Origin of the sequence: Desulfosporosinus metallidurans (genome assembly GCF_001936615.1) — a bacterium.
In the GTDB taxonomy this organism is placed as follows: Bacteria; Bacillota; Desulfitobacteriia; order Desulfitobacteriales; family Desulfitobacteriaceae; genus Desulfosporosinus; species Desulfosporosinus metallidurans.
In genome coordinates, this window is sequence record NZ_MLBF01000002.1 from 1 (window position 1) to 115,343 (window position 115,343).

The following is a 115,343-nucleotide window of genomic DNA, read 5'->3' on the forward strand; positions in this document are numbered from 1 at the left end:
AGTTATAGGTTAAATTTAACAACAACTTTACATTCAGTTCATTAGATCTTTACAAAGAACAATTATTATATTGTAAGGATGTACTTACTGATAAATATGCTCGAAATTATATACCACGTTTTGGTTAGGAGAAGGAGCATTCGAATGTTTATGACGATTGATATGAGCCAACAAAAGCTATACCGTCTACTTAGGGATGAAAAAACAATCTGGGTATTGTATCTTGACATCGTTAAATTTCATGAAGTGGAATTTCGTTACGGCTACATAATCTGCCGCCAAATTCTGGAAGAAATTGAAAATGAACTTAATCTTACTCTTAGAAAAGAACGCAATCTCTTCCTCTACTCTCAATCGGAGAGCAGGGGGGGGGATGACTTCGTTGTTTATTTTGTCCCTGGAAAAAATATGCACTGGGAAATGAAGGAAATCATTGAGCAATGGGTTCTTCCTTTCGAAGAACGGTTTAATCGTAGAATTAGAAAACTAGTTAACGAGAAAATAAGCTTGCGTTCTGGACTTGCCCGGTGTATCAACGAAGTCGGCCGTAGTCCCGATTATTTAATCTACGCGGCTGTGAAAGAGGCTTTCCTCCTCAACAAGTCCGAACCAGATCCCCATTTTTTTGCTCGTCGCGATGAGATTTCCCACCTAATCGAAGAACCCGACACCTACTTGAAAGCCGCTTTTCAACCAATCATTGAAACCCGAAGCGGAGAGGTGTTTGGTTTTGAAGCGTTGGCCCGTATACCTGGCTCCACATGTTTTAACAATATTGCTGACCTCTTCCCATTTGCCGAAAAGATAGGGCAGCTCTATCCAATTGAAACACTTTGCCGGCGTCAAGCTATTACTTCCTACCCTGCTATTGCCCAAAACAGAGAAATGCTCTTCCTAAACATTAACCCCCAGGTCCTAATTGACCCCGAGTTTGCCTCGGGCCATACTAGAAAACTGCTTAGTGAAAAGGGGTTAGCCCCAAAGGATGTCGTTCTAGAAATTACCGAGCGGAGTGCCATAGAGGATTTCTCCACGTTCCGGGATGCTTTAGATCATTATCGCAATCAGGGTTACCTAATTGCTTTAGACGACGTTGGGGCCGGCTACTCCTCTTTACAATCCGTCGCGGAGCTACATCCAGACTTTCTTAAAGTAGACCGGTCTTTGATTCAGGGAGTGAATGCTGATCCGATCAAATGGGCCTTGCTGGAGACCTTCGTCACCTTTTCTAAGCGTATAGGGTGCCGTATCATTGCAGAAGGGGTGGAGACGGCTGAGGAAATGCGCACAGTGGTCCAATTGGGGGTGGATTACGTACAGGGATTCTTAGTTGCAAGACCCACCTTTGAACGAAAGAGCATTAATCCCGCCGTTATGCAAATCCTAGATCGGGTACATCGGCTTAAATCGATAGATCAAAACCCTATTCTTTCCATGGTGGAGCCCTTACCCTTGTTTGATAGCAACGCCCTTGTCAATTCCGTTGAAACTTACTTCCGTGAGCACCCACACCAATGGCTGGTGGGGATAACCGAAGACTCCCGTTTAGTCGGTGTATTGCAGCGCGACAGACTTTTTGCCGCCCTGGGTACCCGCTATGGTGTATCCCTTTTTTCAGAACGAACTGTTCCCATTTTAATGGACACAAATCCCCTAATTGTGGAAGACACCACTCCGTTAGAAGTGGTGTCTAGTTTAGCTATGCAACGCTCGGATACCCAGCTGTATGACGGCATTATTGTGGCTAACCTACGAAAGCCGATCGGCATGGTTTCAGTGGAAAATCTAATAAAAGCCATATCCGAGAGGCAGATCCAGCTTGCCCAAGGAGCTAACCCGCTGACCGGGTTGCCAGGCAACCTACGCATTGATCAGGAGATCAGACAACACTTAGAACGAGGTTTAACCTTTGGCCTTATATATGTTGACCTTAACAAATTTAAATATTATAACGACTTATACGGTTTTCAACAAGGAGACTTAGCCATCAAGATGTTAGGCGAGGTTTTACTGAATGCATCCTATATAACCGCTGAGAAAACCTTTATTGGACACATCGGTGGCGACGATTTTATCGCAATCTCTTCACCCTCGGACCTAGAAAAATTAGCCGTTAACATCCTCGCCCAATTCGAACAATCTTGCGAGCAGTTAGCCGGTACAGAAAACCTTAGCGTAGCCCTAGCCGGCCTCATTATAAACACTACTGACCAAAGTTGGACACCCTTACTTGTCTCTGAACGAGCTGCCCAAATCAAGAAAGAAGTTAAGGCAATGGGAGGCAACTCTTTTTTATTACGATAAGAGGAGTGATATAAATGAAATGGAAATGGAAAGATTGGAAATGGAATTGGTTTTACAACTGGAATACGTTCTACAAAATTAACGCTTTGGTCCTTGTCCTGGTAGTCTTCATGCTCGGTTTAAGTTTCATGGGTTATTACTATTATCGACAAGCCAAAGTAGCCATGAACGATGTCTATTCAAGTTCTTTGATTTCTGTAAAACTAATCAATGAGGCCAATGCCAATGTTCGAATGATCCGTAGTGTCAATATAGAGCTTCTCTCGGCACCTCTAGACACTTCCAAGAAACAAAACCTACTCATTCAGACCACAGTACTAAACGGCTTTATCAAGGAATCCTTGGATAACTATACCCCTCTTGCCAAAGAACCCTTTGAAGTAGCAAAACTAGCGCAAGTGAGAGACGCACTGCAAAAATACAGCGACGAATGGCAGAAAGTTGTTTCTCTAATGGATAGTGGGGACAAAGAAGAGGCCTATCTCTACTTCTTCAATAACGCTACCAAAGATTTAGATGAAATAAACACCCTACTTCCTGAACTCGTAGACTTTAGCACTCAGAAAGCGAAAAGTACCATTGTACGCGAAAATCTTAATTTCGTCCGGGCAGAGAAATTTCTATTCGGCTTCCCGCTTGTTGCCGCAATTCTAGCAGTTATCATTGGGGCACTGGTGGCCCGAGCCATCGCCAAACCTCTACAAATAATGCTAGCAAATGTACAAGGGCTTGCCTCCGGAAATCTTAGGGTGACCAAGATAAAAACTACCTCCAAGGACGAAGCTGGACAACTAGCACAGGCTTTTAATCTGATGACGGATAGCCTGTCGGACCTAGTCAAAGAAGTCTCAGTGTCTTCGGCGGACGTAGCTGCTTCTGCTCACCAGCTCTTAAATATTACGGAACAAAGTTCGAGTGCCTCCGGCCAAATTGGAGGGGCTATCGCCGAAGTGGCAAGTGGAACGGAAAAACAAGCTAGTGCAGTCAACGAGACCGTAGCAGCTATAGAACAAATAAACGCTAACATTCAAATGATAGCCGAGGCGGGCCAGCGCGTCACCGCCTTCACCACAAAAACGACTATAACTACTGAAAATGGGCAAAAGGCTCTCACCCAGGCAGTTGAACAAATGGCCAACATCAGCCAGGGTACTCAAGTTGTTAAAGGGGCAATCAATTCGCTGGCTGATGGCTCTGAACAAATAGCAGATATTGCGCACTTAATATCTGGTATCAACGAACAAACAAATCTTCTAGCCTTAAACGCCGCTATTGAAGCTGCCCGAGCTGGCGAGCAGGGACGTGGCTTCTCAGTAGTGGCTGAAGAGGTTCGTAAGTTGGCCGAAAAGGCCAAAGTTGCGACTGGACAAATCACTTCTTTGGTGGTAGTAAACAGGGATAACATCAATCATGCTATCGCTGCAATGGATGCAGAAGAAGTTCACGTTAACAATGGAATTAAAGTAGTGAACACCGCAGGTCTTGGCCTAAATGAAATATTGAATATGGTTAATGAAGTTTCCGAACAAGTAGGTGGGATCGCCTCTTCCATACAGCAAATGGCGGGCGGAAGCCAACAAATTGTCTCAGGGATTCAGCACATCGGTGCTGTCAGCCAGGTTACAGCTGACCAGGCAAATACCGTTTCCGCGGCCATTGACAAATTCACAGCTTCTATCGATCAGATTAACGTGTCTTGTCAGAGTCTGACAGACTTGGCCAAGGACTTACAAACTGGGGTTAGCACTTTTAGGATCTAACGATAAACTAAAGAGTTAATCTACAATTTTAACCTTAACTTTAATTCGCGATAATTTCTCGTTAACACTTACACTATATAATGAATTAAACAAGTAACTATTCATGAGAACAAAAAAAGTAATGAGGTGTTAAAATGGAACTGTTGGTTGATTTGCATACCCATACCATTGCAAGTGGACATGCTTACAGTACTATTACAGAAAATACTCTAGCAGCTTCACGCAGAGGACTTTAAATTATTGGGAATGACGGACCACGGCCCAAGTATGCCAGGTGCTCCTCACCTTTTTCATTTTGACAACTTGTCAATTCTTCCGGATGAGCTATCTGGGGTTAAAATTTTACCTGGAGTTGAAGCCAATATCACGAACCATGAAGGCGAATTAGATATGCCTTTGAAATATTTAGCGTATTTGAAGCTTATCCTCGTCGGGCTACATCCGATCTGCTATCCGGGTGGGACATGCGAACAGAACACTCAAGCTTATATTAAGGCGATGGAAAATCCCTACACAGATATGATGGTTCATCCTGGACGACCGGATTTTGAGATGGATCTTGAAAAAATTGCACACGCTTCTGCCCTTTTGAATATCCCTGTCGAGGTTAATAATAGTTCACTTTCGACGATTAGAGAAAAGGGTGGAGCTCGGGAAAATTGCCGTTCTATTGCCCGTTACATGGCAAAGTATAAAGGTCCCGTAATTTTAGGAAGTGATGCTCACTTTTGGGACCGGGTCGGTGAGTTTAGCGAAGCTGTAGAGTTGGTTCGGGAGGTCGGGATTTCTCAACAGCAGATCCTTAACACTTCGCCTGAGCGAGTCTTGGATTATTTAACTTCACGCCGTAAACACCGCACTGAATTTGAGGAAACACAGGGACAGGTACACCGTTTCGCCTGAGGAAACACAGGGACAGGTACACCGTTTCGCCTAAAAAGGCAAAACAACGTACCTGTCCCCTTGTTCTCTATTCTAGTATTCGAAAACATCAACTGGAACATCAATAGCTGAGGTATCACCATCTATTACTATCTCCGCAACTGCCCATACATTGGGAACTACATTGCGCACGTAGTATTTGGCGGCGGCTACTTTACCAGTGTAGAACTTATAATCAAAGTGGTTTGGTCCCACTTCTTTGGCTTTCTTATCAGCCAATATAGCCTGATCAAGAATCTGGCGGCCACAGAATAGCTGGGCAGTAGCAGTTAAGACACGGTGGGAATAGAGTGGAATCATGCTCATATTGGTCTTGGAATATCCAGCCAGAGCCTTGAGCATATCTTTGTAAGCATCAAGAGCCTTGCCCAAGTTAGCAAATTCCTTGCCTAAGATTTCATTGCTCTTGTTAGCTTCATAAAAATCTACCATTTCCTGCACCCAAGCGCCGAATACTGAACCGCCCTTCATGTTCATCTTGCGGCCAACCAGATCCATGGACTGGATAAAGTTTGTTCCTTCCCAGATGGAGTAGATCTTCATGTCGCGCGCGATTTGGGATACGGGATACTCTTCGCAGTAGCCGTAGCCGCCATAAGCTTGAATAGCTTCACCAATGAGCCACCAGCCTTCATCAGAAGGATAGGCCTTGCAAAGCGGGGTGGCTATTTCAATCAGGTCGTTGGCAGCTTTTCTTACTGCCGGATCGGGATCGCGATGCCTCTGGTCAAAAGCCAGATAAACCCTGTACATCATGGCTCGAATGGCTTCAATGTGAGCTTTGCCCATCATCAGTGTACGCTTAGTATTTTCATGGTTAATTATGGCTACCCGACCGGCCTTGGGATTGGTCATCAGGCGTCCCTGAACTCTTTCTTTGGCATTATCGCGGGCATTAGCAAAGGCGTTGATAATACAGGACAGAGCCATATGGCCGGTTTCCATGCGGGCCATGTTCATCATTTGGAACATCTGAGCCATTCCCTCGCCCTTGCCTTCGTTTTTAAGAGGGTCAATACCCAGCAACCAACCGCGACAATTACCGTTTTCCCCGGCAGCCAAAGAGGCAGTGACCGAACCATGTTGGCCCAGCTTATGTTCTATCCCAGTGTTCTCGAAATCGTTGTCTTCAAAGCTACCATCTTCGTTGACCCATAACTTGGGAACTACGAACAGAGAGATACCGCCAGTGCCCGGCTTGGCACCTTCAACACGAGCCAGGTAGAGGTTGATGATATTTTCGGTAAAATCATTATTCCCGCCCGTTATAAATATCTTATTGCCCTTGATCTTAAAAATCCTCGGATCGTCGGTCGGATAAGCCTTAGAAAGAATATCACCTACATCAGACCCTGCGCCGGGTTCGGTAAGACACATAGTTCCAGACCATGTTCCATTCATCATCTTAGGAAGGAACATGGCTTTTAATTTATCATCGCCAAAGCTTTGAATTAAACCGGCAGCTCCACTGGTCAGCAGAATATATGGCATAAAGGTAGGATTAGCGGCACAAATTAGTTCCCAAACGGCGGCATGCAACATATCCGGTAATACCATGGCATCCGGCGAATCATCGATATTGCTGGTACCCCAGCCCTCTTCCTGCAACTTGTGGAAAAGCGGTCCAAAGCTTGGCGGAGTAGTTACCTTGCCGTCAGCAAACGTTGCTGGGTGGGTCTCGTTTTCGTCGTTGGTCGGCTCAATTACTTCCTTGCACATTTTTAGAATGGGCTCCAGGATTGCTTTAACATCATCTTTGGAATAATAGTCAGCAAACTGTGGGTAGTTAAAAACTCCCTCAGTTGGAAGCCATTCTTGAATAATAAATTCAAAATCCCTAATATTATTAACTGCAAAATTAGAAGCCATATTTACATTCCTCCTGTTTTAATAGTTCTTTTAACCTATTTTTTGCTTCATTTTCATAAAGCGGTGATGATGGCCTAAATGAACCATCACCCACAATATAGCTAATAGAATGGAAGCTCTATATATCTCTAGTCCACAGGGAAGCCATAGCTGCTCCGCCACCTACGCAAAGGGAAGCTCCGCCTGTTGTTTTTCCGAGTCTTTCCAACTCATAATAGAGGCTGACAATTATGCGCAGTCCAGTAGCACCAACCGGATGTCCTAAACCAATTCCAGAACCATTGGTGTTAATGTTACCATCCTGCTCAAAGGTACCTATGTTCAAATCGATACCTGCTTCTTCTTTAATCTTTTTGCCAACGCCAATTACTTGGGCTGCAAAGGCTTCGTTGATTTCCCAGTAATCAACGTCTTCATACTTCATTCCTGCCTCTTTCAAACATTTGGGTATAGCAGCTGCGGGGCCTAAGCCCATAACGCGAGCTTCTACCCCTTCATCACAGACATTTATAAGTTTCATCAGAGGTTTAATTCCTAGTTCTTCAGCTTTTTTCTTAGTCATCAAAACTACAGCAGCGGCAGCGTCATTAAGACCAGAAGCGTTGGCAGCAGTTACCACTCCGTCCTTTTTAAATGCGGGTTTCAGTTTGGCCATAGATTCTAGGCTTGCTCCACGAATAGGATGTTCGTCATTTTTGAACACGTATTCTTTCTTTCCCTTTTTGACTGGAACAGGAACAATCTCTCTCTCGAAACGACCTTCATCACTAGCCCTAACTGCCCTCTGATGGCTGAGAAGTGCTAGCGCATCACATTCTTCTCTGGTAATTCCATACTGTTCAGCAATATTTTCAGCAGTTCCGCCCATGTGGGAACCAGCTAGTTGGCATACCAGTCCATCCGCAAGCATGGCGTCCTGAAGTTTGACATCGCCCATTCTTGCGCCCCATCTGGAAGTCGTAGAGATGTATGGGATATTACTCATACTTTCTGTACCGGTTACTAATGCAATATCGTATTTACCCAGTTGCAGTTTCATGGCAGCAATTTCCAAAGCCCTCATTGCTGATGCGCAGTTCTGGTTGACCATGCAGGCACTTGATTTGGGATCCATACCTATTTCCATAGCCACAATACGGGGTGGACAAGAGCCATTACCATGACCTAGGCACATTCCTGCCACGATTTCATCGACCTGTTTCGGGTCAATTCCCGCGCGCTTAATAGCCTCAGCAGCAACAATCTTGGTCAATTCATTGGCCGCTACTGGTTGGAGCGAACCTCCATAAGCACCAATAGGTGTTCTGCATGCGCTAACCATTACAACTTCATTAAGTTCCATTGACATATTTTGAAATTCCCCTTTTTATTTAAATATTACACCCATAAGGGGTGATCAACTGCCTCAAGATATCTTGTTGCTTCGTATCCAAATTTTATTGGCATCTGCTTCTTTGATTAGTTCATCACGTAAATCAGGATGAGCAATATTTATCAAGGCTTCGGCTCTTTGCCACGTACTCTTTGACTTAAGCATAGCTATACCGTATTCAGTGACCACACAATAATTTATACTCCTAGGAACGGTAACTATCGCCCCAGGAGTCAGCATAGGCTTGATTCGTGATTGCATCTTGCCCTCACTATCAATGAAGGTAGATGTAAGACAGATCAGACCCTTACCTCCCTTGGATTTATAGGACCCATAAATAAAGTCTAACTGGCCGCCTGTTCCTGAAATCTGCCTTATTCCTGATGACTCTGACGCGACCTGACCATAGAGATCCACTTCTATAGCGTTGTTAATGCACATCATTTTATCGTTTTGACAAATTATGTCGGGATCGTTGGTATAATCGACCGGGTAACTTGCACAACTTGGATTATTATCCAAGAAATCATAGAGCTTCTTGGTTCCCATGGCAAAGGTATACACCATCTTACCTTTGTCAAGCTGTTTGCGCAGACCTGTAATTCTTCCAGCTTCGTACATATCCACAAATGAATCTACCAGCATTTCGGTATGAACACCCAAGTCTTTTAAGTCTGATTGGGCTATCATTGCGCCAACTGCATTAGGCATAGCGCCGATCCCTAACTGCAGGCAGGCACCATCCTCGATTTGTCCTAGTATAGTTGCAGCGATTGTTTTATCCACATCGGATATAGGTGTTTCGGGAAGCTGAATTAGGGGTCTATTGTCGCCCTGGACAAAATAGTCGATTTCGGATACATGTAAGGTCTCCCTTGAGCCACCCAGACACCTCGGTACGGACTCATTTACTTCGGCAATAACTATTTTAGCAGCATCACAGAAGGCATGAGTAATGGAATTAGATGTTCCCAAGTTTACAAAGCCATTTTGATCGAGAGGAGTAACCTTGATCAAGGCTACGTCAACAGGTACCCAACCCCGGTCATAAAAACTGGGACCTTCGTGATAGGTCAGCGGAATATAGTTGCACATATTCTTATCATGTAGCTTTCTGCTAGCCCCACTAAAGTGCCAGTCATTATAAATAAAATGTTTTCTTTCTGGATCATTTACAACTGTTTGCGGTGGAAAAGGACAGGTCACCGTTCTAATGTTTACCCCTTCTAATTCATCTTTTCTCTTGGCCAAAGCCGCATCCAAAACATGAGAAGTCATCATGAATTCACCATAATGAACAACATCGCCGGATTTAACAACCTTTACCGCTTCATCAGCAGAGACGAATTTGCGCTCGTACTCGCTCTTATAATCCAAGTCAATCCCTCCTTGTTATTTATTTTCTGAAGGTTTTGGCTATATGCTAACGATAACCATTCTTTGCATCTGAGCTACTCCCTCAAATATCTGCATAATCTTGGCATCGCGGAAATATTTTTCGACCGGATAAATGATCCGTCTCGCCGGTTCTGCCTACTTGCTGTAGTCATAGAAACCTTTGCCAGTCTTCTTGCCTAGGTGTCCAGCACGTACTTTTTGTCTGAATGCCAACGAAGGACGGTATTTGGAATCGGCAAATTCTTTTACGAAAAATTCACATACTGCCAAAACAATATCTATTCCAACCAGGTCAGCCAACTCCAAGGGGCCCATAGGCATTCCTGCGCCCAGTTTCATGGCCTTATCGATTTCTGCAGCTGAAGCGATACCTTCATGGAAAACGTTAGCAGCTTCATTCATATAGGGAACCAAGATGCGGTTAACGATGAAGCCAGACAATTCTATGACTGTCTGCACAACATCATCGGTTGTTACAACGCCCGGAATGGTGCCAGCACCCAACACTCCAATTTTCTTGACCTCTAAATTAAATACCTCCTCAAACTCGTCATAGTTCTCCCAACTACTCCTCTCAGCTTCCCTCCTTTTGATCAACTCAATATGCAAGAACAGATCCAACTTTCTGACTTTTATGACTAATTATTCAGAGAAATAAAAAAGACCTGGAAAATCCCAGGGCTAAGCAATCATCTTATATGCGTATATTCACTCGACTTGTGTTGATTTCAGCCGATATTCTGACAGTGCGTATCTTTCTTAGTGGGGATTGAAGCGCATGTTAAGGAATACCACAACCATACCAAAATCATGCCAATGGCAGCACTTTCATGTCTCTTATTTGAGACAATATTCTCCCGAAAAGGACACCTTGTCTCGATCAGGCAACACGACTATCATTCAAATTACAACTCCCGAGACAAAGTCTCACCACCAAGCCCATATTTAGTTAGTTTCCTATACAGAACCGATCTGTGAATTCCCAAGATTTTAGCAGCTTGCACCTTGTTGCCCTTAGCACGCCGCAAAGCGTCGACCAGCAACTCTTTCTCAGCAGAATTTAAACCTTCCTCCAAGCTACTTTGTTCCCCGCTCTGATTCTCATCCACACCCATTTTGGACTGCAATATTCGAGCTGGTAAATGTTCGGGAAAAATAAACGGCTCGTCAACCATGTTCATCGTTCGTTCCAAAACACTCTCCAATTCCCGGACATTGCCTGGCCAAGCATAGCTTTGTAAAATTTTCATAGCTTCGCGAGAAATGCCTTCCACATCCGTCTCCAGTTTCCGGTTTAATTTGGTCACCATGTAATTTGCAAGTAATTCAATGTCACCAGGCCTTTCCCGTAAGCAAGGTAACTCAAGGACCATAACATTTAACCGATAATAAAGGTCGTCCCGAAACGTCCGTTCCTGCACCATGGCGTCTAATTTACGGTTAGTAGCCGTAATAATACGCACATCGATTTTGCAAGGTTGAGTTCCGCCTACCCTTTCAATTTCGCGTTCCTGAATGACACGTAAAAGCTTGGCCTGCATTGTCAGACTCATATCCCCGATCTCGTCCAAAAAGATTGTGCCAAGGTTGGCCAGTTCGAATTTACCTGGTTTCCCGCCTTTGCGCGCCCCGGTGAAGGCCCCTTCAGCATAGCCAAACAACTCAGATTCCAAGAGCTGTTCAGGAATCGCGGCACAATTAACCTTAATGAATGGTCCATGGCGCCGCACGCTATCATTATGAATAGCATGGGCGAACAACTCTTTTCCCGTTCCACTCTCCCCCGTCAACAGAACGGTTGAGGCTGTACGAGCCGCCCGTTGAGCTAAGCTAACGGTTGCTGTAATTTTGAGGCCTTCCCCGATAATATCATCAAAGGTATAGCTGGCACTGTGGATTTTACGTAACTCTTCTTTATAGAACTTCAGGTCATCTTCCAATTGGGTCAGTTTACGCGCGAAGACACGAGCCAAACTCATATCTTTAAAAAGGGTCTTGCCAAGTGCGCCGATTATCTTGCCATCTTTTTTAATCGGTGCCCGGATAATCATGAATTCCCGGTCTCGCACTTTCCAGTGCTCGCCGAATTGAGCCTTGCCCGTACGCACAATGTCTGGAAGCTCAGAATGTGGGGTTAGTTCGAAAATATGTCGTCCCATTGCTTGTTCCCTTGTGAACCCAATGCTCTCTAGATAGAAATTATTAATCATAATGACATGGCCTTTTTCGTCAACGACCACAATGCCTTCATACGGACTTTCTACAACCGTCTCCAAAGTAGCTGTCAGCTTCTTGGTTTCGTTAAGCTCTTGTTCCAACCTCCCCAACTTGCCTGCCAGGTGATCAAGCAGCGACCAAAGCTTTAGTACTCCAATCATCCGCCCCGCCTTGTCGGTAACCGGAACTTCGTTCACTTTCTGTCTGAAGAAGAGGGAGACCGCATCATTAGCCGAACTGCCAGAGACCAGGCACATCGGCACTTGACACTCAAGCTCTCCAACAAGTTTTCGCATAATCTTATGAGATCCGACCTGTAACATAGTTGCCTGATCTAAAACACCTACCAATAACCCTTCTTTGTTTACAACATAAACATATTCTAACGCGTGACCGAATACTTCATAGACCTCATAAATCTGCCAATCCATAGAAACTTTTGGAAAATCAAGTGTGCTCATGCTATCCACCGTATCTAGCCCAGACCTAATGATCTTATCCAAGAAAATATCCACCCCGCATTCCCATTTTCCATTTCATGTATAGTAAGCAGACGTACTTATCCTCTAGTTTTTAGTTGACACTTGACATCTTACATTTGTTACAATATCTATCATTTTCGAGAGATCTGCGACATCATGTTTGAACATATTTCCTCCACTTTGACTCTATATTTCTATTTTTATGATTATAATCCTCTTTTATCTCGCAAAAGATAAGCCAACTAACAACTAGCTCCTTTTATGCAAACGCTGTATAAAAACAAAAAACCCGCAATCACTTGCGGGAGTAATGTTTATTTGGTGCGCCACCCAGGGATCGAACCAGGGACCTGCCGATTAAGAGTCGGATGCTCTACCAGCTGAGCTAGTGGCGCAATAACAACAAGGTTTATTATACTTATAAATCATATAATAGTCAAGAACTTTTTCAGCATGGTTAGCAAGGTACTATCTGTTCTCAGGATCGGCTGCGATATTTAAAATAGCTTGGGCATATACTTTGGTCGTTAAGAGGAGGTTGTCAATCGAGATATATTCATCGGCACAATGAATTACTTCTGGTTCACCAGGAAAAACGGGTCCGAAGGCAACTCCTTGAGGAAGTGCTTTAGCATAAGTTCCCCCACCAATGGCAAAAGCAAAGGGTTCAAGCCCAGTAACATCAGAATACGCTTTAAGCAAAGATACAACTAAGGAACTGTCCTTGGGAACATGATGTGCTTCTTGGTGGGTCAGAATTTTAAGGCTAAATTGCTCGCTCTGGGCTATTTTTTCAATGGGTAAAAAAACATCGTTCAGTTGGTACGTAACAGGATAACGGATATCAATGACGAAACGAACCTCGTTTGAAGTCAACTCTAAAATACCAAGGTTAAGCGAAAGTTTTCCAGAGGGTTCATCTCTTAAAGTGACTCCAAAACCTTCTCCATTAAAGCCTGTACCTGGGTGTTTCAAAATATAGTCGATCATCTGCTGTTCTTCGGAGGTCAGAGGAAGCGTGCGAAGAAATTGTAAAGCATAAAGGATAGCGTTCTTACCATTTTGCGGGAGACTGCCGTGGGCCCCGACTCCTCTAAAGGTCAGCGTAAGTTCATCGTTACCTTTTAGACTGGTGAGTTTGCCGCTAACGCTCTCTGTAAAAGGGAAGTCTTTCAATTGCTTGGCAATGACCTCGCTAGCAATTCCCTTTAAGGTAACTTCACAAACATCTGGAACAACGTTGGCCCGTTCTCCACCCTGAACGCTGACAAGATGCGTAAAAGATCTTGCATGGGATTTGCTTAATTCGAGATGAAGAATTCCTTTTTCCGCATGAATCACTGGAAACTCAGCATCTGGTGCAAATCCAATCTGCGGAATTTCTTCCTTTTTAAGATAATAATCCATATCGGCCCATCCAGATTCTTCATCAGTACCTAAGATCAAGCGCACTCTCATGTTTAAGGGGATATTGGCATCTTTAATGGCCTTCATGGCAAAAAGAGCGGTCAAAGTTGGCCCCTTATCATCTAATGCGCCCCGACCCATAATCTTACCGTCTTTTATAGTCCCACTATAGGGAGGAACAGACCACCCATCCCCTTCTGGAACGACATCAATATGACCTAGAATTCCCAAAAGATCTCCTGTCCCCATTTCAATATGACCAGCATACCCTTCGACATTTTTTACAACAAAGCCAAATTTCTCGCCCAAGGCCAACGTCCACTCCAAAGCCTCTTTAATTCCAGGGCCGAATGGGGCACCAGGGGTAGCATGTTCAACATCTTTGACACTCTTAATCCGAATACATCCTTGGATGGCCGCAATTATATCTTCTTTCATCAAATCAATCTGTCGGTCGAGACGCATTTGTCATTCCTCCGTTATTTTGTGGTTTACAACTTCTAGCTTACCCAGATTGACCACGAAGTTGTATCGTTACTATTCTAAGTTCATGGAGTTAAAGAAGAAAACTTTATTTCGATGGTTGTGCCCTTAGTGACAACTTTTCCCGCTTGGGGTGATTGTTGATTGACTAACCCGCTACCCGTAAAGTTGAAATGAAGCTCTGATTTCGCGAGAGTTTCACCAACCTGGCGCATTGTCATACCCGTTAAATCTGGAATAATGACTTCCCCGCCTACGGGTGAACGCTCAGGGATTACCGGTTTGGGTGAGGGTCTGACTGCAGAATCGCTGGGAGAAATAGTAACAGTGCTTTGTGTATTGTTGGCCACGGGAAGTCCATAATATTGTAAAGCTCCTTCAATAATGGCTTTAGCCGGAGGTCCTCCTAATGTTCCGCCTTGATGACCTTCAGCCGATTTTGGCGTATCTATAGTCACTAAAACTGCAATTTTTGGGTTTTCCGCGGGGGCGTAAGCCGTGAATGAGGCAATGAAATCAGTCGTTGAATATTCTCCGGTCTTCGGGTCTACTTTCTGAGCCGTTCCCGTCTTACCCGCGACGCGAATGCCTGGAATTTGAGCAAGATGTCCTGTTCCGCCTGAAACGACTTGTTCCAGAATGTTGGTCATTTGTGAAGCAGTCTCTTTTGAAATGACCTGGCGAACGGGGGTCGGTTTTTGTTGTTGAACGAGTTGTCCATCAGGAGTCGTAATTTTGTCTACAATATATGGGCGATAAAGTGTACCTCCATTGGCCACAGCTGAGATAGCCGACAATAATTGGATTGGTGTAACTGAATTGGCTTGTCCAAAGGACATCGTTGCAAGATCAATGTCGCGAGCTTTGTCTTGTGGAACGAGCAATCCACTCTCTTCGCCGGAAATATCGATCCCTGTTTTAGAGCCAAAACCAAACGCTTTTAAATAAGTATAGAAGGATTCTTTACCTAACTTCATGCCCACTTGTGCTAGTACGACATTTGAGGATAACTGCATCCCTTGCGTAAACGTCGGGTAACCATGCGGCTTTTGATCAGAGTCCCAGTTTGTAATTAAACGTGGTGGTATCCTAAGATAGCCGGGATCGGGAAACGTATCATTTGGGTGGACAGCCCCTTCTTCCAGCGCTGCTGATCCTGTGACAATCTTAAAGGTTGACCCTGGTTCGTAGGACATGCCAATAGACAGGTTGCGACGGGCTTCAGGTGTTGCTTTAGAATAATCCGTGGGATCAAATGTAGGACGGGATCCCATACCCAAAATACGACCTGTCATCGGATCCATGGCTAGTATCGTTACACTATTTGCTTTAGTTGCATTCTCAATAGTATCAAGTTGTTGTTCAATAAAATATTGAATAGTAGAATCTAAGGTTAAAGTGACGGAGTTTCCGGGGCTTGATGGATCACTATGATGGAGGGCATCCAAAATGGAACGAGCGCTGGTATCCTGTTCTTGGGATTGAAAACCAGGCTTACCAAACAAGACTTTATCATAATAGGACTCGATTCCTTCCACTCCATGACCGTCTTGATTCACAATTCCTAGCGCTGATGCTGCAAATTTCCCCATAGGATAGACACGCTTTTTTTCATCATTAAAACCAACTCCGGGGATTTTCAGGGCCATAATTTCGTCAGCTTTACTGATCTCTACTTGATGGGCTAAGCTAATCCAAGATAAATTTTTATTAAGTTTATTGAGTAAGTCTTGCGTGCTAATCCCTAGGATGTTTCCCAGCTCCTTAGCAACCTCTTCTTTTGTGCTCGCGAATTTTTTGTTGCTAATCAAATCACTCAACGTCTTTGGATCCGCATAAATTTCTCTGACAGGGATGCTTTGGGCTAAGACATTACCTTGGGCATCAAAGATGGTACCTCTTTCCGGGCGAAGGCTTTGATCACTCGTCCTACGCTCAATTCCTTTAGCTTTTAGCTCGGAAGCTTGGACGATTTGAAGTATGACGAGCCTCCCTAACACAAGAAGAACCACTGCAAGCAATAGGAAGTGGACCAACCTATCACGCGAAAAATATCTAACAGTCCGTTTGCTTTTATTTCTCAAAAGCGTCCCCTCTTTTCTCTTTTATATTATAGCATTTAACAGCTTTCTTCCTAGTCCTTATTTAACAAATCTCTGAATCGAATAGGGCGACACTTAGCACCCTTTACCGAAAGGCACCATACACTAACAATAAAAATGAAAGAAGGGAGATCACGATATGAATAGCCCTCAAGAGATTGCCACTCGAATTACCATGGCTTGGCTAAACGCCTTTGCAACAGTAACTAAAGAGTTGGGTCACGTTGATCAACATATTCCAACCCCCCAAGAAGTGAGCGAGTTTTTTACCGAAATACATCGTACAGCGCAACAAACGAATACATAACGTATTCTCTATTTCTCACATTTCACAAATCATAGTCAATAAATTGATCTAAAAGAGCTCACGCTTTCTTAACTAACGATGGCATTTTTATAGCCACCTTGCTAAGAAACCGCAAGCTCTTGATTGTATTTTGTCCCTTCAGTGGGGGAAACTATGCTGCTAAACAAGAGGTATATTATGTAACTTTCGAATTATTTTTTGCTAAAACCATACTGGTTATCGTTCCTGTAAGCAGTCCTCCAAGATGGGCAAAGTTATCAATTCCCGGTTGAAGGAGGCCGAACCCGAAATTTACAAAAATCACAACAATGAGGTTCATTCCTAGGCCAGATTTCCAAAGATAGGGCCGTTTGTAACTAAAATATAACAGCGCACCCAGTAAACCAAAGATTGCACCCGATGCCCCAGCCGAAAGCGCCGTGGTGAATAGAAAGCTGGCAATTGATCCACCGAGAGCGCTCAAAATATAAATAATCAAAAACCGTCGATGTCCAAAACTCTCTTCGGTTAAGGGACCTAAAGCCCATAAAGCATAAAGGTTAAAAACGAGGTGCATGATGCCAATATGAATAAAAGCACTTGTTAAAAAACGCCAAATCTGACCCGCTTGAATTAAGGTGTTGACTTTAGCTCCAAAGGCTATCAGGACACTTTGGTTGGTCGATCCCCCGGCAAGGGTCATTAATAGAAAGACAATAAGGTTAATTCCTAAGAGGGTGTACGTGAGGAATGGGACAAAATGTTTCCCCACTTGGGAATTCGTCTCCAGAAAAACTGCCTCCCCGCTGGAGAGTTGCCTTAACCATTGGGGAATCCTCTGATCGTTGGTTGGCGGAAACGGAAATAGGTTACCTTTTTGTGTATCCCAGTACCAAAGCTGGACATTAGGAAAACGATGTTGCTTCAAGTCCGAGGAATCAATTCCCTTGGGGCAAAAAACCACAGCGTCCCATTGGGAGATATTAGCATAATTACGAATCCACGGCTTAAATTCTTGAGGAAGTTCACTGAAATTGCCGAATAATAGCCCCCGTTGCTGCGAAACGTGCGTTGCGCAAACCCAATTACTTTCTAATGTCACAATCGACCACCCAGATTGAATGAGGTTATTGATAATTTGTTCGAACATAATATCACCTCTGGCGTTAAATCTCCCCTAAAACCCCTCGCAACAGACTTGGTAGGCCATAATCATTTTTTCCCGATCCGTACCCAACATTGAGCAATGTCATCTCCGGAAACGCGGATTGTTGAGCCAAGGCACGAATGAGAGATGCCCCAGTTGGGGTAATAAGTTCGCCCGTGATCCCTGATTCCTGGAATTTAAACCCCCGTAAAAGCAGTAGTGTAGCTGGGGCTGGCAGAGGCAATGTTCCATGGGCACATTGCACAAAGCCGTGTGACCAGGGAAGCGTAGAGACCTTAATCGTGTCAATCTCCAGCTGGTCCAAGGCGATACACGTTCCAACAATATCAACAAGAGAATCAACGGCCCCCACTTCATGAAAATGAACTTGGTCAATCGTCGTACCGTGAACTTGGGCCTCTGCCTCCGCCAAAACATTAAAGACTTGAAGAGCATTTTTCTTAGATCGTTCTGATAAGCTCCCACTCAGTATCATTTTCTGAATATCAGGGAGACGGCGATTATGATGTCCGTGAACGTTGTGATCTTCGTGCTTGTGATGGTTATTTCCATGTTCCACCTTATCCTGTTTCGAAGAAATGACGACATCTATGTCTGTTGCTTGAATTCCCTGGACTTGGCGTGAACGAACATCAAGCACAAACTCCGTCAATCCGATCGAGTGAAGTTGCTCTACAATTAGTTTCGGATCAGCCCCAAGCGCAATCAGGGATCCGAGAGCCATATCACCGCTAATCCCAGCAAACGTATCCCAATATAAAAGTTTCAAGTCAATGTCCTCCCTATTTATCTCTCGTAATACGACGTATGATTGCCGAGGCTAATGAAGCGGCCCCAAAGCCGTTATCAATATTAACAACTCCAATTCCGGAGGCGCAACTATTTAACATACTAAGTAAAGCGGCTAGGCCTTGAAAATGGGCACCATAACCCACACTAGTAGGGACTGCAATAACCGGTTGTTCGACTAATCCTCCGACAACACTGGCTAAGGCACCTTCCATTCCTGCAACAACAATAAGCACCTCAGCACGATCCATAAGCTCTCGCTGACCAAGCAAACGATGTATACCCGCTACCCCGACGTCGAAGAGTGTATCCACTTCGTGTCCCATATAACGTGCCGTCACCCAAGCTTCTTGAGCCACAGGTAAATCAGCCGTTCCAGCCGTCATAATGAGGATCTTTCCGGCAATGCTAGGCTCAGCTAAAGGGCGAAGTAAGAGACAACGCGCCAAGGAATCATACTCGGCATTCGGAAAATAGGGCAAGATCTTGTTGGCATTTTCAAGGTCAAGACGAGTCGCTAATACATTTTCAGCCTTGGCGCCCAAGTGATTCAAAATGGAAATGATATGGTCTGGTTGCTTCCCCTGACAAAAAATTACTTCTGATTGTCCAGTACGAAGTGCCCGGTGATGATCTAAACGAGCAAACCCTAAATCTTCAAAGGGAAGATCTTTTAATTTAGTTAACGCGTCTTCAGGGGAACATGAACCCTTATGAACGGATTCGAGTAGGAACTTTATTGACTCTTCATTCATACTTAAGCCTCCTGCTGGTCAGGGTTTAGGCTTCCTGAACGCAAGCCCATTAAGTCTAGTGTAACAAACCTAAAACCCACTTTAAGCAAATGTGCTGTGATTTCTGGACATTCCTGGATAAATCTTGAGAAGTCATCCCTAGGTATCTCGATACGAGCAATATCACCATGAGCCCTGACACGACATTCTACGTAGCCTTTCTGATGAAGTATGGCTTCGGCATGCGCAATACGTTGAAGGAGTTCTGCTGTGATCGAATCTCCGAAGGGAACCCGTGATGCCAAACAAGCCATGGAAGGTTTGTTCCATGTTGGGAGATTTCGGCGTTGGGATAATAGACGAATCTCTGCTTTTGTGAGACCCACTTCTAATAGGGGACTCAAAATCCCCAATTCTTGAAGAGCTAGCCTCCCAGGGCGATAGTCCTGTGCGTCCGAGGCATTTGTACCATCAATCACTGTGGAATAACCCAATTTTTGGCTAAAACTCAAAAATGTCTCGAATAGTTTCTTTTTGCAAAAGTAACAGCGTTCGGGAGGGTTTTCTCGAAATTCCTTTAGTGCCAAAATATCTAAGTCAATCACATCGACTGGGAATCTATAGTGTTCAACCAGAGCCAGGGCTTCTTCTTCTTCTTGAGAAGAAATCATGGCTCCGCGTGCAAAGACGGCTCTACAATCTTGACCTAAGGTTTCTTGAGCAATGGTCATAAGATAAGTAGAATCGACACCGCCTGAAAAAGCTACTAAGGCTTTTCCGAACGATTGTAAGCGTTTGATGAGTTGGGCCTCTTTTTCATAGACGTTCTCTTTTATTGCTATAACCATTTTTGATAATACCTTTCCTTATCCCTTTTATCTATTCTACCTATAAGATAAATAGCTGTCAAAGAACTTTGCATACTGTGCCGCATTGCTTTCCTGCAAAACCAAAAATCAAAGAGCAGAGGGGGCCTTAAGCCTTCCCCTGCTCTTAGTCTTCACTGAAAAATTTCTTAGGGCTTTAAGTACGTGAAATAGTTTTAACCGTTTTTCCACGAGACCCCAAATCCACCTCTGGGGTAGTTCCAGTTAATGTTGCCAAATGGGCAGCCTATCAGACATGTCCCACACTCAAGACATCCCTCGTACCCAACTGATATGCGTTTTTCTTCTTCATCCCAATCATAAACATGAGCCGGGCATATACGAGTACAAGGCTTGTCTTGACACTGTTTTAAACATACCTCAGGGTCATTGATCTTAATGTGACTTAATTTATCCGTGTTAAATCGTACCAAAAATAGTTTATCATCTAATTTCATAACAGCGCCCTCCATGCTCCATAGACATCTTTAATTAAACCGCCTTTAGAACGGTTTTCGAAGACCATCTTGATGATTTCCTTTTGACGCTGTTTCTTGGGTGTCCCATCGGCAGATAAATACATCTTGGCCGCTTTAGAGAATATTTTAGGATACAATTTTAAAAGGTGCGGATTATTTTCAAAGAACTTACCCATATGGCGATAATGGTGAAGGTCTTTAAGTACAAAGGAATCCCGCAAACGGGTTTCGTATACTGTCATGGCCTGGTCACTCAAATCACCGGTTTTAATAGCTTGAGCTGCGACTTCGCCCGCTATTTTACCTGATATCATGGCAAGGTTCGAACCTTCCCTGTTCAAGGAATTCATAAGCATTGCAGTATCCCCGACGACAAGCACTCCTTGACGGTGAAGTCTCGGTACCTGAGTATATCCCCCTTCAGGTATTAAGTGTGCCAAATATTCCTTAGTTTCTCCACCTTGAAGCAGACGTTTGACATAAGGCTTTGATTTTAAATTTTCAAGGAGATCATTGGGTGTCCAATTATTACGAATCATGGGTTCTAGAATCGCTCCAACTCCGATTGAAATTGAGTCCTTATTGGTATAAATGAAACCTACACCCATTAACCCTGCCGTAGAATCTCCATATAATTCGATCGTGGCCCCTTGACCCTCATCAAGACAGAAACGATCTTCAATTTTTTCTTTGGGTAAAGCAATTATTTCTTTTACGGTCACAGCAACTGAGTCTGGCTTTAATGGTTTAGCAAGTCCAGCTTTAACTGCTAAGAAGTTATTAACACCTTCGGCTAAGATAACAACCTTTGCTCCTAACTCCCCTTCAGCCCGGCCCGTCTGAACCCCTACGACATTTCCATTTTTGTAGAGTAGATCTTCTACTAGAGTTTCCGTAATGATCATAACGCCAGCTTTTTCAGCTTGTTGGGCAAGCCAACGGTCAAACTTAACACGTAAAATTGAATGTGCATTATAGGGGTCGACTGCCCAATCCGGATCCCGATAACCAGCCATAATAGACTCATTACCACTTAACATGGCAATACGTTGTTCAATGATGGGTCGTTCTAAAGGCGCGTCTTTCCAAAACTCCGGTACAACCATGTTCGTAGCTTTTGTATAGAGTATTCCACCCATGACATTCTTGGTTCCTGGATAATCCCCGCGTTCAATTACTACAGTTTTCATGCCTGCTTGGGCAGCACTGATCGCGGCAGACAGGCCAGCAGGACCGCCGCCAACGACGATCACATCAAAGTTTTCCATGTTTGCCCCTCCTTAATTTGCCACGCCGTGCTGAAGGCGTTTTTTAAATTCTGCGGTCATCGCAGGTACTATTTGAAATAGGTCTCCGACAATACCATAATTGGCGACACGTAAGATTGAAGCTTCAGGGTCATTATTAATAGCGATAATGAAGTCTGACGTTTCCATCCCAACTAAATGCTGAATAGCGCCGGAAATTCCGATGGCGATATAGACTTTAGGACGAACCGTTACCCCAGATTGCCCTACTTGTTGATCATGATTTAGCCAACCTGCCTCTACAGCTCCTCGCGACCCTGCGAGAGTGGCCCCTAGTACATCCGCCAATTCTTCTGCAAGCGCAATATTCCTTTTCGCTCCAATACCCAGGCCAACGGCCACGATAATTTCAGCTTTGTCCAAAAAAGCGCTCTTCGCATCGGAAGGGATAAACTCGAGAATTTTCGTACGGAAATCGCTTTCGTTAAAACCGAATTCCTCGTGAATGAGTTCTCCTTGGCGACCTTCGACACGTTCTGGCATTGCCATGACTCTTGGACGGACAGTCGACATTTGAGGACGTCTGGTACGGCAAAGAATCGTTGCCATTATGTTTCCGCCAAAGGCAGGTCGGGTTTGTTGTAAAAGTTTAGTCTCGGGATCGATACCAAGTACCGTGCAGTCAGCAGTCAAACCAGTTTGGACTTTAGTGGCCACAGCCGGAAAAACATCTCTCCCCATCGACGTCGCACCCATCAGAATAATCTCTGGTTGATATTTTTTGACGAGGCCGGTTATTGCTTCAGCATAAGGCTCTGTACGGTAGTCTTTAAGTACGGGGTGATCAATGACATAGATCTTCTCAGCACCATATGCAAAGGCTTCCGGGATCACTGCATCCACCTGATGACCGGTGACTACCCCACAGAGTTCACACCCAATTGCATCAGCAAGTTTACGGCCTTCACCAAGTAATTCCCAGGATACTGGTGCGACCTTTCCATTACTATATTCGATAATAACCCAAACACCGCTCCAAACATCTCCACCTGCGACGGGTGTTACTTGGGAACGTATCGTCTTTTTCTCATTCCCTTGAGCATAGTCCTTTACGGATTCTGGCAGAGGTTCCTTTAAATCAAATTTGGAACCTGCACCTGGATCACGATTTTCGCTACGACTCGCTGGCTTGTCCGGTAAAGAGAGGGTATCGGTCGGACATACTTTGACGCATTTACCACAGTCAATACACTTAGCAGGATCAACAACAACCAGCCCATCAACGAGGTCAAGCGCTTCTACTGGGCATTCCACGACGCACGCGCCACACCCTATACATTTTGATTTATCGATTGCGACCGTCATTAGTGTTTACCTCCCTTCGCTAGGGGATTAACCATAATAATATTTTGTTGGAAGATTTTTTGGACGACTGAGGCTGCAGTTCCTGCAGGGTCTTTCATTCCGTCCATAATTTCTCCTCCAGTACGACTGGGTGGGGCGAAAATCCTTGAGACACTCGTCGGAGACCCCTTAAGACCCATTTGAGTTGCATCAAACGGGAGGGTCTTGGCATCCCACATCTCTGGTTCATACGCGGCAGCTTTCATCATATTCGGTAAGGTTGCGTAACGCAAATCGTTAAGTTCCTTTTCCACAGTAAGTAATGCTGGTAATTGCGACTGAACAACTTGACGTCCACTCTCAGTTTTGCGTTCCACCGTCACGGTCGTATCCGTGAGTTCTTTAACTCTAATCGCATACGTCAATTGCGGGAATCCGAGACGTTGTGCAATGCCGGGACCAGTTTGGGCGGTATCTCCATCAATCGCTTCTTTTCCTGTAAAGACGAGGTCTATCGGTTCAGTTTCATGTATCTTTAGTAGAGCAGATGAGAGAATGTAAGCAGTCGCCAAAGAGTCAGAACCGCCAAAAGCACGGTCACTCAAGAGAATTGCGCGATCCGCTCCAAAAGACATGGCTTTTTTCAGTGCTTCTTTGGCTTGTGGAGGTCCCATGCTTACAATGGTTACCTTCCCCCCAACCTTTTCTTTAAGACGAATTGCTTCCTCCAAGCCATGGGCATCGTAAGGATTAATGATGGAGGGTACACCCTCCCGCATGAGAGTGTTGGTAACCGGATCGATCCGAACTTCGGATGTGTCAGGAACTTGCTTTAGGCAGACCACGAAGTGCACAAAAATTCCCTCCCCTTTATCGAGATTTTTCGATGTTATTTGCAAAATTACGACTCAATAAATAAATATACTTGTATCAGCATAGTATAAAGTTGATAAAATATCAAGTCTTAAACTAGTTTAAAATCTTAATCTGAGTTCAACTTTATACAAAAATGAATCAAATCCCTTATTTTATAATTCAGAAAGATACTTTTCCACTTCAACCGCAGCTAAAGCACCGTCTCCAACTGCCGTTGCTACTTGACGTAGTGGAGTGTTACGGATATCTCCGGCAGCATATACACCTTTAAGATTGGTTTGCAAGTACTGATCGGCAATAATATACCCTCTGTCATCCGTCTCAATTTCCCCCTGGATAAATTGAGCGTTAGGATCTGTGCCAACATAGATAAAAACGCCATCAGCCGCAATTTCTCGTGTTGCACCACTCTGCACCTCTTTAATGCGTACGCCTAAGACATGATCAGAACCGAGAATTTCCTCGACAACTGCATTAAGTTCAAATTTTAGTTTAGGGTTATCCTTAGCTCTGCTGATAGCAATTTGGGAAGCACGGAAACCTTCACGGCGATGGACAATGATAACCTCTTGCGCAAATTTAGTAAGGTATATTCCTTCTTCGATGGCCGCATCTCCCCCACCAACGACGACAACTTTTTTATCTCTAAAGAAGGCACCATCGCATGTTGCACAATAGGACACACCACGACCTTTGAAAACTTCTTCTCCAGGAACGCCCAATAACCGAGGTTTAGAACCAGCGGCAATAATGATGGAACGTGCTTCAAGGACTTGGTTTTGTGTTTGTATCTTCTTAACGTTCTCCATTAGGTCGAGTTTTAGTACTTCTTCAAAAATAAATTCCACCCCAAACGCCAAGGCTTGCTTATGAAAGGAATTCATAAGTTCATATCCGTTAATTCCATCTGGGAATCCGGGATAGTTCTCGATATTTTCCGTTGAAGCCGCTTGCCCTCCTGGCATCGCTAATTCCAATATGACAGTTTTAAGTCCCCCGCGCGCAGCATATATTCCAGCTGTCAGGCCTGCAGGACCTGCACCGATAATAATGACGTCATACATGACTTTCAACTCCTTCAATAATGCAAATTCTATCATACCCCTTTAGGGTATTTCTAGATCAGTATACCATATCTTACCCAGATTTTAAAAGTAATAGGTGCAAATTCTCTGAACTTAATGAAGGGATTTTCATTTACAGGGAAGAATATAGTTAAACTAGTTTAGATTATATAACTTAGTGTTGAAAACAAGTTTTGTAAAAAGTTTCAAGGGAGGAATCACTATTGCAGCGTTTGATCAAATTTATAGTTAGCCTCATCGTAGTAGTCTCATTATTAACCGCCTCAAGCGGTTTATTTGAAGATTGGTTATGGTTTAAAGATCTCGGTTATTCTCAATTGTTTTGGACGCCACTCCTGAGCAAATTGCTTTTTCAAGCAGTAAATGGAACAATTCTTTTTATTTTTATTGCCGGAACCTTATTTTCTGTTCGCCATGCCATCGTTACCTTCGTAAATGAACGCTTGCGCCTGCGCTTACGCTTAGTTCAAGATATGAACCGTAAGGTTCTAAGTCTAAGTCAACGAAGGGTAACGATTTGGTTACTTGTTATTTCTGCCATTGTAAGCTTTGGAGTGAGCTTTGTTGCAGGGTTCACAGGCTGGTTGGATGTATTATCATTTATCCATGCCACACCCTTTGGTAAAGTCGATCCGATTTTCGGTAAGGATTTAGCTTTTTACTTTTTCCAATTACCTTTCTTAAAGACCTTGTTCAATGCTTTTTTCGGTCCCTTGTTTTTACTTGCCTTGTTTACCACAATTTTTTACATTGTCACTGGTGTCTTACGATTTCATTCGAGCAAACTATGGCGAAACGGTGCAGTTGAAATAACCGCCAGCGCTCGGCGTCACCTTGCATTATTGATCGGAATTCTCTTTGCATTAAAAGCTTTCGGTTATTTCCTTGATATTTATCAATTACTTTACTCTGTACATGGGCACGTTGTTGGTGCAGGCTATACAGATTTAACTGCAACCCTTCCCGCGCTAAAAATTCTAATTGTCCTGAGTGCTTTGGGATTTATTTTAACTGGTATCTCCTTGACGTTTAAAGATTCGCGTTTTTTGACGGTTCCGGTAGTGGGTATCTTTACCATAGGAATCTTAATCTATGGTATTGTTCCCGCACTCATTCAATCGTTTATTGTTATTCCAAACGAGCTGAACAAAGAGCAGCCTTACATCCAACGTGAAATTGAATTGACGAGATTCGGCTATGGCTTAGACCACATTAAAGAAGTAGATTATCCAGGAAATACACCCATCACAATGAGTGCTTTAAAAACTGATCAAGCGACACTCAACAACATCCGGCTAAACGATACTCGACCCATGTTGCAGACCTATAACCAGAAACAAGGCATTCGACTCTATTATAAATTCAATGACATTGATATTGACCGTTATACCGTCAATGGCGAATTCCGCCAGGTAATGATGGGTCCACGAGAAATTTCAACGCCTGATTTAGATCCTAAGGCAAAAACATTTGTAAATTTACGGTTTAAATATACACACGGATACGGTGTAAGCGCTTCGTTTGCCAATGCAGTCACCTCAGAGGGGCTTCCCTCATTTGCCATTAAAGACGTTCCCCCTGCCAGCGAGTTCGCGGAATTTAAATTGTCTGAACCCCGGATTTATTACGGCGAACTGACCAATGACTGGGTTGTCGCGGATACTACAGTTAAAGAATTTGACTACCCTCTTGGGGACACGAATGCTGAAACATCTTACAAGGGTAAAACCGGGATCCCTTTAACCCCACTTAATAAGCTGATGCTTTCCCTTCGCCACGGGACGCCTCGCTTCTACCTTGCCAATGAAGTGACAGCAGCCAGTAGAATGCTAGTCTATCGCAATATAAAAGAGCGAGTCCAAAAGCTTGCACCATTTTTAACCTATGATTCAGATCCCTACATGGTCATTGATAGTGGGCATCTCAAGTGGATTATTGATGCCTACACCACGTCAGATGCCCTTCCCTATTCTAATAAATACCTAGATAAGGAGTTTAACTACATCCGGAACTCGGTTAAAGTCATTATCGATGCCAATGACGGAACCGTCGATTTCTATGCAGTCGATCCTCAAGACCCAATTTTAAAGACATATATGAAAATTTTCCCTGGTGTATTCAAAGACTTGACGAGTATGTCGCCGAGTTTAAAGAGCCACCTCCGGTATCCTGAAACTCTTTTTAATGTCCAAAGTAATATGCTTAAAACCTTTCATATGACAAATTCCTCCGTTTTCTATAATAAGGAAGACGCTTGGGATATTGCCAAAGAACTCTTCGAGGCAAAACCTCAAAATGTATCACCCTATTACACTATCATGAAGATTCCCGGAGAAGACAAACCAGAGTTCGTGCTCATGCTTCCATTTACACCCGCTTCCAGTGCAACGAACACACGAAACAACATGGTTTCCTGGATGGCAGCGCGAATGGACGGAGAGCATTATGGTGAGCTATTACTTTATAAAATGCCCAAAAATATTGAAATAGATGGCCCGTTGCAAATTGAATCACGTATAGACCAAGACCCGGAAATATCAAAACAGCTTTCTTTATGGGATCAGAAAGGGTCAAGCGTGATTCGAGGAAACCTCTTGGCCCTTCCGATTGGCGGAAACTTCCTCTATGTCGAACCGATCTATCTACAATCAGATAAAGGCGGAAGCATTCCGGAAATGAAACGCATCGTTCTCTCCTACCAGGACCGTTTGGTAATGTCCGAAAATTTAGGTTCAGGATTAACTCAACTCTTCGGTGAGGGAACGCCACAACCTACAACACCCGGTCAAAGCACCTCTAACCTTGTCCCGTCGACTCAAGCCAAACCCCCAAATAGTCTTAACGCATCAAATATTAATTCAATAATTGATCAAATGAACCAAATGCGCACCTTACTCGATAATCTAGAAACCCAATTAAAGGGGTTAGAAAGTTCTTCGAACCAAACTCCTGAAAAGAAGTAATTGTTCAGCCCACAAAACGACCATACTGAGCGAAATTAGTTTAGAAAAGGAACGACCAAGGTCGTTCCTTTTCTCTTATTATATTTTAAGGAGACTTCTTCAACCTCGAAAATTTACTTTACGGGTTGAGGGGTTGTAATTCTGCGAGAGTCGATGTTCCTTGCTTTGTCAATTGCATCAGCTCAGCGCCATCGACTGAGACGTAATTCTCATCCCCATGCAATTTGACCTCCGATAATTGACCAGCCTTTACTATATAGGCCGTCTGATGATCATAGACAACCATTTGTCCCTTTGCACCGATAAGTGTGCGTACGTTTTTGTTAAATGGAATGGAGCCTTCCCACACGGTTTTTAAAGAAGGGTTACTGTTCAATTCGGAAAGGTCTGCAGTGGTCTTTATCTTGACAAGTACATTGTTTTCGACTTCACCGATATATATGTTTCCATCTCGAATTCCCAAAATTCTATCGCTGGTATTCTTAGAGATGATTTGGCGCTTTGTCCCTTCTAAGGCTATGACTTGATGAGTTGCACCGACTTTACTGTCAATAAAAAGAGTACCGTAACGATCTGATGCAGCCATAGTATCGATGGACTCTCCTGATTTGCTCAATGTGCGTACGTTTTTCATGACGTCAATTTGCATGAGTAATTCTGTTGATTCGTTTTTTACAGTTAGGTACATTAGATTGGTAGAGGTTGAGACAACGAGTTCTTCAATTTTTCCACCCGCTGGAAACTGGTCAATTGTCTGATTAAAACGATCATCTGGAGCAGTCTCTTCATCGCTATTTGGCAGTTCAAGTGAATAGAGTTCTGTTATTTGCGGATTGCCATACCGCTTTTCTGTCCGAGGTTCGGCAGGAACTTCTTTGGGTACTACTTTAGGAACTTCCTTATTGACTTTTTGGTTGGGATCTTCTGTTTTTGGGTCAGTTGATGTTGATGTTGGAGTCTGAATTTCGGTTTTCGTTGTGGTTTTTTGGGGGTAGACGGTAACGTACGTAACAGGATTAGGGTTTTTCTTAGCGTAAAAATAAAGCAAGGTATTTCGATCAGGCAACCACTGGTACGTGAGAACGCCAAATGACTTATCATTAGAGGGCGATTTCTTTTCAAAAACAACCTTATCTTTTTTCAGGTTAAATACTTTAAGGGTTCCATTCTCCATGTACGCTAAATAATCCTTAGCGTAAGAAATTTGAACATCAGTTAGGTCAGTGCCTGGGATCGTTGATTTAAGCTGAAGAGTGATGGGTTCGCTATCTACGGGTGCCATAACCTTTTGAACTTTATTGTTCAAAAAGGAGTAAGCCCCAAATTGGAGGAGGAGTGAAACCAGTGTCCAGACAAGTATGATACGCAGTTTCTTCTTCATGCGATTCTCCTTTTTGGTGGAAGTTTATATATGCAAAGGACTTATGGAGTGACCACAAAGGCGGTCGGTATATATCGTTCCCCGAAGATATCCCAAAGTCGATTTAAGACTTTGGAGTTGTAGACAAGTTCTGATGAAGAGCCGCCATCTAAATTGACGGCATTCACGGCATTATAATCTTCAAAAACATTCATTAAATCTCGCAATGTTGCTCCAATACTCCAAGTGGGTTGACGACCATCAATAACTACAAAAATTACAGTTCCGTCAGCCATTTGACCTATTCCTGTCCGAGGGGCAATACCCCACCCCCCGTCTCCAGTAATTACAGATTTCCCATCTACAATCAGATTAGGTTCAAAAGTAACAGCTTCACGAATGTGTTTCTCTTCTAACTGATTAGCTGTCATCTTGCCGAGAACCAGTTTACCCTGATCATCAAAGCCGACAATATTGACCGCTTTTTCACCTACATTATTGTGCACAAGTATTCCGTTATGCATAGTTAACCCGTCTGGAAAGGCTCCATTTCCTTTACCATTTGGGTCATAGAAGCCTCCGGCATTAATTCCGGCAATTGCTCCCATATCTTTAACTAGGTCACTGACCCGTTCACCAGTAACACCGATTTCTTTCGTTACGGCCAATTTGACTCTTTTCGGATCTTTTATCAGCATTACTTTGCCTTTGAAACTTGGACCTTGAATATCTTCAACCGTTATTCCCGAACTGGCATCTGCAACTACCTTTGTACGAGCAATGGCTTTCCCATCGCTTAGCCCTTTAGATGCTTCGCTCATAATACGATCTATCTCAGCTTGAGAAAGAAAGGCTTTTACTACCTGCGGATGCCGCGAGGTGTAGACTGAACCAACGGCCACAGTTTTGAGAGACTGAAATGGTCCCCAAAACAATACGAAAGGGGCAAGAATAGCAGCCAAAACTAGATTATAGATAATAAAGGCTAAAATCTTCTTTAGTCGAATTGTACTCTTAGTTCTTCTCATTCAAACACTTTCTCCTTCTTTAAGATTATATACTATATATCACGCAGCAAAAAAACAAGCCGCAAATTTTGTTAAGATGCGGCCCCTTACCTTTAACGTTCAATGACGTCGTCTTTTAAGCTCTAATGTTAATTTCCACAAGGAATAAATAATAAGAGCAAAATAGAGATAGAAACTGATCTGAATGGAGTTCCAACTAAGATTTCCAAGTTTAACTTCGGCTAATTGACTTATTAAACCAGCAAGCATCCCTACAACAATAGTTGACCACATTTGAATTACAACATTATGTTTCTTACGTCGGGAAAAATAATAAATATAAAGTACGACAGAAATCAGAAATATACTTCTCGCAACCATTAAAATCAATGTCATTTTTCTACCTCTTTACGACGCGATTCAGCAACCTCGTACCTAGTATAACAAAACATATTTGTACTATCAAGGATTGTGTGTTTGGTATATATAGGGAGTTACATAATCATATGGAGTTGGGGTTAATTTCAATACGGTACGTAAGATCGGCTGCTTTATCAATCATATTAGCTACACTACAATATTTATCCATGGAAAGCTGAACTGCACGCTTGAGTTTTTCTTCAGGAAGGGATTCGCCCCAAAATCTATAGACAACCTCTATGTCTTTAAAGACACGAGGATGATCACTGGCACGTTCACCTTCAACTGTAGTCTCAAAGCGCTGAAATTTCACCTGCATCTTTTCAAGAATCGTGACAACGTCCATCCCGCTGCAGCCAGCAATAGAGATTAATAAGAGTTCCATAGGACTGGTTCCATGCCCAGTTCCCCCAGCCGTAACACTTGCATCTAAATGAGTCAAGACCTTTGAGCTTCCTTCGCCCTGAAAATGCATCCCTTTAATATGTTTAACTAACACTTTCATTAAACAAGACTCCTTTCTGTCTGATCAATTCAGCTCAGGTAACCATACGCCTTTAAGAACATCACGGGCCACAGCTCTCATGGATTTACGCGTAACCATTGCTTGGGTACGTAGTGCAGTATAAGCAGCCTGCTCAGAAAATCCCCGTTGTTGAATGAGGGAAAGCATGGCTTGAAAGATTATCTTTCGTGTTTTAAGTTCTTCCTCTAAACGTTGAATTTGCTGGGAATGTTCCGTTTCACGGACAAAGCGATGCTCTGCTAGCTGTATAGCTGCTGCCATTTCAAGCGCACGCCATGGATATTGAATAACGTGGTGGGCATCTGCCTCGATCACTTCAGATAAAACGTGATGTTCCTCTTGGGTAAGAACAACAATAATTGGACAAAGATGTTGCTCAACCAGATTTTGAAGAACCTCCGAAGAATTAAGGCCGCGTAAATTCCAACCCATAATTATTAAATCAGGCTCAAATCGGTGAGCGAAACGCAAGGCTTCCATGCCATTATCCGTTGTCGCTATGATCTGATAACTCACAAGTGGCAGAACCACTTTTATTTCAAGATTTAATGTAGGGTTTTCTGAAACTAATATTGCCCTCTTCATCTTATATCACTCATTTCACACTCTCCTAATGACTAGCATCTTACGAGGGCATCATGGTAGCTACACTAGCTATTTTGCTACTACGCCAAACTTTTCTTCTTCAGAACGGATTTCAGGGTCTTGTTGAAGAAAGGAATGAGCAGGCATAGACGTATCCAAACGCAGTGGAAAAATCAAAACAAATAAAGCAGTCCCTCCGACAGCGAGTGCAAGATATTGTAGGGATACAACAAAGAAAATGACAGATGTGAGGTTAGAAGGAGTACCCATCGCATAATTAAAGGGCTGAATAAGCTTCAAATTTGCAGTTTGTCGTTGATTTGATGTCCACTCAGTTTGCGTTGCGTCACTGGTTTTAGAATTAATCCAAACTGACTTCCCTACGAAATCCACAGAATTGATAAGCTGATGCCCAATTTTGTAAAAGGGATCTAAGGAAGAAAAATAGATAAACCCCTTGGTAGTGAAGATTCGATCCATTTCCACCGGTGTCCCTGTAATGGCAGCCTTAGCATATGTCCTTTCGATTCTTAAAATATCATTAGTGTTAATATTTACAGGGCCCTTGTCCGTAACAATTGTATACAAGTCATTGTCGACCAATTCGATATTTGTGACTTTAACATCCAAAAACCTAATGCTAACCATCGACATTAGAATAATAAATAAACTAATAAATATAAGAGCTCCCGCTAAGCGTTCGCGATCTATCTGCCTTCGTTTAATAACCACTGTTTGACACGTCCTTTACTTCTGCTTTCTTACTCTAGTGTAACCACAATACTCATTGTACTATAAATAATATAGTGAAACAAATGAACTTTTCTTATAACATGTCAAGGAAAGACATTTCGTCTTTCCTTGACATGTTCCCTTATTCTACACAGGAACTTATGGCCCTACTGGGCGTCTCTTTGAATGAGTACTTATTTTGAGCCACCCTGTTTTCTAAACTTGGAGAGTAATTGCAAAATGTCATTCGACGAGAAGGTTAGAGGATTGTTCGGCTTAATCGTCCCGGGCTTAGAGAGTGGCTTCGAGCCCGTGGATTCAGGTGGTACAACTGCTCGTACAAAGATTGTGGCAAGCAGTTCAAGTATAAGGAGTGGAAGCGCTCCTCTGATGCCGGGAAACGTGAGTATGGGAAAAAGAAACCAAGCGCTGGGCGAATAAGGATTGTTTGAATAGTCTCCGTTAACAAATAAAACAATTGTGAGAGGTGCTTCCGGGGTTTCGGGAGTTAGAAAACCGCGGTTAGGCATTATCCCCGTGTACTCTCCGGCAGATCCGTTGGACATCCATTTTAAGAATCCTTGAAGCTCAGAAAGGGGCATTTGTACTGTTTGCCCATTCTTCACATCAAGAACTGGTAGACTTTCAAGCCGAAAAAGGCGCTGGGCAATGAATAGGAATAGTTCTGAGCCGATTATAACAGCAGATGATGCAAAAACGCGACCATTTATGAGAGGTTGCGTAAAAAAGAGAGTTGCGCTCCCGGCCACCGAACTAATCGGTGCAAATAAGGCTATGCCCATGTTAAGCGGTTCTGTACATTGACCTACTGGCTGATTACCCGACACCTCCAACGCCCTCCCTTCATGACAGTATATGGAAGGCAAAGAGATGGTGTACCTACTAATTGATAACTAGACGGTTTCTGCGACGTGTTGCTAAATACTCTAGAACACGATCAGACGAAGTGTTAAGTACCTGATGTTCCTCAATCCCTACCTCGTGAACCAATTCAAGTGCATGGCTAAAATCACCGACCCTGTCCCAAAAGTGAGCATCACTTCCCAGAATAACAGGTCCTTTGTACTTTACCATATAACGGGCAAAACGGCGGCAATTTCCCCATGCTCCACTTTTTTCCTTTGACAGTGAACTATTATTAATCTCAACTGGAATATTTAATTGAGCTGACATAAACGCAATTCTTTCGAGATCGAGCTCAAATTCTGGCCGACCCGGATGAACCATCATATCTGTCAAGGGATTTTCCATGGCTTTAATATAAGCCTGTGTATTTTGTTCAGACGTTCCTCCGGGATAACAGATTACATGAAGTCCGACGAGAACGAGTTTCATCCGCGCCAGATAAGGCATGGGGATATCCAATTCTCCTTCATAATTTATGATATTTGCTTCAACTCCAGGTAAAATATGAACACCGAAAAGTTCTTCTGGAAGGATCGCCAAGTTCCCAAAATGATAAAGATGAGGGGCACCCGGCATACTGGGAGCATGATCAGTCATGCCTAGTAATTTAAGGCCCTTACGTGAGGCCTCCTGTGCATTTTCTGATAGAGTACTATAGGCATGTCCACTTGCTACTGTATGAGTATGTAAATCTACTTCTATTTCCATATTTCAGCACCTCAAACCTATTATACCCTTATCGAGAAAAAAATAAAATAAGTGCCCTACAATGAGCACTTATTTTATTAGCCATGTTTATTGTTTCTTTACAGTGGTGGGTGCTTTAACCGTCGAATCAACATTAAAACGAAAACTTGCTTCTGTAGCTTGTTCGACTCCCCCCTCAGGATTAGGTTTAATGCGCAGTGTCATTAAGTGTTGCCCAGCTGTAGCGCTTTTACCTAATGCATCTCCTAAAGCCTTAATCTGTTTAAAAGCAACACGTGCTGTGCCTCCAGGCTCTAATAAAGTTAAGACTCCAGGTGAGATTACCTTTTTGCTGTCATCACCTATAAGATTCACTTGCAATTCCACCGGAACATTCGTCATCTGCTTGGATGTTGTGTTTTGCACCGTGACCACTAGGTCAAAAACTTTAGCGTTGATCACTTGTGACCCTTTTAGCACAACACTTCCATACGTTAGATCTTTTACGATTGAATCTGGTACCACCGTGACACCGAGCATTTTAATTTCGGGGACTTCGTTAATTTTGCTTACACTCGAATGTGTGTTTTGCCAAAGTGAAAATCCGGTAAATCCGATCAGACACAACACAATAACACTGGCAATCATAACAAAGTATTTACGGTCAATCGCAATAATTTTAGCCAAAACTGACACCTCCAATAATTAAAATTTTACTCCTGAAAAAACCTATGCATGTCCTCTTAAGGACATGCATAGGTTTGAAAATATTTATTTTTTACCTTCACGCTCATAATACATTTGATGTCGTATATCTTTCTCAACGGTCAAACGGAAGATACGAGTGGACTGAATTATCCGAGAAGTCGTACGCACACCTATATAGTCTTCCATTTCATCAAGCGTAAGATTTGAAGTTATAACAGTGGGAAGCTGTTCGTTCGTACGATAATTAATTATAGAATAAAGGCGATTTCGTGTCCAATCAGTGTAATTATGAACACCCAGATCATCAAGGATTAGGATAGGAATTGTTCGAGCAGTGTCTAATAAATCCAGCTCATTTACTTGTGATTTATAGGTTGCTCTTAGTTCATCTAATAGATCGGGAACGACCAGAAAAAGAACTTTTAATTGTGCCTCCATAAGTTCATTGGCAATAGCTGCCGCTAAAAAGGTCTTCCCTGATCCAACAGGTCCGGTGAACAGAATACCAAGACCGTGGGGATTCTGTTCACAGTCATAAACAAAGCTCTTAGCTGCATTTAGGGCCTTTGATGCCCCTTCTCGATGGGATTGATCTCCCATCTCCGATGTATAATAATCGAATCTGAATTTTTCAAAACGGCAGTTCATCAAATCTCTAGAAATTCGAGCATGACGAAACTGATTTTCTAGTTTTCTCGTCTGCATACAACTACAGGGATAAGCTACATCCCCTTCAAGATAGATTCCACGACCTTGGCAGTGGGGACAAACTAAGGTTGACATGGAATTTGAAGGATCAGTCTTTCCTTGATCTTGGAGAGCTCGAGAGGAGTTCGACTCAGTGGTTAAGATGGACTTGGAGTTAGCATTGAGTATTTTTGCGTCTAAACCATTCCCTTTCAAGATATCTTTTACACTTTTCATTTGAGCTATTCCCTCCTCTAAAATCCAAGATATCTTATAGCTTTAAGAAACTATAAATAGAAATTCTCATATTTATTTGAAACTGTTTTTGAAACCTTTTCGTTAGCTTTTGACAGTTTTTTCTCCTGACGAGACTGAAAATAAGCGTCTTCTGCCTCAATTTCGATTCGCGTGCGCAATCCCTTTTTTTCCCATTCTCGAAGTATAGAATCTAGATAGCGAAAGTTTCGAATACCTGCACTTACTCCCCTTCTTAAGGCTTCGATGATAAGCTCTTCCGAAAAATGGGATGACAGCCATCGATCCAAATTCTCGCACTCTAATTTAGTAAGCGGTCGACCAAGTTCTTGCTCAAATGTATGAACCAAGTTTTCCATAGGTGAGTTTATTGGAGTAGAGGTAGACTGTGGTGAGAATTGGCTTTGTTTCAGGGTGCGTTCTTGTTCCAGCGTCCGAGAGCGATCAATAGCCCAAAGTTCGGCAAGTTCATCGATTAAACCCACAAGACTATAGCTATTAAACCACTTTTGTTCATTAGAATTCCAGTGCCGTTCAATCGCTAGTAATTTTCGCTCCACTAATCGGCCTACAACCTCCTCAATGTCTGATGGAGAATCGGTCATGCGCCCAGCTAAGGTGGTGATTGACGGGTAGGGGTTGGTTTCCGCTTCACATAAAATCTGTATCAGAACCATCATATCACGATCATTTAATCCAATTTCTTTATAATGGGTTAATAGATATTTTGGAACTGCAACGACACCGGAAAAGAAAAGAGCCTGTGTAAAGCTCCCATAAACACTTACTTTATTCATTGGCGTTCACTCCCTAATACCCATAAAAAATATTTCTTAAGTATTCTCTCTTTATCTGTAAAATCCTTCCATGAAAAATAGTGTATCTACAATAAAAAGGCCAAAAAACGCTCTTTTTACATGAAAAGATAAAAACAGCTCGAGGGAATGTTACCATATTATGGCAGGATAATAAGAGCACTTTGGCGTATATAGTTTCTAAACGAACAAAGGAGGACAAGTTATGGACTTTCGGGAAGAACTCATTCATATCGTCGATAAATCAGGTGCTCATCCAGCTTGGGGTGTTAAACATTGCTATAGGGTCTATCATCTAGCCAAAGAACTCTCAAATCATTTAACCCTTGATGATGAAGTTCTTTATACTGCTGCCTTGCTACATGATACAGGAAAATACCCTGTTTATGCGCTTAAGAACATTGATCACGCTTTACGTTCCAAAGGGGTTACTACAAATCTTTTACAACAAATGATGTTCTCTCCAACCAAATTGCCCATGATCTTAGATGCTGTAGAAAACCACATGTACTATTCAGAACCGGGGCGGAGTGACGAAGCAGTCTATATACGCGAGTCCGACATCTTGGACAATTTAGGTAACATAGGTTTGATGCGATTATTTAGTCTGGTTGGGCAAGATGAGTTAATTCAGACCCCTGAAAATGCTCTAGATCGAGCACGTCTTTTTGCTGATGCCCTTCCTGACAAAGTATCAACAAAAGCAGGAAAACGTTTGGCAGTAAAGAGGCGAGAAGAAACCCTTCGCTTCCTAGCCGGTATTAAACGACAAACCTCAGAATATGCTTGGATCTAATGCCCTGCGCTATCCTTAATGCCGTCTTTCTCGTTCTTGTTCTTGTTCTTCAAGCCAGCGTGTCATACTATCTAGAAGATTAACGACCCGGTCAAAATTCCGGGTTCGTTGACCTTCATCCAAAAGCCGTTTGAGATGATGACGTAACCGGATATAGGCTCTATTGACTTGAGCGCGGGATACGTGGGGATCTGACATTTTTGATCGTTGAGATGAGATTGGGGCACTCTGAAGTGTTGATTTTCTATGCGTTATTTCGGAAGCAGGGCGCACTTTTTCTTCAATAACCTGAGTCGAATCATTCGGCGTCATCCATAGTTTTTCTGGGGCATGCCGTACAATCTGGTTGGATATGAATTCAATAGTTTCCCCTAGTTGCGGTATAACTGAAGTTTTACCGAAAGTTTCTTGGATTTTGTTAGAAAAGACAGTTTGTCCTTCTAATTCCCCGTGTACAAGAATGATTTGCTCTGCCTTTTTTCCTAAACGGGAGAGCCAATGAAGAAGTTCAGCTTGATCAGCATGTGCAGATAAACCGTCCATGTGGCTGATACGAGCTTTAACCGCAACCTTTTCTCCATGTATAGTTACTACATCGGCACCATCTGAAAGAATTCGACCGAGAGTACCTTGAGCCTGATATCCTACAAACAGAACAGTAGCCTTTTCCCTCCAAAGATTGTGTTTAAGATGATGTTTTATGCGTCCTGCATCAGCCATGCCGCTGGCGGCAATAATGATCGATCCGCCTTCAATCTCATTAAGAGCCATTGAATCCGCAGCAGTTTGACTGAAATGAACATTGGGCATATTCAAGGGACTATTGCCCTGTTGAATCAGTTGACGCGTTTCTGTGTCGAAGTGTTCAGTGTTCTCTTGAAATATCTTTGTTGCTGCGATGGCTAATGGACTGTCAATATAAACAGGTAACGTTGGTATGCGATGTTCGTCTTGTAATTTACGCAAATAATAAAGAAGGTCTTGGGTACGTTCTATCGCAAAAGCTGGAATAATTAAATTCCCTCCTGCTTCATAGGTTGTACGAATCGTTTCGGCGAGTTGGTCTGCACGGTCAATTTTTTCCCCATCTGCGTTCTCATCATGCAGACGATTTCCATAGGTTGTTTCCATGATGACAACTTCTGCTTCACTTAAAATGCTTGGATCTTCAAGGTAGGGTTGATTAACATTCCCAATATCACCAGAAAATACGATTGACTTAGAAAAATCCGGTTCTTTTATATGAATCACTACGTGTGCCGAACCTAAAATGTGACCCGCATCATAGAGTTGAAAAGAAACAGTGGGAACGAGGTCCATTTGTTCTTGATAGGGTATTGGTTTAAAATATGGAAGAGTATCGAGCGCGTCTTGAACTGTATAAATAGGGACCAAGGGTTGAAGACCTGCTCTTAAACGCTTACGATTCTTACGTTCTACTTCCATTTCTTGAATATGGCCACTATCCGGGAGCATTATTGAACATAATTTAATGGTTTCAGGGGTAGCCCAGATAGTACCCTTGAAACCTGCCTTAATCAGTTTAGGCAGCATTCCAGAGTGGTCAGTATGTGCATGGGTTAAAATGACTGCGTCAATACTTCCTGGGTTATAGGGAAACTTATCGTAATTTAACTCTTTCAGTGCTTTGGATCCCTGAAACATTCCACAATCGATTAAAATACGCGATTCGCCAGATTCAACGAGAAATGATGATCCCGTGACAACTTGTGCTGCACCGAAAAAGCTAATTTTCATACAATAATCCTCCAAAAATAGCGTCTGAATGGCTTCTCTTTTCCAATGAAAATGAGAGAAAAAACTTTAATGACGCTATTGTGTTTTTATATTTTAATATTCATGTCTTAAACTCGTAATTATAATTTTATCTAGGTCTATATTACCCGTTTAACACTTGTTACGCAATGGTAATTGAAAATCCACTAGTCATTAGTCAAGTTGAACGAATTTTAGTTTAACCGCTTTAAGAGCTGCTTGAGTGCGGTCCTCAACAGCTAATTTACGATAAATGCTCGAAAGATGATTCTTCACAGTCTTTTCACTAATAAATAAAGCAGTTCCAATCTCCCGGTTGGAAGATCCACGTACCACATAATAAAGAATTTCCATCTCACGTTCACTGAGTCCACAAGTATTTTTCAAAGGGCTTGGTTGTGTAAATTGCTCCAGCAATTTACCTGTAACGGTTGGAGACAATATAGGTTCTCCTGAGTACACCTTACGTATTGAATGAATCAATGTTTTTGAGTCTACATCTTTTAATAAATAGCCAGCCACGCCAAGTTGAAGAACTTGGAAGATCTTTTCATCCGAATCATCAACGGTCAATACTAAAATACCAATATGGGGACATTCTCGTCGAATAACGCGACCTGCGTCTAAGCCATTCACTCCGGGCATATTAAGATCCATTAATAAGATATCGAACATATTGTTACGCGCAACATTAATGGCACCTTGGCCGTCTCCTACTTCTGCAACTACTTCAATTCCATCTTCAAATTCCAAAATACGACGTAACCCTTCTCTTATAAGTGGGTGATCGTCGGCAATTACGATACGAATCATGTTGTCGTTCCTCCCTTGAGTCTCGATGGAATTGATAGTTCTATCGTTGTTCCCTCCCCTATAGTAGATTGAATGGAAAAACGTCCAGAAAACATTTCTACACGTTCGCGCATACCAACAAGTCCAAAATGTTCCTCAGGAGCGATCATAGCAGAGTTTACTTCGAATCCTTTACCAAAATCACGGATCCGAGCAATTGTCCATTCATCTTGAAAAATTAAACATATATCTACTTTCGCCGAGTTAGCATGTTTCGCTACGTTGGTCATTCCTTCTTGAATTAAACGGAAAAGGGCCACTTCCATGGCCGAGAGAAGCCGCTTTTCACGACCTTCGATCCTTAACTCACATTTAATTCCATAGTTTTCTTGGAAGTTTTCGAGGTATTTAGAGATGGCTGGTACAATTCCTAAATCATCTAAGGCCATGGGACGGAGATTGAAGATGATCCTTCGAATATCTTGAAGATTTGATCGGACTAGCTTTTTTAGGTCTTGGAGTTCAGCCTTTACCTTGCTGGGATCTAAATCAAGCAGCTTTTCTGCAATTTCCAAGCGCAAGACAATATTTGCAAGCGTTTGGGCGGGACCATCATGTATTTCTCTTGCAACACGACGTCGTTCTTCCTCTTGCGCTTTAATGACCCTTAGACCCATTTCTAAACGTTGTTCGTGGTTCTGGGTTTGTAACGAGTCTTCTAATCCACCTTGTAATAAACTAATCGCCATACAGATCTGAGTCATAAGGTTCTCGGCACGCTCAATTGTCGCATTCATCTGGCGCAAGGCATGTTCAATATCATCTCGTCGTTTGCGCAACTGAACTTCTTGGGCTTGCAAAAGCTGCAGTTTGACCTGAGCATCCTTTGCGTTTGCGTAAGCCTCTATCATATCTTTCTCAGTGTGTTTTTGATGTGCTCGACTCACTTCCATAAGTTTCTGACGCATGAGTCGATCTGTTCGTACCTGAAAATCAACTTGACGAATAATTTCTATAATATCCGATTTAAGCTGAGAAAGTTCATTAGTCAACCGTTGCGTTTCAGAGCGTGATGTCTCTGCAATAAAAAAAATCTCTTCTTTTCCTAACTCGATTGCTTTCAGGGTAGTTGTTAAGATTTCTCCCAACTTATCAGCCACAATTTAATACCTCATTTCAGATATCTTAACATAATATTTGTCCCTCCTATATGTAATTCGACAAAGAAGTAGTATTTCCTACTTCTTTGCGATAAATGTTATACGATTGTTGAATTCTTTCCAGAACGTAGAATCTGCCGAATTCCTCGCTCTAATCTACGAGGAAATGATAAATCCTCTGCGCTACATACAAAGACCTTCCAGCCCCTTTTATTAAAGTTTTCCACCAGACAAGGATGCTTGGGATCATGCAGGTAAATCAGAATATCTTCGACTTGGGCCAAAAAAGTTTGATTATTCACTTTTAAGTTCCAACAAACTGGGCCATTTGGAAAAACTTTGTTAAGTACATGTCTAAGACGATTATCTAGATCAGGAACTTGCAACTTACACAATATATCATCAGATATGGAGTCGATTTCAGTCATCTCTAGTTCGACGTTTCTTCGTTTATCGTTTATACGTTCGAAATCTAATGCACTATCCATTGTTATAACCGCAAGATCGAGTCGTTCAGGCCCTTCCTCATTTGACTCAGTATCAGCCTCAGTTTCAACTACAAATTCGCCTTCCTGAATATCATGGTGAAACGCGTTTTCAATAGCTACGGCTGGAATTACACTTTCTATCACATTTTCTTCGTTAAACGTTTCCCATGGTCTACCAGTATTTTCGCCAAGTACTTCTCGAATAACCTCTTTGGTATTTTCTTTAGCGTAAGAAACCGTACTGTTCAAAGCTTCTTTGGGTTGGGTATCCATCGCCTTCGACATTCCGTCACGCAACATTTTGTCCATTGTATCCTGGAATAAAGGAAAATTATTAATAACACGTTCGTCAGGAAGTTGTTGTTCAAGAAGTTGTCTAAGTCCATCCTCTAAATATTCAGTTGGAAACATTGAAATTCCTAGTAACAATGAAGTGACTTTTGTAACTATTTGGCTACCCCTCTGAAACTCAGCATCCGAATCTACTCCTGATAATAAGCACACTGTGAATATCTTTTCTGTAATTTGGTCAATCCACTCTTCAATTCGCGGATCATTATGAAAATAGGCCTCCACACTTATCCACCTCCTGAAAATATACCTGTTGATAGCTATGCTTGTTTCTTGGATGGTATGAATATCCAGATGAAATAACCTTGGGTGTTAAAAACATTAGCAAGAAGCTCCTCGAAATTTCGAGGAGCTTCTTGCTAATTACATTTGCCTACTTCCGTAAGGTTTAGCGTGAACGGAAGACTTTAAGATACGAATCCGCATAGATGCTCTTATTGAGCAGGATTTGGGCAGTCGCTGCTACATCGACAAGATCATCGTCGTTAGCATCCATAATAGCTGCATCAAGTCCGGAAGCAATGGCCATGGCAAGATACGTTCGATTAATTAAATTACGGTCAGGTGACTTTTGCGATACGTTCGATAAGCCAAGAACTGTACGTGGAGCTGGGTTCGCCAACATTTTTACTTGACGTAGACTTTCTAAAACTTCAGGAGCATGCTCCTGAGCCACATTAACAGGAAGAATCAGGGGATCAATGAAAAGGTCTTCCATTGGCAAGCCGTATTCATCTGCAGCTGCTACTAATTCCATGGCAAAAGCCACTCTGTTCTCAGAGTTTTTCGGAATACCTTGTTTGTCCATGGTCAAACCAATAATGCCGGCGTTATATTGTATGGCCATGGGGAATACGCGTTCAATTTTCACTTGCTCTGCTGGGCAAGAGTTAATAATCGCAGGACGTTTACAAACTTTTAAGCCAGCTTCGATCGCATTATAGTTAGTTGAGTCTAAGACAAGGGGCAGATCTGAAACTTCTTGAATGACATTAACCATCCACTCATATGCTGCGACACGCTCTTCAGTTGGGATAGCAGGGCCTGAATTAACGTCAAGGTAGTGTGCTCCACCTTCATGTTGCTTCACAGCCCAATATTGTAAGGGCTTTGGATCTTTATTGCGAAGTGCTTCTCCAATATCAGTAAACATCCCATTAATCCGTTCGCCAAATATAAGCATTCGGTCACGACCTTTCATTTTTTTAAAGTCACATCTCATGGAGCTATTTGTTCATCAAATCAGCGATGTTCTTCTGGACCAAACGTACTGCAGCTGGGTTACGCATCACAAGAATACTAGCTCCAACTTGCAGCATAGCGGAAGCGGTCAATGCTTCCCACAGTACGCCACGGTCTTGAAGATCACCCCACCCAGGAAACTCATCGGCAGATACGTTTGCTTCTTTGCAACGATTAGATTCATAACCAACGGTACATATCATGGGCATAGAAAGCATTTTATCATTGGCTAATGCCCCTAAGCGGGCCCGTTCCATAATAGAATACGCATACTCGATACCGAAGCCAAGCCCTCCGATCATAGGGTCAATGACAATTTTGTTTAAGGGTAGTCCCATTTCGTTGATTAAGATATTAAGCTGTTTACAGATATTGATATCAAGTGGTGAACGCGCAATCACAGTATGTTTGTGAACCATCGCGGCAGCAGCAATGGATTTGTAGTTATCCTGTTCAGCAAGGCCAAGCAGGAGGTTTTCCCCAGTTGTAGCTTCTGCAATAGCCGCTATAACCTCGTTATTCTTTTCATCATCATCGCACCCTGCTACGATGAGAGGCACTCCAACAGCAGCCAAGACCTCTTTCACAACACGAGTACAATCTTCCGGAGAACGATTCTCACCTTCTGGGTCTGCTCCGATTAGCTTCAAATAAATAACATCTGCGCCATATTCATCCACACATTTTTTTGCCCAAGCACCCGGGTTATTTAAAACATCACCAAATTGATTTTTAATCGTATCGTTCCATTCCGGGACAATGTCATTGACTTCCATGGCAATTATGGGACGATTCTGCATTTGTCCTTCAAAATGGAGAAAAGGTAAAGTACTATCCCCGCCAACTGTCACTGTAGAGGTTCTTGTTCCTCCTTGTTCAGGAGTTGCTCCTAGTACAACCTCTCCGACTTTACTAGAATATCTTTCTTTCACTAATGCTACGGACATGAACTTCTCTCCTTTCTAGTTAAAGATTCCGGCTCGGTTTAAAATACTTTCAACAGCCTTAACCGAGACGGCATCATCAGGTAAATCAAATAATGGTTTACCCGCCAAGTCATATTCCACCACTAAGGGATCCAACGGAATGTCTCCAATAAGAGTGAGTCCTGTACGTTCGATTTCTTCGCTTAAGGATTCTATGCTGCCCTCTGTGGTTTTGGTGACGACCAAATATATGGTATTTACAGCAGACTTAAGTCCCCGAATGAGATCGTGAACCCGCCCCGCAGAACGTATACCCCGTGCCGAAGAATCGCTGATAACGAACATCTCGTCGATATGAGGTATAGTACGACGACTAATATGTTCCAAACCAGCTTCTGAATCTACAGCCACAAAATCATAGTTCTCTCCGATGCTCTCAATATGTTTACGCAAAAGGTCATTGGGATAGCAATAACACCCTGCCCCCTGTGGACCTCCCATGACGAGAAGATCAATATCTTTAGACTCAACTAGTGACTGCTGAAGTTTATATTCGATAAAGATATTCTTCGCCATTCCAGGAGGGATTGCTTTAGGGTTTTTGCTTTCTTCAAGCAATTCCGAAATTGTTGTTGTAACGGTTAATCCCAAAGCCTCATCCAGGTTTGCATTCGGATCTGCATCGACAGCGAGAATTGAAATTCCTTTTTTTCGATGAACCATTTGCCTTAGTAATAAAGCGGTGAATGTGGTTTTCCCTACGCCACCTTTACCAGCAACTGCTACATAGTTTGCCATGTGGAAGACCTCCAATTATAACGTTATTGACAAGATGGAAATAGGGATAAATCCGTATGCGGTAAAAACAGAGCAGAAACGTACTCATCCATAAATGTCGCTCCAACCGAAAGCTCAACATAGGTCATTTTCCGTCCCAACTCTTCTGCTTCACGCCATGCATTCTGTGAGAGTAGTGCAAGGCGCGCTCCTTTAACGGAAGAATTCCCGATAAATTCAAACCGATCTGTGTCAAGATCTGGAAGCAGTCCAATTTGAACAGAATCGTGCACATTGAGGTAATTACCGAATCCTCCAGCAATGACGATCCGACTGATCATTTCAATATCGACAGCAACCATGTTGAGTAATGAGCGGATACCGGCATAGATGGCCCCTTTAGCTCGGATGACATTCTTAACATCATTTTCTGTGATAACCACATCTTTTTTTCCACCAGATTGATGAGCCCAAGCTAGGACAAATTCTTTGTCATCCGGAGTAGCTCGTATCCGTTCCGAACCCGAGTGATGAGCCAATTGGAAATTTCCAGCGCGGTCAATAATACCTGCTCCGAGTAGTTTGGCCATACAATCCACAAGTCCCGATCCACATATTCCAACCGGGGGAAGGTTGTTAATCACCTTAAGGGATACATCCAGAGTTTCGGAATCAATAATAACTCGTTCAATCGCCCCTGGCATCGCACGCATACCAAATGTTATCCCGCCACCTTCAAAACTTGGACCAGCTGAACAAGCACAAGTAACGAGCCAATCTTGGTTTCCGAGGACGATTTCCCCATTCGTTCCAATATCTATAAAGAGAATAATATCTTCCCCATTGGCCAAATCCGTGACCAGTGTTCCAGCTACAATATCTCCACCGACATAACTAGCTACCGAAGGATAACAATGCACCAAAGCTTCAGGTATCATATGAAGCCCGATCTCCCTAGCGGGAACAGAAGGAACACTTGTCATTGTGGGAATATAGGGCTCTAACCGGATATACCGAGGATCCACACCAAGAAATAATTGTGTCATTGTGGTATTTCCAGCTACTATTGCAGAAGAAATATCCAAATTGCTTATTGATTTTCGAGCAATAATCTTGTCAATAAGCTCATTGATAGTATCCACGACTGCGTGCTGAATTCCTAGTAAGTGCTCTTCATTTTCTACGGCATACACTATACGAGAAATAACGTCATCGCCGTATTTGGCTTGTTTATTGTATGATCCCTGCTGTTCCTCAATTTCTCCAGTCAAGAGATTGATGAGGTAGACGACAACTGTAGTGGTTCCAATATCAATTGCCAGTCCATATGGGGGGTGATCGTTTCCGGGTTCCACACGAGTGACGGTAAAACCAGAATCAATCTCTGTTAAAGTAACAGACACATCCCAGTTTGCTTTACGAAGTGATTCTGGCAGATGTTTCAGAACGGATAACGGTATGTGAATGGGCTTGTCTTCCGCTTTCAAGACACGACGCAGCTCCATGTTCAGTCGGGCCCAATCACTCGTATTCTCCGTTAAAGTTGGCACGGATAGTGAAATCCTAAGCTTAGTCGCTAAAGGGTGATGCCCGAACCTTTCGAGTAAATCATGTTTGCTTTCTTGCAAAATCCCCTTATGGACATCCCCCATTAAAACCTGATGTTCTTGTAACCGGGATTCTGGAGGAACCTCAATCGTCATATCCCCTTGGATCAAGGTTTGGCAGGCTAGCCTAACGCCTTTGGAAATTTGCTCGGGTGTTAAGTTTCCGGTCCCAGTCACTAAAGGATCCCCACTTAGAACGACAACTTTACAAGCACCGCAAGTGCCCTTACCACCGCACCCTGATTTAATGAAAATTTCCGCTTTAGCAGCCGCTTCGAGCAGCGATGTACCGTCCTCAACATCAATTATGCGGTCCTCGGGCATGAATTTAATATGAAATGGGGGCATCGTTTTCACTTCCTTACTCTACCAAGAAATCCCTTTTCACGAGTTTCATGTAAGAGATCATCTTTATTTTGTCTCTTCATAGCTCAACTGATGTTCAATCCAAAAGGTTTTATGACAGGGTTTTTGAAAAAGAAAGAATTCCACTGGATTCCCGTGGCCCTACAATAACTTTAAAACCAGATAGTTCTGCGAGTTTACCCGAGATCACGGCAACATAGCCAGGTATTATAACATTACGATGTTTCACTTTATCAGCGATGCCACAAGCAACCATTGCTTCAGCGATTTTCTCGGGTTCAAATTTCCCTGCTGCATAAGCCGTAAGAACTGAAGTTCCGTCGGTATCGATGGGCAGAATATAGCTAGGGATTTTGGAGGTTTCCACTTCACCCTCAACACTGTAGTAGGTTAGAGAGAAGTTTGTGGTAATGTAAAATGGAGAATTTTCGTTAACATCCCCCACTGAATGGAGGATCGGCTCAACTTGAATTGGTTTCTGGGGATCAGTATAAAGGTTTTGACGCAAGGTCATTAAGGGTAAAAGATGAGCTTTGGTACTGGTATTTAAAACAACAGCGCTAGCATATTTGGACACATAAACGGAACCCTCCATGATTTCGTCAAGTGGCTCAGTTTGGCTGGTGTAAGCAATAACAGGATAACCAAACGGTCTGAATTTCTTCTTGATAGCCAAACGTCGTAAATGGGTCAAATTTGCTAACGTTTCAACTGGAGTCCTAGAACCGGGATCAAGTACAAATTCCTTGTAATCCAAGGCTTGTGCCTTGACAACGAGATCATTGAGTGCATCGAGTCCCTCTGCTTTTATGATTACCGGAACAGAGTTTTCCTTGGCAAGGTTAACGATTGCTTCGTAGTTTGCTTCAGTCGCCTCTCCGATTAATGGCTTGCGGGATGCCAAAGGCACAAGGGCTGCCTTTAAAGCTACCGGATCACTACTAAGTAAGAGCAATGATTTTTCCGTTCCTGCAGCAACAATTCCAGCAACTTTTTCGAAGCGCGCAGCATCTCCTGATTCATGAACCACTGCTACACCATCGATGGAATAATGAAGTCCGACGCGGTCAAATTCCAAACCCTTGATTTCTTGAAGTTTTAGACTCAATTCGTCATCACTCAAGGAGTCAGATACTCGGATGAGCAAAGTCGTGGGGTGGTAGAATGTCTTATCATGACGGAAAAGTACATTCTCATCTCCAATAACAGACTCATTGCCAAATTTAATGGCTTTGATCGGAGGAGCTGAAGCAGAATCCAACGCTTCCCGTGCAGCAGCAGTGACATATGGGCAGGTGTCCAAGGACGCTTTTCCTGAAGCCAAAGCCATAGCAAAGGCTAAACAAGTAGGTACGCCGCACTCTCCGCAGTTTTTCTTTGGTAGTTGCTTATAGATTTCTAAACCTGTTAGAGCCATTTTGAAACCCCTTTCTAAGTTGACTTAGGTAATTCGGTTGTCTACCAAGACCCCTAAGAAATTCAAGTAGGGGTCTTGGTATCATGTTTTCTAATACTACATTAGTGGTTCAAGAGCAAAGCATGGGTGTCCATTTTCCTCAAGGAAAGGTATAATTTCCTCTACGGTGGTTCCGATGGATTCATCGGCAATCTTCTCAATAAAGTCTGCACCTAACCCTTCGTCGATGGAGCGTTGAACAAAATCTTCGCGCAAGAATTCTTTCAGTTCTTTGGGCATCCAGACAATACGGGCAATTCCACCATCAGCAGGAATAAATTTCTTACTGAGGAGATAAGTGCGTCCAATACCCATAAAGCCAGGAGTTTGCATCCCACCGCCACATGTTCCAGCGAGCGAAGAGAACGTCATACCGCAAGGGGTCATTCCGGAATGTTCACGTGTCGTAAGCATAAGACCGTTGGCTTCTGGAACGATTGCCATGATGGCCTCGAAACAACCGCACGAGGTCATTGGTTTATCCATTAACGTATAGAGGTTTACTTCCTCCAAGGTGTTGTTAGAGGCTTTAAATAAATAATCATTACACGTTTGCCACATACCTTTTAATTCATCAATCGCTGGGCCTTTTGGGATAGGTTGATTCGGTCCATTTGGCGTAATCTCAAAAGATGCTTTGGCATCCAACCAACTCACCGCACCGCACAAGCCAACCCGCTCAGGAGTGACAATACAGACGTGGTTGGGGGCAAAGGACTGACAAAGTAAACAGGAATAGAAATCTTCGACACTCTCATCCGTTAAGCTCTTCATACGATCGTCACGAGCCCGATAACGCTCACGAGCTTTGATGAGACCTTCATCTACAGCTGCCTTGTCTGTCGTAATGGTTACTTGGACACGGTCAACAATAGCTGGGAATTCTTGTTTCAACTTGGCCAACAGGAGTTCACCAAAGTGTTTCATTAAGAATCCTTTTGCTCTAGCATCTTTGGAAACCCGTATCCAGCACAAATCACGTTGGGCTACATGCCAAATACCTTCTCCATAGTTCGCAAAGTAGTGGATTCGACGCTCTAAAACGCCTTCAAAATCTTCCTGCATCTTACGTCCGTAAATGTCGACCCTTATTCCTAAAGGAAGTTTGGATCCTTCTGGAACACTATCAATTTCAGGACCGATAACCGTGACCTGACCGTCAACGATTTCATCTGGTCCCACCATATGGACGAGTTCAAAGGCTGTTGTCCGTCCTCCGCCAAATTCGACGTACGTATCCCCTTTGCGGATAGTTTCTCCTTCAAAGGCAGGGCCAAAGTTTACTGGAATTGGTATTTCAATATTTGTTAATTTGATTCCACGTACTTCTAAGGCTAAAGGAACAATCTTTTCATAATCAGGTTCAGAAATATACCAATCAGGGATTTGCATATCTTCACTGAGGGTTTGATCCGTTAAAACTGGGAAACCCATGAAAATTGCACCCATTTCAGCAGCCACTTTGACATCATCAAGTTCTCCTAGATGAAGAACGAAAGCCCGAATGCGGCGCCGTTGATAATCCCGATGATTTTCTCGTTCTCCAGCCGGAATTCCGCCGAAAGCGAGACCTGCCCGGAAAGCATAGTTTACAGCATGAATGACCTGAGTAAAGTTTCCTAAGGGGAAAGCAATGTAGTCCTCCCCAATTTTAACGTTCTCTTCGAGTAACTGTTCAATGACCTCATCACACAGAAAGATCATAAACCCTTTACCCATTAAATTATCAACAATTTTCTTCGCAGCTTGTGAATCTTTAGCGCGTCCGAGAATAACCGCGACCCCTGGTATGGTCCAGTCAACCATTTTGATTCCATGTTTCCGTACAACAGGATCACCTAAAAATCCTGTCCATGGTTTAACTTTAGGTTCATCTCCACGCAGATAATTAATTGTCTCAATGATTTCAGCGGCATACAGGACGGATTCTCCCCAAAGTCTTCCATTTTCAAAGGTAAGTTCTGTGCGAACCTGAGTACGCATGCGGTTTAGAATAGGAACCAATTCACCCAATTTGGTCACCTTTTCGCCAGAAAGGCAGGTGATGACCGGGAGGTGGTAGGCAGTATCCGGATAACCGATGATTTGTTCGGTTCCAAAATCTTTGATCGCACGATTCAGCAGGATTTCTGCATACGTCATGGCAATAATCGTGCCGTCTAAAGCTTTCCGTAACAATTTTTTAGGTTGAATGCTTGGGTCTTTAATTGCATCTGCGTAAATTTCTTCCATCGACATAAACGTTCCTCCTTTCTTACCAACCTTGGGCGAGTGCCGTGTTATTTTTTTCTGCAGCCTTTTTATGGATACCCAGCTTCCAAGTCCGATACTCTAGCGCATCTAAGAGTTTTTTTGCACCAATGTTAGGGTCTACTTCGAAAATAAAATTACCACCGAACACGTCATGAGCAATTTGGGTCGCGATACCATAGACAAGGTCACTTCCTTCAAGAGGCGGCAGAGATCCGACGTGAGTAGGTAACCCGAGTGAAACACACCACGAACCGATCGCAACAGCTTTTTCATGCATAGCTTCCGGAGCAGAGGCTACAAAGGGAACTTTCGGGATATCGACACCCAGTTCATTAGCCATTGCGACAGCCAAATCTGCGCCACGGCTGTTATCCACACAAGAGCCAACATGGAAGACTAGTGGAAGACCAGTTGACAATTGGGGATTTGCAGCTTCTAGAGTTTTAAAGAACGCTTTAAGACCTTCACCCGCATAAGCATCAACAGCTAAGGGGGACATTAGACCAAACTTAGCATAAGCTCCTGATGAGCAACCGGTAGAAATAACAAAAACGTCATTTTTCACGAGTTCTTTTAAGACAGTAATGTGGGATTCATCTTGGGCACGTTTAAGATTATTACATCCGGCCATGAGAGCGACCCCTTTGAGCTGTCCGCTCAAGATAGCATCTGTTAGCACAGAAATCGGACGTTCCGGGCAGATCTTTGAGAAAATTTCCATGAGCGCTTCTACACTGAACCCAGCTACAAGCTTGTGCTTTTCGCTAGGAATGGAGATTTTCTTAGGATCCCGATGCTTATATGCCTCAATAGCGATACTAATAAGTTTCTTGGCATCAGCCATAGCCGAGGTTGTATTAAAGGCGATATGTTGGGCACCAGGAATTTTCATAATAGATTCTGTAGTAATAACCTTGGTATGGTAACATTCCGCAACGGTTTGCACAGCAGGATAGATACACTGAATATCAACGACCATTGCATCTAAAGCGCCAGTCAATATGGCCATTTCCTGCGAAGCGGAAGAGGTTGCTAGATAAACTCCTTCGCGCATGAGCAGCTCATTACCGGTACAGCAAATCCCTACGATATTTACCCCTTCAGCTCCAGCCTTAATGGCGTCTTCTTTCATGGCTCGCGCTGCCGCAACAACCATTTCGCTCAAAACCGGGTTGTGTCCGTGGACAGCTATATTCACCATTTTTGGGTTGATTACTCCTAGATTGGCCTCCGAGACGATGGGTTCGGGGATTCCGAACAAAACGTCGCTGAGACTTGTTCCAATATATTCCCCGCCTAAGTCGGCAAGAGAACTTTTAAGACCCCCGAAAATGATATTTACAGGATCACTGTCAACACCCATGGCTGTTTGTGCAATGAGCTCAGTAATCGATCCGTCAATATTCTTCGGCATGATATTAGTGTGCTGGAATTTCTTACGTCGTCCCTCGGTCAAGAAGGAGTCCAGAAAGGCAAGTGGACGATCTTGGTAGCGTCCGAAATCTGCATACCCAATCTCTACAACGTCTCTAAGGATGTCTTTCTCCTCACGGTCGAGGGTGGCAACTCCTAGTTTTTCAGCTAGTTTTTGAAGCTTAGCAGGGGATTTAATTTCATAATCGTCGGCATGTCCGTCGACTAAAGCATGAGCTGTATGCAGGACATGGCGCGCGTGCTCTGAGTGAGATGCGGCTCCTCCGGCAATCATTCGGACTAAGTTACGGGAAACGATGGTGTAAGCAGTTGCACCGCATATTCCTCGACTACTAGGACCCTCATCCTTTTTCACGCGGCAAGGACCGGCAATACAAATCCGGCAACAAATTCCATTATATCCAAAAGTACACTGCGGTTGTTGTGCAACTACGCGGTCATAAACCGTCTCGATTTTTCTATCCTGAATCATTTTTAACATTTGCAGTGCGCCAGGGTCGGTCGTACGAATGGGATTCTTAGGATCAACGACTCGTGGAGCGTCCGAAGGACGGGCGGTGTGGGTCAAATCCCGATATCTAGGCATTTTACAACCTCCTCTTTTTTAATATTTCTTCTCATTACTCTCATTTCTCCAAGCGAAAACCTCTTTCATCTCCCTTCACCGGTAATCTTTTGATAGATTGTATTGAGCTTAACTCCCAGAGACCCTTCAGGCAATTCATCACTGCCTGTATTTATGGACATTTCCAACAGTTCGTCGCTGTAAGGGATCAGGCCGATCAGCTGTTCTGAAGAAAAGCGGTCTCTAAGAAAAACTTCATCTTTAGCATTGCGTATTTTATTACCAATGACAACCACACGAGGAATACCCAATTCAAGTGCGAGTTGTTGAATAACTTTTACAGTTTGTACGCTAACTTTACTTGGTTCGGTAACGATGACTAAGACGTCAACGCCCATAGCTGTACCCCGTGTGAGTTGTTCAATGCCTGCACCCATATCTAAAATAACGGTATCTTGTTCCCCAAGGATTAATGAGTTGACCAAAGCTTGGAGAAAGCTGTTTTCCTTACAATAGCACGAGGTTCCTCCCCCCTTGATGTTGCCCATACGAAAAAAACGAATTGGACCCACCGAGACACAGTAATCGTCAAGTATATCATCCACATTGGGGTTTAAAGGATAAAAGGTACCGCTGCCACCCATTCGTTCTTCAATTAGTTCTTTCATGTCGACAATGGGTTTTAAATCCGCTAGAACATCATCTGAGATTCCCATGACTGAGCCAAGGCTGGCATCGGGGTCCGCATCGACTGCCAAAACTGTTGTCCCCTGTCGCGATAGCCAGCGAGCAAAATTTGCAGCAAACGTGGTTTTACCAACCCCACCTTTGCCCGAGATTGCGATTTTCAACGGCTTGCACTCCTTCTGGGTGTTTATTCTAAAGACTTCTTCTGAAAGACAATGTCCTTTAAATATTATATTCTTTTTTTATTTTTCAAATCCTGCAAACTTTCTGAATTTATTTGTTGTTTTTTTTTCTTTTTAATGAATAATTAAACCTAAGGACAATTGTAATATTCAGTAAATTGTTTAATATTTAGAATTTTCTTATATTTGTTATTATTGAGTATAACTTTAGGCTAACTAATTACTACGTAATACCTTAAGAAGGTATTACCTCCCAAAAAACGGATGTGTTGCATCTCTAGAGAACTATTCGTTAAGTAAATCAATTTTCCTTGGAACAGTTGTTAAAGTTTTGTGAAAGAAGAGGAAACTATCGCACGTTCCGCCCATTGCGAATCCTTGAGAATCGCTCTTCCTACGCCGATCAAATCAGCCTTTCCTTCTGCTAATAACTGTTCCGCGGCTTGGGGTTCGGTAATTCCACCTGTGAGAATTACTGGAGTGGATACTACGTTCTTAATGGCTTCTGAAAGAGGGGAAAAATAACCTTGACCGACGAGTCCAGGCACCTGATATCCTGAGAACCCTCCTGTAATATCAAGAACATTAATACCAGCCTTCTCAAATTCACGTGCTGCTACTTGGCTGTCCTCAATTCTCGTTCCACCCTCAAGATAATCCGAAGCACCTAATCGCAATAAGATTGGGAAATCATCCCCAACTTCTACCCGAATTGCTTCAATAATTTCTAGGTGTATTCGTATTCGGGCGTGAACGTCCCCCCCGTATTGATTAATCATCTCTTTTAGTTCCTGCAGGGTTAGTTCGCGTGGGAGACTACCTTTTCGAGGGTTCATGATAGCGGAAAGGAGCCATAGGGGGCATAACTAAACGATTCTTGAGATTTAAGGGACCAGCTTGCAGTAGTTTAAGTAAATTGGACATAAGGCTATCTCTCCTTGCAATTTTTTAATTTTTATACGAGGGGCCAAGGATGGAACGTCAGTCCAAATGCGCCAGATCCGACATGGGTCGCAATAACAGCTCCGGCTTCGAATAAACGAACCTCATGCTCTGGAAAGCGAATCTGAAGTTCGTTAAGTAAGGTTTCTCCTTCTTTAGGTATATTGACATGCATAACACAAATACGGTAGCGTTTTCCCGTAGACAAAGCCCTCGTTAATTCATCGAGGACACGTTGCCAAGCCCGCGAACGTGACCGCACTTTATCAAAGACGTCGATTTCTGCGCGTTGGTTAAAATATAAAATTGGTTTAATTTGCAGTAACGTGCCCACCAATGCTGCTGCCCCTCCGATTCGACCGCCTTTACGCAAATTTTCGAGCGAATTGACTATGAAATAGAGTTCAGTCTGTTGTTTTAAATTATCAAGGTTCATCATAATTTCCGATGCACGTAGTCCTTCTTCTGCCCATTCTGCTGCAGCCCAAGCGAGAGCACCTAGCCCCAACGCAGAGGACTTCGAATCGAAAATGTGGATATTCGGGCTGGATGCCAAATCTTTCGCCATCTGAGCAGAGTGCAGTGTCCCACTTATTGCTGCAGAGAGATGAATGCTTACAATCTCCTCAATGCCTTGCGAAAATAACGATTCATAGGTTTGAAGAAATGAGCCGACGGGAGGTTGTGAAGTTGTGGGCAAACCCGAGATATGACTTAACTTTTCAAAAAAAACAACATTGGATAATTCAAGTTCAGAAAACGTTTCATCCCCGATGTTGACTGTGAGGGGTACGACGTTAATCTGAAATTGTTCTAGGATATCGTTGCTCAAATATCCTGTAGAATCCATGACGATCCCTATTTTCCTCAAATTTCTTCTCTCCTCTATATAAAGCACCTCAAAACATTTTTGTGTTATAGGGTCGTATAAAGTATATCCTAAAATATAACACGTAGCAATCTAGATAGCCTCTCCGTGTGGGGATTAGCGGGAGCTATTTTTCTCATACGATGTCTTAGCGTGTGACATAATGTAGAGTAGAGTGAATAGCTGATTTAAGCATTATTGACTTTATTTATATTAAAATAGTAATTACAATTTGCGACTAAATCGAACTACGACAAACAACAAAAAACCACTATAAGTTAAATGTAGGTAAAAAAGGTGTCAACTCTACAAGTTTCAAGAACGCCAAAGGCATCACCTTAAAAGCAAACGGGGTCTTACGTTGGGCATTCCGGGGACTGGCGAGAGCTACAATTTTGGGAGCAAAATAGCCCGAAATCCCTCACCTTCAACTCCACCCAATGCCAAGCTCTTACGACGCGAGAAATCACTCGAACGCAAAATGGCTAAAATAGAATACAACAGGGGTTGGAAGGAATCAAGCCCCCGGCAACGAGGGACGTTTCATTGAAAGGATGATCCCGCATAAACCAGACGAACCAATCTTCCTCATTTGTAAGAAATGCCATGGTAGAGGAAAGATACTGACCGATGAAGGGAAACAGCCTATGGAGTTTGTGAGGTTTTGGTTGAATCCGAACTACTAAATGAACTAGATTAAATCAAGATCATTGTTTCTTTTCTTGGCAATATAAAACTGGTTAATCAATACGTCAAGCTTTTCGCTAACCCCTACCACTCTCGTGTCCGTAAGATCTTTATCTGAAGCAATTTTTTGCATTTGTAATCTTAGTTCTTCTATTCGTTCGAGGACAGTGAGTTTCAACTTAGAACATCCTCTTTCATAATAAATTTGCGCACTCGGATATTCTAGTACTATGTAGCGATAATATCAACCGTATAAAAGGTAATGTATTGTCGTAATATGTAGATAATAAAGGTCCCCAGCATTGCCGAGGGCTCCTTTAGTCTCTAATTCTGATTTACCTTCTTCATTAACACTTCTTGGTAGTTATTTAAGATAATATCCAATATTTGACTCTCAATCATGATTCTCTGATCCGTTAAAGAATTACCCTTTTTTATCTTGATCATGCTTAAGTGCAATTCTTCGACTTGCTTTAATAGTTCTTCGATTTCAGACATATACTACCCCTCCTCATTAGATCAGACATACTATTCCCAATCTTAATAATACCTCTGTCGTAATAAATACAGCTGGTAATAGAAAAAGAGAGCGTGACGTCTCATCACTGATGCCGAAGTTAATTTCCGTTGTCTTATCTTTAGGCTAAATGTAATATTAATCACAAATGAAGATTATCACTATTTTAACATTGTGTCGATAGGATTTCGATATGTCTACAATCGATTTACGTTATGGACAACTCTTTAACTATTTGGACCAAGCCACTAACTTACAAGAAGTTATCCGTTCATTTATATAACAAAAAGGGCGAGCTTAACGAGCTCCCCCTTTTCTACATCTTATACCAAAAACCATTTGTACATATCCAGCTTAAACTAATCTCGTAACCTTTTTGGACAAGCAAGCATGAGAAGAGGCTTCCAGAGCGTGCTGATTTGGATAAAATTTTACTCTACTCCATTTGTATGAGGTGCGCTTGATTTGTTACGAGGCTAGCACACTGATTGCCATTAATATCCATATATTGTATTAAGCTTTCATGGAAGCTCTGACTAAATAATGAATATCGGGAGGTGAGCGGGTGAATTGAGAACAGGTCTTAACCATGTGCACGGTTTTTCTTTTGTAACATCAGTCAATGATCAACACTCTCACACTATGGCAGGGGAGACTAGTTTGGGGGTAGCATACGGCGTCTCTCATGTCCACTGTTACAAGGGGACCACTTCGTGGAACAGAGGGCATAAGCACAAGAAATATAATATGACCACGAAATGAGTCTACTCATTTTCTAGGCAACCAATCAGAAAAGCCGTCCATATCTTATGGGACGGCTTTCTTAACGGGCTCTCCCCTTCTACATCTTATACAAAAACCACTTACAAGCACTCAGCTCAAACTTAACATGAGATGGGATAAAAACTAGATATTACCCATCATCAAACCAACCAAATCCTCAAGAGTTATCTTATTACCATATTGTTCCACATACCCCAGCCTGTGCATATTATGTACTATCTCTTAGCAAAGGAGGAAATGCAAATGGCATTCGGTGGTGTTGATGTAGATGATTGTCGTCGCGAAAAATTCCATTTTGAAGGAATTGCTGTAGTTGTCGTAATTATTCTTCTGCTTATCGCTATGGGAATTGTATTCTAATTTGAAAGGAGGAAATTGCCAATGTTCGGAATGGGTTACGGTGGAATGGGTGGAGCATGTTGTCATCCACCAGTTGCTTCTTATGGCTATGGCGGCGTTGGTCATGGCGTCGGTGTAGCTATCATTGCAGTTGCTATTTTAATTCTTATCGCTTTAGGAGTTATTTTCTAAAAAATTCTACTAAACTGCTCCGGTATTTCCTGTGACAGGGTCTTGAACTATCCTGGTGCATCCACCTATCTGCTACAAGCACTACACCATTATTTACTTTTAGAGAAATTGCAATTGCCAAAAACTACTCCTAATTTTCCATTAAATTTATAATATCATGCCCTTGGGGCGAAATCGGGTAGGAGGCCACCCATTATTTGAGTGGCCGACCTCCCACACCACCGTGCGTACCGTTCGGTACACGGCGGTTCCTCAGTTTACGCTGTAACTTCTCGATAATACTCTGAAAAGAACAGGAATCCAAATCCTTTAATCATGTTACAATAAATACCTAAGTATTCCGAAGCCCCCCAGCGTTGCCGGGGGGCTTTCTCTTATCTATTAATCGTTGTCAACACGAGTAACCATGCGTTCAATCATTTGTGGGAGCTTGCTCTTAATCTGAGTTGCTTTGTCTGCAGTGACTTTTTTATCTTTCACTGCCTGGTCCAAATTCGCTTTCATAATGGATTGCACATCGGAAACCAAATTGTCCTTCGCAATTCCTTTATCTTGCGCAATTTGGGCCAGAGTCTTACCGCTTTTAAGTTGTTCTTTTAGTTGGATAGCATCCATACCAAGCAAAGCAGGAATTTGCTGCCTTACATTCATAAATACGTTTTCTTTGCCAGCTTCTCCTTTATGCCCTGTCCAAGGTTCGTTTATTGCGCTTGCCACTTTTTGAGAAGTCTTCGCTTTAATGGCAGCCGCTTTGTCCTTGGTCTGCTTTCCGTTTGCTACAGCCTTGTCAATTTTGTCGTTAAATTGCGCTTCAACCTTTTGCGTCAAGGTTTTGATATCAATTCCTTTGTCAGCCGCTATTTTAGCTAGAGTCTTTCCAGATTTTAGTTCCTGACCAAGCACCTTGGCATCCATGCCAAGAATTCCAGCAAACTCCGCGCCGCATTCTCGATGTTTTTCAACCTTGTCCTTAGCTCCGACATTTTCAGTAACAGCATTAACAGTAGGGCTCGAAGTTGGGTTGTTGCCCGGAACCGCATACGCAACCCCAGCGCTCAGTGTAATCGCTAAGACCTCCGTTGCCACTAACAAAGTGATTTTTTTGAACTGCATGTGTTTTACCTCCTAAAATTATTTATTTGGAACGTCAATAGTATCTGTACAATTTCGGTAAATAATTGAACTTAGTTCTTTAGATTTTGTGAAAATGTTGTTAAGATTTATTATCCAGACATGTTGAATCATGAAGCCCGGAGTGTGTAGGGGTGACCTTATCTTATAGCAGTTTAACTTAAATAGCCTTCACCTTTGGTGAGGCTGAGTTTATTTACAAAAAAATCCCCTCACTAGGAGGGGTATAGAAGAATAAGGAGGAGTCAAAAGGCCCTTTATGTAAACCGTTAAATTAACGGGTAATCATCCGTTGTGCTTATCAAAGTAATTAGTCTGAGTACTCATAAATAGATAGCAACATTCTAACTAAAGAGGGAATCAAACCGATTAATAATAAGGCGATACTCAATTTCATTCTATACAACTCTTTCTTAACTTATTTTGCAGTGCTTACTTGTTGTATTTATCATAAACTATATTTGTTACCTTTCCATGAACGTTGTGTAAAGAATATGTTAAACCTTATATTGGAAAATCTGACTGAAATGCTATGAAAAACGTGAAAGGCCTGTTTTCTTTTTGTTGCTGTGCAATAAACCTCGGAAGCTCCTTCACCAAAAGCCATTTCTTCATAGCTTCCAACGCATGAAAGACTTTGTGACTTTGTGTTTTTACGGGCTACTTGCCAGTAATATTTATTGAATCGTCGGTATCCTGTGTCTCCATGGATCCATCCGTAGATGTTGCCGAATACGAACTTTTGTATGATATGGGGCTCAATGTGCTGACCCTTGAGCACACCTTTACGGTGTTTAAATAATCGCATCCAGTCAAGGAATCGCTCGGCTTTTTCCTCGACAAAAACAAAAGGAAACTCTTCTGTTCGCTCTCTGTCTAAATCCCTTACGAATCTTTCGCAGGCCTATTTATGTTTTTGGCAAGCTACAGTTTTGCCAGAAATAACCACGCTGCCTTGCTGATCCTCGATATTTGTCACGTTCATTGGCTACATGTATGTGATCAACACAGTACCCACATGCATCCCTTGTTAACTGTGGGCATCCTATCTGCTTACAACGGCGCAATGATCTTAATGGCACTATGCTCACTCCTCTGTTATCCCGCATCATATGATCAATCGCTTTGAACTTTTCTGTATCCTCATACTTAATCTTCGGTGGAGGTTTAGGCGGTTCTTTTTGCTTTGGATTCTTTTTGGCTATGTTCCCCCCTGAAGAAGTTAGTCTCTGAACTCATGCCAGTTACTCTAAACAAAAAAAGGTATTATCTATTCTTGAACTTCACACACTTTTTGAGGCAATGAAAAATAGTCGCTGGATCTAGTCCATGCGACTAATACTTGTAACCGCGGTGTGCAGAGGGGAACTTCTGGCACTCAGGGATACTGAGATTGAATTAGAGAATCGGAGAATCGTGATTGACGAATCCGATAGTTCAACAGGCATCGGAGACACCAAGTCGACGAAGATTCACTACGTCCCGCTGTCAAGAAAGGCAATGGAGTACCTCAGTGAGCAGAGAAAAATGCTTGAGAAAGAAGTTAATCCTATACTTTTCAACGAGGACCTTAAGAAGACGGGACTTTTGTTTCCTAGCGAAAACGGGACGATGCTCCGGGCAGATTCTTTCACAAAAATGATGGGAAGATTCGCTGCGAAAGCAGGAAGAAAGGCAAGTCCGCACTGCCTAAGGCATACTTTTGTTTATCTGAGTCGCAAAAAGTTGAGTCTAAAGGAATTGCAATATGTACTAGACCATGACGAAAAGCACAACTACTCTGGACATTTATGGTGATATGATCGAGGATTCATCCGTAGAAACTGCCAATGTCATTGATAATATTTTTGACAAAATGGAAGAAGAACTTGTGAAAATTGCAGAGCAAAAAACAGAGGATAAGAAGAAAATGGGTAAGGGGTAAGGTAATTGAATTCAAACGACGAAGCAGTTAACCATCTTTTGACCTTAATATTGCAAAGCACACTACTGCAAATAAGTGGGTCAGAAGATGGTCAACTAAAGTAAAATTAGGGATCTCCAAAACTGGGGATCCCTTTAAAATCAGTGGTCGGGGCGACGGGATTCGAACCCACGGCCTCTTGGTCCCGAACCAAGCACGCTACCAAACTGCGCCACGCCCCGTTTTATAGAACGTGTATTATAATAACAAATCGCTTCAATTCTGTCAACCTTTAGTTTTTAAGTGAATAACAAGTTTCTCCCCTATAGTTTGTTCTTAATCTTAAAATAATGGTATGATAAGTGTCAGCGGGAACTATAATTTTAAGGAGTCCTTTAAATGCTAAAAGGTCAGAAGACGGCCATCCGTTCACTTGAAGAAGATGACATTGACGCTTTGTATAAATGGTACAATGACCAAGAGGTTAATCTATGGTCGAGTGGCGCTTGGCCGCTAAATACACTCTTGAGCAAAGATGAGATCGCAGCTAAGTTTCTTGACGGTTCACCGGATACCTACCGCTATGCCATTTTGGATGAGAACGATTTACTCATTGGAACAATAGGCTTTAAAGAACTTAACATTCCAGGTCAATCTGCTACCCTCTTCATTGTTGTTGGAAATAAAACATATTGGGGCAAAGGGTATGGCACAGATGCATTAATTACGTTTGCACGGTTCCTTTTTACCCAGTGGAATTTCCATCGAATATCACTGGATACTTGGGACGAAAATATCCGGGCGATTAAGGCGTATGAAAGGGTCGGTTTCAAGATTGAAGGACGCCAGCGCAAGGCGCGTTTCGTACTGGGAAACTATCACGACGTTATTCTCATGGGTTTACTGCGCGATGAGTTTCTCGCCTTACATGGAAAATAATAGGGTTGCTAAAATCAAAACTAAAGAGTAAACTATAAACTAATTTAATAAACTGCAATAATCCTCTGGGGTTGGGTGAAATTCCCTACCGGCGGTAAAGCCCGCGAGCCTTTTGGCAGACCCGGTGTCATTCCGGGGCCGACAGTAAAGTCTGGATGAGAAGAGGAACACCAGGAATAAGCGTATGTGCGCTTTTTTTGAGCTGTGACTTTTTGACCCAACACCTAGAGAAAAACGGGTGTTTTTTTATTTTCTATTTTTACGGTTTTTGGGAGACACTAACTCCTAATTTCTAAGAAAGGAAATTTACATGCACGAATCAAGTTCTTCTAATTTCAACGATGAAAAATATATGAGAAGAGCACTTGAGTTGGCGGAAAAGGCAAGGGGCAGAACGAGTCCGAATCCTCTAGTGGGGTGTGTTATCGTCAACGATGAACAGGTCGTCGGAGAAGGGTATCACCTAAAGGCAGGGACTCCTCACGCGGAAGTGCACGCTCTGGCAGCTGCCGGAGATTTGGCACGCGGTGCCACGGCTTATGTGACCTTGGAACCATGTTCGCATTTTGGCCGCACACCACCTTGTTCCGACGCTCTGATAAGTGCCGAAATCAAACGAGTTGTCGTGGCCATGAAAGATCCCAATCCACTTGTCGCCGGTCGAGGTATAGACCGCTTGCGTAAATCCGGAATTCAGGTAGACGTGGGTCTTTTGTTACCAGAAGCCTCTACCATGAATGAAGTCTTTATTAAGGCAATTACCACAGAATTACCCTTTGTTGTTTATAAAACAGCAATGACCTTGGATGGCAAAATTGCTACTGAGACGGGAAATTCCCGTTGGGTTAGTAATGAAGAGTCACGGCATTATGCCCATCAACTACGTGATCGCTATGATGTCATCCTAGTCGGCAGTGAAACAGTCATCCAGGATAACCCTGCCCTCACCTGTCGTCTTCCCGTTGGAAAAGACCCGATTCGGCTCGTTGTAGACGGACAGTTACGCCTTCCTGAGAACGCTCAAGTGCTTACTGCCTCAGCACACAGTCCCTGTATCATTGCCACCACCCAAGCAGCCTCGGCTGTCAAGGTTGAACGTCTCAAAAGATTGGACCAAGTCGAAATCTGGCAGTATAACTCGCCACGACATGTTCCACTGGAAAAGCTGTTGCGGGATCTTGTTTGTCGCGGTTGGACAAGTGTCTTACTAGAAGGGGGCGGTGGACTGGCAGGCTCACTCATCCAAGAGCAGTTGGTTGACAAACTCGACCTTTTCATTGCGCCCAAGCTAGTGGGAGGAAATGGTCCTTCTCCCCTTTCTGGTTTACATGTCAAGTCTATGTCAGAAGCCAAAGCACTTCAAAATCTTCAAATTGATATGGAAACTGGCGATCTTCATGTTACAGGTTATCTATGATTATTGGATTTTAACTAAACAAAACTATGCAGGATGCCTTTGGGAGGGAATATAAGTGTTTACCGGAATTGTAGAAGAACTTGGCATCGTTCGAACTCTTCGTCTTTTGCCCGAATCGGGGCAGCTCACTCTCGAAGGAAGAAAGGTCCTTGATGAAACTCAAATCGGAGATAGCATCGCCATCAACGGAGTCTGCTTAACCGTCATTCGAAAAAGCGAACGTGAATTCACCGTGGATGTCATGGCCGAAACCTTGGCAAAGACGAATCTAGCTGAACTTAAAGGCGGGAGCCGTGTTAACTTAGAACGAGCCTTACAACTCCAAACCCGATTAGGGGGACATTTGGTCAGTGGACATGTCGACGGGGTCGGCTATATTCGCCAGATTACCCCTTGGGGCATCGCACAAGTCTACGAAATCGGCGCCCCTCCTGCCCTTCTTTCCTCTATGTTGCCAAAGGGATCGATTGCAATCGACGGAATTTCTCTGACGATCATTGATGTGGAAGCTGATTATTTTACGGTCTCCCTAATTCCCCATACATTTAAAGAAACTACGCTGGGATTAAAGGGGATTGGCGCAAGCGTCAACTTGGAAACGGACCTCATTGGCAAATATGTAGCTCGTTTTATGGGGCTAAACGCAGCATCTGGAAAAACTAAGCAGAATCTTTCTCTTGGTTTCTTGGCTGAACACGGATTTATTTGATCTATTGGTCATAAATCGATTTAAGATTAAAGGAGTGAATGATATATGTCATTTAACACAGTTGAAGAAGCTTTGGAAGATATTAGACAAGGTAAAATGATTGTTATGGTGGATGATGAAGATCGCGAGAACGAGGGGGATCTTGTCATGGCCGCTGAAATGGCAACCCCAGAAGCCATTAATTTTATGGCAACCCATGGTCGTGGGCTCATATGCGTCCCTATGACTAAGGATCGAATCCATGCCTTGCAACTTGAACCGATGGTCACTGAAAACACAGACCCCCATGGGACTGCCTTTACGGTAAGTGTTGATTCTGTAGAAAGTTCGACTGGGATCTCCGCTTTTGAACGTGCGGCAACCGTCAAAATCCTAGCGAACCCTCACAGTGAACCGACAGAATTGCACCGTCCAGGACATATCTTTCCACTTCAAGCCCGCGAAGGTGGAGTTTTAGTTCGTGCAGGACACACGGAAGGTTCTGTAGATTTAGCGCGCCTTGCTGGGCTTCAGCCGGCAGGGTTGATTTGCGAGATTATGAACGCAGACGGAACTATGGCGAGAGTACCCGATTTGTTACTTTTTGTTGAAAAACACAATCTTAAAATTATTACTCTTAAAGATCTTATCAGTTATCGACGCCAATCGGAAAAACTTATTGAAAGAGTTGACAGCATCAATCTTCCTACTGGTTTTGGCGACTTTCGAGCCGTCGGTTATCTCAGCATTCTTGATCGGGAAGAACACATAGCGTTAGTTAAAGGTACGGTTGACGATGGGAATCCAGTGCTCGTCCGGGTTCACTCGGAATGTCTCACTGGGGATGTTTTTCATTCCTTACGCTGCGACTGTGGAGACCAACTTACTGCCGCACTAGAAGAAATCGAACGTGAAGGACGCGGTGTTTTACTCTATATGCGTCAAGAAGGCCGGGGAATTGGGTTATTGAATAAACTTAGGGCCTATAAGCTTCAAGAAGAGGGCAAAGACACAGTAGAAGCTAATCTAGCTTTGGGATTTCCGGAAGATCTGCGTGACTATGGTGTTGGCGCTCAGATTTTGGCCGATCTCGGGATTTCAAAAGTACGTTTAATGACCAATAATCCACGAAAAATAGTAGGCCTCGAAGGCTATGGCTTGAACGTTGTGGAACGAGTTCCGGTAGAGATACCGTCCAAACCGGAAAACTCCAAATATCTTTGCACGAAAAAGCTGAAAATGGGGCATTATTTAACAAGCGTTCACTAAAAAACATTTTACTCACCTCAAGAAAGGATGTTTGATTGATGAAAACGTATGAAGGAAATTTAGTAGCTCAAGGACTTAAGATTGGAATTATTGCCGCACGTTTTAATGAATTTATCACAAGTAAACTAGTCGGAGGCTCAATTGATGCATTACGTCGACATGGAGTTCTTGAAGACGATATTGAATTAGTCTGGGTCCCAGGTGCCTTTGAAATTCCTCTTGTAGCCCAAAAAATGGCGAATTCTAAACGCTACGATGCAGTCATTTGTCTTGGTGCTGTTATTCGCGGTGCCACTCCTCATTTTGATCTTGTCAGCAATGAGGTCAGCAAGGGAATCGCCCAAGTGGGCCTAAATACCGGAGTTCCTGTAATTTTCGGTGTCTTAGCCACCGATAGTATAGAACAAGCGATTGAACGAGCAGGAACAAAAGCAGGAAATAAAGGCTTTGATGCTGCAATGACAGCCATCGAAACAGCAAATTTGCTCAAATCCTTTTAAACGTTATTTGTACGTGATAGCATTTTATGCTGTAAGGATGTGGAATATTGTCCACAAAGTAATCGTTGTCAAAATGCATAATCTTTATTAGACTTATAAAGATAGTTATGTCTATATTTTGGCAAGGAGTTGAGCGCCATGACTTCCAACATTAGCGCATTGGATAAGGAAACGACCATGCTTGAAGCAGCGCGCTCAGGCAATGAAGAAGCATTGAATGAGATTATCCAACACTATGAACCAGAGGTCCGTATGATAGCGTGTAAATATTTCTTGCCTCGAGCAGATTATGAGGATCTGATTCAAGAGGGGCGAATTGCGATTTATAGAGCTGTATTATCTTATGACACAAATTTAGATATCCCTTTTCTTCATTTTTTAAGAATGGTCATTAAACGCAAACTCATAGATAGTATACGTAAATACACGCGTCAAAAACACTCCAACCTTAATGAAGCTTACTCCCTAAATAATGCGATTTCAGAGTCAGAGGATACCAGTTTTTTAGAACTTTTACCCAACGTCGAAGATCCTGCATCAATGGTAATCGCTAATGATGAAGCCCATTCAATGATTCAAGCTTTAAATAAGGACTTGTCAAATCTAGAACGCCTGGTATTTGAACATTATTTCATTCAAGGGTTCAAACAACGTGAAGTATCTGAACACTTAGGACTTCATCCAAAGTCTTTAGACAACGCGATCCAACGCATTAGGCGTAAAACAGAACTTTATCGATCACGCCAAATTGCAGGTTAGATGGTAGCCTATATTCACGGGCTAAAGGAGGGTAACGATGCCTTCGTTTTCTGCCGTTATTTTTTCCTGGCGAATGCGCTTTACGAGGTTGAAAGGGCATAAAATAACCCTTAGTTTAAGTGTTTTGTTGGTTGTTGCCGCCATTATTTTCGGACCTCCTATTTACCAAGAAAGTTGGCTTGATCCTTTCAAAACGCTTAATGTCCCTAACAGAGAGCTTAGGCCTCATGCAATTACGATGCTGGGTATGTTGAATAGTGATGATCCATTTCATCCTTATTACTATACTAACAAAGGAAAAATCCAGGAGTTGATGCGTAACTTACAGCGTGCGACTCCTCTAACTTCATCAGAACAAGCCTTAGTCTCTCTGGAAAATCAAAAAGTACAATATGTTACTTTACATCGCATACCCTCCAATTATCATGCAGAAGAAGATTTTGCACTTCAGTATTATACAGAAAAGGGCATTGTTCGTTTTGGACAACAACTCTTTAGGATTAATGAAGCTACAATCTATTCCTTTACTAAAATTAACGATGATCGAATTTCAGGTTGGTGGAAATAAAGAAACCGGGAACAATTGTTCCCGGTTTCTTTAACGTAGCATTGCTTATTACTTAGGCAATGCCACCACTTTGATTAATCAACTTGCTGACTTTACTATGGGCATTGGTCGCTTCGTTAGCTAACCGTAAGTAGATCTGTCTCAGGTCACCATGATGTGCACGAGTGGCCAATGTCATATATCCCATTGCAGCACTCGCAGCGTCTTTTTCATAATCATAGAGCATATCCAAGTCCGTAAATTGACTCATTTTCAGAAGCCCCCTTTCTATTGTAGATCGCTCATCCCTTTGTTAAAATATCCTACAACGTCTTCTAATCCTTTGGCTTGTTCTTTAAAAAATCCTTTAACAGCAGGGTCTTTTGCCATTTCATTGTACATCTGGCATTTTTTCATGGCAGTTTCGCTTTCAATAATACTTCGGGTTATCATACCTTGGTCGAGGATTTTCTTCATTTCCGTCTCATTTAGTTGCATTTTAAGTCCCTCCTTTTTTAAAAGCTATTCCAAATAACAGTTTCAGGATGTGCAAAAAGACCGCAAATTATGCACGGTCTTTTTATTATTAGTATTCTAGATAAATTTGTAATCGTATTAATAAAAACAAACCACAAAGTACCATATTCTTGGGACGAATGGCACTACACGAAAAGCTTAGAAAATGATACATTATAATAAAGAGTGGAAAAGGAGGCTTTAGAATTTGGAAACACCAGACTTTAAGCGAGTTATCCGTGGGTATGATTCGGAAGCTGTCGATCAAGCGTGGGCAGAAATAGACCGTCAGTTTTCTGAAGCCAGTGCAGCGAACAAAGAACTGCGCTTACAAATTAACAGCTTGCGGGAACAGAACTCCGAATGGGGAAATCGGCTCAAGTACTATGAAACGATTGAAATGGACCTAAGAGATGCCCTTCTGAGCGCCCAACGCATAGCTAATCAGGTGAAGGAAGAAGCCACCAAACAGGCAGATGAGCTTATGCAATCTGCCCGTAGTGAAAGTGAAACTGTGCTTAGTGAAGCAAATCGTATTTCAGAATCAAAGGAACTTGAAGTAGAGACGATGCTGATCGAAAAACGGATGGAAATCATCCAAATTGACGAACAAATACAACGGTTAGCTGAACAGAAAACAGAACTTCAAACATTGATAAATCAGGCCATCGGTGATTTGAAAAAGGTCATGGGATTATTAGAGCCTTCAATAATCTCATCTGAAGAACCATCTTAAAAAACTACAAATAAATAAAGATAGATTCAAGAACGGCGGGTTAGTCCATACTCTTTCCAGCGTCGATCGACGAGATTCACAGTCGCTTCGTCCGGAAGTACTTCTCCAGGATAACCCGGTTTCATCCGGGCATCGATCAAAATCGGGCCATGGTATACTAAACTGTGCCGGTTCACCTCTGTTCTGGCATAAATATCATGTGCGGGGTCAAAACGAGTAAAGACCTGCCAGAGGAAACCAGTTGGATCTGAGGCAAGGGCTAGATCATCGACCAAAATAGCCAGGGGCCAATCCTTGAATAGTTCAGTTTGAAGATGGGGTAACAAGTTATTAGCAAGTTCAGGCACTTTATCAAACGAGGGTGCCTCTAGTATCAAACACCCTGCACAGAAAGATTTAAGCCCTTTAATGCCCGGGAGCGTCCCCCCTTCGATATGACGTGGCAAGTCTCGTTTGATAGTTCCTAACCCTAGCATTATGGCTTTGCTTCCATGATTGAGTCGCCGACCCGTGTAGTCTAAAGTATCCATTGAGGTTTCATTGAGAATTAGGAGGTCTGATTCCGGTTCAAAACGAGCCAAGACTGCTTCTAAGAGGGTTCTAAAATCTTGCAAGTCGAGTTGGACATCAGTTAAGATTAAGAACTTTGTCAAAGTAAGCTGTCCTTCTCCCAAAATTCGAAAGGCGTGGGCCAAAGCTTCACGTTGATAACTCTCCCTTACTATAGCGGCAGCCAGCGCGTGAAAACCTGTTTCAGCATACGTCCAGAGCGCCTTAACCCCAGGCATGACCACTGGAAACATCGGAGAGAGCAAGGACTGCAAATATTCACCAATAAAGTAATCTTCTTGACGGGGTTTCCCTACTACTGTAGCCGGGTAAATTGCATCCTGCCGATGGTAAACATTATGTACGTTGAAAACCGGGAAATCATGTGTTAGGGAGTAGTAGCCGTAATGATCCCCAAAAGGCCCTTCCGGCTTACGAATGTGAGCGGGCACTGTTCCACAGATGGCAAACTCTGCTTCGGCAATGAGGGCATGGGGATGGGTAGGAACCTGAACCCGAGTGAGTTTGTCCCCCATTAAAAAAGAAGTGAAGATAAGCTCAGGCAGCATTTCGGGTAGAGGAGCTATGGCGGAAAGAATCAGAGCCGGTGGCCCTCCTAAGAAAAGAGTCATGGGGAGGTCTTGTCCCAAGCGTTCTGCTTCATAATAATGAAAACCTCCACCTTTATGAATCTGCCAGTGTATTCCGGTCTGATTTGGGCCATGAATTTGAATACGATACATTCCTAAATTATGTTCTCTGGTCTCGGGGTGTTCTGTATAGACTAGGGGTAACGTGACAAAGGGACCACCATCTTCCGGCCAACCCGTAAGCACCGGGAGTTGTGTCAAGTCCACGGCCTGTTGCCTGACTTCAAGGACTGGAGCGGACTTTGAATTAACAGAGCGCAGCCCACTTTTCCCCAATGAAAGGATCCAGTCTTTTTCCTGCCAAAGTACGGAAGGTTTCGGAGGAAGCAAACGATGCAAGGCCGAGACCGCGCGTTGTACCGTCTCCTCAGGCTTTGGTCCGATTGCTAGATCAACACGCCGACGCGTTCCAAACAAATTGGTAACCACCGGAAAGGTGCTTCCCTTAACACGCTTGAACAGCAGAGCAGGCCCTTCTTCCTCTATGACACGACGGTGAATTTCTGCTAACTCTAGATAGGGGTCAACGTCTGCCTCAATCTCGACAATTTGCTTCTCTCGCTGGAGGGTTTCTATAAAATGACGTAAATTCGCATGCATAATTTCACCTCTAAGTTAACTATTGTTAGTGGTTAAACCATAATTTTTCATGTTCAGGATAGAGCTAATGCAGCGACAGCGATTTGTGTTAGAGCATCGCAATAACCTACAATTTTACTCAATTCCTCTGGATCAAGGTGATCGGAGTGAATTCCTGCTGTTATGACTACCGGAATGCGAAGTTCGCGGGCCAACATTTCAGCTACCGTTCGAGCCACATTAACGTCTTTATGCCCTGGAACTGGCGTGATATAAACATCTGCGCTCCACCCCTTACCCCCCAGGCTTGGACGGGGAAGAGCAAGGACAACTCCGCCGACATGTGGCTTTTCACCGCCAGTCAGAAGCCCGTGAATCCCATTACCAGTATCCATAAGAGTCAATGTAATTTGACAACGTCCTTCCCCTTCTTGCCCTTGCCAAACAGGGAAACGCATCGATTCTTTTGCAGCCAAGTGCATTTCCTCTCTTTACCGTTATAACATTGCGTCTACATTATACATTTATCCATGAATATAAGACAAGTTTTAAACAAAAAAGAGAGACGGTATTCCAACCGGCTCTCTTTTCTTCATGCGAAGTCCTATCGAATCACAAACTCTCCCACAGCGTCTACATCCACAAGGATTTGTTGCCCTTCCTTAAATTCCCCTTGCAGAAGTTTAAGTGCCACCGGATTTTGTAGACGTTGCTGGATCACACGTTTTAACGGTCTGGCACCGTAGACAGGATCATACCCCTCATTAGCAAGTTGCTCTCGAGCCTTCACCGTCAATTCAAGTGTGATTTTGCGTTCGCTCAAGCGTTTGCGCAATAGCCCCAGTTGAATTTCCACGATTCGTCCGATATGCTCAAGTCCTAAAGGATGGAAGACAATAACTTCATCAAGGCGATTGAGAAATTCCGGCCGGAAGTGATGCCTGAGCTCCTCATGAATGGCGGAGCGAACTTCTTCTTGGGTGGCGCTGCGTCGAGCCAGTTCTTGAATAGACGGGCTGGCAATATTGCTGGTCAAAATGACCACCGTATTTTTAAAGTTAACTATACGCCCCTGACCATCTGTTAACCGCCCGTCATCTAAAAGTTGCAAGAGAACATTCGTAACATCACTATGCGCTTTCTCTATCTCATCAAAAAGGATAACACTGTACGGTTTTCGCCGAACGGCTTCTGTTAGTTGTCCTCCTTCTTCATACCCCACATATCCTGGAGGGGCTCCAATGAGTCGTGCCACGGTGTGTTTTTCCATATACTCAGACATGTCAATTCGGACCATAGCTTGCTCATCATCAAAGAGGAATTCCGCCAATGCCCTTGCCAACTCGGTTTTACCGACGCCAGTCGGACCCAAGAAGAGGAAAGAGCCTAAAGGCCGATTCGGGTCTTGTAACCCGGCACGGGCACGGCGTACGGCATCCGCTACAGCTCGAACAGCGTCTTCTTGACCGATGACCCGTTGATGAATGCGATCTTCCATATTGACGAGTTTTTCCATTTCACTTTCCAATAGCTTAGAGACTGGGACATGGGTCCACGTTGCCACGATTTCAGCGATGTCTTGCTCTACCACTTCTTGTTTTAATAAAGTATTTTTCTTGGCTTGAAGTTTTTGTTCTGTCGTTTGAAGTTCCTTTTCCAACTTTGGAATTATGCCGTACTGGAGTTCTGCGGCCTTATTATAGTCCAATTGCTGTTGGGCCTGTTCCATTAGGGTCCGTGAACGGTCGACTTCCTCTTTAAGTTGTTGAATTCGAACAAGAATTTCACGTTCACCTTGTAATTGAGCTTCCATTCCGGAACGTTCTTCTTTGTGGTTGGCCAACTCTTCTTCAATCTTGCCTAAACGTTCCTTACTGGCATCATCTTTTTCTTTCTTTAGAGCCTCTCGCTCGATTTCCAGTTGCATCATCCGGCGTTTAATTTGATCTAATTCATAGGGATCGCTGGTAATTTCCATGCGCATCCGTGCTCCAGCTTCATCAATCAGGTCAATCGCTTTATCCGGAAGGAAACGATCACTAATATAGCGATCTGAGAGCACAGCAGCAGCAATGATTGCTCCGTCTGTAATTCGAACACCATGGTGTGTTTCATAGCGTTCTTTAAGACCGCGGAGGATTGAGATGGTATCCTCCACACTGGGTGCCTCTACCATGATCGGTTGGAAGCGCCGTTCCAGTGCAGCATCTTTCTCAATATGCTTGCGATATTCAGCCAGTGTCGTCGCTCCGAGCATGCTTAGTTCTCCGCGGGCAAGCATTGGTTTTAGCATATTACTAGCATCCATTGCTCCTTCAGCAGCCCCCGCTCCTACCACGGTATGCAATTCGTCGATGAACAAGATCACGTCATTGCGGTCTTGAATTTCTTTGAGCACCGCTTTCAAACGTTCTTCGAATTCTCCTCGATACTTGGCCCCGGCGATTAAAGTTCCCAAATCCAGAGATATAACTTGTTTACCCCTGATCGCCTCTGGAACATCCCCCCGCACAATCCTCTGGGCTAACCCTTCAACAATCGCCGTTTTGCCGACCCCTGGCTCCCCAATCAGCACCGGATTGTTTTTTGTACGACGGGATAAGGTCTGAATGACTCGGCGGATTTCCTCGTCACGACCAATGACTGGGTCAAGCCGTCCTCGCCGAGCTTGCTCCACAAGGTTTAGCCCATATTGTTCGAGGGCTGCATAGGTGCCTTCAGGATTTGGACTCGTGACACGTTGGGTTCCTCGGACTTCTCGTAAAGCCTGAAGTAATTTATCTCGAGTCAGACCAGCTTGTTTAAGAATCTGTTCGGCAGCCCCCCCGCCCTTTCCGAAAATAGCCAACAGTAAATGTTCAGTGCTAACGTACTCATCACCAAAGGGGGCCATCTCATCGTGAGCTGCTACTAATACCGTTCGTAAGCGGGGGGAAATGACTAGTTGCACGTTTCCGCCGCTAATGCGGGGCAAGCGATTAATCTCTTGCCGAATAGTTTTGATGAGTACGCCAACCGCCATATCTAATTTAGTCAGTACTTGGGGAACGACACCATCCCCTTGCTCCAAAAGGGCGAGTAAAAGATGTTCCGGCTCTACCTGACTGTTTCCGTTACGTTCCGCACTATTTTGGGCATTTGTGATTGCTTCCTGAGATTTCTGGGTAAAACGGTTAGTATCAAAAGACATAATCTTTCACTCCTTTTAAAGTTAGGTTTAGTCGTAGTGGGCCACAAGTAGTCTATTTAATAACGTCCTTTCGTTTATCCACCAAGTCACGAAGGGCCGTAACTTCTTGGGGACTCATATCTTCTGGAAGAACGATCGATAATTCGGCAAAGAGATCCCCATATTGGTTCGGGTGTTCTAAATTTGGCATACCTTTACCTTTTAAGCGAAACTTTTTCCCACTTTGAGAAAGCGTGGGAATTTTAAGACGAACTTCCCCACCAAAAGTACGGATACTAACATCTCCACCTAAAACTGCTTTGTAGAAGTCCACTGGTAGATCGACCTTCAAGTTATCCCCATCGCGGGCAAATCGGGTATGCGGACTTACTGTAATGTTTAAATAGAGGTTCCCCCCCGGACCGCCTGCAATCCCAGGACCGCCTTGACCAGCTAGCCGTACCTTTGAACCAGTTCGTACTCCTTTCGGAATTTTAGCCTCGATTTGCTTTTCCCCGGTACGTACGACACGTGTCGTTCCATGATAGGCCTCTTCGAGGGTCAACTGAACTTCGACTTCAAGATCTTGTCCCGTGCGGGCACGTCCTCCGGCAGGGCCTCCGCTAAACCCGCGCCCTTGCCCTCCACCCCCTCCAAAGAGGTTCGAGAAAAAGTCGGAATAGCCATCCCCTCCAAATCCATTAAATCCGCCCGAATTTCCCATGCCGCCGAACATTTCTGCGAAATCTTCTGGGGACATTGTATAGGTTTGCTGGCCACCCCTACCCTCAGGATTCGATTGCCAACGTTCCCAATTATAATCTCCACGTCCTCCACGGGTCTGCCATTGTTGGTAGTCCTGCCGTAGTTCATCGTACTTACGCCGTTTCTCGGGATCGCCTATAGCTTGATAAGCTTCCGTGGCTTCTTTAAATTTAGCTTCGGCTGCCTTGTCCCCCGGGTTAACATCCGGGTGATACTTTTTGGCTAATTTCTGAAAGGCTTTCTTTATTGTTTTGTCATCCGCATCTGGTGAAACACCGAGACTGACATAATAATCTTTAAAATCCATATTCTCACCTCATATACTCATGTGCGTCCTGCTAAACTATTCCTCAGTAAACTACTACAAGTGGGTCTTTCATGGGATATATTGGAGTATTTTCTCCTTGACAATTAGATTATATTCCCTTTTCTCGCGAAGGTCAATAAAGGTCAGACATTTTTTTGTACCAAACAGAAAGTATAACTTTGGGGTGGCATAAGTGCAACTAGGCGGCCGCCTTCGCTAAGCCTGGAGCCTGCCAAGTTTTCCTTAACCTTTATTGATATGGAATTCACGATTAAAACGGGGCTGTAACAAACTGGAAAATAAGTTTTGTTACAGCCCCTTATCGTTAAGTTTACCCCCAGACACGGAGGATTTTGGGAAGAAGGCCAAAAGTGAGTGGTGCTTGTCCGGGTTGTTCCCCGTCAATATCAAGTAGTGCTTTTTCAGTTGAAGTGATGACAACGAAACGACCACGATACACTTTGACACCCGGAATTTTGAGATGAGTCCCCTGATAGATCTTAGGCAAATGTCTTAAGAGCGTCAAAGCTGAAAAATCCCCTAAAATGACAATATCGAATAATCCATCATCAAGTTCTGCTTGAGGCGCAATCATCATGCCTCCGCCGATATACCTACCGTTCGCAACCATGATGCTATTTAGGCGTCCCTCAAAAATTAGTTTTCCATCAATTTCACAGAACATTACTTTATTATGATAGCGAAGTATACTCAGGATCGAACCCATTAGAAAGGATAATTTTCCTCCTAACAGTTTGCTTTGCTGGTTTACACGAGCGACCGTCTCTCCACCCAAACCAACATCTGCAACATTAAGAAAATAGCGGTGAGTTTGCTGTCCAAAGTTATCATGAAAGAGAACTTCCCCAACATCAACTGTGCGTTTTCGCCCCTGTCGTAAGATTTCAAGGAAGGGATCAATCCCTTTAGAAATCTGCAATGAGCGTATTAAGTCACTTCCAGTACCGTGTGAAAAAATGGCAAGTTCAGCTTCAGGATTAATCAGTTGACCATCAGAGAAAAAACCATTAACCACTTCATTCATGGTACCGTCTCCTCCGACCGAGATAACCTTCCTATACCCTTCCTTCAAAATCCTTTTCGTAATATGAGTTGCATCGCCAGGTCCTGTCGTGTACTCAAAATCAATGGGGTATCCTTCTTCTCCTAGTCGTTTTAAATACTCAGGCCACCGTTTCCGCGTACTTCCATTGGCTGAATGCGGATTAATGACGGCAAACCAGCGGTCCTGTTTTAACATTGAGATAACTCTCCTTTTTGTCAGACCGATCGTATTTGGGCTATACGGTGCATAACTTCTTCTTTCAGGTTACGAAGGGTATTCTCAGCTTCTTGGAGAGTGTTTGCTTTTACTGAGAAGTAAAATTTAATCTTGGGTTCGGTTCCTGAAGGGCGTACCATAACAAATCCCCCACCTTCAAAGGAAAAACGCAAGACATTCGAACGTGGAAGCGTGAGAGGATATGTTTGCCCAGTTATCAGGTTTTTACCGACTCGTTTTTCATAATCATCGACTTTCTCAATGGAAATTCCATTGAGTTCTAGAATCTCTTCCTGGCGAAGCGAATCCATAATTCGCGTCATCTCTTCTTTACCTTGGATGCCCTCTAGAGCGAGAGACTCTTGGTCATCAAGGTAGTAGCCGAATTCTTCATAGATGCGCTCAAGGAGATCAAGCAGGGTAAGTCCTTCAAGTTGTCGGTAATAGAGGGCCGCTTCTGCTAGAAGGACTGAGGCAATAATTCCATCTTTATCTCTAACGAAATCGCCCGCTAAATATCCGTAACTCTCTTCGAATCCAAACTGAAATGTCCCCCAGTCGCCTTCTTCCATCTCTTTTTCTTTTTCTGCAATAAATTTAAAACCCGTTAGTACATTTTCTACACGGACGTTGAACGAATTGGCAACCTCATCCGCCAAATCTGTTGAGGCCACTGTTTTAATAATGGTAGCATTTTCGGGAAGGGTTCCTAGAGCCTTTTTTTGGGACAGGATATAATAGGTTAGCAAGACTCCAATTTGATTTCCCGTGAGCTGAATATAGTTCCCTTGAGGATCACGTATGACTACGCCTAAACGATCTGCATCTGGATCAGTGGCTAATAAAAGGTCGGCCTGAGTCTCAAGTCCGTATTTTCGGGCGAGTTCAAACGTTGCCGGGATTTCTGGGTTGGGATACGGAACAGTCGTGAATTCTGGATCGGGCAGCTCTTGCTCTGGAACAACGGTAACCGAACCAAAACCGAGTTCAGCCAATGCCCTGCGGACGAGACTATTCCCTGCTCCGTGTAGCGGTGTATAGACTATACGGAGGTCTCCCCCTTTTTGGACATCGAGATCCGGATGTAGTGCAAGTTCTCGTACACGGGCAAGATAGGTCTGGTCGATTTCTTCGCCTACTATTTCTAAAAGACCGCTCTTCTTGGCAGCTTCCAATGCCATAGGCTCAATCCCTAACCAATTCTCTCGGGCTTCAATACGTGAAAGAATTTGGTCCGCTTTCAACGGAGGCACTTGCCCACCGTCATCCCAATATACTTTATAGCCGTTATAGGCTTTGGGGTTATGACTAGCCGTCACAACAATCCCAGCTAAAGCATGTAGCTGCCGAACCGCAAACGAAAGCTCCGGTGTCGGGCGAAGCGCATCAAAGAGATAAACTTTGACTCCGTTTTTGGTCAGAACCAAGGCAGCCTCAAGTGCGAATTCTGCTGAGTATCTTCGAGAATCGTAGGCGATAACAACTCCACGCTTCATACCCTCAGGTCCATGATCGCAGACACACTCTGCTAACCCTTGGGTCACCTTCCGAATGACATACTTGTTCATGCGATTTGTTCCAGCCGCGATAACTCCCCTTAAACCACCGGTACCAAACTCTAAATCCATATAGAAGCGATCCTCAATTTCTCGTGGATCGGTAATTTGTTCTAGTTCATGCCGTGTTTCTTCATCGAAATAGGGGTGTTCCGACCATAAGCGGTGGCGATCTTGAATATTTCTCATAATAAATCCTCCTTTTAAGTAGCCTCATAGGAACTATTGGTTAATGATTCCTTTCAAAGGATAACATACTCTTACCGGTTAAAACACTCAGTGACTCCTCATATTTATAATAATGACCATAATGAGCAATAATCATCAGCCTCTTCCGTATGACTTGATTGCTTACGAAAAAGAGGTGATACTTAAATAAACACCCCAGTCTATGACTGAGGTGTTAGAACCGGAGAAATTATGATCCCTACTAGCCCAGGGCCAGTATGAACTCCCATGACTGGGCTGATCTGATTAAATAATAGTTCAACAATATTGGGAAGTTGGCGCGCTTTCTGCCACAATTTGCGGGCTTCCTGCTCAGCCCCGCCATGAACGATTGCTACATTATAACGAGCATCCTGGGTGTTTTCTGACAAAATATCAAACAATTTTTTAAGAGATTGATCTCTGCCACGAACTTTTGCATACGTAATGTATTTACCTTCATTATTGACAGTTATAATCGGTTTTATATTCAAAAGCTCACCAAGGGTGCCTGAAACGTACCCAATTCGTCCGCCTCGTTTAAGATATTCCAAGGTGGAGAGCACAAAATACATTTTAGTTTGTTGCGAAACAGTCTTTGCGGCATTGATTACACGTTGAAAATCCATCGAGCGACGGAGTTCATGGGCGGCTTCTAAAACTGGAAAACCCAATCCCATGGACAGCGATTTTGAATCCAACACTTCAAAGACCATTTCTTTATACTCTCGTGCTACCTGGCATACAGTTTCATAGGTTCCGCTTAAACCACTTGATATATGCATAGATAGAACATGTGTGACCATCTCCTCTCTTAACCGACTAAACAAATTAGCAATTTCGGCTGGAGAGGGTAAAGATGTCGTGGGAACCTCAATGTCCATATTCTTATAAACCTCATCTGGCTCGATATTAACTCGGTCGAGGTATTCCCGATCATGGTAGACAACGTGCAAAGGAAGGATTTCGATCCCAAATTCTTGAAGCATTTCTGTATCTAAATCACTGGTACTGTCTGTTACAATCGCGATTTTAGGGACTCCCACCGATGTTGAAGTTTGTTGCATGAGGCACAGTTCCTTTCCATCATACAGTAATACAGCATGTACTCAGTATATCATAACAATTGGCAAATTGTACTACAAAGATTCAATTCAATTAGTTTTTAAGTAAGGCCTGCGTGGCATTGCGTACTTCTTCTAGAGCTGTTAGATGCTTTTCGATCTCCCCAGCTTGATCTATCCCGCTGTAAAGACAAGCCTTAGCGTACTTAATATCCAGCATATGAAAGAAAGTTTGAATGGAACGCTCGGCACATCTAAATACCTCTGGCTTTTTTGTGCCAGCGGCAGAGAGAAAAAGTCCTATACGTTCGGGTCCTGATGGCTTAATAAACGATTGACGTTGAAGGTACTTGAGCGCCCAAAACGTTTGCATGCGGTCAATTAAGATTTTAGTTTGAGCATTTACCCCCATGAAAAAGATTGGCGCAGCAATGATAAGTCGATCACAATGAATCAGCTTTTCTTGGAGCTTAGGGATATCGTCTTTTATAACGCATATTCCTTTTGCTGAACAGGCACCGCATCCTTGGCAGGGACTTATTTTTAGATCAGAAAGGTAAATTAGTTCAGTAGTATGATTCTCAGCCTGTGCAACTTGCATCGCTTCTAAAAGTATTCGTGTCGTATTACCCTTGCGCCTTGGACTACAGGCAATTCCAAGAACCGATAACGTCATAGTTCTTACTCCAACTCCATTCTATCTCATTTTTTAGGTTCCAAGTATAAAAGCGAGTTTCTTATAGTTTAAGAAACTCGCTTTTATACTTGGCTTCTTGTGAATGAGTCTAAGCTAATTAGATTACAATTTAGGATTAGGATCTGGGTCAAAATACCGCACCCTTTCTGTAACTATTTATCTTTCTTCATGAACTAGCCTTTGAGTCTGCGTCGACTTTATAGATTCTAACCCAACGGACTCTAAAATTGCATTAATCATCAATTGCTCTTTTTGTGTCATAAATATCTTATCCTTTCTATAAATTTGTTAGCTAACTTTTTAAGTATATACTAATTTCGGATTATTACAAGATATTTTTGAAAATAAATTTTAGCTCAACGGACTTTAACGAAAATCGACCCATATTCTCGTCAAAACACCGGACTTTAGTAAGTTATGCAGGCGGACTAATTTTTATGTCAGTGAAACGCACATTTCAAATTGCTTGGCACTGGGTCTAATCCCTTGAGCACTGAGATAAGCGACAATCCAATCTTCAGGTTGATTTGTCAGCGAGAACGGAGTGTTTACTTGAGAAAGCACAGTGGAAATCACCTCTTCAGCTCCAGCTGCGGTAGCACTCCAAACATCAAGCAGTGGAACATTATTCTCCCCTGCAAAAAGGGCACCAGCGGTTCCAGCCAAATTCATAACGGCTAAACAATTCCTATACCGCCTAAGGTACTCCTCTCTTCGTTGCCATGAAGGCTGGAAGAAAGAACTTCGCCTGCTTTCAAAGTACTGCTCAACAGAGATTGGTTCAAGGAAATATGCCTCAAATGACCTATCGGAAAAATTTCTCACCTTTTCAGCGCGGTAGATATTGAGTGGTCGTGTAATCGTGAAACCGACGGATTGATAGACTTTAAGCGCATGATTTTGCTCCAAAACTTCAAGATAAACATGTCTTAATCCAATGCGTGTGGCTAAATTCAGTTGGGTACGCATTAAGGACGCAAAAAGACCCTGGCGTCGGAAATCAGGATCAATACAAGTTCCAGCAACCCATCCATCACTCCTGTCCATGGATAGTAAAGAAAACCCCACTACCTTATCTTCATCATAGATAGCACATGAATGCTGTAGGGAAACTTGGCTAAGATAAAGCCAAACTCTTAGATGGTCAGGCATATACGTCATGTTATAATAATAACCCTGCCAACAACGGTTCCAACTATCCGTCAAATCCTCCCTACTGATATGTTCAAGAGTGGTTACTCTAATATTACTCAAGGATTCTATCTCCACTTCATTCTCTAACTATTTTAGATTTTATTCTTCTTGCTGAATATTTCGATTCTACAAAGCTAAATTCCTGCTAATTGTTCCATGCCTTAACGACTAAGCAGGAATAGATTTTAGGTAAGACGAATATAGTATTGTTTTGATATCATGAAAGGCGGTTGAGATATGTCTACTTCATATATTACAAATGAGGAACAGCAGTTTGCCCAAGAACTACTTGAATTTATCGAAGGAAGCCCCTCCTCTTTCCATACTGTAGAAAGCGTAAAGAAAATGCTAATTCCTCATGGATTTCAGGAGTTGCACCTTACACAAAAATGGTCACTGATTCCAGGCGAGAAATATTTCCTAACTCGCAACGGTTCCGCCCTGATAGCTTTTGTGATCGGCCATGGTATGCCCGAAAAGCATGGATTTCGCCTCATTGGCGTGCACTCCGACAGCCCTAGTTTCCGAGTTAAACCCTCACCTGAGATACTGGTAGAAGGGCATTATCTTAAATTGAATGTTGAAACCTATGGGGGCCCTATTCTAAATACCTGGCTGGACCGTCCGCTCTCATTAGCAGGCCGAATTATTTTGCGGGGGAAAACTCCCTTCTCCCCTCAGGTAAAACTCTTCCGCAGTGACCGCCCGTTACTTGTCATCCCCAACCTTGCGATTCATATGAATCGCAAGGTTAATGAGGGAATTGAATTAAACAAGCAAAAGGACATGCTGCCCTTATTAACACAAATCACAGAGAATCTTCAGAAAGAAGGTATCCTGATCCAACACCTCGCGGAAACTTTACATTGTCCGACTGAAGATATCCTAGACTTTGACCTATTCCTCTTTGATTACAACAAAGGCTGTTTAGTCGGCCTTCAAGAAGAATTTATCTCCAGCGGGCGACTTGATGATTTGGCGATGGTTCATGCTGGGGCCTGGGCCCTCACCCAAGCAAAACCGACTCTTATGACACAAGTTCTAGCCTGTTTTGACCATGAAGAATGCGGAAGTACATCTCAACAAGGGGCTGCTTCTCCGTTTCTCTCCCACGTATTGGAGCGAATCCTCTTGGCACAAAAAAAAGACCGAGAAACATATTTCCAGGCCCTAGCACATTCTTTTCTAATTTCAGCCGACATGGCCCATGCTCTTCACCCCAATGCCGGGGAAAAACATGATCCAGTTAATCGTCCAATTCTTAATGGTGGTCCAGTGATTAAAATCAGTGCGAATCAAAGCTACACTACGAACGCAGAATCTGGGGCCGTTTTTGCCAACCTCTGTCAGCGTGTCGGAGTTCATGTCCAAAAATTCGTCAACCGTTCGGATGAACGGGGGGGATCGACCATTGGCCCGATCTCCAGTACACATCTTGATATTCGTTCCGTGGACATCGGAAACCCCATCTTAGCCATGCATTCTGTGCGCGAACTTGGAGGAGTTAAAGACCACTTAGCCATCGCCAACGTCTTTTCTGAGTTTTATAAAGCCCTATAAATGTTCTTCCCATACCAATTCGTCACCCAACTCTGTATCGGTCGCTTTTCCCCATCCCTTAGGAAACTCAAGGATACTTACGGCATTTCGAATACGAGGGGAAATTTTCCAAGGGCTTAGTTCATCGACAAGTTCACACACTTGACCTGATTGATCTATAAACCATACCGAGAGTGAAAACTTCATACCCCACATATGAACTTGCTGACAAGGCAAAAGCCAGAGCCCTTCACCCGGTTCTAAATTGGATCGACCTAATAATCCGCGGAAACGGGTCCAAAACGAGTCTGCTTTCCATACCCATTTTCCTACAATCTGCCCTGTCCGTTGGTTACGCAATCTTCCTGATTTCATTTTTGTTTTGTCCTCTCCCACTCTGGCATATCTTCACTTCTGTGCCGTTATAATGATGTGGGTACTCTCTCTCGCAGACTTTGCTCATTATTTTTGTTTAAACATCTCTACTATTTGAAGAATAGCCGGTCCGATAACAATGATAAAGATGCTAGGAAAGACGAAGAAAACTAGAGGAATCATCATTTTCACGGGGGCCTTTTGGGCCTTTTCTTCCGCGCGTTGCCGTTGTTTCTGCCTAATTTGCTTGGCTTGATTGCGTAGAACTCCACCGATTGATATACCCAATTGATCAGCTTGTACAAGCGAGGCGACAACATTGCTGAGGTCCTCGGCGGGTTTGTTACGACTCGCTAGATCTCGAAGAGTCTCCCGTCTCGGACGCCCCATCTTAATTTCCTGTAATACCCGAAGAAATTCTTCGGCTAGAACTCCTTTTTGTTTCTCCACGACTTTGAGTAAAGCCGCATCAAACCCTAGGCCAGCTTCCACACTAACGGTCAGTAGATCGAGAACATCAGGCAACGTCTTGATAATTTCCTTTTGTCGTTGTTTGACTTTTGCTTTCAACCAGGAATTAGGAAACATATACCCCACCAGGAACCCAATAATCCCCATCTCTGATCTGGTTAGCATCTCAGCACGCATCAAAGAGAAAAGTGCAAACAGCAGTAGCGAAACTAGTAGGCTCAGCGCATATTGCAACCCTTTCCATTCAGTTTCTTCCCATTGCCCTGATAATCCAGCAGCGCTCAGTTTCGCGGTTGTTTGTTTTTGTTTTCCTTTAGGAGCCCAGCGTGTGAGTTGGTGGGCAAATTGATGGAGCAATGGACGCAGCACCCGCTGGCTTAGAGTCCCAGAATCTTCGTCTACCGTCATTTCTCCCTGACCTAAGGCCCGTGAAATTCGTTCGCGGGTTTTACTTTCTTGCTTACCTATAAAAATTGCAATCAGCGTAAAGCACACGGTTCCAAATACGCCAAGCAGACTTATTATAAAGGCCATAAACAGCTCCCCTCTTTTCATCCACTCAAGACTCCCACTTGTTATCCAGAAAGACAGAGTCCTCAAGCGAGAATTTTAATCCTTTATGACATTGACTGTTCGAATTATTGTGTATATTATACTTCGATCGTAATAATCTTTCGAATGATTAGGAACCCAATGAATTGGGAAATTAGGCCTCCAGCAAGCATAGCCCAGCCAATTCGATTGGTGAACAGCACTGAGAGGTAGCTCGGATTGAGCACACTAAGAACAGCAGCAATACCAAAAGGAAGAGCGGCAATAATATAACCGGACATGCGTCCTTGGGCCGTGAGCGTCTTAATTTCTTGCTGAATGCGAAGGCGATCCTGAATTGTCGCGTGAATATTTTGGAGTACCTCTGCTAAGTTCCCTCCAGCCTGGCGTTGGATCAGCATAGCAGTCACGAGAAGATCTAAAACATCACTCCCGACCCGTTCCGATAAATGGATCAGCGCGGTTTCCGTAGACGTCCCGTACGTCATCTCTCGCAACGTAAAATGGAATTCTCCAGAAATAGGATTGGACATTTCCTGACTGACCATTTCCATGGCTTGTAAGAGGCTAAAACCAGCTCGCAGGGAATTGGACAAAACAAGCAAAGCATCGGCAAGTTGATTGTTAAATTTACGGCGCTTTTTTTTCTGGGCGGAGTTCAGCCATAATCTTGGAAGTATCCCCCCGCCGATGGAAAATAGAAACCCAGCGTAAATTTTCTGTGTCAGCATAAAGCCAATGAGGAAAAAGAGAAACATTAAAAAACCTTGAAGCACCAAAAATTCTCCGCCTTTAAGTGGAATATCTCCTCGTATCAGTTCGAGGTCTAACCCCTCGCTCCAACGCCGTGGTGCGAAACGTCCTAATAGTGTGAGCAAGTGTTTTAAGTTTCTTTTACCTGTCTCAGGTTTAGAAGGAACCCGTAACGCAGTAAAGCGTCGAAGTTTTGCTTCAAGGGTTTCAGCACGACGAGTAAGGGCAAGAATTCCCGAGTAGACCGCTAAAAATGTAGCGATCACTGAGATGAGTATGACGATTTGGGCTATCCCATTGACCATACCGATCCTCCTCCTGGCGGAGATTTTTTAAGATTAATATTTATTCGAAAATAGATCATCAGGGAGGATCTGACCTGCAGAAATGAGTTTATCCATGAAATGCGGACGAATTCCCGTTGCTCTGTAATGCCCTTGGACTTTGCCTTGTTTATCAATCCCTATCTGCTCGAAACGGAAAATATCCTGAAGCACAATCACTTCCCCCTCCATCCCAAGGACTTCTGTAATATGAGTAATTTTTCGGCTTCCATCCCTCAAGCGACTCTGCTGAACAATGACGTCCAGAGCACTGGAAATTTGCTCACGAATCGCTCGAACGGGTAGATCCATCCCGGCCATCAGGACCATGGTTTCTAAACGGGAGAGCATATCGCGCGGGGTATTGGCATGACCGGTGGTTAAGGAGCCGTCGTGCCCTGTATTCATGGCCTGTAGCATGTCCAGGGCTTCCCCACTTCGAACTTCGCCCACAATGATGCGTTCTGGTCTCATCCGTAAAGCGTTACGAACTAAATCCCTGATCATAACAGCACCTTTGCCTTCAATGTTCGCTGGGCGAGTTTCCAAGGTGACGACATGGGTTTGGCGAAGTTGAAGTTCCGCAGCATCTTCAATCGTAATAATACGTTCATCTTCTGGAATATAAGCAGAAATTACCCCCAGTGTTGTTGTTTTCCCTGACCCTGTTCCCCCTGAAACAATAACATTTAAGCGAGCTTTGACACAGGCATCGATGAATTCCGCCATCTCCGTCGTCAGCGTCCCAAAACTTACAAGATTATCCATAGTGAAGGGAATTTTGGCAAACTTACGGATGGTAAGAATCGGTCCATTTAAGGCTAGAGGAGGCACAATGGCATTGACCCTGGAACCGTCTGGTAAACGAGCATCGACCATTGGCTGGCTCTCATCAATCCGCCGCCCTAAAGGGGCCACAATTTTTTCAATTATGTGCAAGACGTGAGCATCATCGTAAAACGTAACCCCGACCAATTCAAGTTTACCTTTTCGTTCCACATAGACCTGATGCGGTCCGTTAACCATAATTTCATTGACAGTAGGGTCTTGAAGTAGTTGTTCAATAGGACCGAACCCCAGAATTTCATCCATAACCTCTTGGATCAGTCGTTCTCGTTCCGTTCGCGGAGGAATTAACCCCATAATATCAGCTCGTTCGTCGAGCGTTTGCTCAACAATGGGGTGCAAGATCACGGACGTCAGATTTTGGGTGTTGATCTTATCTAAGGCTTGGATAACTTCATGATGCACAGAGCCTTTGAATTCACGCCATGGATCATTTTGGGGAATGGAGCGAACCGTTCTGGATTCATTCGTGGGCTCCTCATGCAGCTGAATCTTCTCTTTTTCTAAGCGTTTAAGCAAAGACATTGCTCATTCCTCCCTTAAAATCCAAACACTCTGCGCAACCCTTGTAAGGGACCCCGACTTTCACGTTCTTTCTCCTGAGAGATTTGAATCCCCCCTTTTGCTTCTGATAAAGAAAGTTCTTCCGCCATCTTTCGAATTGCCTCAGAAGCCTTGCTTTGCGGAGATGACGTCACAAAAGGTACCCCACAATTAAGGGCAGCAACAAGAGCTCGCCCATCACTGGGAATTTCATAACTAATTTTATAATTCAGACTCTTTTCTACATCATGAGGATTCATTCCCATTTCTTTACTCGCTCGATTCAAAACAACGTGTACTTTCGGGGTGTGATGAAGGCCATCAATAACCTCAAGACTGAGTTTAGCATTTTTAAGTGTCGGTACATCCATGGCCACCACTAACCAAATTTGAGTGGCCGCATCGAAACTCACCAGACTGATATCTTCAAATCGGCTGACATTATCACAAATTATGAAATCAAAATGATCTTTAACCTCGGAAAGGATTTGTTCCACTTGTTCAGCTGTAACCAGTTCGGCATACTCTGGGCGAGTTGGAGCTGCCAAAACTTGAAGTCCAGAAGAGTGCGTTAAAAGGCAAGACTGAATCTCTGAAAACTTGATCGATCCTGTTTGGGTTAAATCAGCAATCGATCGTTTGGGGACAAGGTTTAGAAAAACAGCGACATCTCCAAATTGAAGGTTAAGATCCACCAAAAGGACGCGCCACTTACCAGAACTAGCCAATTGAACTGCCAAATTGGTAGCTAACATCGTTTTTCCGACGCCACCCTTAGTGCTGAAGAAGGAAATTATTTGCCCGTCTCGCATTTGTGTGTCGATAGACACCTTGGGCAGATCCCCTAAAGTGTCTCTTTTGCGCTGATCCATTTCGTAGACTTTGGCTATAACACTGGCCAGTTCATCTCCAGTAAACGGCTTTACTATATATTCACGGGCACCCGCCATCATAGCGCGACGCAAATAGGCCTGCTCTCCTTGTACAGACATGATGATCACAGAACTTTCCGGAGCGCGTTGAGCCATAAGTTCAGTTGTCCGTATTCCATCCATTTCTGGCATATTAATATCCATTAAAATAATGTCTGGCCGTTTCTCTTCAGCAATCAGAATGGCTTCGGAACCGGATCCCGCCTCACCAAACACTTCAATATCTTCTTCAAATTGAAGAAGTCGACGAATGCTGTCCCGAGTATCGCTGATATCATCAACAATCAAAACTCTAATGCGTTTCATGGTACGCCCTCCTTATTACTTAAAGCGGTTAATATAGTTGGGATCCAAAAACACATTCCCGGTCACCGGGGTATCTTGCCGAATATTCGAATTAGCGGGGTTACGCAATAATAAACGGAGACTTCCTTTTTCACTGCCGTAGGTAACTGCCATGGCTTGCGGTACACTCAGAGCCATCGTGTAAGATTTGGTATCAACCTTAGCTTTGTCTCCAGTTATACTTTCTCCCACGCTTAATACTAAAACATCCTGGGCAGCCAAAGTGGTTGCTGTCACGACCTGTGGATTGGGGGAGGAGTCTTTAATGTCCATTGTCACAAGGATGTCAACATGATCTCCAGGTTTAACAGCATACCCGACCCCGCTAACTAATCCTATTGGAATGGCGACCGCCCTTTTTCCGTCTGGGACGGTTAAGGCGGTGGTGCCGCCTGCGGGGTTCCGAGTATCTGAAGTTTGGGTATTTAGTCGTTGTAGCATTGCACTGAGGACTAAATCTCCTGCTGAGAGATTCAATAAGGCCACAGAGCCCACGACGTTTTGAATAGAGGAAAAACCGCCTTGGGGGTATCCTTGCACCGGAACATCCTTGACGACCAACTGACTAGCCTCTATGACCGAACGGGCCTGAATGTTCGTCTTCACAACCACCAAAGGTTTGAGCGAAACAGATGGATTTCTGGTCGCACCGTGAAGATAGAAATACATTGATCCAGCAGCTATTAGCCCACAAATAAGTGCCAGAAGAAAAAACCCTTTACGTTGCATCTTTGTCACCCCTTGATCCGGTTTTATAATTGTCCTTACGACGCTAATAAACCTGAAGTTCTATCATACGTTCTATTAATTCTGGACGAGTTTTGGCGTGTATAAGCCGAAATCTGTGCTCGCTCCTCCATTCTCAATATCATGTTCTGTCTGTAACAGATCATTCAAACTGGCATTGTTACGACCATTTGATGCTAGTTTTTGCAAAAATCGCCCGGTAATAATGGAATTATTACCGTTTCCCTGAACTCCATCAAGGAAGAAGGCGGCAAACCCAACAATTTTCATTTCTTTTTGCCCATTTGGAGTAACAATAGGAATATACATGATTTCTGGCGCATTCCGGTCATGGTCGTCGAAGGTATTACGAGGAACGCGAGTATCTTGTGCTAGGCGAGCGGCAATCCCCTGAGCCGTCGGTCCGCTCATATTTCCGTTTTTTACTTCAACAATCTGCCCCACACTCAATGTACCCTGATACCCGTTAGCTAAATCCTCTTCATATGAAGAGGCGCCATTACCACTTAGTGCCAAAGCACCGTACCAACCAGTGTTTCCACACCCTCCGCCTTCTTTAAGAACATAAGGTTCTCCATAGACAAGCTTTTTTTCATCCAGAACGCTGAGAGGTACAGCTCCCGAAAGTTCTGTCGGTGGAATCATCATAGCTTTGGCGGAGACGGAAATCTGTTCTTCGGTAATCCCCCATATTCTGGCAAAGTAAGTAGGAACTTGTTGGGTGGCTTGAACAATGATTTTGGCATTATTTTCCTCAAAGGACACTGTAACAGCAGTCACCCCGTTTTGAGCAGCATAAGCACTAGCAGATTGCGTCGCAAGGGTGGGGTTACTTGGAAGTTCTTGTACACCAGCGAGCGCAGCTGCATCCACAGAATTTTGAAGATGAGCCTTTTGTGCATACATTAAACCGACATCTGTCACTATTGCACAGAAACCCAACAAGGCAGTCAAAGCAAGGGTAACCAACACGACAACACTCCCACGCTCCTGTGAATGAGGGTTTAGTTCTTTTAACCGAGGTAAGGGAAATTCCCAAAGTTGTATAAATAAAGATTTTATCGGAACCATGACCATCCCTCCGTCTATCAGAAATGGACACTACGAATATTTCATATCTATTCTAGGCGCATGATGATGTTAGAACTCACGACCACTGGATTGGGTATGATATTACTGATAAGCGGAATGATTAATTGAACAGGATAAGAAACATTAACTGTTACTCCTTGGCCTGATTGCCGTTGGTCTTGACTCGGAGTGATATTGATCGTTAAGCTCGCAGAATCAAGTGATGTTGCGGCATTCTTAATGGAAGTAGTAATATCTAGGTCTGTTCCTCCGAGGGTAGCGACTCGACCACCAGCCCGAGCCGCATTGCTGATTGTAATATAGGCATAGCCAATGCGCCCCATCTCGATCACCCCAAACAATAGCAGGAAAAAAAGTGGTAAGACAAGAGCCATCTCAACTAAAGCTTGACCATGTTCACCTTTCTGGAACCTTTGAATCATGACCCTCCCCCTCCTAGAGGTGAAAACAGAGCAATTAGTGTACCTAAAGCAATTGCGATACCATAAGGGAATTTTTCTTGTCGCGCGTCGCTCATCGATCTGCTAAGGTGCTGTGGATTTCGAAAAATCGTGAAAAAGACCAGGAAGTGCCTCAGTGTATTACCTAGGGCTTTGCGTCGAGCAAGAAGATAAGACGAGATCAAGCCCCCAATTATGGCACCGTAAAGAAAACAAGTAAGGACAAACGGGACACCGCCAAAAGCTCCGATTACCGCGAGAAGCTTCACATCCCCTGCGCCCATTCCACCCATGAAATATGGCAGAAGAAGTAAAGCAAAACCTACTGTTGCTCCCAGCAAACTGTTCGCTAATCCGAAAACGCCCCCTTGAACCGTATGAAGCAGAAGTGCAATGAAAAAAGCGGGGAAGAGTAATTTGTTATAGATCTTGTGTTCACGCCAATCTGTGAAAACTGCAATTCCCAGAGTTATTCCTAGTGCAACCTCATTCATCCCCATAACGACTCCCCCTTGTTTGAGTAAAGAACCCTACTGCGGGCAGTAGGGTTCATAAATTTATTTCGGTAATTAAAATAATTATTAGCAATTTATAGAGTAAGGCTTTATTTAATAGAACCAGCTGCTGTTGTTAAAAGAGCTTTAATATTCCCGCCCATCAAGGTTAATGCACCAATAACGACGACAGCTATGAGTGCAATAATAAGTCCATACTCTGTCATTCCCTGCCCCGCTTCATCCTTAAGGAATCCCACAAATTTTGCTTTCATTTTAAACCCTCCTTTGTTATTGGCCATCCAATCTGCTTCCTTTATTACATTGTATATCCTCTGTGCGGGTAAGAGTATAATGCAATAGTCACAATCGGAGGCGAAATAGTCCTAGTCCCTAGTCCTATCTTACAGGACCTATAATAAGACTACCAAAAAAATTCTCCTTTTCTCACTTCCAAGTATGACCAAGTTTATTTGACTATAAGACTACATAAAAAGAGAAGATGAAGCAGCAACAACTACCTACCTTCTCTTTTAAGTTCATGACTAATTAAGACTATTTAGCGTACTTCCGCTTTCCACCCATTCATTTTGGAATTAATTCAGGTTTGAAAGACATCTCTGCATAAATTCTGTTGCGTGATCGCTATGAACTGCCATGACTTGATCAGTTGATGGACTAAGTGGAATAAAGATCGTAACAACCTCATCAAAGTCATATATCTTTTCTCCAGAAGACTGACAGATTAAATAGCCGTTTTGGTTGAATAAGGCCTCGAGTCTTTGCATGCCTAAAATACGCTTTGGCAGCGTCTCAAAATCGAGGTGCTCCAATTTGTTCATCTCCCATCTCGCCGTAATCTGTGAAATGTCTATAGACTTATGGTTATGCACTATAGTATTATTTTATTTACGGACGACAGGATTTTTACTAAATCCATCAACTTATTCAGGAGCACCATCCTGCACGCAAGTACTGACTACAATGGAAATTTACATAACCTTTAAAGTGGCTGAAATTGGCAAAAACAATTCTAAATAATGGGTTTAATGATTGACTAATAATAATTAGTTCGTTATAATTAAGGTGCTCGAAGTACTTGTGGATTTTACAAACCTTCTCGATTGCCTAAGGCTGTGGGAAGATTTCTTTGAACTTCCCATGTCGCGGGTAATAAAATGACGGAGGTTTTTTAATGTTTAACGACAAAATTTTAAGTTGTAAAGACTGTGGTCGTGATTTTGAGTTTACAGCGTCTGAACAAGAGTTCTATGCAGAGAAAGGGTTTACTAATGAACCTGGACGTTGCCCTGAATGTCGTGCAGCCAGAAAAGCACAAACCAGAAATAACGGCGGTGGTGGCGGATATTCTCGTCAACCACGTGAAATGTTCCCAGCTATTTGCGCTACTTGTGGAAAAGAAACCACAGTGCCTTTCCAACCTTCTGGCGACAAACCAGTGTATTGTCGCGACTGCTACCAACCCAGATCCCGTAGCAATTGGTAAAGTAAATTGCTCTTTTATGAAAAAAACCTTTCCAAGCTTAAATGTTTGGAAAGGTTTTTTTCATATATTAGAACCACATCGATTTTCAATTTCGTGGGGAATTCTACAGAAAACCTCTTCCAGATTTCGCTCAAGGGCAAGAATGTGATATCTTCAACGTCCCTTAATATCTAATTCAATTAGTTCATGATAAAGTTCCTTACGTCGATCCGCTAAAAAAAAGCTATCTTTCATGGAAACACGGTCAGGACTACGTATAAGATTTATTCGATCAGCTGAAAGGGAGGCAGATAGTATTCCTTCTTCACCCAACTGAGATTGATTTAACAGTTCCCCTTTAGGACCGATGACTAAAGCTCCTCCACTAAATTTTTTCGACTTTCCGTTGCCCCCGATCAGATTGCACGCGCCGAGATAGACTGAATTGTCATAGGCGCGAGCCCCAAGATAGCGCAACCAAATTTCTTTGCGGTCACCTGCTACTACAGGGGAAGCATGAGGAGCAAATATTACCTCTGCACCTTTCAAAGAATAAATTGCTGCCATTTCGGGAAAGTGCCAATCCCAACAGATTCCCACTGCGAACGTCGTTCCATGAGCTGAAAAAACTGGGAAACTCTCTCCAGGAGTAAAATGTTCCATTTCACTCCGCCCCAAGTGCACCTTGCGATAAACTGCTGGCTCCTCATCCGGAGACAAAATAACATGAGATATATAGGGTTTGTTTACATCTTTTCCTTGTTCTACTAAACCTACTAAGAGCGTAATCCCTAAGTCTTGCGAACACTCTCGTAACTGAATGATCCAAGAACTCTGTAGAGAATCACCAGTTTCCGAGGCGTCTTGTGGTGAATATCCATCTAACGCGCATTCTGGAAAACACAGCAAGGAAATTTCCTGCTTCTGGGCAGCCTCAGCTAAATGTATGATTTTCCGAAAATTACGTTCAGTCTCTCCAACCAAAGATTCCATCTGAACGAGTCCAATTCGGCAGTTCTTTTCCATTGTCTCTGTCCTTCCCGACTACTCACTATTGTGATGATCTAATTGTAGCCTATTTGCATGTTCCTCTAATTCATTATAATCCTTACTTAAAACATCCGATAACAACTCATGATCATGGAGCAAGTTGATTAAGAGACGCTCATCTTTAGTTTGAGTACTTTGGGCATTGGTAAGAATACTAAGTGGTCGATATACAGGTGCATCTTGTATTTTTAAACTCTTAAATATTTTTTGATCACATTCTCGGCGAACGGTTAACGAAGAAATTATTGTGATTCCAAGTCCAGCTGAAACAACTTGTTTAATCGCCTGAGTGCTACCTAGTTCCATCGTTACATTCAATTGATCAAGATCAAGTCCTCTCTCTTTCAGAGCCATCTCCATTACCTTACGAGTTCCAGAACCGTCCTCTCTTGTAACCAGACGTTCAAGAGGGAGTTCAGCTAGGGTAATACTATCCCTTGACGCCCAAGGATGAAAATCGGGAATCACGACTACCAACTCGTCTTCCCAGAAATTTTCAACTTTCAGGTCTTTATGTCGTGGAACTGGCCCCTCGATCAATCCAATATGAATCTTTTTCTCCAAAACATCTTGAGTAATGGATTCTGTATTAGCGATCTTTACTTTAAAGTCTACATCTGGGTGTGTCTTATACAAAAACGCTAGTATATTGGGAAGAATATATTCTCCGATCGTTAAAGTCGCACCGAGGTAAATCAATCTTCTCTGATCTTTAGCTGCACATATTTGTTCTTTAGCATTCGAAAGAATATCTAAGACACTACGAACATGGGCATAGAAAATTTCGCCCTCTTTGGTAAGAGTAACCCCTTTATTAGTACGGTCAAAAAAGCGAGCACCATACTGGTTCTCTAAATTCTGAATCTGCAAACTAATGCTGGGTTGACTCATATGAAGCTTCTTCGATGATAACGTTATGTTTTTGGTTTCTGCCACCGCTTTGAACACAAGAAAGTGTTGTTCCATGATGAAGCATCCCCCTTCTTAGATAAGCTGTATCTATCTTAAAAGCACTCTCAACTTGCGCATGAATCTATCTTCAAGAGAAACTCTTCATTAATGAAACCTCTAGTTCGACATGGAGTTATGGTATTTTGCAGTTATACTATAAAAAAGTTCAGAGTCGGATATTCGAAGTTAAAGTAATTCTTGAGTCTCCGAAAATTATATGGTTTCAAATTAGACATTTATTTTCTTTATAATACCATTATGTGAACGATTGCGCTAGCAAGGACTATTTGTTTCTTAAATAATTCACAATCATTTTTTCGTCCAATCATCTCATCAGGATTCGTGATGAATTCCTGATATATTGTTGCATAAAAAACAGTAAAAAGCCTCCCGTAAGGAAGGATTCTTGCGAAGTGATATGAATATCAATTATTGTCCTGCTACCTTTTCAATCCGAGACCACTTAGCCGTACCGTAAGTTGATGCTAAATTCACCATGCGTTCAGCCCATACGGGACAACCCAGAGCGTGAATATGATTATACGTTGCAAAAACGTTCTTGTAACAAATTCCGTCATGCTGCCCATCAATTCCATTCCCTCGTTCAACCGTAAACCCAAATTTGACATTGGGATCTAAGTTAATCAAGCGGGAATTATGAAACTCATGGCCCTTGATTTCGGCTGCTTCCTCGAACCAAGGCTGGCCAGAATTAGCCTTCATAATTGTATACCCATGTCCTTGAGGCTTTCTTTCCATTTGAGTATCAAAGGGTAGTAATCCAACCATCTCATAACTCTGAGAAGATGCTCGGATCGAGCGCCCCAGATACATGAGCCCTCCACATTCGGCGTAAATCGGAAGTCCATTTTCGCCTGCACGTCTAATCTCTCTGCGCAAATCCCAATTCTGTTCGAGTTTAGCTGCAAAGACTTCGGGAAAACCTCCTCCTATATAGAGCCCATCAAGGCCTTCAGGGAGTTGGGTATCTACAAGGGCGTTAATAGGAACCACATCAGCGCCCATATGTTTAAGAGCTTCCAAGTTCTCCGGATAGTAAAAACTGAAAGCCTCATCCTGTATAATCCCAATTTTCGGATGCAGAACCCTGTTTTTCGACCCATATTTAGCTAGGTTAGGAACTAATTCCTCAGCTAGCTGAGGAAGTTCAGGTGCATTTTGAGCTAGCCTTAAGATTTTATTTAAATCGACATGATCACTGATTATATCGGCCAAATAATCTAGCAACCTGTCAGTTTCCTTCATTTCACCATTAGTAACAAGTCCAAGATGCCGGTCAGGAATACTTAAATTGACGTCTTTGGGAATCGCACCAACTACGGGGATTTTACAGAACTCTTCAATAGCTTCACGCGTCAACTTCTCATGACGGGCTCGTGCCACTTTATTAAGAACTACACCCACAATTTGCACACCCGGATCAAAATGTTGATAACCCATCACCATCGCAGCCACACTACGTGTCATTCTGGTTGTATCCACGACTAAAAGAACAGGAGAACGGGTCACTTTAGCAATCTCCGCAGTCGAACTGCTTCCTTGCAAGTCTAACCCATCATAAAGACCCATAGCTCCTTCAATAATAGTGATTGTTTTTCCTATTGATTGACTAAGCACAGAACTACATATTTCATGTTTCCCCATAAAAAAAGAATCCAAGTTGCGACAGGTACACCCAGCAGCAGCAGTATGCCAACTAGCATCAATGTAGTCTGGCCCCTTCTTAAAGGGTTGAACTCCCATACCTTGGCGAGCAAAAGCACGAAGCAAACCTAAGGTAACGGTTGTTTTGCCGCTTCGCCCCTGAGGCGCTCCGATTACTAAGCGAGGGACGTTTTTGATACTCTGTTCCTTCATAGATTTCAATGGTAGCATAACTCCCACACCTTTCTTGGAGTAGTTTAATCTGGAGGAATAGACGGGTGATAACCGCCATGAATTTGCTAAAAAATTGACCATCCTATGCCCACTCCCTAATATGCTAGATTTTAAAGAATCAGCAGAAACAAGGGCATAGGACATTTAGGATGGTCAATCAAAGGTCAAACAAAAGATTCTTTGCAAGTTGGTCCATGAGTGCCTAGCTGATTAGTTTGGTGTCTGGACCTTGCCTTTTAAACAAATAAATGTAGTCGTAATGTAGAGATATTCAACAAGATCCTCCGCAGTAAGCTCTTTAACAGCGTTATCCACATCGGACTTTTTCTCGCCTATCGCTACTGCGACGTCTCTACTTTTAGCTTTTTGTACTTTCCCGAGATATTCAAGTATTTTTGCTTTAATTTCGGGGTTAGCAGGTCCTTTTTGCATTTAGCGATACCCCCTTCGAGTATTCTCTTCTTAGTAAATTAGAACTTAAATCCAGCAGATGTACGGAAGGTTTCTCGAGCAAAAATATAGTCGTCAATCAACATATCCGAGAAAGGAAGTCCGCTCAAACTGAAGAATCTTTCCCAACCAATCCGTTCTATCCATTCACCCAACCGTTCACCACGCTGTGCATTCGCAATCCAGAGTTCTAAGATATCGCGGATTGCATCTGTTACTTCAGGCCAACGCGGAGGATTGTTTGGTAGGAATGGGATCACCATACGGGAAAAACTTGGTGCTGAACGAGCATTAGAGACTTTACCTCCAATAAGAATCGCAATACCATCGTTTTTCGGATCATAAATTTCCATAGCAGGAGACATCGTGTAGCAGTTACCGCAATACATACACTTATCTTCGTTTACAATAACGCTCTTGTTTTTAGGATCGGGACGAATAGCACCTGTTGGGCAACTAGCTACGAGGGTCGGAATTTCTGTACCCTTACGAATCTTCTCATGGTCAATTCGAGGAGGAGTCCGGTGAACACCGACAATCCCAATGTCACTGCAGTGTGTTGATCCACACATATTTAAACAGCATGCCAAGCCCATTTTTAATTTAGCAGGAAGTTTCATAGAGTCAAAATACTCATATAAATCATCCATTACAGCTTTAACAACGCCAGAGGCGTCGGTTGCAGGAGTGTGACAGTGTACCCATCCTTGTGTGTGAATGATATTACTGATGGCAGCTCCTGTTCCACCAACACATAAACCTTTAGCTGTTAATGTATCGATTAGTGGGTTAACTTTAGCCTCGTCGGAAACTAGAAACTCAATATTGTTACGGGTCGTCCAGCGAAGGAATCCATCACAATAATCGTCAGCAAGTGTGCAAACGTCTCGAATAAAATCAATGCTAACCAAACGAGGAGTTGCCACTCTAACACTGTAAAGTGCTGCGCCGCTTTCAGAAACGTGTTTGAGAACGCCTGAACGTGGGATCTCATGATATCTCCATGTGCCATAGTTTTCCTTAATAATTGGAGGAAGCATCTCTTTATAATTAGGAGGTCCTTGGTCTAATTTTGCCATGATTATCCACCTCTCGTAAGCTACTTATTGTAAAATTAGAGTTTCGATCCATCAAGTGCAGTTCCAGATTTGTCAAGGTCATCTTGTTGCCAGAAGACATATGGGTTAGCGCGTGGGCGGAAGACCTGTTGAGGTACAGTAGGAATTTCAGTTTCACGTAAGAATTTGCCCATTCCTAAACGGAATATTGTTTCACCGATACGTTCACGGGTTTTACCGTTCTCATCCCACCATTCCCAAATGCGGCGCACAAGATCCTTGAATTCTTCGAAATCATCTTCCACTTCCATTTTCATGAAAGGCACAACAACGGAGGACATGAATGCGGACTGAACGATTGTCGATTTTCCACCGATCAAAATGGTAGCGCCTTTTTCTTTGCCGGCTTGAATAGCTTTTGGCATCATATTAATACAATGCATACAACGCGTGCAGTCTTCTGCAATCACAGTGAGTTCTTGGGTCTCATTGTTAAATTTAAGACAGCTGGTTGGACATTTGTCACAAACCCGACCTTGAATATCGAATTTCTTAGCTGCATATTCTTTAACAGCGTCTTGATCAATTCTCAATGAATCACGCCAAGTTCCGATTACAGAGATATCGGAGCGGGCAATCGAGCCGGTACAATCATTGGCGCAACCAGAGAACTTAATCTTACTCTTGTAAGGCCACATTGGACGATGAAGCTCATCCATAAATTCATTGGTGATATTATAACATGCTTCAAGTGTGTCATAACAAGCATATTCGCAGCGTCCTGGTCCAACACAGCAGTTCGTCGTTCTCAAGCAAGAACCCGACCCACCCAAGTCAAAACCAGCCTCACTATAATCATCAAAGATAGGTTGAATATGCTCCGTTTTGCAACCGAGAAGAACAATGTCTCCCGTGGAACCGTGCATATTCGTCAAACCACTTCCGTGTTTCTCCCAAAGATCACAAATTGTACGAAGTGTTTTCGTATTGTAGAAGAAGCCAGATGGTTGATTAATACGAATAGTATGAAATTCAGCAACATTTGGGTAAGTTTCAGGCTCATCAACATAACGGCCAATTACACCGCCGCCATATCCTCTTACTCCAACGATTCCGCCATGTTTCCAGTGTCCTCGTCGTTCTTCATAGGATCTTTCCAAGACTTGGAGCAATTCACCTGCTGCTTCACTTTTCACGGCAGCTCGCTTAATTTCCGTCACAAAACTGGGCCATTTTCCTTTTTCTAGCTCGTCCAGTAGCGGCGTTTTCTTTTCTGTCATGGCACACCCTCCGTCTTCAAGTTTTTTGGAGTTACTTACATTTCAGCAATGCTGATGGCACCCGTTGGGCAAACCGACGTACAGCTTTCGCAGCCCATGCACTCTGATTCGTCACCGACTACATGAGCTTTGTCCTCGCTAAAACCAAGCAGGTGAGCAGGACATCCTTCAGTACATGCATTACATCCTGAGCATTGATCTTCGTCAATTGTAACAATAAACAAAATTACACCTCCTTAATGTTTTAAAGAGAAAAAAATTTTTTAGTTAGACTGCGAAAATATCTTCTTGTGTAAATTCTCACTTGTCTATGTTCTTAATTTAACACCTTGCGTACTATTCGTACAATATATAATCTAGATTGCACTATATTGAAAACTGATTGTACGATTTATAGGACTATACTTGATCAAAGTATGCATTTCCTACTGAGAGTCCTCCCTGAAGAAAAACCACTTGGTCCGCACCTTTTCTTTCAAGCATGCAAGCTGCATCATATCCCCGGATACCTAATCCACATACAGTAACAACTAAAGAATCTTTCGGGACCTCTTCCCAACGTTCCCGTAGTTCTCCCAATGCAATGACCATGGTTCCCTCAATGGATAATGGATTTGCCGCCACTTCTTCCCGTTCACGTACATCAAGAAGACATATCTTTTCTCCTGCCTGTAAGCGGCTTACAAGCGCTTCAGCCGTGATTGCTTTGGCTACTCCCAGACGAATGTTTTCTAGGGTCGTGGCAGCATGAATGAGCACGTCAATAGCAGTAGCAAAAGGCGGTGCGTACGCTAAATCCAGATCAATAAGATCTCGTACATTTGCGCCAAATTTCAAGGCAGTTGCGAGGACATCAAGTCTCTTTACACTCTCTCCTACACCACATACTTGGGCACCCAGCAAGCGTCCGTTCTCCTGTTCGGCAATTAATTTAATCGTAATATTGGCATGCATAGGATAATAATGGGTGGAATCAAGGCCACTACTTACACTGGTCACAACGTTGTAACCCCGCTTTCGGGCTTCTGCCTCTCCAAGTCCCGTGCGTCCAATATTGAGATCGAAGGCTTGAAGAACAGACGTTCCCTCAACGGGAGCATAGCGGGCAGAAATCCCCATCATATGATCTGCTATGACACGGCCTTGTTTGTTGGCCGTTGAGGCTAGAGGAATATAAACCGGTTCTCCAGTAACGAGATGAAGTTGTTCAGCGCAGTCTCCACCAGCATAAATAGCAGGATCGTTGGTCATCATGTGTTCATCAACTTTAATAGCCCCAGTGCTTCCAATCATGAGCCCAGCTTCACGGGCTAAGCTGACTTCCGGACGTACCCCAGTCGCAATAACAACCGCTTCTGTTTCAATTGTCCCCTGTTCAGTCTGAACACGGCACACATTTCCTTCGGCATCCCCTTCCAGAGCCTTCACTCTGCAAGAAAGCCGGATATCAACCCCTTGGCCCTCCATTTGTCGCTCCACTAGTTTGGCCATATCACCATCCAGTAACTTTGGTAGCACTTGAGACTCTGCCTCACATAAAGTAACCTTTAGACGTGGACCTGCTAAAGCATCTGCCGTTTCGATTCCAATTAATCCTGATCCCATCACTGTGACATGTTTAACCTTCTTAGTTTTGATGAATTCTTTGAGTGCTTGGGCATCCTGCGGACGATGAAGAGTAAACACCTGGCCTAAATTCACACCCGGAATAGGGGGTACACTTGGCTTAGCACCGGTTGCGAGAACTAAATAATCATAATCCAACGTTTCCTCGACCCCAGTCACCACGTTTCGGACAAAGACCTTTTTATGTGCCCGATCGATTTTCACTGCTTCAGTTTGCGTGAGAACATTAACATCCTTTTGACTCTGAAAAAAATCAGTATCCCGAAGCACGCCGTATGAGGTCCTCATTAACCCATCTAGTTGAGGTACTAAGTTAGCAACATAAAGTGGTAGTCCACAAGCCCCATAAGAAAGTAGACTTCCTTTTTCTATAATGGTAATCTCAGCCTCGGAATTTAAGCGCCTTAAGCGTGCAGAAACTTTGGGTCCAACCACAACTCCCCCTACCATAATTACTTTCATGTACACTTCTCCTCCCTAATCATTAATTATTAAAATTCAATTTTGGGATACGCCAGATAAGCCAGTTAGGACCTCAAACTAGTTTGTTGGTCAGGAATTTGAACTATAATCCTAAAAAAATGGACCGTTTCAGGCATCCTGAAAGGGTCCATTCTAAAGAATCCATCAGTGTCCGACTAATCCTCTAAAAACTCCAAGAAAGGCTTTTTCATACTCACAAGAGCATTTACCATTAGTTCCACTAAACCACCATACTGGAGGTTAAATTTCTCAGTTGCTTCGTAGTGTTCCAGAATGGCCCGCATAGCTCCTTTACAGTTAGAGCAGGGTGCACAGATATATTTAGGTATTGAAGCATCTTCCATACTTCCCTGGAAAGCTCCTAAGATCTGATTAAATTTCATCCGAGAAGCCACTGAATCTCTGAACTGAGGGAAATTCTGAGAATTCATGATAGCGAATCCGCTTCCTCCCCCACAACAATAGTTGTCTACTCCATGTGGAGTCATTTCCCTAAACTGTGGACAAATAGCTTTCAAAACATGCCGTTGTGGTTCCACAATTCCCATTTGTCGGACCACATTACACGGATCGTGAAGGGTCACTGGAAAGTTGTTTTTACTGGGATCAAGCTTGATACGTTTGTTTTTAACCATATCCCAAAGGAAAGGTAAACAGCTCTCCACGGGAATCTTTGCATCCCCATACGCCATGCGATCACCCACGATCATGGATGCTTTATGGGCATGTCCACACTCTGCGACCATAATGCGGTTGACTCCAAAATCTTTGGCTACCTTCATTTGCATTAAGGCAATCTGTTTTGCTTGATAATCGTCATACCAAATACCATAGTTTACACTGTCATACCCCATGATCTCACTACTCAGAGTCCAGTTTATCCCAGCTGCATCAAAAAGAATGGCAAAAGCTACCGGGTTTTCCGGCCAGGCCATAAACTCCCCTGCGTTATGAAGCACTAAGATATCTGCACCTTTTTTGTCCACCGGAAATTTAAGTTTTATGCCAAATTTTTCTTCCGTATCTTCTTCTAAAAACTCCAGCGTATCTAAAAATGCAGGTTTGCTCAATCCAGTCGAAGAGCCGGTTTTAATCTGAAGCATCGTACCTTTTGTATGAAGAGGGATTGGAGCAATACCCAACTCCTGACTGAAGATCTTGCGAATTTCTTTAGTGAGAATAGCGTTATCTAAGCCAAGCGGGCAGGTTTGAGCACAGCGTCGACAAAGATTACAACGATAAGCTAATTCTCCTAGCCGAGCAATGGTTTCCCAGTTCACATCGATATCTGCCCCGACAAAGCCACCTAGTAGTTTCCCACTCGTGGTGAAATACTTCTTTACAATTTTTCGCAGAACCTCGGAACGATAAATAGGTCGGTATAATTCATTGTCTCCTGCCGCTTTGTAGATATGACAGGCCTCTGAACACGTATTGCATTTTGCACAGTATTCAAATGACAAGATCAGTGGTTCGAGCACTCCATTATTGGCATCTGAAAAAATCTTTTCTAACCCGCTGAGAAACTTCCGGACAAATTCATCTTCTTCTTCTTTAGTTTTCGGGCGGGTTAAGGTGTCAAGTCCAACGTAGCCATCTAAAGAAGTACAGTATTTTTCTTTCCAGGCGGGCTTTGGATCAGTTAAAGGTGGTTCCATGCCTGGTTTATCATACGGCGCCAATAAGGGCATTAACTGATCGAGTTCGAGTTTGATCAGTTGCTCATCCGGGCGTCCCATATCCTTCGGACGTAGATCTTTTTGATTTATCATACTTACTCCCCTCTTTCCAAAAAGTTACATTCAAGAATTCAAATTTATTCCTTGGGTGCGGCAGGTGGCTTAATATGAGGGGCAGACCAAGAAGTGGTCGGGCGGTAAGATGTCGCTTTTTTGACCTGTTGTTCAATCGCACTACCTTTAAGGTTTGGGCTATTATCCCATAGTACAGTATGGAACGTAAAATACTTTCCAACGTAATGGCTCATCTTACTGAGGGGAATATAAGTTAACATAATTCCGACGAGAATCACGTTAAAAGTTACAAGGGGATCAGCTGGAAATGAAGTAAATGTGATAAGTTTAGCCGTCGCTTCTCTGGCAGTTTGGAAGGACAGGTCACTACCCCAGACGAAGATTCCTGTGACAAGAGTCACAAATATGAGCAAGAGATTAAAGTACTCTTGTGGAGTTGTATATTTTTTCAAAGTACTGTCAAACAACCGTCGAACAACCAATAACCCAGACCCTAGAGCTGCCAGAGCGAACCCCAAGATTCCTGTTGCAAACGTTAGATAGTAAATTAATAGACCCCAAATACTCTGACTAGTTGCTGCTACAAGAATACCGTTGAGTATAGATATTGCTCCTGCAACAAGCAAAATGGTCCAAGCCATTAAAAAGTAAATTCCTAAGTGCAGCGCGTACGAAAGCCACCAAAAGGGCCGTTGGTTTTCAAATAACGTCTTAATAAAAAGTATTTCTTTTAGCATTTCTACTAGTTCAGTCATGTGAGACACTTCGCGAGGCTTACTCCACCATGATACTTCCTCGTAGTAGGAACCTCCGTGTTCATATCCTTTTTCTTTTGGGACAGGATAAAGATCCATTCGCCCATGCATGGGCAGCTTTGCTAATTGATAGGCCTTGTAAACAGATAAGCCCAAAAAAAGTAATATGGAAAGATAAGCAACTAAACTAAGCAACAAAAACCTCAACCTCCTTATCTATTATTATCACTCTATAGTTTAAGATATTTTTCACTATATGTATAGGTATCATTTCTATTTATCACCATTGTAGAATCCGATTGAGAACAATAAAAGAGCATCTCCGAAGGATGTCCTTACAGAAATGCTCCTTTAATCGTTACAATCAGATGATTTAGAAAATCACACCGAGAGCGATAAGGATAAGAATAGCAATTGCGATAATGCCTACGCCTACAAAACTTCCCATACTGCAGTTTGCTCCATATCCGTACATGAAAGTTTCTCCTTTCAGTGCTCGCCAATTATTTCATTCATTTTAACTAAAATACTATGCCCATTGCAATGAGCAGAAGAATGATCACCACCACTACCGAGATGCCGGACAACAAGTTTGGACCGCAAGATCCATCAACAACTCCACCAAATGCCATTAAGAATCCCTCCTAGATGTTCTCCAATTTATGGTGTGTTCCTGATTTAGTTTATGTAACTTAATATATAAATGTTACCATATATGGAATAATATTCAGTTGGCGAAGATCATTTAGTCTTTTGCTATTGCTTCTTAAGCAAGATATGAGGTATAACATAAGTGTTGGGTTGGTAACTGCGAACTACACAAGGAGGAAACCAATGAAAGCTTTAATTACATTAACCACTAGCGAATCAAAACGACTTATTGCAAAAGGGGTAACGGCATTGCCCTGCGTTCAGAATGCTTTAGAAAAGCATACTATTATTGTAGCCGGAGGCACATCGAATGCCTTCGTAGCCGAAGAATTACTTAAAATTCAAATTGTGGACAAAACCGGATATACTGTAGGGATAGTTACTAAGGGGGAACTCGGAATTAGTCATTCTTCCAAGAAAACCACTCCTTATGTTATTACTGAAGGTCAAGCTGTAGGAATCTCTTGGAAGGAATACTTGCCAAAATTACAAGTGGGAGACATTTTTATCAAAGGTGGCAGCGCCGTTGACCACACTGGTTTAGCTGCCGTAATGGTTTCGGATTCAACAGGTGGTACGATTGGTGCGGCACAAGGGATTCTTTATGCACGAGGGATCCAACTTATTGTTCCAATTGGACTTGAAAAATTGATACCCGATGTTAGAGTAGCAGTGGAATTCATGACAAAGTCCCCTCTTGACGAAGCGTTTGGTCATAAAGTTGGTCTCATTCCCATGGTGGGCGCAACCGTCGTCACTGAATTGACCGCCTTAGAAACACTCTATGATGTTGAAGCCCGTTGCATCGCTGCAGGTGGGGTCGATGGCTCGGAGGGCGCTGTTACGATTGCTATTGAAGGACTTGATGAAGAGATTCAACGAGCTATCCGAGACATTAAGTCCTTTAAAGGTGAGCCCCAGGTTACTGTTCAATAGATATAACAACAGTCTTTTTCTCTTAATATTTAATATTGTAGAAAAACTTTGTCAGGGTCCGAACTCATGAAGATTTATAGTTCTAAAAGGGACTGTAACAAACATCACTTTTGAAGTTTGTTACAGTCCTTTTTTAATCACGAATTCTGATAAATTCAAGGATTATTTACACTTCGTAGTTGTATAATCCCCTTTCGGTTCCCTGGGTGGGCGCGGACCAAAGAATTGAAAATAATGGCATTCCAACCGTCCGGTATAGAGTTTGCGGCTCTTGTCCCAGCGGCGACCAATTAATCGTTCTGGAAATTGGTGAGTGGTAAGCATGTGAAGGGACCAGTTTTCCAAACGATTAAATGTTTCCCCAAGTTCAAGATAAAGTCCTTCGACCTCTTTTACATCCCCAAGCCGTTCTCCATAGGGTGGATTAGCAATCATGTGCCCATATTTAAACCTAGATCGCACCTCTGCAACGGGTAACCGTTGAAAGTGAATCACATCGTCTACCCCCGCCTCTATGGCATGGGTACGAGCCAAAGCCAGAGCGTTGGGGTCGATATCCGAACCGTAGATATGTAAAGGTTCGTTGTGATCCCAAAGATCGAGCGCTTCCTGCCAAGCTTCTTGCCAGAGTACTTTAGGGATATTGGGCCATTTCTCTGCTGCAAAGCTTCTTTTGAGGCCCGGTGCCCGATTTTGAGCAATAAAGGCCGCTTCGATGGGAATAGTCCCTGTCCCACAAAACGGATCTATTAAGGCGCGATCCTTATGCCAGAAGCTAAGTTGAATCATTGCCGCTGCCAAAGTTTCTTTAAGCGGTGCTTGTCCTGCGAGTTGACGGTACCCACGTTTGTGAAGACCCAACCCTGATGTGTCAATCGTTAACGTAACCATATCATTTAGCAGGGCGACCTCTATTTGGTAGCGGGGTCCCGTCTCTTCAAACCAACTTCGTCCATAGGTTTCCTTGAGACGTTCTACAATGGCCTTTTTAACAATGGCCTGGCAATCGGAAACACTAAAAAGTTTTGATTTTATAGATTTCCCTTGAACAGGGAAGTTCGCATCCTCCGGAAGCCATTCCTCCCAGGGTAGTGCTTTAGTTTGCTGGAAAAGCTCTTCGAATGTCAGGGCTTTAAATGAGCCAAGTTTAAGTAGGACACGGTCAGCACTACGTAGCCAGAGGTTTGTCCGGCATATTCCCAGTTCGTCAGTCGTTAGCAGAACTCTCCCGTTTTCGACAATTAAATCTTCATACCCAAGGTTTTTTAGTTCACGGGCCACAATGGATTCTAAACCAAAAGCGGCAGTTGCAATCAGCTCAATTTTTGCCATTTGGATTCAACCTCTCTTAAATCAGACGAAATTCCACTTATAGATTATCTTATCAGTATCTTGTACTATCATAAGTGGTATAAGCTCAAATGGCAAGTTTGATAACGACGAATGGCAGAACGAATGTTCTGCCATTCGTCGGAAATCAGCTTTACGTACAATCCCTAAATTACTCTCAACTGAAATTAGTGGGAATCATGTTTAATGTTTAACCCTTCACCTTAACCTTCCATGCGCTGAGCGAAAACCCTTGCCATCGCTATACCCTTTAGCGTAGGCGACCCGACCAGCCGAGCTTTCGGCTTTCGTATGCTGAGTTGACTGACCACGCTTTAAGTCCATGTCTTTATATGTCTGAACGACCAATGCATCCTTAGTTAGAACCAGCCCCCATCCCTCCTTGTTCACTTGCTCAGCGTACTGGGCCTCTAAGCCGGAAATCCAGCCCTCAACGTAATTGTTTCGAACACTTCTTTGATGAGAAATACTTGGCCGAACCCCTTGTCGCAGTAGATAATCCTTACGATAACCCTTCATAAACTGGTCTGCTCCTACTTTTATGTAGTCAGTAGCAAAGGAAAATGCGATTATGGCAATTTCTGCATCCTGCTTCAGTCCCATAAATGCTAACCTTGTGTATCCCTTGCGTTTGTTCAGATAAGAATAGCACCTAAAGTTCTGTCCAATGACCCTACCGAGGCTTTTCTTCCACCAGGACAGTTTCTCAAATTCCGTTGCATAATCATCAAGAACCTCTTTCAGTTCAATCCTGTCCGTTTGGTCTGACACTTCAACTTCTTCAATCCCATTTTCCGCCATAAAACGCTGTGCCATAAGAAGTGCGGTCTGCGCTTCATTACTATTAGGGTCGCCCCCATTTTTAGCCAGATTTAATAATGCCCGTACTTTATGTAGAATTTTCTCGTTTACCGCCACACGCACACCTCTTTTTACTTGTACTTCTTCCTTTTTTCCTCCTCAGAGACTATCCTCTACTTTTACTGTTAAACCTACCGTCATTACTTCAAGCAATTCTCTAGTATCACTAATTTCTGGTAAACCGTCACCTAAGAGTTCCTCGCTTTGTACTACCCATTCTCCATCCCCATTCTTATAAAGAATACGTTTGTCCTCAACTATTTCCCAGGTATTTTCAAGAATATTCTCTACTGATTGCTCTCGTAATGAATCTTTCATCAGTTCGACCAAGTGGTTTTGCATGGACTCATCATAGTCTACTAGAGCCACATTCACATAGGCACCAATTGTTTTAACCATTCCATAATCACCCGCTCGCTTGTAGTTGGAGCCGAACATTAAAGGGTATTGAGTAGAGAGCTACGCTCTAACAAACAGGCCAAACCATCTGTGCCAGAAAATCTTGTATAGCCCTATTGACTCGTTCTGGCTGTTCCAGCATCGACATATGACCTGCATCCGGAATGAGAACAAGAGTTGACTTGCTTAATTCTTTGGTAAGGTATTCCGAATATTTCACTGGAGTCATTTGGTCATCTTGCCCGCAAATGACTAAAGCAGGAAGATTAATATTCTTTATACGATCCATAAGATTGAAGTCATCACAAGCTCTAAAATCTGCTAAGTAAACCTCAGTTGGAACAGATTTCATCTCTTCGCTAGCCTGTTCTAGAACCATGCGGGGAACATTTATGGAATAGCTGTATTTGACATTTCTCAGAGGGTGTTCGCCCTTTGACAATACCTCAAGCGTTTCCGGGCTTACCCTCAGCCTCGCTCCGCTGTCGACAATGATCAGCCCTGCTAGCGCAGCCGGATAGGCCAAAGCCAACTCCATAGCAATTGCACCGCCCATGGAATGCCCAGCGAGGACAAACGATCCTAGATTTAAAGCTTGTACAAACGACCATACAAACTCTCGATAAGTTATTATGGTATCAGCTGCGAGCCCTTCTGAGCGACCATGCCCGGGTAGGTCCAGAGCTATGCGGTTGTAGCCCTCAATTCCTGACAACTGGTGAACCCAATTTTTACCCGTCCCGCCAGCTCCGTGTACAAATAATATTGTCGGATGATCAGCCCGAAAATCGCCATTTTGGTGATAATACGCGTTCCTTCCCTGGATAGTTATAAACGGCACTTTTGTCTCCTTCTTTCTAGAAATAGTCTGAAACTAGTTATTATTAGTTAAGCATTACAAAAGATCAAAGTCAACTCTTTAGAACAGCAGGGTGTGACCGGAAAGATCGACCCTGCTGTTACTTTTTTTACTTCCAACTGTTAATTGATGAAGATTTGCAAAAGGGCAATCGCACCTCGTTTTGACCCAAGCACTTTAAGCATTAGATCAGAAAATCCGGGAATCCTAAGTCAAACAGAAACACAAAGATATTCTAACGGAAGGAGATTAGCTAAATGAGCAATAAGAAAACTGACAAGTCGAGAACACATGCGGCCAATATCGATGACAACCGGCCAAACTCAGATAACGATAAGAAAGAGTTTCCAACGAATGCTACAAATAATTCTAAAGGCCGGGTTTAAAAACCCAGCCTTTTTCTTCGAATTACTTTCGTTAAGTGCGTAACCTTACATAACTATATTAAATTTTAACTTAGTTATGATTTAGCGTACATTTCGATAATTTCAAGAATAACTTCTACAGCCTTTTCCATGGCGAACGTGGGAATAAATTCATATTTACCGTGAAAATTATGTCCTCCCGTAAAGATATTCGGGGTAGGTAAGCCCATATAGGAGAGCCTTGCTCCATCAGTTCCTCCTCGGATCGGGCGGATGTCTGGAGCGACTCCCACCGCCTCCATCGCTTTTGCAGCGGTAGCAACAATGTGTTTAACGGGCTCAATTTTCTCCTTCATATTGAAATATTGATTCTTAATCTCAATAGTAAATGTTCCTTGTCCATATTTTTCATTGAGTTTATCTACACCCTGCCGCATCACTTCTTTTCTATTTTCAAAGGAAATTAAGTCAAAATCCCTTATGATATAATGCAATTCGGCTTCTTCGACTTCCCCCTGACTATTGGTCAGATGATAGAATCCTTCATACCCTTCCGTCTCGGCTGGTGTCTCTGTTTTTGGAATCTGATCAATATATTCCTGAGCAAGCAAGATAGCATTGATCATCTTCCCTTTTGCGGAACCTGGATGGATATTTCTCCCCTGTACTCTTACTTTTGCCCCTGCGGCATTAAAATTTTCATATTCCAATTCTCCAATTGGCCCACCATCGACTGTATATGCAAATTCCGCTCCGAATCTTTCAATACTAAAGTGATCTGTCCCTCTACCCACTTCTTCATTCGGCGTAAATGCAAGGCAGATTTTACCGTGCGGGATCTCCTGGTGATTTTTCAGATAGTCCATTGCTGTCATAATCTCAGCAATTCCAGCTTTATCGTCTGCCCCCAGCAATGTCGTTCCATCTGTTGTGATCAGAGTTTTTCCTCTATAAGTCTTAAGCTCCGGAAAATCCTTCGGAGATAGTAGAATATTCTTTTCTTTATGAAGTAAAATATCACCCCCGTCATAATCTTCAATGATTTGAGGATTCACTCCATTACCACTCATATCAGGACTCGTATCCAGATGCGCGATAAAACCAAGGGTAGGTATCAACTTATCCGTATTTGCGGGTAAATATGCCATCACGTACCCATTATCATCCAGAAAAACATCTTCCAAATCCATAGTTCTTAATTCCTGAACGAGGATTTGAGCTAACTCTTTCTGCCCTAGAGTCGTTGAAACGGTATCATCTTCATTAGATTGTGTATCAAATTTAACATACCTCAAAAACCGATTGGTAACATTTTCCATCTAAAAATCCTCCCATATCTCTGCTTTCATACATTTATGTGATCCAATACTTAGAACTACATCTTTTACTACTTTCATCCTGCAGCTTTTTATATACTAGTTCAAATATTGAGCCAAAGTGTCTTGCTTAATCCAATCAATCGTATGCTCAGTCACAATTATTTCAATTAAGATTGAGCCTCAAGCACTAGAACTTGAGGCTCTTTTTTCCTTTGAGCCTTAGACCTCATTCTCTGAGGCTTCTTTGGCCTTTTTCTGTTCCTGTTTAAATTCTGCGCTTCTAGAATCATACTTTGCACTGGTACGACCTTTTGTTCTTTTTTGAATCTCTCCTGATTTTTTCATACTTACCTCCATGTATCCCAATTATAAGATTCCTAAGTTTAGTATGGTTCAGTAGCCTAAATATCATGTAGCTAAAAACTTCAGTCACATTTCCATAAAAATTATATATCATGAATGAAGAGAAATTTAGCTTTTAAATGTTGCCGGAAAGAGGTGATTATATGAATTATAAATTGTCGCGGTCCAATTTTAGACATCTAGTTGTTGGGGCTGACACTAAGATTCCTCTCTTCAACAGTCAATTTGTCACAGCTATCAACTTCGACAACGCGGCCTCGACCCCTCCCTTTGTTTCAGTTATGGAGGAAATAAATAAATTCTCAACCATGTATTCTTCCATTCATCGTGGCACGGGCTATAAATCAAAGGTTTCTTCCCAGCTCTTTGAAGAAGCAAGGTCAATCATCCTAAACTTTGTCAATGCTGATCCCCTCCGTGATACAGTAATTTTCGTGAAAAATACTACAGAGGCGATTAACAAATTATCCTACCGTCTTTGGGAAGGAAATAAGAAAAGTGTTATCCTATCAACCTGGATGGAACACCATTCGAACGATCTCCCTTGGAGAAATAAGTTTCAAGTTGACTATATTCAGACAGACTCTTTCGGAAAATTAAGCCTTGGGGATCTGGAGAATAAATTAACAAAACATAAGGGCAATGTAAAACTTGTAACGGTTACCGGAGCCTCCAATGTTACAGGATATGTAAACCCGATACATAAAATTGCCGAATTGGCCCACCGTTATCAGGCGAAAATACTTGTAGATGGTGCTCAACTAGTCCCTCACAATGCCGTCAATATGAAACCCAAGAATCCACTTCACCATATTGATTATCTTGCCTTTTCAGCTCATAAAATGTACGCTCCTTTTGGGATTGGGGTACTCATCGCTCCCCAAGAAACGTTCAATAAAGGTATCTCGGAATTCGTAGGCGGAGGTACTGCAGAAATCGTGACCCATGATTGGGTAGTGTGGGATAACCCGCCACACAAGGAAGAAGCAGGTAGTCCAAACGTCATGGGAGTTGTTGCTCTCGTTGCAGCGATCAAAACCTTAACAGCCGTGGGTATGAGAACTATTGATCACTATGAAAATGAGCTTACAAACTATGCCAACTTGAAACTTAGGTCAATTCCCGGCATCACACTTTACGCTCAAACCGCCCCAGGTGAACCCAGAATTGGGGTTATCCCGTTTAATATTAAGGGAATTGCGCATGAACAAGTTGCTACTATTCTATCCAATGAAGCGGGTATTGCAGTCCGCACTGGTTGTTTTTGTACCCAGCCCTATATCCAAAAGCTTTTATCTATTTCCCCGCAACAAATGGAATTTTACAGAAGAAGTGGGAATGCTGCACGTCCAGGTATTGTTCGACTGAGCTTCGGATTATACAACGATTTTAGTGAAATCAATACTTTATGCCAAATACTAGAAAAGATCAGTAAGCACCCAACAACTTACATTTATTAAATGTTATATAATTTCTATTTATACTCATAATAGATTTTGTAGAACGAAATAAAGGGGTGCGCAAAGTGAGTAAGAAAATGAACATACTTATGTTTAGCGGAGATTTTGATAAAGCTTTAGCCGCATTGGTACTTGCCAACTCTGCTAGAGAGCTGGAAGTCGAAGTAACCATGTTCTTCGCATTTTGGGGTCTCTTTTTAGTCCGTGATCCTGAAAAAGTAACGTCAGACGATAAAACGGCTTACGAAAAAATGTTCGGCATGATGACTCCAAAAGGACCTGAAGAATTGCCTCTTTCACGAATGAACATGGCAGGTTTGGGCAAGCAAATGCTTCTTGACATGATGGAAGATGACAAAACCCCTTCTCTAACGGACTTTCTAAATGGAGCAAGGAAAAAAGGGGTAAAATTTTATGGGTGTAAATTATCCGTCGATGTTATGGGCTTTAAAGAAGACGAACTGATTCCTGAAGTCAAAATCATTACGGCGAAAGAGTATTTAGGGGATGCTCTGGCCTCAGACATGCAACTTTTCATATAGTACTTCTAGTTACTTCTACTTCGTGCTTATTCCCAGAGCTTCCTTGGCAAGCCGGTCCACGTAATCGTTAAATTGATCTCCACTGTGGCCGGCTACCTTCTTAAATTCGTACAGTCCCTGATGCTCTCGCATAAATGTAACATAAGCCTGTGTTAACTTATTTTTTGCTTGCCAATCCCCGCTGACCCATAGGGAAATGCCGGAATAGTCATGATAAATACGGATGCGCACATCCAAGGTTTTGGCTCTTTCCACGGCATGTTGTACCGCCGCAATTTCGCCGGCCACATTTCTCATTTTTGCCGCTTCAAGGTCTTCCCCGACTCCATTACTTTCAAAAACGACCTGACCATCTTTGATAAAGGCATAGCCATAGGAATACTTGCCATTTTGATAGCTGCCATCGGTATAGACATCGAAATCTACATTTAGAGATTCAGCTAGTTCATCGGCCTTGTAATTTCCGTTAAAATCTTCAGGAACTCTTTCCTTACTATTTTGCCACTCCAATGCTTCAATTTTTGTTTCAAATCCTTTAAAAACAGCTCCTTTATAGCCCTTGACTGATGCTTGACATTCCGGCCAATTATTGAAAATCCCTACCTTAGCTCCCGCTTTAACGACGTAGTATTTTTTTTTACCCAAAGCTGTCCCCCCTGAAAATTCTTCATCTGAATCCTAATTATAATCGTTTTCAACGAAATATTAAATATGTAGTATCTAGTCTAAGGTTTTTGCAATAGATTAGATTAATAAATTGCACAAGTATACAGAATTATCTAAATATTTTATTGAGATAGGCAGGATAATCCAAACCCTTGTTGAAATCCTAAATATAGTATGAACGTGTACGCAACTGCCTGAAATACCTGTTGGAAACAAACTAAATAAAGGGGGAGTATCTATGGAGATTTATCGGGTAAAGGTTGGCGCAGAAGGGGAAATCGTTTTACCCTTGGAACTGCGTAAGCTCTTCGGACTAGTTGCGGAGGATACGTTAGATTTATGTGTTGATTCCGAAGGTAAAGTATTTGTCCATACCGCCGAGCGTTCAGTCCGACCTCTTTCAGATTTCTTTGAGGATTTGATTATCAGTGATTTGCTTGCTAATGGTTGTAACGGTGATTGCTTAAAAGCTAAACTTTTAGAGTGCAAATTAAAACTAAGTACCATACTCGATCGTTTGTCAGAGGAAGCCTATAGGGCACATAAAAACGGTCAATCTATCAAATGGTGGGAATCTCAGGCCTTAGAAACCCTGGGCATTGAGCAGGTCGCCAAAGGGAACTATGACGTTATGCTAACTACACGAAGTATCCATGATTTAGTTGTCCTACGGGAAGAAGTGCTTAGGGAAGTTCCAGTAGTTTTTGAGGCTTTAGAACAAGACCCCTTAGCTTTTAAACGACTTAGAGGACCATACTACGAAACCTACAGGGTTTCATTCCATTGTGGATCAAAAGAATATCGGGTAATTTACACCGTCTTTTCTCAACTAAAGCTTTTAGCCATTTTAACTGTTGGAGAGCGCGAGGTAATATACGACATGCTTAACGGAATAGCATAACCATAGTATTTTAAACAGCCAGTACCTTACTGATAAGGATACTGGCTGTTTGCAGTTCTCAGACTCCCATGGCCTTGTTAGTACCACTACTAACGAATAGGAAGGGGCATTGATTACCTAGGTATACGCTTCGCCTCTAAAACAGTGGCCGGAGAGTCTTTAGTCCATGGATCTTTGTCAAAGTTTCCCCACAGTCCGCTGATCTCCCAACCGGTATCTAATAAGGCTCCTTTTAAGGTATTGCACTTTAATGGGAAAAGGAGATTGACCCCAGATACAACCTCATTTGTGTCTGGGAACTCAATTTTCATGGAAAAATCGATTCTCCCATCCGCTCTATACGTATAGAATCGGTAAAATATTAAATTTGAAGTCTTGATAATGGGGAGTTCCTTAACTTGTTGTGCTAATATCCTGTCATAGTTCACGGTTTGTATTAAGAGGTGGCTACCCTTATCCCTGAATTGAGTCAAAGCCTGTTTCAGCTCACATTCCCCAAACACATGAGCTAACGTGTTTCCTAAGCAAACTATTCCGTTAAACTGTTCCTTAATACCGCTGAGGTCCTGCATATCTGCTACAGAAAACAATGCGGTGCTTTTCTCTTCCATTGCTTTTCTTTTGGAAATCTCAACCATCTCTTCACTCAGATCTACACCGAGGACATTTACACCGTTTTGACTTAACTCCAATGCAAACGTCCCCGTGCCACAACCGATATCCAGTACTGATGACAGCGATTCACGTTTCAAATAGTCATGCAGGAATGCTTTTTGTGCCCCCTTTAACGGGAAAATTTCATCGTAGTATTCGGATAAAGTCTGATAAAAATCCATTTCTAGTCCTCCTCTCCGTATTTCCAAGACAAACCCAAGCAGGGATTTTGTGAGGTAGGAACCTTTAAAGTTTTAGATTAATCGTATGAACTTGACCGTCATCTTCTAACAAAATAACAGGTTCCAGTAAAACTTTTCCATCTAAGGTTACTTTCTCGCACCCGGTCATCCTGCCCATTGGATTCTCGACGACAATCACGTATTGCGTTGTCTGATAAAGATAAGTTAAGCGATAACCCGTCCAACGGCTTGGTATACAAGGTTTCAAGACTAATTTATCCCCTTGACGTTTAAAACCTAAAATCCCCTCAAGCCCTGCCTGATACATCCACCCGGCTGCTCCAGTATACCACGTCCATCCTCCCCGGCCCACATGGGGGTGTGTGGCATAAACATCAGCCGCCATAACATAGGGTTCCACTTTATAGCGATTCACTTCGTGTTCTGTCCGGGCATGATGAATGGGACTTAACATCTGAAACAGCTCCGCCGCCTTGTCCCCTTCTCCTAAACTTGTGTAAGCCAAAATTGCCCAAGCTGCCCCGTGAGTATACTGTCCGCCGTTTTCACGAACCCCGGGAACATACCCTTTTATATATCCGGGATCTGGCAAAAATTTATCAAAGGGCGGGGTCAATAAAAGGAGAACACCGTCTTCCTTGCGCCACAAATAGTGTTCTAAGGCCAACATAGCATCTTTAGCCCGAGAAGATTTGGCTGCCCCTGAGAGCACAGACCAAGACTGGGCGATGGCATCGATTTGACATTCTGGATTTTGAGAAGACCCTAACGGTGTCCCGTCATCGAAATATGCACGCCTATACCAACCACCATCCCATCCATGGAGCTCAATATTTTGCTGTAATTCTTCAGCAATACGACGATAGCGGACGCCTCTCTCAAGATCTTGACGAGCATCACATACCTTGGCAAAACGCTTTAAAGTTAGATATAAAAACCACCCCAGCCACACACTTTCTCCTTTTCCCCTAGGTCCGATGCGACTAAATCCATCGTTCCAGTCTCCCGAGCCGATAAGTGGTAACCCGTGTTCACCAAAACGCAGTCCTCTCTCAATGGCACGGATACAGTGTTCATA

Annotated in this window: 108 protein-coding genes, 2 tRNA genes, 3 pseudogenes and 1 riboswitch (1 of these 114 running past the window's edge); of the genes and pseudogenes, 25 read left to right on the top strand and 88 right to left on the bottom strand. The window is 43.0% G+C overall.

All coding sequences use genetic code 11. The features are described 5' to 3' along the window. Nucleotides 1-144: 144 nt before the first annotated feature. The 3 genes and pseudogenes from DSOL_RS01385 to DSOL_RS01395 all read left to right on the top strand — a co-directional run bounded on the left by DSOL_RS01385 (nucleotide 145) and on the right by DSOL_RS01395 (nucleotide 4,967). A complete protein-coding gene (locus DSOL_RS01385) occupies nucleotides 145-2,304 on the top strand; it encodes a GGDEF domain-containing protein (RefSeq protein ID WP_075363106.1) in 2,160 nt (719 codons plus the stop codon). A gap of 14 nt (nucleotides 2,305-2,318) precedes the next feature. After that, nucleotides 2,319-4,064: a methyl-accepting chemotaxis protein gene (locus tag DSOL_RS01390; protein ID WP_075363107.1), complete on the top strand. Its 1,746-nt coding sequence runs from the start codon at nucleotides 2,319-2,321 to the stop codon at nucleotides 4,062-4,064. 134 nt (nucleotides 4,065-4,198) lie between these two features. Continuing rightward, nucleotides 4,199-4,967, top strand: a pseudogene (locus DSOL_RS01395) (phosphatase). Between the two features lie 72 nt (nucleotides 4,968-5,039). On the opposite strand, the gene DSOL_RS01400 reads toward DSOL_RS01395, so the two are convergent. From DSOL_RS01400 to DSOL_RS01435, 9 genes and pseudogenes are all read right to left on the bottom strand, one after another. Continuing rightward, entirely contained in the window at nucleotides 5,040-6,875 is a 1,836-nt protein-coding gene (locus tag DSOL_RS01400) for an acyl-CoA dehydrogenase family protein (protein ID WP_075363108.1), read from the bottom strand. Nucleotides 6,876-6,993: 118 nt separating this feature from the next. After that, entirely contained in the window at nucleotides 6,994-8,223 is a 1,230-nt protein-coding gene (locus DSOL_RS01405; RefSeq protein ID WP_075363109.1) for a thiolase family protein, read from the bottom strand. A gap of 57 nt (nucleotides 8,224-8,280) precedes the next feature. Next, the gene (locus DSOL_RS01410) at nucleotides 8,281-9,624 is read right to left on the bottom strand and encodes an acetyl-CoA hydrolase/transferase family protein (RefSeq protein ID WP_075363110.1); all 1,344 of its coding nucleotides are present in this window, start codon (nucleotides 9,622-9,624) and stop codon (nucleotides 8,281-8,283) included. A gap of 39 nt (nucleotides 9,625-9,663) precedes the next feature. Then, the gene (locus tag DSOL_RS29405; protein WP_345788354.1) at nucleotides 9,664-9,762 is read right to left on the bottom strand and encodes an acyl-CoA dehydrogenase family protein; all 99 of its coding nucleotides are present in this window, start codon (nucleotides 9,760-9,762) and stop codon (nucleotides 9,664-9,666) included. A gap of 18 nt (nucleotides 9,763-9,780) precedes the next feature. Beyond that, nucleotides 9,781-10,134 (bottom strand): annotated as a pseudogene (locus DSOL_RS01415) (3-hydroxyacyl-CoA dehydrogenase family protein); the annotation flags it as partial. A gap of 416 nt (nucleotides 10,135-10,550) precedes the next feature. Next, entirely contained in the window at nucleotides 10,551-12,365 is a 1,815-nt protein-coding gene (locus DSOL_RS01420; protein ID WP_235838664.1) for a sigma 54-interacting transcriptional regulator, read from the bottom strand. Between the two features lie 298 nt (nucleotides 12,366-12,663). After that, nucleotides 12,664-12,739, bottom strand: a tRNA-Lys gene (locus DSOL_RS01425). A 73-nt stretch (nucleotides 12,740-12,812) separates the two neighbouring features. Further along, a complete protein-coding gene (gene pepV, locus DSOL_RS01430; RefSeq protein ID WP_075363111.1) occupies nucleotides 12,813-14,216 on the bottom strand; it encodes a dipeptidase PepV in 1,404 nt (467 codons plus the stop codon). 83 nt (nucleotides 14,217-14,299) lie between these two features. Beyond that, a complete protein-coding gene (locus DSOL_RS01435) occupies nucleotides 14,300-16,318 on the bottom strand; it encodes a penicillin-binding protein (protein WP_075363112.1) in 2,019 nt (672 codons plus the stop codon). Between the two features lie 157 nt (nucleotides 16,319-16,475). Here DSOL_RS01435 and DSOL_RS27790 point away from each other — a divergent pair, with 157 nt between their 5' ends. After that, complete coding sequence (locus DSOL_RS27790) at nucleotides 16,476-16,643, top strand: hypothetical protein (protein ID WP_170871415.1); 168 nt, start codon at nucleotides 16,476-16,478, stop codon at nucleotides 16,641-16,643. Between the two features lie 175 nt (nucleotides 16,644-16,818). On the opposite strand, the gene DSOL_RS01440 is transcribed toward DSOL_RS27790, so the two are convergent. The 9 genes from DSOL_RS01440 to trxB all read right to left on the bottom strand — a co-directional run bounded on the left by DSOL_RS01440 (nucleotide 16,819) and on the right by trxB (nucleotide 25,189). Then, complete coding sequence (locus DSOL_RS01440) at nucleotides 16,819-17,772, bottom strand: rhomboid family intramembrane serine protease (RefSeq protein ID WP_083642271.1); 954 nt, start codon at nucleotides 17,770-17,772, stop codon at nucleotides 16,819-16,821. 16 nt (nucleotides 17,773-17,788) lie between these two features. After that, the gene (larC, locus tag DSOL_RS01445; RefSeq protein ID WP_075363113.1) at nucleotides 17,789-18,559 is read right to left on the bottom strand and encodes a nickel pincer cofactor biosynthesis protein LarC; all 771 of its coding nucleotides are present in this window, start codon (nucleotides 18,557-18,559) and stop codon (nucleotides 17,789-17,791) included. Between the two features lie 13 nt (nucleotides 18,560-18,572). Continuing rightward, complete coding sequence (gene larB, locus DSOL_RS01450; RefSeq protein WP_075363114.1) at nucleotides 18,573-19,334, bottom strand: nickel pincer cofactor biosynthesis protein LarB; 762 nt, start codon at nucleotides 19,332-19,334, stop codon at nucleotides 18,573-18,575. A 2-nt stretch (nucleotides 19,335-19,336) separates the two neighbouring features. After that, nucleotides 19,337-20,161 (bottom strand): ATP-dependent sacrificial sulfur transferase LarE, encoded by an 825-nt coding sequence (gene larE, locus DSOL_RS01455; RefSeq protein ID WP_075363115.1) that lies wholly within the window; start codon nucleotides 20,159-20,161, stop codon nucleotides 19,337-19,339. A 194-nt stretch (nucleotides 20,162-20,355) separates the two neighbouring features. Then, entirely contained in the window at nucleotides 20,356-20,637 is a 282-nt protein-coding gene (locus tag DSOL_RS01460) for a ferredoxin family protein (RefSeq protein WP_075363116.1), read from the bottom strand. Next, the gene (locus tag DSOL_RS01465; protein WP_075363117.1) at nucleotides 20,634-21,926 is read right to left on the bottom strand and encodes an FAD-dependent oxidoreductase; all 1,293 of its coding nucleotides are present in this window, start codon (nucleotides 21,924-21,926) and stop codon (nucleotides 20,634-20,636) included. Before DSOL_RS01465 ends, DSOL_RS01460 begins: the two co-directional genes overlap by 4 nt. A gap of 12 nt (nucleotides 21,927-21,938) precedes the next feature. Beyond that, nucleotides 21,939-23,270 (bottom strand): electron transfer flavoprotein subunit alpha, encoded by a 1,332-nt coding sequence (locus tag DSOL_RS01470; RefSeq protein ID WP_075363118.1) that lies wholly within the window; start codon nucleotides 23,268-23,270, stop codon nucleotides 21,939-21,941. Next, nucleotides 23,270-24,103 carry an electron transfer flavoprotein subunit beta/FixA family protein gene (locus DSOL_RS01475; RefSeq protein ID WP_075363119.1) on the bottom strand — a complete coding sequence of 278 codons (834 nt, stop codon included), beginning with the start codon at nucleotides 24,101-24,103 and terminating at the stop codon, nucleotides 23,270-23,272. The genes DSOL_RS01470 and DSOL_RS01475 overlap by 1 nt, the downstream gene beginning before the upstream one ends. A gap of 174 nt (nucleotides 24,104-24,277) precedes the next feature. After that, nucleotides 24,278-25,189: a thioredoxin-disulfide reductase gene (trxB, locus tag DSOL_RS01480; RefSeq protein WP_075363120.1), complete on the bottom strand. Its 912-nt coding sequence runs from the start codon at nucleotides 25,187-25,189 to the stop codon at nucleotides 24,278-24,280. Between the two features lie 224 nt (nucleotides 25,190-25,413). On the opposite strand from trxB, the gene DSOL_RS01485 reads away from it, so the two are divergent. Next, nucleotides 25,414-28,173 (top strand): UPF0182 family membrane protein, encoded by a 2,760-nt coding sequence (locus DSOL_RS01485; protein WP_075363121.1) that lies wholly within the window; start codon nucleotides 25,414-25,416, stop codon nucleotides 28,171-28,173. A 118-nt stretch (nucleotides 28,174-28,291) separates the two neighbouring features. On the opposite strand, the gene DSOL_RS01490 is transcribed toward DSOL_RS01485, so the two are convergent. From DSOL_RS01490 to DSOL_RS01540, 10 genes are all read right to left on the bottom strand, one after another. After that, nucleotides 28,292-29,554 (bottom strand): hypothetical protein, encoded by a 1,263-nt coding sequence (locus DSOL_RS01490; RefSeq protein WP_075363122.1) that lies wholly within the window; start codon nucleotides 29,552-29,554, stop codon nucleotides 28,292-28,294. Nucleotides 29,555-29,595: 41 nt separating this feature from the next. Next, entirely contained in the window at nucleotides 29,596-30,561 is a 966-nt protein-coding gene (locus DSOL_RS01495) for a phosphodiester glycosidase family protein (protein WP_075363123.1), read from the bottom strand. Nucleotides 30,562-31,042: 481 nt separating this feature from the next. Then, on the bottom strand, nucleotides 31,043-31,465 hold the full coding sequence (locus DSOL_RS01505; protein ID WP_075363125.1) for an OsmC family protein: 423 nt from the start codon (nucleotides 31,463-31,465) through the stop codon (nucleotides 31,043-31,045). Nucleotides 31,466-31,489: 24 nt separating this feature from the next. Beyond that, nucleotides 31,490-32,071, bottom strand: a complete 582-nt coding sequence (locus DSOL_RS01510; RefSeq protein WP_075363126.1) for an ANTAR domain-containing response regulator — start codon at nucleotides 32,069-32,071, stop codon at nucleotides 31,490-31,492. A gap of 69 nt (nucleotides 32,072-32,140) precedes the next feature. Next, nucleotides 32,141-32,803: a hypothetical protein gene (locus tag DSOL_RS01515; protein ID WP_075363127.1), complete on the bottom strand. Its 663-nt coding sequence runs from the start codon at nucleotides 32,801-32,803 to the stop codon at nucleotides 32,141-32,143. Between the two features lie 194 nt (nucleotides 32,804-32,997). Then, nucleotides 32,998-33,651 (bottom strand): hypothetical protein, encoded by a 654-nt coding sequence (locus tag DSOL_RS01520; protein ID WP_075363128.1) that lies wholly within the window; start codon nucleotides 33,649-33,651, stop codon nucleotides 32,998-33,000. Between the two features lie 55 nt (nucleotides 33,652-33,706). Continuing rightward, the gene (locus DSOL_RS01525; RefSeq protein ID WP_075363129.1) at nucleotides 33,707-34,438 is read right to left on the bottom strand and encodes a phosphatase; all 732 of its coding nucleotides are present in this window, start codon (nucleotides 34,436-34,438) and stop codon (nucleotides 33,707-33,709) included. A gap of 87 nt (nucleotides 34,439-34,525) precedes the next feature. Beyond that, on the bottom strand, nucleotides 34,526-35,104 hold the full coding sequence (locus DSOL_RS01530) for a hypothetical protein (RefSeq protein ID WP_075363130.1): 579 nt from the start codon (nucleotides 35,102-35,104) through the stop codon (nucleotides 34,526-34,528). 84 nt (nucleotides 35,105-35,188) lie between these two features. Next, a complete protein-coding gene (locus DSOL_RS01535; protein ID WP_083642272.1) occupies nucleotides 35,189-36,049 on the bottom strand; it encodes an ATP-binding protein in 861 nt (286 codons plus the stop codon). A 50-nt stretch (nucleotides 36,050-36,099) separates the two neighbouring features. Continuing rightward, nucleotides 36,100-36,864 (bottom strand): DnaD domain protein, encoded by a 765-nt coding sequence (locus DSOL_RS01540; protein WP_075363131.1) that lies wholly within the window; start codon nucleotides 36,862-36,864, stop codon nucleotides 36,100-36,102. 223 nt (nucleotides 36,865-37,087) lie between these two features. On the opposite strand from DSOL_RS01540, the gene DSOL_RS01545 reads away from it, so the two are divergent. Continuing rightward, on the top strand, nucleotides 37,088-37,678 hold the full coding sequence (locus tag DSOL_RS01545) for an HD domain-containing protein (RefSeq protein WP_075363132.1): 591 nt from the start codon (nucleotides 37,088-37,090) through the stop codon (nucleotides 37,676-37,678). A 15-nt stretch (nucleotides 37,679-37,693) separates the two neighbouring features. On the opposite strand, the gene DSOL_RS01550 is transcribed toward DSOL_RS01545, so the two are convergent. From DSOL_RS01550 to DSOL_RS01625, 16 genes and pseudogenes are all read right to left on the bottom strand, one after another. After that, nucleotides 37,694-39,436, bottom strand: a complete 1,743-nt coding sequence (locus tag DSOL_RS01550; RefSeq protein WP_075363133.1) for an MBL fold metallo-hydrolase — start codon at nucleotides 39,434-39,436, stop codon at nucleotides 37,694-37,696. Nucleotides 39,437-39,628: 192 nt separating this feature from the next. Next, the gene (locus DSOL_RS01555) at nucleotides 39,629-40,267 is read right to left on the bottom strand and encodes a response regulator (RefSeq protein ID WP_075363134.1); all 639 of its coding nucleotides are present in this window, start codon (nucleotides 40,265-40,267) and stop codon (nucleotides 39,629-39,631) included. Then, nucleotides 40,264-41,406, bottom strand: a complete 1,143-nt coding sequence (locus DSOL_RS01560) for a sensor histidine kinase (RefSeq protein ID WP_075363135.1) — start codon at nucleotides 41,404-41,406, stop codon at nucleotides 40,264-40,266. Before DSOL_RS01560 ends, DSOL_RS01555 begins: the two co-directional genes overlap by 4 nt. 98 nt (nucleotides 41,407-41,504) lie before the next feature. Then, nucleotides 41,505-42,470: a hypothetical protein gene (locus tag DSOL_RS01565; protein WP_075363136.1), complete on the bottom strand. Its 966-nt coding sequence runs from the start codon at nucleotides 42,468-42,470 to the stop codon at nucleotides 41,505-41,507. Nucleotides 42,471-42,633: 163 nt separating this feature from the next. Next, nucleotides 42,634-43,428, bottom strand: coding sequence for a methyltetrahydrofolate cobalamin methyltransferase (locus DSOL_RS01570; protein WP_075363330.1), 795 nt, complete (start codon nucleotides 43,426-43,428; stop codon nucleotides 42,634-42,636). Between the two features lie 43 nt (nucleotides 43,429-43,471). Beyond that, nucleotides 43,472-44,434: an acetyl-CoA decarbonylase/synthase complex subunit delta gene (locus tag DSOL_RS01575; protein WP_075363137.1), complete on the bottom strand. Its 963-nt coding sequence runs from the start codon at nucleotides 44,432-44,434 to the stop codon at nucleotides 43,472-43,474. A 15-nt stretch (nucleotides 44,435-44,449) separates the two neighbouring features. Next, the gene (locus DSOL_RS01580) at nucleotides 44,450-45,211 is read right to left on the bottom strand and encodes an ATP-binding protein (RefSeq protein ID WP_075363138.1); all 762 of its coding nucleotides are present in this window, start codon (nucleotides 45,209-45,211) and stop codon (nucleotides 44,450-44,452) included. A gap of 23 nt (nucleotides 45,212-45,234) precedes the next feature. Beyond that, a complete protein-coding gene (locus tag DSOL_RS01585; RefSeq protein WP_075363139.1) occupies nucleotides 45,235-47,145 on the bottom strand; it encodes an ASKHA domain-containing protein in 1,911 nt (636 codons plus the stop codon). A gap of 109 nt (nucleotides 47,146-47,254) precedes the next feature. Then, nucleotides 47,255-48,580: an acetyl-CoA decarbonylase/synthase complex subunit gamma gene (gene acsC, locus DSOL_RS01590; RefSeq protein ID WP_075363140.1), complete on the bottom strand. Its 1,326-nt coding sequence runs from the start codon at nucleotides 48,578-48,580 to the stop codon at nucleotides 47,255-47,257. A 96-nt stretch (nucleotides 48,581-48,676) separates the two neighbouring features. After that, entirely contained in the window at nucleotides 48,677-50,857 is a 2,181-nt protein-coding gene (gene acsB, locus DSOL_RS01595) for an acetyl-CoA decarbonylase/synthase complex subunit alpha/beta (protein ID WP_075363141.1), read from the bottom strand. Nucleotides 50,858-50,873: 16 nt separating this feature from the next. Then, nucleotides 50,874-52,892, bottom strand: a complete 2,019-nt coding sequence (cooS, locus tag DSOL_RS01600) for an anaerobic carbon-monoxide dehydrogenase catalytic subunit (protein ID WP_075363142.1) — start codon at nucleotides 52,890-52,892, stop codon at nucleotides 50,874-50,876. 65 nt (nucleotides 52,893-52,957) lie between these two features. Next, nucleotides 52,958-53,722 (bottom strand): ATP-binding protein, encoded by a 765-nt coding sequence (locus DSOL_RS01605; RefSeq protein WP_075363143.1) that lies wholly within the window; start codon nucleotides 53,720-53,722, stop codon nucleotides 52,958-52,960. Between the two features lie 341 nt (nucleotides 53,723-54,063). Next, a pseudogene (locus tag DSOL_RS01610) lies at nucleotides 54,064-54,513 on the bottom strand (oxidoreductase); the annotation flags it as partial. A 182-nt stretch (nucleotides 54,514-54,695) separates the two neighbouring features. Continuing rightward, entirely contained in the window at nucleotides 54,696-55,553 is an 858-nt protein-coding gene (locus DSOL_RS01615; protein ID WP_075363145.1) for a DegV family protein, read from the bottom strand. A 688-nt stretch (nucleotides 55,554-56,241) separates the two neighbouring features. Then, a complete protein-coding gene (locus tag DSOL_RS01620; protein ID WP_075363146.1) occupies nucleotides 56,242-56,415 on the bottom strand; it encodes an aspartyl-phosphate phosphatase Spo0E family protein in 174 nt (57 codons plus the stop codon). 146 nt (nucleotides 56,416-56,561) lie between these two features. After that, on the bottom strand, nucleotides 56,562-56,735 hold the full coding sequence (locus DSOL_RS01625; protein ID WP_075363147.1) for a Spo0E family sporulation regulatory protein-aspartic acid phosphatase: 174 nt from the start codon (nucleotides 56,733-56,735) through the stop codon (nucleotides 56,562-56,564). Nucleotides 56,736-57,324: 589 nt separating this feature from the next. Between DSOL_RS01625 and DSOL_RS29905 the strand changes: the two genes are divergently transcribed. Then, the gene (locus DSOL_RS29905; RefSeq protein WP_075363148.1) at nucleotides 57,325-57,516 is read left to right on the top strand and encodes a YmaF family protein; all 192 of its coding nucleotides are present in this window, start codon (nucleotides 57,325-57,327) and stop codon (nucleotides 57,514-57,516) included. Nucleotides 57,517-57,918: 402 nt separating this feature from the next. Further along, nucleotides 57,919-58,068, top strand: a complete 150-nt coding sequence (locus tag DSOL_RS27795) for a hypothetical protein (protein WP_170871416.1) — start codon at nucleotides 57,919-57,921, stop codon at nucleotides 58,066-58,068. A 381-nt stretch (nucleotides 58,069-58,449) separates the two neighbouring features. Here DSOL_RS27795 and DSOL_RS01635 read toward each other — a convergent pair whose 3' ends face one another. Next, entirely contained in the window at nucleotides 58,450-59,181 is a 732-nt protein-coding gene (locus DSOL_RS01635; protein ID WP_075363149.1) for a hypothetical protein, read from the bottom strand. 466 nt (nucleotides 59,182-59,647) lie between these two features. Then, a complete protein-coding gene (locus tag DSOL_RS29910; RefSeq protein ID WP_207649595.1) occupies nucleotides 59,648-60,007 on the bottom strand; it encodes a terminase large subunit domain-containing protein in 360 nt (119 codons plus the stop codon). Nucleotides 60,008-60,528: 521 nt separating this feature from the next. On the opposite strand from DSOL_RS29910, the gene DSOL_RS01645 reads away from it, so the two are divergent. Together DSOL_RS01645 and DSOL_RS29410 are read left to right on the top strand one after the other, a co-directional pair. Then, the gene (locus DSOL_RS01645) at nucleotides 60,529-60,996 is read left to right on the top strand and encodes a site-specific integrase (protein WP_075363150.1); all 468 of its coding nucleotides are present in this window, start codon (nucleotides 60,529-60,531) and stop codon (nucleotides 60,994-60,996) included. Between the two features lies 1 nt (nucleotide 60,997). Continuing rightward, nucleotides 60,998-61,123, top strand: a complete 126-nt coding sequence (locus tag DSOL_RS29410; RefSeq protein WP_282433516.1) for a hypothetical protein — start codon at nucleotides 60,998-61,000, stop codon at nucleotides 61,121-61,123. 144 nt (nucleotides 61,124-61,267) lie between these two features. Here DSOL_RS29410 and DSOL_RS01650 read toward each other — a convergent pair. Next, nucleotides 61,268-61,344, bottom strand: a tRNA-Pro gene (locus DSOL_RS01650). 157 nt (nucleotides 61,345-61,501) lie between these two features. Here DSOL_RS01650 and DSOL_RS01655 point away from each other — a divergent pair. From DSOL_RS01655 to DSOL_RS01685, 7 genes are all read left to right on the top strand, one after another. After that, nucleotides 61,502-62,041 carry a GNAT family N-acetyltransferase gene (locus DSOL_RS01655; protein ID WP_075363151.1) on the top strand — a complete coding sequence of 180 codons (540 nt, stop codon included), beginning with the start codon at nucleotides 61,502-61,504 and terminating at the stop codon, nucleotides 62,039-62,041. Nucleotides 62,042-62,098: 57 nt separating this feature from the next. Further along, nucleotides 62,099-62,212, top strand: a riboswitch (FMN riboswitch). Between the two features lie 139 nt (nucleotides 62,213-62,351). Continuing rightward, entirely contained in the window at nucleotides 62,352-63,458 is a 1,107-nt protein-coding gene (gene ribD / locus DSOL_RS01660) for a bifunctional diaminohydroxyphosphoribosylaminopyrimidine deaminase/5-amino-6-(5-phosphoribosylamino)uracil reductase RibD (RefSeq protein ID WP_075363152.1), read from the top strand. Between the two features lie 55 nt (nucleotides 63,459-63,513). Continuing rightward, on the top strand, nucleotides 63,514-64,167 hold the full coding sequence (locus DSOL_RS01665; protein WP_075363153.1) for a riboflavin synthase: 654 nt from the start codon (nucleotides 63,514-63,516) through the stop codon (nucleotides 64,165-64,167). Nucleotides 64,168-64,212: 45 nt separating this feature from the next. Beyond that, nucleotides 64,213-65,415: a bifunctional 3,4-dihydroxy-2-butanone-4-phosphate synthase/GTP cyclohydrolase II gene (locus DSOL_RS01670; RefSeq protein WP_075363154.1), complete on the top strand. Its 1,203-nt coding sequence runs from the start codon at nucleotides 64,213-64,215 to the stop codon at nucleotides 65,413-65,415. A 38-nt stretch (nucleotides 65,416-65,453) separates the two neighbouring features. Next, a complete protein-coding gene (ribH, locus tag DSOL_RS01675) occupies nucleotides 65,454-65,915 on the top strand; it encodes a 6,7-dimethyl-8-ribityllumazine synthase (protein WP_075363155.1) in 462 nt (153 codons plus the stop codon). A 138-nt stretch (nucleotides 65,916-66,053) separates the two neighbouring features. Next, nucleotides 66,054-66,674 carry a sigma-70 family RNA polymerase sigma factor gene (locus DSOL_RS01680; protein ID WP_075363156.1) on the top strand — a complete coding sequence of 207 codons (621 nt, stop codon included), beginning with the start codon at nucleotides 66,054-66,056 and terminating at the stop codon, nucleotides 66,672-66,674. Nucleotides 66,675-66,711: 37 nt separating this feature from the next. Continuing rightward, nucleotides 66,712-67,242 carry a hypothetical protein gene (locus DSOL_RS01685; RefSeq protein ID WP_075363157.1) on the top strand — a complete coding sequence of 177 codons (531 nt, stop codon included), beginning with the start codon at nucleotides 66,712-66,714 and terminating at the stop codon, nucleotides 67,240-67,242. Between the two features lie 52 nt (nucleotides 67,243-67,294). Here DSOL_RS01685 and DSOL_RS01690 read toward each other — a convergent pair whose 3' ends face one another. Continuing rightward, complete coding sequence (locus DSOL_RS01690) at nucleotides 67,295-67,492, bottom strand: spore coat protein (protein WP_075363158.1); 198 nt, start codon at nucleotides 67,490-67,492, stop codon at nucleotides 67,295-67,297. Between the two features lie 17 nt (nucleotides 67,493-67,509). Further along, complete coding sequence (locus tag DSOL_RS01695; RefSeq protein ID WP_075363159.1) at nucleotides 67,510-67,719, bottom strand: hypothetical protein; 210 nt, start codon at nucleotides 67,717-67,719, stop codon at nucleotides 67,510-67,512. A 226-nt stretch (nucleotides 67,720-67,945) separates the two neighbouring features. On the opposite strand from DSOL_RS01695, the gene DSOL_RS01700 reads away from it, so the two are divergent. Next, nucleotides 67,946-68,473 (top strand): DivIVA domain-containing protein, encoded by a 528-nt coding sequence (locus DSOL_RS01700; protein WP_075363160.1) that lies wholly within the window; start codon nucleotides 67,946-67,948, stop codon nucleotides 68,471-68,473. A gap of 26 nt (nucleotides 68,474-68,499) precedes the next feature. Here the strand turns inward: DSOL_RS01700 and DSOL_RS01705 are convergent, their stop codons facing one another. The 9 genes from DSOL_RS01705 to DSOL_RS01745 all read right to left on the bottom strand — a co-directional run bounded on the left by DSOL_RS01705 (nucleotide 68,500) and on the right by DSOL_RS01745 (nucleotide 80,552). After that, the gene (locus DSOL_RS01705) at nucleotides 68,500-70,272 is read right to left on the bottom strand and encodes a UbiD family decarboxylase (protein ID WP_075363161.1); all 1,773 of its coding nucleotides are present in this window, start codon (nucleotides 70,270-70,272) and stop codon (nucleotides 68,500-68,502) included. 53 nt (nucleotides 70,273-70,325) lie between these two features. Next, nucleotides 70,326-70,727, bottom strand: coding sequence for a prenylated flavin chaperone LpdD (gene lpdD, locus DSOL_RS01710; RefSeq protein ID WP_427854367.1), 402 nt, complete (start codon nucleotides 70,725-70,727; stop codon nucleotides 70,326-70,328). A gap of 128 nt (nucleotides 70,728-70,855) precedes the next feature. Beyond that, nucleotides 70,856-73,441 carry an ATP-dependent chaperone ClpB gene (gene clpB / locus DSOL_RS01715; protein ID WP_075363163.1) on the bottom strand — a complete coding sequence of 862 codons (2,586 nt, stop codon included), beginning with the start codon at nucleotides 73,439-73,441 and terminating at the stop codon, nucleotides 70,856-70,858. A gap of 52 nt (nucleotides 73,442-73,493) precedes the next feature. Next, the gene (locus DSOL_RS01720) at nucleotides 73,494-74,492 is read right to left on the bottom strand and encodes a DnaJ C-terminal domain-containing protein (RefSeq protein ID WP_075363164.1); all 999 of its coding nucleotides are present in this window, start codon (nucleotides 74,490-74,492) and stop codon (nucleotides 73,494-73,496) included. A gap of 331 nt (nucleotides 74,493-74,823) precedes the next feature. Beyond that, nucleotides 74,824-75,753 carry a diacylglycerol/lipid kinase family protein gene (locus tag DSOL_RS01725; protein WP_075363165.1) on the bottom strand — a complete coding sequence of 310 codons (930 nt, stop codon included), beginning with the start codon at nucleotides 75,751-75,753 and terminating at the stop codon, nucleotides 74,824-74,826. 20 nt (nucleotides 75,754-75,773) lie between these two features. Then, nucleotides 75,774-77,519: a phospho-sugar mutase gene (locus DSOL_RS01730; RefSeq protein ID WP_075363166.1), complete on the bottom strand. Its 1,746-nt coding sequence runs from the start codon at nucleotides 77,517-77,519 to the stop codon at nucleotides 75,774-75,776. 200 nt (nucleotides 77,520-77,719) lie between these two features. Then, the gene (locus tag DSOL_RS01735) at nucleotides 77,720-78,604 is read right to left on the bottom strand and encodes a DegV family protein (protein WP_075363167.1); all 885 of its coding nucleotides are present in this window, start codon (nucleotides 78,602-78,604) and stop codon (nucleotides 77,720-77,722) included. A 91-nt stretch (nucleotides 78,605-78,695) separates the two neighbouring features. Continuing rightward, nucleotides 78,696-79,277: a flavodoxin family protein gene (locus DSOL_RS01740; protein ID WP_075363168.1), complete on the bottom strand. Its 582-nt coding sequence runs from the start codon at nucleotides 79,275-79,277 to the stop codon at nucleotides 78,696-78,698. Nucleotides 79,278-79,733: 456 nt separating this feature from the next. Next, nucleotides 79,734-80,552, bottom strand: a complete 819-nt coding sequence (locus tag DSOL_RS01745) for a GNAT family N-acetyltransferase (protein WP_139314357.1) — start codon at nucleotides 80,550-80,552, stop codon at nucleotides 79,734-79,736. A 177-nt stretch (nucleotides 80,553-80,729) separates the two neighbouring features. Between DSOL_RS01745 and DSOL_RS01750 the strand changes: the two genes are divergently transcribed. Continuing rightward, nucleotides 80,730-82,052, top strand: a complete 1,323-nt coding sequence (locus DSOL_RS01750) for a M18 family aminopeptidase (RefSeq protein ID WP_075363169.1) — start codon at nucleotides 80,730-80,732, stop codon at nucleotides 82,050-82,052. Here the strand turns inward: DSOL_RS01750 and DSOL_RS01755 are convergent. The 11 genes from DSOL_RS01755 to DSOL_RS01805 all read right to left on the bottom strand — a co-directional run bounded on the left by DSOL_RS01755 (nucleotide 82,047) and on the right by DSOL_RS01805 (nucleotide 90,777). Further along, nucleotides 82,047-82,406 carry a DUF192 domain-containing protein gene (locus tag DSOL_RS01755; RefSeq protein ID WP_075363170.1) on the bottom strand — a complete coding sequence of 120 codons (360 nt, stop codon included), beginning with the start codon at nucleotides 82,404-82,406 and terminating at the stop codon, nucleotides 82,047-82,049. The two genes, DSOL_RS01750 and DSOL_RS01755, sit on opposite strands and share 6 nt — an antisense overlap. An 87-nt stretch (nucleotides 82,407-82,493) precedes the next feature. Next, a complete protein-coding gene (locus DSOL_RS01760; protein WP_075363332.1) occupies nucleotides 82,494-83,411 on the bottom strand; it encodes a type II secretion system F family protein in 918 nt (305 codons plus the stop codon). 116 nt (nucleotides 83,412-83,527) lie between these two features. Next, nucleotides 83,528-84,487, bottom strand: coding sequence for a type II secretion system F family protein (locus tag DSOL_RS01765; protein ID WP_235838665.1), 960 nt, complete (start codon nucleotides 84,485-84,487; stop codon nucleotides 83,528-83,530). A 33-nt stretch (nucleotides 84,488-84,520) separates the two neighbouring features. Further along, on the bottom strand, nucleotides 84,521-85,876 hold the full coding sequence (locus tag DSOL_RS01770; RefSeq protein WP_075363171.1) for a TadA family conjugal transfer-associated ATPase: 1,356 nt from the start codon (nucleotides 85,874-85,876) through the stop codon (nucleotides 84,521-84,523). A 14-nt stretch (nucleotides 85,877-85,890) separates the two neighbouring features. Further along, complete coding sequence (locus DSOL_RS01775) at nucleotides 85,891-87,132, bottom strand: CpaE/TadZ family protein (RefSeq protein ID WP_075363172.1); 1,242 nt, start codon at nucleotides 87,130-87,132, stop codon at nucleotides 85,891-85,893. Between the two features lie 15 nt (nucleotides 87,133-87,147). Further along, nucleotides 87,148-87,900 (bottom strand): Flp pilus assembly protein CpaB, encoded by a 753-nt coding sequence (gene cpaB, locus DSOL_RS01780; protein WP_075363173.1) that lies wholly within the window; start codon nucleotides 87,898-87,900, stop codon nucleotides 87,148-87,150. A gap of 75 nt (nucleotides 87,901-87,975) precedes the next feature. After that, nucleotides 87,976-88,989: a pilus assembly protein TadG-related protein gene (locus DSOL_RS01785; RefSeq protein ID WP_075363174.1), complete on the bottom strand. Its 1,014-nt coding sequence runs from the start codon at nucleotides 88,987-88,989 to the stop codon at nucleotides 87,976-87,978. 47 nt (nucleotides 88,990-89,036) lie between these two features. Then, complete coding sequence (locus tag DSOL_RS01790) at nucleotides 89,037-89,432, bottom strand: TadE family protein (protein ID WP_075363175.1); 396 nt, start codon at nucleotides 89,430-89,432, stop codon at nucleotides 89,037-89,039. Then, nucleotides 89,429-89,950, bottom strand: a complete 522-nt coding sequence (locus DSOL_RS01795; protein ID WP_083642276.1) for an A24 family peptidase — start codon at nucleotides 89,948-89,950, stop codon at nucleotides 89,429-89,431. Before DSOL_RS01795 ends, DSOL_RS01790 begins: the two co-directional genes overlap by 4 nt. Nucleotides 89,951-90,054: 104 nt before the next feature. Next, the gene (locus DSOL_RS01800) at nucleotides 90,055-90,246 is read right to left on the bottom strand and encodes a Flp family type IVb pilin (protein ID WP_235838666.1); all 192 of its coding nucleotides are present in this window, start codon (nucleotides 90,244-90,246) and stop codon (nucleotides 90,055-90,057) included. Nucleotides 90,247-90,540: 294 nt separating this feature from the next. After that, the gene (locus DSOL_RS01805) at nucleotides 90,541-90,777 is read right to left on the bottom strand and encodes a hypothetical protein (RefSeq protein ID WP_075363176.1); all 237 of its coding nucleotides are present in this window, start codon (nucleotides 90,775-90,777) and stop codon (nucleotides 90,541-90,543) included. Between the two features lie 362 nt (nucleotides 90,778-91,139). Between DSOL_RS01805 and DSOL_RS01810 the strand changes: the two genes are divergently transcribed. Beyond that, a complete protein-coding gene (locus DSOL_RS01810) occupies nucleotides 91,140-91,451 on the top strand; it encodes a zinc-ribbon domain containing protein (RefSeq protein ID WP_075363177.1) in 312 nt (103 codons plus the stop codon). Between the two features lie 153 nt (nucleotides 91,452-91,604). Here DSOL_RS01810 and DSOL_RS01815 read toward each other — a convergent pair whose 3' ends face one another. The 10 genes from DSOL_RS01815 to DSOL_RS01860 all read right to left on the bottom strand — a co-directional run bounded on the left by DSOL_RS01815 (nucleotide 91,605) and on the right by DSOL_RS01860 (nucleotide 102,934). Next, nucleotides 91,605-92,456, bottom strand: a complete 852-nt coding sequence (locus DSOL_RS01815; RefSeq protein WP_075363178.1) for a nitrilase-related carbon-nitrogen hydrolase — start codon at nucleotides 92,454-92,456, stop codon at nucleotides 91,605-91,607. An 18-nt stretch (nucleotides 92,457-92,474) separates the two neighbouring features. Next, entirely contained in the window at nucleotides 92,475-93,446 is a 972-nt protein-coding gene (locus DSOL_RS01820) for a LysR family transcriptional regulator (RefSeq protein WP_139314358.1), read from the bottom strand. Between the two features lie 414 nt (nucleotides 93,447-93,860). Next, entirely contained in the window at nucleotides 93,861-95,327 is a 1,467-nt protein-coding gene (locus DSOL_RS01825) for a cobyrinic acid a,c-diamide synthase CobB (protein WP_075363336.1), read from the bottom strand. Between the two features lie 213 nt (nucleotides 95,328-95,540). After that, nucleotides 95,541-95,762 (bottom strand): hypothetical protein, encoded by a 222-nt coding sequence (locus tag DSOL_RS01830; RefSeq protein WP_075363180.1) that lies wholly within the window; start codon nucleotides 95,760-95,762, stop codon nucleotides 95,541-95,543. 38 nt (nucleotides 95,763-95,800) lie between these two features. Continuing rightward, nucleotides 95,801-96,859 carry a dissimilatory-type sulfite reductase subunit beta gene (gene dsrB, locus DSOL_RS01835; RefSeq protein WP_075363181.1) on the bottom strand — a complete coding sequence of 353 codons (1,059 nt, stop codon included), beginning with the start codon at nucleotides 96,857-96,859 and terminating at the stop codon, nucleotides 95,801-95,803. 35 nt (nucleotides 96,860-96,894) lie between these two features. Beyond that, nucleotides 96,895-98,118, bottom strand: a complete 1,224-nt coding sequence (dsrA, locus tag DSOL_RS01840; RefSeq protein WP_075363182.1) for a dissimilatory-type sulfite reductase subunit alpha — start codon at nucleotides 98,116-98,118, stop codon at nucleotides 96,895-96,897. 35 nt (nucleotides 98,119-98,153) lie between these two features. Continuing rightward, nucleotides 98,154-98,342 carry an ATP-binding protein gene (locus DSOL_RS01845; protein ID WP_075363183.1) on the bottom strand — a complete coding sequence of 63 codons (189 nt, stop codon included), beginning with the start codon at nucleotides 98,340-98,342 and terminating at the stop codon, nucleotides 98,154-98,156. 175 nt (nucleotides 98,343-98,517) lie between these two features. Beyond that, nucleotides 98,518-100,206, bottom strand: a complete 1,689-nt coding sequence (locus DSOL_RS01850; protein ID WP_075363184.1) for an FAD-dependent oxidoreductase — start codon at nucleotides 100,204-100,206, stop codon at nucleotides 98,518-98,520. A gap of 176 nt (nucleotides 100,207-100,382) precedes the next feature. Continuing rightward, the gene (locus DSOL_RS01855) at nucleotides 100,383-101,999 is read right to left on the bottom strand and encodes a (Fe-S)-binding protein (RefSeq protein WP_075363185.1); all 1,617 of its coding nucleotides are present in this window, start codon (nucleotides 101,997-101,999) and stop codon (nucleotides 100,383-100,385) included. A gap of 44 nt (nucleotides 102,000-102,043) precedes the next feature. Next, a complete protein-coding gene (locus DSOL_RS01860) occupies nucleotides 102,044-102,934 on the bottom strand; it encodes a nitrate reductase gamma subunit (protein WP_075363186.1) in 891 nt (296 codons plus the stop codon). Between the two features lie 636 nt (nucleotides 102,935-103,570). On the opposite strand from DSOL_RS01860, the gene DSOL_RS01865 reads away from it, so the two are divergent. After that, complete coding sequence (locus DSOL_RS01865; protein WP_075363187.1) at nucleotides 103,571-104,323, top strand: hypothetical protein; 753 nt, start codon at nucleotides 103,571-103,573, stop codon at nucleotides 104,321-104,323. Nucleotides 104,324-104,485: 162 nt separating this feature from the next. On the opposite strand, the gene DSOL_RS01870 is transcribed toward DSOL_RS01865, so the two are convergent. From DSOL_RS01870 to DSOL_RS01885, 4 genes are all read right to left on the bottom strand, one after another. After that, nucleotides 104,486-105,655 carry a THUMP domain-containing class I SAM-dependent RNA methyltransferase gene (locus DSOL_RS01870; RefSeq protein WP_075363188.1) on the bottom strand — a complete coding sequence of 390 codons (1,170 nt, stop codon included), beginning with the start codon at nucleotides 105,653-105,655 and terminating at the stop codon, nucleotides 104,486-104,488. A gap of 216 nt (nucleotides 105,656-105,871) precedes the next feature. Beyond that, nucleotides 105,872-106,591, bottom strand: coding sequence for a DUF2786 domain-containing protein (locus DSOL_RS01875; protein ID WP_075363189.1), 720 nt, complete (start codon nucleotides 106,589-106,591; stop codon nucleotides 105,872-105,874). 42 nt (nucleotides 106,592-106,633) lie between these two features. Next, complete coding sequence (locus tag DSOL_RS01880) at nucleotides 106,634-106,933, bottom strand: hypothetical protein (RefSeq protein WP_075363190.1); 300 nt, start codon at nucleotides 106,931-106,933, stop codon at nucleotides 106,634-106,636. Between the two features lie 67 nt (nucleotides 106,934-107,000). Beyond that, nucleotides 107,001-107,774 carry an alpha/beta fold hydrolase gene (locus tag DSOL_RS01885; RefSeq protein WP_075363191.1) on the bottom strand — a complete coding sequence of 258 codons (774 nt, stop codon included), beginning with the start codon at nucleotides 107,772-107,774 and terminating at the stop codon, nucleotides 107,001-107,003. A 275-nt stretch (nucleotides 107,775-108,049) separates the two neighbouring features. On the opposite strand from DSOL_RS01885, the gene DSOL_RS29415 reads away from it, so the two are divergent. Continuing rightward, nucleotides 108,050-108,178 carry a hypothetical protein gene (locus DSOL_RS29415; RefSeq protein ID WP_282433517.1) on the top strand — a complete coding sequence of 43 codons (129 nt, stop codon included), beginning with the start codon at nucleotides 108,050-108,052 and terminating at the stop codon, nucleotides 108,176-108,178. A 74-nt stretch (nucleotides 108,179-108,252) separates the two neighbouring features. Here DSOL_RS29415 and pepT read toward each other — a convergent pair whose 3' ends face one another. Next, nucleotides 108,253-109,476, bottom strand: a complete 1,224-nt coding sequence (gene pepT, locus DSOL_RS01890; RefSeq protein WP_075363192.1) for a peptidase T — start codon at nucleotides 109,474-109,476, stop codon at nucleotides 108,253-108,255. A 219-nt stretch (nucleotides 109,477-109,695) separates the two neighbouring features. Beyond that, a complete protein-coding gene (locus tag DSOL_RS29420; RefSeq protein WP_282433518.1) occupies nucleotides 109,696-109,821 on the bottom strand; it encodes a hypothetical protein in 126 nt (41 codons plus the stop codon). Nucleotides 109,822-109,982: 161 nt separating this feature from the next. On the opposite strand from DSOL_RS29420, the gene DSOL_RS01895 reads away from it, so the two are divergent. Then, on the top strand, nucleotides 109,983-111,299 hold the full coding sequence (locus tag DSOL_RS01895; RefSeq protein ID WP_075363193.1) for an aminotransferase class V-fold PLP-dependent enzyme: 1,317 nt from the start codon (nucleotides 109,983-109,985) through the stop codon (nucleotides 111,297-111,299). A gap of 65 nt (nucleotides 111,300-111,364) precedes the next feature. Then, nucleotides 111,365-111,841 carry a DsrE/DsrF/DrsH-like family protein gene (locus DSOL_RS01900; protein ID WP_075363194.1) on the top strand — a complete coding sequence of 159 codons (477 nt, stop codon included), beginning with the start codon at nucleotides 111,365-111,367 and terminating at the stop codon, nucleotides 111,839-111,841. Between the two features lie 15 nt (nucleotides 111,842-111,856). On the opposite strand, the gene DSOL_RS01905 is transcribed toward DSOL_RS01900, so the two are convergent. Further along, nucleotides 111,857-112,486 (bottom strand): ribonuclease H1 domain-containing protein, encoded by a 630-nt coding sequence (locus tag DSOL_RS01905; protein WP_075363195.1) that lies wholly within the window; start codon nucleotides 112,484-112,486, stop codon nucleotides 111,857-111,859. Nucleotides 112,487-112,745: 259 nt separating this feature from the next. Here DSOL_RS01905 and DSOL_RS01910 point away from each other — a divergent pair, with 259 nt between their 5' ends. Then, nucleotides 112,746-113,408, top strand: a complete 663-nt coding sequence (locus DSOL_RS01910) for an AbrB/MazE/SpoVT family DNA-binding domain-containing protein (RefSeq protein WP_075363196.1) — start codon at nucleotides 112,746-112,748, stop codon at nucleotides 113,406-113,408. Nucleotides 113,409-113,521: 113 nt separating this feature from the next. On the opposite strand, the gene DSOL_RS01915 is transcribed toward DSOL_RS01910, so the two are convergent. Both DSOL_RS01915 and DSOL_RS01920 read right to left on the bottom strand, forming a co-directional pair. After that, on the bottom strand, nucleotides 113,522-114,244 hold the full coding sequence (locus DSOL_RS01915) for a class I SAM-dependent methyltransferase (protein WP_075363197.1): 723 nt from the start codon (nucleotides 114,242-114,244) through the stop codon (nucleotides 113,522-113,524). Between the two features lie 64 nt (nucleotides 114,245-114,308). After that, nucleotides 114,309-115,343, bottom strand: partial view of a GH36-type glycosyl hydrolase domain-containing protein gene (locus tag DSOL_RS01920; protein WP_075363198.1) — the 3' portion only. 7,557 nt of this gene lie beyond the right edge of the window; only the last 1,035 of its 8,592 coding nucleotides appear in the window; its start codon lies off the right edge, out of view; its stop codon occupies nucleotides 114,309-114,311.

Bases quoted from the DNA above. Each gene is read 5' to 3' on its own strand.
- DSOL_RS01645 (WP_075363150.1), top strand. From the start codon at position 60,529: ATGCGACTAATACTTGTAACCGCGGTGTGCAGAGGGGAACTTCTGGCA.
- acsC (WP_075363140.1), bottom strand. From the start codon at position 48,580: ATGGCTCTAACAGGTTTAGAAATCTATAAGCAACTACCAAAGAAAAAC.
- DSOL_RS01525 (WP_075363129.1), bottom strand. From the start codon at position 34,438: ATGGAAATAGAAGTAGATTTACATACTCATACAGTAGCAAGTGGACAT.
- DSOL_RS01755 (WP_075363170.1), bottom strand. From the start codon at position 82,406: ATGAAATCAGGAAGATTGCGTAACCAACGGACAGGGCAGATTGTAGGA.
- DSOL_RS01695 (WP_075363159.1), bottom strand. From the start codon at position 67,719: ATGCAACTAAATGAGACGGAAATGAAGAAAATCCTCGACCAAGGTATG.
- ribH (WP_075363155.1), top strand. From the start codon at position 65,454: ATGAAAACGTATGAAGGAAATTTAGTAGCTCAAGGACTTAAGATTGGA.
- DSOL_RS01440 (WP_083642271.1), bottom strand. From the start codon at position 17,772: ATGTTCGAACAAATTATCAATAACCTCATTCAATCTGGGTGGTCGATT.
- DSOL_RS01390 (WP_075363107.1), top strand. From the start codon at position 2,319: ATGAAATGGAAATGGAAAGATTGGAAATGGAATTGGTTTTACAACTGG.
- DSOL_RS01855 (WP_075363185.1), bottom strand. From the start codon at position 101,999: ATGATAAATCAAAAAGATCTACGTCCGAAGGATATGGGACGCCCGGAT.
- DSOL_RS01870 (WP_075363188.1), bottom strand. From the start codon at position 105,655: ATGGCAAAAATTGAGCTGATTGCAACTGCCGCTTTTGGTTTAGAATCC.
- DSOL_RS29415 (WP_282433517.1), top strand. From the start codon at position 108,050: ATGAGCAATAAGAAAACTGACAAGTCGAGAACACATGCGGCCAATATC.
- clpB (WP_075363163.1), bottom strand. From the start codon at position 73,441: ATGTCTTTTGATACTAACCGTTTTACCCAGAAATCTCAGGAAGCAATC.
- DSOL_RS01800 (WP_235838666.1), bottom strand. From the start codon at position 90,246: ATGGCCAATAACAAAGGAGGGTTTAAAATGAAAGCAAAATTTGTGGGA.
- DSOL_RS01790 (WP_075363175.1), bottom strand. From the start codon at position 89,432: ATGATTCAAAGGTTCCAGAAAGGTGAACATGGTCAAGCTTTAGTTGAG.
- DSOL_RS01825 (WP_075363336.1), bottom strand. From the start codon at position 95,327: ATGCTACCATTGAAATCTATGAAGGAACAGAGTATCAAAAACGTCCCT.
- DSOL_RS01810 (WP_075363177.1), top strand. From the start codon at position 91,140: ATGTTTAACGACAAAATTTTAAGTTGTAAAGACTGTGGTCGTGATTTT.
- DSOL_RS01740 (WP_075363168.1), bottom strand. From the start codon at position 79,277: ATGACGTTATCGGTTCTTGGAATTGCCTGTAGTCCAAGGCGCAAGGGT.
- DSOL_RS01635 (WP_075363149.1), bottom strand. From the start codon at position 59,181: ATGCAGTTCAAAAAAATCACTTTGTTAGTGGCAACGGAGGTCTTAGCG.
- DSOL_RS01555 (WP_075363134.1), bottom strand. From the start codon at position 40,267: ATGATTCGTATCGTAATTGCCGACGATCACCCACTTATAAGAGAAGGG.
- DSOL_RS01815 (WP_075363178.1), bottom strand. From the start codon at position 92,456: ATGGAAAAGAACTGCCGAATTGGACTCGTTCAGATGGAATCTTTGGTT.
- DSOL_RS01910 (WP_075363196.1), top strand. From the start codon at position 112,746: ATGGAGATTTATCGGGTAAAGGTTGGCGCAGAAGGGGAAATCGTTTTA.
- DSOL_RS01680 (WP_075363156.1), top strand. From the start codon at position 66,054: ATGACTTCCAACATTAGCGCATTGGATAAGGAAACGACCATGCTTGAA.
- DSOL_RS27790 (WP_170871415.1), top strand. From the start codon at position 16,476: ATGAATAGCCCTCAAGAGATTGCCACTCGAATTACCATGGCTTGGCTA.
- DSOL_RS01850 (WP_075363184.1), bottom strand. From the start codon at position 100,206: ATGAAAGTAATTATGGTAGGGGGAGTTGTGGTTGGACCCAAAGTTTCT.
- DSOL_RS01585 (WP_075363139.1), bottom strand. From the start codon at position 47,145: ATGCCCCCATTTCATATTAAATTCATGCCCGAGGACCGCATAATTGAT.
- DSOL_RS29420 (WP_282433518.1), bottom strand. From the start codon at position 109,821: ATGAAAAAATCAGGAGAGATTCAAAAAAGAACAAAAGGTCGTACCAGT.
- DSOL_RS01505 (WP_075363125.1), bottom strand. From the start codon at position 31,465: ATGAAAGTGTTAGTTAAACATATTAAAGGGATGCATTTTCAGGGCGAA.
- pepV (WP_075363111.1), bottom strand. From the start codon at position 14,216: ATGCGTCTCGACCGACAGATTGATTTGATGAAAGAAGATATAATTGCG.
- DSOL_RS01495 (WP_075363123.1), bottom strand. From the start codon at position 30,561: ATGAGAAGAACTAAGAGTACAATTCGACTAAAGAAGATTTTAGCCTTT.
- DSOL_RS01655 (WP_075363151.1), top strand. From the start codon at position 61,502: ATGCTAAAAGGTCAGAAGACGGCCATCCGTTCACTTGAAGAAGATGAC.
- DSOL_RS01735 (WP_075363167.1), bottom strand. From the start codon at position 78,604: ATGCAACAAACTTCAACATCGGTGGGAGTCCCTAAAATCGCGATTGTA.
- DSOL_RS01490 (WP_075363122.1), bottom strand. From the start codon at position 29,554: ATGAAGAAGAAACTGCGTATCATACTTGTCTGGACACTGGTTTCACTC.
- DSOL_RS01760 (WP_075363332.1), bottom strand. From the start codon at position 83,411: ATGGCCTTTATAATAAGTCTGCTTGGCGTATTTGGAACCGTGTGCTTT.
- DSOL_RS01820 (WP_139314358.1), bottom strand. From the start codon at position 93,446: ATGGAACAACACTTTCTTGTGTTCAAAGCGGTGGCAGAAACCAAAAAC.
- DSOL_RS01770 (WP_075363171.1), bottom strand. From the start codon at position 85,876: ATGTCTTTGCTTAAACGCTTAGAAAAAGAGAAGATTCAGCTGCATGAG.
- acsB (WP_075363141.1), bottom strand. From the start codon at position 50,857: ATGTCGATGGAAGAAATTTACGCAGATGCAATTAAAGACCCAAGCATT.
- larE (WP_075363115.1), bottom strand. From the start codon at position 20,161: ATGGTTATAGCAATAAAAGAGAACGTCTATGAAAAAGAGGCCCAACTC.
- DSOL_RS01510 (WP_075363126.1), bottom strand. From the start codon at position 32,071: ATGAAGAGGGCAATATTAGTTTCAGAAAACCCTACATTAAATCTTGAA.
- DSOL_RS29410 (WP_282433516.1), top strand. From the start codon at position 60,998: ATGATCGAGGATTCATCCGTAGAAACTGCCAATGTCATTGATAATATT.
- larB (WP_075363114.1), bottom strand. From the start codon at position 19,334: ATGAATGAAGAGTCAATAAAGTTCCTACTCGAATCCGTTCATAAGGGT.
- DSOL_RS01880 (WP_075363190.1), bottom strand. From the start codon at position 106,933: ATGGTTAAAACAATTGGTGCCTATGTGAATGTGGCTCTAGTAGACTAT.
- DSOL_RS01730 (WP_075363166.1), bottom strand. From the start codon at position 77,519: ATGAGAAATATTCAAGATCGCCACCGCTTATGGTCGGAACACCCCTAT.
- cooS (WP_075363142.1), bottom strand. From the start codon at position 52,892: ATGCCTAGATATCGGGATTTGACCCACACCGCCCGTCCTTCGGACGCT.
- DSOL_RS01705 (WP_075363161.1), bottom strand. From the start codon at position 70,272: ATGCATGCGAATTTACGTCATTTTATAGAAACCCTCCAGCGAGAGAAG.
- DSOL_RS01830 (WP_075363180.1), bottom strand. From the start codon at position 95,762: ATGCAAAAAGGACCTGCTAACCCCGAAATTAAAGCAAAAATACTTGAA.
- DSOL_RS01540 (WP_075363131.1), bottom strand. From the start codon at position 36,864: ATGAATAAAGTAAGTGTTTATGGGAGCTTTACACAGGCTCTTTTCTTT.
- DSOL_RS01775 (WP_075363172.1), bottom strand. From the start codon at position 87,132: ATGAAACGCATTAGAGTTTTGATTGTTGATGATATCAGCGATACTCGG.
- trxB (WP_075363120.1), bottom strand. From the start codon at position 25,189: ATGTATGACGTCATTATTATCGGTGCAGGTCCTGCAGGCCTGACAGCT.
- DSOL_RS01865 (WP_075363187.1), top strand. From the start codon at position 103,571: ATGAAAGCTTTAATTACATTAACCACTAGCGAATCAAAACGACTTATT.
- DSOL_RS01725 (WP_075363165.1), bottom strand. From the start codon at position 75,753: ATGTTAAAACAGGACCGCTGGTTTGCCGTCATTAATCCGCATTCAGCC.
- DSOL_RS01545 (WP_075363132.1), top strand. From the start codon at position 37,088: ATGGACTTTCGGGAAGAACTCATTCATATCGTCGATAAATCAGGTGCT.
- ribD (WP_075363152.1), top strand. From the start codon at position 62,352: ATGCACGAATCAAGTTCTTCTAATTTCAACGATGAAAAATATATGAGA.
- DSOL_RS01895 (WP_075363193.1), top strand. From the start codon at position 109,983: ATGAATTATAAATTGTCGCGGTCCAATTTTAGACATCTAGTTGTTGGG.
- DSOL_RS01465 (WP_075363117.1), bottom strand. From the start codon at position 21,926: ATGGAAAACTTTGATGTGATCGTCGTTGGCGGCGGTCCTGCTGGCCTG.
- DSOL_RS01575 (WP_075363137.1), bottom strand. From the start codon at position 44,434: ATGTCCGTAGCATTAGTGAAAGAAAGATATTCTAGTAAAGTCGGAGAG.
- DSOL_RS01765 (WP_235838665.1), bottom strand. From the start codon at position 84,487: ATGGTCAATGGGATAGCCCAAATCGTCATACTCATCTCAGTGATCGCT.
- DSOL_RS27795 (WP_170871416.1), top strand. From the start codon at position 57,919: ATGTTCGGAATGGGTTACGGTGGAATGGGTGGAGCATGTTGTCATCCA.
- DSOL_RS01795 (WP_083642276.1), bottom strand. From the start codon at position 89,950: ATGGGGATGAATGAGGTTGCACTAGGAATAACTCTGGGAATTGCAGTT.
- dsrA (WP_075363182.1), bottom strand. From the start codon at position 98,118: ATGACAGAAAAGAAAACGCCGCTACTGGACGAGCTAGAAAAAGGAAAA.
- DSOL_RS01915 (WP_075363197.1), bottom strand. From the start codon at position 114,244: ATGGATTTTTATCAGACTTTATCCGAATACTACGATGAAATTTTCCCG.
- DSOL_RS01400 (WP_075363108.1), bottom strand. From the start codon at position 6,875: ATGGCTTCTAATTTTGCAGTTAATAATATTAGGGATTTTGAATTTATT.
- DSOL_RS01470 (WP_075363118.1), bottom strand. From the start codon at position 23,270: ATGACGGTCGCAATCGATAAATCAAAATGTATAGGGTGTGGCGCGTGC.
- DSOL_RS01405 (WP_075363109.1), bottom strand. From the start codon at position 8,223: ATGTCAATGGAACTTAATGAAGTTGTAATGGTTAGCGCATGCAGAACA.
- DSOL_RS01750 (WP_075363169.1), top strand. From the start codon at position 80,730: ATGTCTACTTCATATATTACAAATGAGGAACAGCAGTTTGCCCAAGAA.
- DSOL_RS01685 (WP_075363157.1), top strand. From the start codon at position 66,712: ATGCCTTCGTTTTCTGCCGTTATTTTTTCCTGGCGAATGCGCTTTACG.
- DSOL_RS01460 (WP_075363116.1), bottom strand. From the start codon at position 20,637: ATGAAATTAGATGATAAACTATTTTTGGTACGATTTAACACGGATAAA.
- DSOL_RS01385 (WP_075363106.1), top strand. From the start codon at position 145: ATGTTTATGACGATTGATATGAGCCAACAAAAGCTATACCGTCTACTT.
- DSOL_RS01535 (WP_083642272.1), bottom strand. From the start codon at position 36,049: ATGAAAAGTGTAAAAGATATCTTGAAAGGGAATGGTTTAGACGCAAAA.
- DSOL_RS01570 (WP_075363330.1), bottom strand. From the start codon at position 43,428: ATGCTTATATTTGGCGAACGGATTAATGGGATGTTTACTGATATTGGA.
- DSOL_RS01670 (WP_075363154.1), top strand. From the start codon at position 64,213: ATGTCATTTAACACAGTTGAAGAAGCTTTGGAAGATATTAGACAAGGT.
- DSOL_RS01690 (WP_075363158.1), bottom strand. From the start codon at position 67,492: ATGAGTCAATTTACGGACTTGGATATGCTCTATGATTATGAAAAAGAC.
- DSOL_RS29910 (WP_207649595.1), bottom strand. From the start codon at position 60,007: ATGCGATTATTTAAACACCGTAAAGGTGTGCTCAAGGGTCAGCACATT.
- DSOL_RS01550 (WP_075363133.1), bottom strand. From the start codon at position 39,436: ATGAAAATTAGCTTTTTCGGTGCAGCACAAGTTGTCACGGGATCATCA.
- cpaB (WP_075363173.1), bottom strand. From the start codon at position 87,900: ATGCAACGTAAAGGGTTTTTTCTTCTGGCACTTATTTGTGGGCTAATA.
- DSOL_RS01785 (WP_075363174.1), bottom strand. From the start codon at position 88,989: ATGGTTCCGATAAAATCTTTATTTATACAACTTTGGGAATTTCCCTTA.
- DSOL_RS01580 (WP_075363138.1), bottom strand. From the start codon at position 45,211: ATGGCAAACTATGTAGCAGTTGCTGGTAAAGGTGGCGTAGGGAAAACC.
- DSOL_RS01625 (WP_075363147.1), bottom strand. From the start codon at position 56,735: ATGTCTGAAATCGAAGAACTATTAAAGCAAGTCGAAGAATTGCACTTA.
- pepT (WP_075363192.1), bottom strand. From the start codon at position 109,476: ATGGAAAATGTTACCAATCGGTTTTTGAGGTATGTTAAATTTGATACA.
- DSOL_RS01720 (WP_075363164.1), bottom strand. From the start codon at position 74,492: ATGGATTTTAAAGATTATTATGTCAGTCTCGGTGTTTCACCAGATGCG.
- dsrB (WP_075363181.1), bottom strand. From the start codon at position 96,859: ATGGCAAAATTAGACCAAGGACCTCCTAATTATAAAGAGATGCTTCCT.